This is a genomic window from Pseudomonas sp. NPDC089741 (genome assembly GCF_044748825.1).
Classification (GTDB): Bacteria; Pseudomonadota; Gammaproteobacteria; order Pseudomonadales; family Pseudomonadaceae; genus Aquipseudomonas; species Aquipseudomonas helmanticensis.
Map to the genome: position 1 here is coordinate 1 of NZ_JBIVGT010000013.1, position 102,918 is coordinate 102,918.

General features: G+C 58.4%; 91 protein-coding genes and 6 pseudogenes. 40 read left to right on the plus strand and 57 right to left on the minus strand.

Going from position 1 to position 102,918, the window contains the following annotated elements:
• The coding region (gene cysN, locus ACIPZE_RS14725) for a sulfate adenylyltransferase subunit CysN (protein WP_400773507.1) at positions 1–1,790 on the plus strand (1,790 nt) is incomplete at its 5' end.
• 171 nt (positions 1,791–1,961) lie between these two features.
• Here cysN and ACIPZE_RS14730 read toward each other — a convergent pair.
• The 3 genes from ACIPZE_RS14730 to ACIPZE_RS14740 are packed head-to-tail and all read right to left on the minus strand — an operon-like array spanning position 1,962 to position 5,354.
• Positions 1,962–2,867, minus strand: a complete 906-nt coding sequence (locus tag ACIPZE_RS14730; protein WP_283437666.1) for an acyltransferase — start codon at positions 2,865–2,867, stop codon at positions 1,962–1,964.
• Positions 2,868–4,967 carry a phosphate acetyltransferase gene (gene pta, locus ACIPZE_RS14735; protein ID WP_400773510.1) on the minus strand — a complete coding sequence of 700 codons (2,100 nt, stop codon included), beginning with the start codon at positions 4,965–4,967 and terminating at the stop codon, positions 2,868–2,870.
• A 60-nt stretch (positions 4,968–5,027) separates the two neighbouring features.
• Positions 5,028–5,354: a DUF3565 domain-containing protein gene (locus tag ACIPZE_RS14740; RefSeq protein ID WP_400773513.1), complete on the minus strand. Its 327-nt coding sequence runs from the start codon at positions 5,352–5,354 to the stop codon at positions 5,028–5,030.
• Between ACIPZE_RS14740 and ACIPZE_RS14745 the strand changes: the two genes are divergently transcribed.
• From ACIPZE_RS14745 to ACIPZE_RS14755, 3 genes are all read left to right on the plus strand, one after another.
• Positions 5,323–5,808: a peptidylprolyl isomerase gene (locus ACIPZE_RS14745; protein WP_008085027.1), complete on the plus strand. Its 486-nt coding sequence runs from the start codon at positions 5,323–5,325 to the stop codon at positions 5,806–5,808. The two genes, ACIPZE_RS14740 and ACIPZE_RS14745, sit on opposite strands and share 32 nt — an antisense overlap.
• Positions 5,809–5,931: 123 nt before the next feature.
• Positions 5,932–6,414: a glutathione peroxidase gene (locus ACIPZE_RS14750; RefSeq protein WP_077571144.1), complete on the plus strand. Its 483-nt coding sequence runs from the start codon at positions 5,932–5,934 to the stop codon at positions 6,412–6,414.
• Between the two features lie 194 nt (positions 6,415–6,608).
• Positions 6,609–7,712, plus strand: a complete 1,104-nt coding sequence (locus ACIPZE_RS14755; RefSeq protein ID WP_129389228.1) for an NADH:flavin oxidoreductase — start codon at positions 6,609–6,611, stop codon at positions 7,710–7,712.
• Between the two features lie 109 nt (positions 7,713–7,821).
• On the opposite strand, the gene ACIPZE_RS14760 is transcribed toward ACIPZE_RS14755, so the two are convergent.
• Together ACIPZE_RS14760 and ACIPZE_RS14765 are read right to left on the minus strand one after the other, a co-directional pair.
• A complete protein-coding gene (locus ACIPZE_RS14760; protein ID WP_400773517.1) occupies positions 7,822–9,021 on the minus strand; it encodes a glycosyltransferase family 4 protein in 1,200 nt (399 codons plus the stop codon).
• A 40-nt stretch (positions 9,022–9,061) separates the two neighbouring features.
• Positions 9,062–9,283: pseudogene (locus ACIPZE_RS14765) on the minus strand (EI24 domain-containing protein); the annotation flags it as partial.
• A gap of 281 nt (positions 9,284–9,564) precedes the next feature.
• Between ACIPZE_RS14765 and ACIPZE_RS14770 the strand changes: the two are divergent.
• Positions 9,565–11,067, plus strand: coding sequence for a hypothetical protein (locus ACIPZE_RS14770; RefSeq protein WP_400773518.1), 1,503 nt, complete (start codon positions 9,565–9,567; stop codon positions 11,065–11,067).
• 341 nt (positions 11,068–11,408) lie between these two features.
• Here ACIPZE_RS14770 and ACIPZE_RS14775 read toward each other — a convergent pair whose 3' ends face one another.
• Both ACIPZE_RS14775 and ACIPZE_RS14780 read right to left on the minus strand, forming a co-directional pair.
• Positions 11,409–12,146, minus strand: a complete 738-nt coding sequence (locus ACIPZE_RS14775) for an abortive infection family protein (protein WP_400773520.1) — start codon at positions 12,144–12,146, stop codon at positions 11,409–11,411.
• A 16-nt stretch (positions 12,147–12,162) separates the two neighbouring features.
• Positions 12,163–12,381, minus strand: a complete 219-nt coding sequence (locus ACIPZE_RS14780) for a hypothetical protein (RefSeq protein ID WP_400773522.1) — start codon at positions 12,379–12,381, stop codon at positions 12,163–12,165.
• Positions 12,382–13,041: 660 nt separating this feature from the next.
• Between ACIPZE_RS14780 and ACIPZE_RS14785 the strand changes: the two genes are divergently transcribed.
• Entirely contained in the window at positions 13,042–13,986 is a 945-nt protein-coding gene (locus tag ACIPZE_RS14785) for an STM4504/CBY_0614 family protein (protein WP_400773525.1), read from the plus strand.
• Between the two features lie 131 nt (positions 13,987–14,117).
• Here the strand turns inward: ACIPZE_RS14785 and ACIPZE_RS14790 are convergent, their stop codons facing one another.
• Entirely contained in the window at positions 14,118–14,738 is a 621-nt protein-coding gene (locus ACIPZE_RS14790; protein ID WP_400773527.1) for a recombinase family protein, read from the minus strand.
• A 155-nt stretch (positions 14,739–14,893) separates the two neighbouring features.
• On the opposite strand from ACIPZE_RS14790, the gene ACIPZE_RS14795 reads away from it, so the two are divergent.
• A complete protein-coding gene (locus ACIPZE_RS14795; RefSeq protein WP_400773530.1) occupies positions 14,894–16,774 on the plus strand; it encodes a YecA family protein in 1,881 nt (626 codons plus the stop codon).
• A 132-nt stretch (positions 16,775–16,906) separates the two neighbouring features.
• Here the strand turns inward: ACIPZE_RS14795 and ACIPZE_RS14800 are convergent, their stop codons facing one another.
• Positions 16,907–17,137, minus strand: a complete 231-nt coding sequence (locus ACIPZE_RS14800; protein WP_400773532.1) for a helix-turn-helix domain-containing protein — start codon at positions 17,135–17,137, stop codon at positions 16,907–16,909.
• A gap of 170 nt (positions 17,138–17,307) precedes the next feature.
• Here ACIPZE_RS14800 and ACIPZE_RS14805 point away from each other — a divergent pair, with 170 nt between their 5' ends.
• Positions 17,308–18,081: an OfxX fusion product gene (locus tag ACIPZE_RS14805; RefSeq protein WP_400773535.1), complete on the plus strand. Its 774-nt coding sequence runs from the start codon at positions 17,308–17,310 to the stop codon at positions 18,079–18,081.
• Positions 18,082–18,831: 750 nt separating this feature from the next.
• Here ACIPZE_RS14805 and ACIPZE_RS14810 read toward each other — a convergent pair.
• From ACIPZE_RS14810 to cysZ, 5 genes are all read right to left on the minus strand, one after another.
• On the minus strand, positions 18,832–19,698 hold the full coding sequence (locus tag ACIPZE_RS14810) for a hypothetical protein (RefSeq protein ID WP_400773537.1): 867 nt from the start codon (positions 19,696–19,698) through the stop codon (positions 18,832–18,834).
• Between the two features lie 368 nt (positions 19,699–20,066).
• Positions 20,067–20,891 (minus strand): phage antirepressor KilAC domain-containing protein, encoded by an 825-nt coding sequence (locus tag ACIPZE_RS14815; protein ID WP_400773540.1) that lies wholly within the window; start codon positions 20,889–20,891, stop codon positions 20,067–20,069.
• A gap of 719 nt (positions 20,892–21,610) precedes the next feature.
• The gene (locus tag ACIPZE_RS14820; RefSeq protein ID WP_400773541.1) at positions 21,611–21,922 is read right to left on the minus strand and encodes a hypothetical protein; all 312 of its coding nucleotides are present in this window, start codon (positions 21,920–21,922) and stop codon (positions 21,611–21,613) included.
• A gap of 14 nt (positions 21,923–21,936) precedes the next feature.
• Positions 21,937–23,226, minus strand: a complete 1,290-nt coding sequence (locus ACIPZE_RS14825; RefSeq protein WP_400773544.1) for a DUF6538 domain-containing protein — start codon at positions 23,224–23,226, stop codon at positions 21,937–21,939.
• Between the two features lie 90 nt (positions 23,227–23,316).
• On the minus strand, positions 23,317–24,069 hold the full coding sequence (gene cysZ, locus ACIPZE_RS14830; RefSeq protein ID WP_283437661.1) for a sulfate transporter CysZ: 753 nt from the start codon (positions 24,067–24,069) through the stop codon (positions 23,317–23,319).
• Positions 24,070–24,380: 311 nt separating this feature from the next.
• On the opposite strand from cysZ, the gene trxB reads away from it, so the two are divergent.
• Positions 24,381–25,343 carry a thioredoxin-disulfide reductase gene (gene trxB / locus ACIPZE_RS14835; protein WP_129389238.1) on the plus strand — a complete coding sequence of 321 codons (963 nt, stop codon included), beginning with the start codon at positions 24,381–24,383 and terminating at the stop codon, positions 25,341–25,343.
• 242 nt (positions 25,344–25,585) lie between these two features.
• On the opposite strand, the gene ACIPZE_RS14840 is transcribed toward trxB, so the two are convergent.
• The 6 genes from ACIPZE_RS14840 to ACIPZE_RS14865 form a co-directional block, all read right to left on the minus strand.
• Positions 25,586–25,924: a HopJ type III effector protein gene (locus ACIPZE_RS14840; protein WP_400773548.1), complete on the minus strand. Its 339-nt coding sequence runs from the start codon at positions 25,922–25,924 to the stop codon at positions 25,586–25,588.
• The gene (locus tag ACIPZE_RS14845; protein ID WP_129389244.1) at positions 25,917–26,213 is read right to left on the minus strand and encodes a DUF1244 domain-containing protein; all 297 of its coding nucleotides are present in this window, start codon (positions 26,211–26,213) and stop codon (positions 25,917–25,919) included. The genes ACIPZE_RS14840 and ACIPZE_RS14845 overlap by 8 nt, the downstream gene beginning before the upstream one ends.
• Before the next feature lie 99 nt (positions 26,214–26,312).
• Positions 26,313–26,684: a dihydroneopterin triphosphate 2'-epimerase gene (folX, locus tag ACIPZE_RS14850; RefSeq protein ID WP_053117178.1), complete on the minus strand. Its 372-nt coding sequence runs from the start codon at positions 26,682–26,684 to the stop codon at positions 26,313–26,315.
• On the minus strand, positions 26,685–27,245 hold the full coding sequence (folE, locus tag ACIPZE_RS14855; RefSeq protein ID WP_129389247.1) for a GTP cyclohydrolase I FolE: 561 nt from the start codon (positions 27,243–27,245) through the stop codon (positions 26,685–26,687).
• 21 nt (positions 27,246–27,266) lie between these two features.
• Complete coding sequence (gene folM / locus ACIPZE_RS14860) at positions 27,267–27,977, minus strand: dihydromonapterin reductase (protein WP_400773551.1); 711 nt, start codon at positions 27,975–27,977, stop codon at positions 27,267–27,269.
• A 133-nt stretch (positions 27,978–28,110) separates the two neighbouring features.
• On the minus strand, positions 28,111–28,677 hold the full coding sequence (locus tag ACIPZE_RS14865; protein WP_400773553.1) for an antibiotic biosynthesis monooxygenase: 567 nt from the start codon (positions 28,675–28,677) through the stop codon (positions 28,111–28,113).
• A gap of 211 nt (positions 28,678–28,888) precedes the next feature.
• On the opposite strand from ACIPZE_RS14865, the gene ACIPZE_RS14870 reads away from it, so the two are divergent.
• The gene (locus tag ACIPZE_RS14870) at positions 28,889–29,848 is read left to right on the plus strand and encodes a MerR family transcriptional regulator (protein WP_400773556.1); all 960 of its coding nucleotides are present in this window, start codon (positions 28,889–28,891) and stop codon (positions 29,846–29,848) included.
• Between the two features lie 3 nt (positions 29,849–29,851).
• Here the strand turns inward: ACIPZE_RS14870 and ACIPZE_RS14875 are convergent, their stop codons facing one another.
• Positions 29,852–30,457 (minus strand): hypothetical protein, encoded by a 606-nt coding sequence (locus ACIPZE_RS14875; RefSeq protein ID WP_129389259.1) that lies wholly within the window; start codon positions 30,455–30,457, stop codon positions 29,852–29,854.
• A 72-nt stretch (positions 30,458–30,529) separates the two neighbouring features.
• The gene (locus ACIPZE_RS14880) at positions 30,530–30,988 is read right to left on the minus strand and encodes a PAS domain-containing protein (RefSeq protein ID WP_400773557.1); all 459 of its coding nucleotides are present in this window, start codon (positions 30,986–30,988) and stop codon (positions 30,530–30,532) included.
• A gap of 153 nt (positions 30,989–31,141) precedes the next feature.
• Here ACIPZE_RS14880 and ACIPZE_RS14885 point away from each other — a divergent pair, with 153 nt between their 5' ends.
• A complete protein-coding gene (locus ACIPZE_RS14885) occupies positions 31,142–31,597 on the plus strand; it encodes a flavodoxin (protein WP_400773558.1) in 456 nt (151 codons plus the stop codon).
• Here ACIPZE_RS14885 and ACIPZE_RS14890 read toward each other — a convergent pair.
• On the minus strand, positions 31,587–32,474 hold the full coding sequence (locus ACIPZE_RS14890; RefSeq protein WP_400773559.1) for a LysR family transcriptional regulator: 888 nt from the start codon (positions 32,472–32,474) through the stop codon (positions 31,587–31,589). The genes ACIPZE_RS14885 and ACIPZE_RS14890 overlap by 11 nt on opposite strands.
• Before the next feature lie 95 nt (positions 32,475–32,569).
• Between ACIPZE_RS14890 and ACIPZE_RS14895 the strand changes: the two genes are divergently transcribed.
• From ACIPZE_RS14895 to ACIPZE_RS14915, 5 genes are all read left to right on the plus strand, one after another.
• Complete coding sequence (locus ACIPZE_RS14895; RefSeq protein WP_400773562.1) at positions 32,570–32,956, plus strand: CidA/LrgA family protein; 387 nt, start codon at positions 32,570–32,572, stop codon at positions 32,954–32,956.
• Complete coding sequence (locus ACIPZE_RS14900) at positions 32,946–33,632, plus strand: LrgB family protein (RefSeq protein ID WP_400773564.1); 687 nt, start codon at positions 32,946–32,948, stop codon at positions 33,630–33,632. The genes ACIPZE_RS14895 and ACIPZE_RS14900 overlap by 11 nt, the downstream gene beginning before the upstream one ends.
• A gap of 131 nt (positions 33,633–33,763) precedes the next feature.
• Complete coding sequence (locus tag ACIPZE_RS14905; protein ID WP_283437651.1) at positions 33,764–34,546, plus strand: class II aldolase/adducin family protein; 783 nt, start codon at positions 33,764–33,766, stop codon at positions 34,544–34,546.
• A complete protein-coding gene (locus tag ACIPZE_RS14910; RefSeq protein ID WP_400773567.1) occupies positions 34,546–35,448 on the plus strand; it encodes an alpha/beta fold hydrolase in 903 nt (300 codons plus the stop codon). Before ACIPZE_RS14905 ends, ACIPZE_RS14910 begins: the two co-directional genes overlap by 1 nt.
• Before the next feature lie 190 nt (positions 35,449–35,638).
• Positions 35,639–36,550 carry an SDR family oxidoreductase gene (locus ACIPZE_RS14915; protein WP_400773570.1) on the plus strand — a complete coding sequence of 304 codons (912 nt, stop codon included), beginning with the start codon at positions 35,639–35,641 and terminating at the stop codon, positions 36,548–36,550.
• 44 nt (positions 36,551–36,594) lie between these two features.
• Here ACIPZE_RS14915 and ACIPZE_RS14920 read toward each other — a convergent pair whose 3' ends face one another.
• The 4 genes and pseudogenes from ACIPZE_RS14920 to ACIPZE_RS14935 all read right to left on the minus strand — a co-directional run bounded on the left by ACIPZE_RS14920 (position 36,595) and on the right by ACIPZE_RS14935 (position 39,632).
• A complete protein-coding gene (locus ACIPZE_RS14920) occupies positions 36,595–36,858 on the minus strand; it encodes a bacteriocin immunity protein (protein ID WP_129396093.1) in 264 nt (87 codons plus the stop codon).
• 27 nt (positions 36,859–36,885) lie between these two features.
• Positions 36,886–37,137, minus strand: a pseudogene (locus tag ACIPZE_RS14925) (bacteriocin immunity protein); the annotation flags it as partial.
• A 19-nt stretch (positions 37,138–37,156) separates the two neighbouring features.
• Positions 37,157–37,420: a bacteriocin immunity protein gene (locus tag ACIPZE_RS14930; protein ID WP_129389283.1), complete on the minus strand. Its 264-nt coding sequence runs from the start codon at positions 37,418–37,420 to the stop codon at positions 37,157–37,159.
• Entirely contained in the window at positions 37,410–39,632 is a 2,223-nt protein-coding gene (locus ACIPZE_RS14935) for an S-type pyocin domain-containing protein (RefSeq protein WP_400773571.1), read from the minus strand. The genes ACIPZE_RS14930 and ACIPZE_RS14935 overlap by 11 nt, the downstream gene beginning before the upstream one ends.
• Before the next feature lie 632 nt (positions 39,633–40,264).
• Between ACIPZE_RS14935 and ACIPZE_RS14940 the strand changes: the two genes are divergently transcribed.
• The 3 genes from ACIPZE_RS14940 to ACIPZE_RS14950 all read left to right on the plus strand — a co-directional run bounded on the left by ACIPZE_RS14940 (position 40,265) and on the right by ACIPZE_RS14950 (position 46,138).
• A complete protein-coding gene (locus tag ACIPZE_RS14940; RefSeq protein ID WP_283437648.1) occupies positions 40,265–42,058 on the plus strand; it encodes a DUF1302 domain-containing protein in 1,794 nt (597 codons plus the stop codon).
• A gap of 23 nt (positions 42,059–42,081) precedes the next feature.
• Complete coding sequence (locus ACIPZE_RS14945; protein ID WP_400773573.1) at positions 42,082–43,449, plus strand: DUF1329 domain-containing protein; 1,368 nt, start codon at positions 42,082–42,084, stop codon at positions 43,447–43,449.
• A 139-nt stretch (positions 43,450–43,588) separates the two neighbouring features.
• Positions 43,589–46,138, plus strand: a complete 2,550-nt coding sequence (locus ACIPZE_RS14950) for a LuxR C-terminal-related transcriptional regulator (RefSeq protein WP_400773574.1) — start codon at positions 43,589–43,591, stop codon at positions 46,136–46,138.
• Positions 46,139–46,159: 21 nt separating this feature from the next.
• Here ACIPZE_RS14950 and ACIPZE_RS14955 read toward each other — a convergent pair whose 3' ends face one another.
• Positions 46,160–46,942: an IclR family transcriptional regulator gene (locus tag ACIPZE_RS14955; protein ID WP_283437645.1), complete on the minus strand. Its 783-nt coding sequence runs from the start codon at positions 46,940–46,942 to the stop codon at positions 46,160–46,162.
• Between the two features lie 164 nt (positions 46,943–47,106).
• Between ACIPZE_RS14955 and hmgA the strand changes: the two genes are divergently transcribed.
• The 4 genes from hmgA to ACIPZE_RS14975 all read left to right on the plus strand — a co-directional run bounded on the left by hmgA (position 47,107) and on the right by ACIPZE_RS14975 (position 51,902).
• Positions 47,107–48,411, plus strand: coding sequence for a homogentisate 1,2-dioxygenase (hmgA, locus tag ACIPZE_RS14960; protein ID WP_129389301.1), 1,305 nt, complete (start codon positions 47,107–47,109; stop codon positions 48,409–48,411).
• A 3-nt stretch (positions 48,412–48,414) separates the two neighbouring features.
• Positions 48,415–49,719: a fumarylacetoacetase gene (fahA, locus tag ACIPZE_RS14965; RefSeq protein WP_400773577.1), complete on the plus strand. Its 1,305-nt coding sequence runs from the start codon at positions 48,415–48,417 to the stop codon at positions 49,717–49,719.
• A 12-nt stretch (positions 49,720–49,731) separates the two neighbouring features.
• Positions 49,732–50,367: a maleylacetoacetate isomerase gene (gene maiA, locus ACIPZE_RS14970; protein WP_400773580.1), complete on the plus strand. Its 636-nt coding sequence runs from the start codon at positions 49,732–49,734 to the stop codon at positions 50,365–50,367.
• 164 nt (positions 50,368–50,531) lie between these two features.
• Entirely contained in the window at positions 50,532–51,902 is a 1,371-nt protein-coding gene (locus ACIPZE_RS14975) for an MFS transporter (RefSeq protein WP_400773581.1), read from the plus strand.
• 51 nt (positions 51,903–51,953) lie between these two features.
• Here ACIPZE_RS14975 and ACIPZE_RS14980 read toward each other — a convergent pair whose 3' ends face one another.
• Positions 51,954–52,757 (minus strand): SirB1 family protein, encoded by an 804-nt coding sequence (locus ACIPZE_RS14980; protein ID WP_283437640.1) that lies wholly within the window; start codon positions 52,755–52,757, stop codon positions 51,954–51,956.
• A gap of 185 nt (positions 52,758–52,942) precedes the next feature.
• Between ACIPZE_RS14980 and ACIPZE_RS14985 the strand changes: the two genes are divergently transcribed.
• Positions 52,943–53,962: a Glu/Leu/Phe/Val dehydrogenase dimerization domain-containing protein gene (locus ACIPZE_RS14985; RefSeq protein ID WP_129389316.1), complete on the plus strand. Its 1,020-nt coding sequence runs from the start codon at positions 52,943–52,945 to the stop codon at positions 53,960–53,962.
• 143 nt (positions 53,963–54,105) lie between these two features.
• Here the strand turns inward: ACIPZE_RS14985 and ACIPZE_RS14990 are convergent.
• Positions 54,106–54,360 (minus strand): annotated as a pseudogene (locus ACIPZE_RS14990) (YebG family protein); the annotation flags it as partial.
• 338 nt (positions 54,361–54,698) lie between these two features.
• Between ACIPZE_RS14990 and ACIPZE_RS14995 the strand changes: the two are divergent.
• Positions 54,699–55,199 carry a phosphate-starvation-inducible protein PsiE gene (locus ACIPZE_RS14995; RefSeq protein WP_283437638.1) on the plus strand — a complete coding sequence of 167 codons (501 nt, stop codon included), beginning with the start codon at positions 54,699–54,701 and terminating at the stop codon, positions 55,197–55,199.
• Here ACIPZE_RS14995 and ACIPZE_RS15000 read toward each other — a convergent pair.
• The 3 genes from ACIPZE_RS15000 to ACIPZE_RS15010 all read right to left on the minus strand — a co-directional run bounded on the left by ACIPZE_RS15000 (position 55,196) and on the right by ACIPZE_RS15010 (position 58,579).
• Complete coding sequence (locus tag ACIPZE_RS15000; protein ID WP_283437637.1) at positions 55,196–55,510, minus strand: DUF3509 domain-containing protein; 315 nt, start codon at positions 55,508–55,510, stop codon at positions 55,196–55,198. The genes ACIPZE_RS14995 and ACIPZE_RS15000 overlap by 4 nt on opposite strands.
• Positions 55,511–55,814: 304 nt before the next feature.
• Entirely contained in the window at positions 55,815–57,116 is a 1,302-nt protein-coding gene (locus ACIPZE_RS15005) for an HAAAP family serine/threonine permease (protein ID WP_400773584.1), read from the minus strand.
• Between the two features lie 86 nt (positions 57,117–57,202).
• Positions 57,203–58,579, minus strand: coding sequence for an L-serine ammonia-lyase (locus tag ACIPZE_RS15010; protein WP_400773586.1), 1,377 nt, complete (start codon positions 58,577–58,579; stop codon positions 57,203–57,205).
• Positions 58,580–58,714: 135 nt separating this feature from the next.
• Between ACIPZE_RS15010 and ACIPZE_RS15015 the strand changes: the two genes are divergently transcribed.
• Both ACIPZE_RS15015 and ACIPZE_RS15020 read left to right on the plus strand, forming a co-directional pair.
• A complete protein-coding gene (locus ACIPZE_RS15015) occupies positions 58,715–59,662 on the plus strand; it encodes a LysR substrate-binding domain-containing protein (protein WP_129389330.1) in 948 nt (315 codons plus the stop codon).
• A 201-nt stretch (positions 59,663–59,863) separates the two neighbouring features.
• Positions 59,864–60,271 carry an HPF/RaiA family ribosome-associated protein gene (locus ACIPZE_RS15020; protein ID WP_129389333.1) on the plus strand — a complete coding sequence of 136 codons (408 nt, stop codon included), beginning with the start codon at positions 59,864–59,866 and terminating at the stop codon, positions 60,269–60,271.
• A gap of 392 nt (positions 60,272–60,663) precedes the next feature.
• Here ACIPZE_RS15020 and ACIPZE_RS15025 read toward each other — a convergent pair whose 3' ends face one another.
• The 4 genes from ACIPZE_RS15025 to ACIPZE_RS15040 form a co-directional block, all read right to left on the minus strand.
• Complete coding sequence (locus ACIPZE_RS15025) at positions 60,664–61,032, minus strand: endonuclease domain-containing protein (protein ID WP_400773589.1); 369 nt, start codon at positions 61,030–61,032, stop codon at positions 60,664–60,666.
• Between the two features lie 317 nt (positions 61,033–61,349).
• Positions 61,350–63,671: a TonB-dependent Fe(3+) dicitrate receptor FecA gene (gene fecA / locus ACIPZE_RS15030; protein WP_400773591.1), complete on the minus strand. Its 2,322-nt coding sequence runs from the start codon at positions 63,669–63,671 to the stop codon at positions 61,350–61,352.
• Positions 63,672–63,850: 179 nt separating this feature from the next.
• Complete coding sequence (locus ACIPZE_RS15035) at positions 63,851–64,783, minus strand: DUF4880 domain-containing protein (RefSeq protein ID WP_400773593.1); 933 nt, start codon at positions 64,781–64,783, stop codon at positions 63,851–63,853.
• Positions 64,780–65,268: a sigma-70 family RNA polymerase sigma factor gene (locus tag ACIPZE_RS15040; RefSeq protein ID WP_283437631.1), complete on the minus strand. Its 489-nt coding sequence runs from the start codon at positions 65,266–65,268 to the stop codon at positions 64,780–64,782. The genes ACIPZE_RS15035 and ACIPZE_RS15040 overlap by 4 nt, the downstream gene beginning before the upstream one ends.
• Positions 65,269–65,458: 190 nt before the next feature.
• Between ACIPZE_RS15040 and ACIPZE_RS15045 the strand changes: the two genes are divergently transcribed.
• From ACIPZE_RS15045 to ACIPZE_RS15070, 6 genes are all read left to right on the plus strand, one after another.
• A complete protein-coding gene (locus ACIPZE_RS15045) occupies positions 65,459–65,764 on the plus strand; it encodes a DUF3649 domain-containing protein (RefSeq protein WP_129389346.1) in 306 nt (101 codons plus the stop codon).
• Positions 65,761–67,350 (plus strand): PepSY-associated TM helix domain-containing protein, encoded by a 1,590-nt coding sequence (locus tag ACIPZE_RS15050; protein WP_400773596.1) that lies wholly within the window; start codon positions 65,761–65,763, stop codon positions 67,348–67,350. The genes ACIPZE_RS15045 and ACIPZE_RS15050 overlap by 4 nt, the downstream gene beginning before the upstream one ends.
• Positions 67,350–67,676, plus strand: coding sequence for a DUF3325 domain-containing protein (locus ACIPZE_RS15055; protein WP_400773598.1), 327 nt, complete (start codon positions 67,350–67,352; stop codon positions 67,674–67,676). Before ACIPZE_RS15050 ends, ACIPZE_RS15055 begins: the two co-directional genes overlap by 1 nt.
• A 1-nt stretch (position 67,677) precedes the next feature.
• Complete coding sequence (locus ACIPZE_RS15060; protein WP_129389356.1) at positions 67,678–68,244, plus strand: RNA polymerase sigma factor; 567 nt, start codon at positions 67,678–67,680, stop codon at positions 68,242–68,244.
• Positions 68,241–69,230, plus strand: coding sequence for a FecR family protein (locus tag ACIPZE_RS15065; protein WP_400773601.1), 990 nt, complete (start codon positions 68,241–68,243; stop codon positions 69,228–69,230). The genes ACIPZE_RS15060 and ACIPZE_RS15065 overlap by 4 nt, the downstream gene beginning before the upstream one ends.
• Before the next feature lie 193 nt (positions 69,231–69,423).
• Positions 69,424–71,853, plus strand: a complete 2,430-nt coding sequence (locus tag ACIPZE_RS15070) for a TonB-dependent siderophore receptor (protein WP_400773603.1) — start codon at positions 69,424–69,426, stop codon at positions 71,851–71,853.
• An 84-nt stretch (positions 71,854–71,937) separates the two neighbouring features.
• Here the strand turns inward: ACIPZE_RS15070 and ACIPZE_RS15075 are convergent, their stop codons facing one another.
• Positions 71,938–72,813, minus strand: a complete 876-nt coding sequence (locus ACIPZE_RS15075; RefSeq protein ID WP_400773605.1) for a helix-turn-helix domain-containing protein — start codon at positions 72,811–72,813, stop codon at positions 71,938–71,940.
• A gap of 282 nt (positions 72,814–73,095) precedes the next feature.
• On the opposite strand from ACIPZE_RS15075, the gene ACIPZE_RS15080 reads away from it, so the two are divergent.
• A complete protein-coding gene (locus ACIPZE_RS15080) occupies positions 73,096–73,998 on the plus strand; it encodes a DMT family transporter (protein WP_400773608.1) in 903 nt (300 codons plus the stop codon).
• Positions 73,999–74,025: 27 nt separating this feature from the next.
• On the opposite strand, the gene ACIPZE_RS15085 is transcribed toward ACIPZE_RS15080, so the two are convergent.
• Positions 74,026–74,535 (minus strand): DUF2165 family protein, encoded by a 510-nt coding sequence (locus tag ACIPZE_RS15085; RefSeq protein WP_283437624.1) that lies wholly within the window; start codon positions 74,533–74,535, stop codon positions 74,026–74,028.
• Between the two features lie 158 nt (positions 74,536–74,693).
• Positions 74,694–75,668 (minus strand): 2-hydroxyacid dehydrogenase, encoded by a 975-nt coding sequence (locus ACIPZE_RS15090; protein ID WP_400773609.1) that lies wholly within the window; start codon positions 75,666–75,668, stop codon positions 74,694–74,696.
• Between the two features lie 344 nt (positions 75,669–76,012).
• Here ACIPZE_RS15090 and ACIPZE_RS15095 point away from each other — a divergent pair, with 344 nt between their 5' ends.
• Complete coding sequence (locus tag ACIPZE_RS15095; protein WP_283437622.1) at positions 76,013–76,474, plus strand: hypothetical protein; 462 nt, start codon at positions 76,013–76,015, stop codon at positions 76,472–76,474.
• A 459-nt stretch (positions 76,475–76,933) separates the two neighbouring features.
• Here ACIPZE_RS15095 and ACIPZE_RS15100 read toward each other — a convergent pair.
• A pseudogene (locus ACIPZE_RS15100) lies at positions 76,934–77,305 on the minus strand (DUF6124 family protein); the annotation flags it as partial.
• Between the two features lie 407 nt (positions 77,306–77,712).
• Positions 77,713–78,681 carry a LysR family transcriptional regulator gene (locus ACIPZE_RS15105; RefSeq protein ID WP_400773611.1) on the minus strand — a complete coding sequence of 323 codons (969 nt, stop codon included), beginning with the start codon at positions 78,679–78,681 and terminating at the stop codon, positions 77,713–77,715.
• A 274-nt stretch (positions 78,682–78,955) separates the two neighbouring features.
• On the opposite strand from ACIPZE_RS15105, the gene ACIPZE_RS15110 reads away from it, so the two are divergent.
• From ACIPZE_RS15110 to ACIPZE_RS15125, 4 genes are all read left to right on the plus strand, one after another.
• On the plus strand, positions 78,956–80,455 hold the full coding sequence (locus ACIPZE_RS15110; protein ID WP_400773613.1) for an efflux transporter outer membrane subunit: 1,500 nt from the start codon (positions 78,956–78,958) through the stop codon (positions 80,453–80,455).
• 238 nt (positions 80,456–80,693) lie between these two features.
• Complete coding sequence (locus ACIPZE_RS15115; protein WP_400773615.1) at positions 80,694–82,886, plus strand: FUSC family protein; 2,193 nt, start codon at positions 80,694–80,696, stop codon at positions 82,884–82,886.
• Complete coding sequence (locus ACIPZE_RS15120; RefSeq protein WP_007914106.1) at positions 82,876–83,076, plus strand: DUF1656 domain-containing protein; 201 nt, start codon at positions 82,876–82,878, stop codon at positions 83,074–83,076. Before ACIPZE_RS15115 ends, ACIPZE_RS15120 begins: the two co-directional genes overlap by 11 nt.
• A gap of 10 nt (positions 83,077–83,086) precedes the next feature.
• Positions 83,087–83,953 (plus strand): efflux RND transporter periplasmic adaptor subunit, encoded by an 867-nt coding sequence (locus ACIPZE_RS15125; RefSeq protein ID WP_400773616.1) that lies wholly within the window; start codon positions 83,087–83,089, stop codon positions 83,951–83,953.
• 118 nt (positions 83,954–84,071) lie between these two features.
• Here ACIPZE_RS15125 and ACIPZE_RS15130 read toward each other — a convergent pair whose 3' ends face one another.
• Both ACIPZE_RS15130 and ACIPZE_RS15135 read right to left on the minus strand, forming a co-directional pair.
• Positions 84,072–84,470 (minus strand): DUF4440 domain-containing protein, encoded by a 399-nt coding sequence (locus tag ACIPZE_RS15130; protein WP_283437616.1) that lies wholly within the window; start codon positions 84,468–84,470, stop codon positions 84,072–84,074.
• Positions 84,467–85,837 carry an MFS transporter gene (locus ACIPZE_RS15135; protein ID WP_283437615.1) on the minus strand — a complete coding sequence of 457 codons (1,371 nt, stop codon included), beginning with the start codon at positions 85,835–85,837 and terminating at the stop codon, positions 84,467–84,469. Before ACIPZE_RS15135 ends, ACIPZE_RS15130 begins: the two co-directional genes overlap by 4 nt.
• A 109-nt stretch (positions 85,838–85,946) precedes the next feature.
• Between ACIPZE_RS15135 and ACIPZE_RS15140 the strand changes: the two genes are divergently transcribed.
• Entirely contained in the window at positions 85,947–86,828 is an 882-nt protein-coding gene (locus ACIPZE_RS15140) for a LysR family transcriptional regulator (RefSeq protein ID WP_283437614.1), read from the plus strand.
• A gap of 96 nt (positions 86,829–86,924) precedes the next feature.
• Here ACIPZE_RS15140 and ACIPZE_RS15145 read toward each other — a convergent pair whose 3' ends face one another.
• The 13 genes and pseudogenes from ACIPZE_RS15145 to ACIPZE_RS15205 all read right to left on the minus strand — a co-directional run.
• Positions 86,925–87,749, minus strand: coding sequence for an SDR family oxidoreductase (locus tag ACIPZE_RS15145; RefSeq protein ID WP_283437613.1), 825 nt, complete (start codon positions 87,747–87,749; stop codon positions 86,925–86,927).
• 35 nt (positions 87,750–87,784) lie between these two features.
• Entirely contained in the window at positions 87,785–88,249 is a 465-nt protein-coding gene (locus tag ACIPZE_RS15150) for a multidrug transporter (RefSeq protein WP_400773619.1), read from the minus strand.
• Positions 88,250–88,514: 265 nt separating this feature from the next.
• Positions 88,515–89,966: a mannose-1-phosphate guanylyltransferase/mannose-6-phosphate isomerase gene (locus tag ACIPZE_RS15155; RefSeq protein ID WP_400773621.1), complete on the minus strand. Its 1,452-nt coding sequence runs from the start codon at positions 89,964–89,966 to the stop codon at positions 88,515–88,517.
• Positions 89,967–90,170: 204 nt separating this feature from the next.
• The gene (locus ACIPZE_RS15160; RefSeq protein WP_400773623.1) at positions 90,171–90,827 is read right to left on the minus strand and encodes an alginate O-acetyltransferase AlgF; all 657 of its coding nucleotides are present in this window, start codon (positions 90,825–90,827) and stop codon (positions 90,171–90,173) included.
• Between the two features lie 14 nt (positions 90,828–90,841).
• The gene (locus tag ACIPZE_RS15165; RefSeq protein WP_283437610.1) at positions 90,842–92,017 is read right to left on the minus strand and encodes an alginate O-acetyltransferase; all 1,176 of its coding nucleotides are present in this window, start codon (positions 92,015–92,017) and stop codon (positions 90,842–90,844) included.
• A 10-nt stretch (positions 92,018–92,027) separates the two neighbouring features.
• On the minus strand, positions 92,028–93,593 hold the full coding sequence (locus ACIPZE_RS15170; protein ID WP_283437609.1) for an MBOAT family protein: 1,566 nt from the start codon (positions 93,591–93,593) through the stop codon (positions 92,028–92,030).
• Between the two features lie 444 nt (positions 93,594–94,037).
• The gene (locus ACIPZE_RS15175) at positions 94,038–95,162 is read right to left on the minus strand and encodes a mannuronate-specific alginate lyase (protein WP_129389416.1); all 1,125 of its coding nucleotides are present in this window, start codon (positions 95,160–95,162) and stop codon (positions 94,038–94,040) included.
• 8 nt (positions 95,163–95,170) lie between these two features.
• A pseudogene (locus tag ACIPZE_RS15180) lies at positions 95,171–96,630 on the minus strand (alginate O-acetyltransferase).
• A 10-nt stretch (positions 96,631–96,640) separates the two neighbouring features.
• A complete protein-coding gene (algG, locus tag ACIPZE_RS15185; protein WP_400773628.1) occupies positions 96,641–98,227 on the minus strand; it encodes a mannuronan 5-epimerase AlgG in 1,587 nt (528 codons plus the stop codon).
• 26 nt (positions 98,228–98,253) lie between these two features.
• On the minus strand, positions 98,254–99,735 hold the full coding sequence (locus ACIPZE_RS15190) for an alginate export family protein (protein ID WP_400773630.1): 1,482 nt from the start codon (positions 99,733–99,735) through the stop codon (positions 98,254–98,256).
• A complete protein-coding gene (algK, locus tag ACIPZE_RS15195) occupies positions 99,732–101,234 on the minus strand; it encodes an alginate biosynthesis TPR repeat lipoprotein AlgK (protein WP_400773633.1) in 1,503 nt (500 codons plus the stop codon). The genes ACIPZE_RS15190 and algK overlap by 4 nt, the downstream gene beginning before the upstream one ends.
• A 15-nt stretch (positions 101,235–101,249) precedes the next feature.
• Positions 101,250–102,419 carry a PilZ domain-containing protein gene (locus tag ACIPZE_RS15200; protein WP_400773636.1) on the minus strand — a complete coding sequence of 390 codons (1,170 nt, stop codon included), beginning with the start codon at positions 102,417–102,419 and terminating at the stop codon, positions 101,250–101,252.
• Between the two features lie 35 nt (positions 102,420–102,454).
• A pseudogene (locus tag ACIPZE_RS15205) lies at positions 102,455–102,918 on the minus strand (glycosyl transferase); the annotation flags it as partial.

The window sequence follows — 102,918 nt, forward strand, 5'->3', positions numbered from 1 at the left end:
AGAGCACCCTGATCGGGCGATTGCAGAACTACTCGAAGATGATCAACGAAGATCACCTCGAAGCGATCACCCGCGACTCGAAGAAAGTCGGCACCACCGGTGACGACATCGACCTGGCCTTGCTGGTCGACGGCCTGCAGGCCGAGCGTGAGCAGGGCATCACCATCGATGTCGCCTACCGCTATTTTTCCACCGCGAAACGCAAATTCATCATCGCCGACACTCCCGGCCATGAGCAGTACACCCGCAACATGGCCACCGGTGCCTCCACCTGTGACCTGGCGATCATCCTCGTCGATGCGCGTTATGGCGTGCAGACCCAGACCCGACGCCACAGCTTCATCGCGTCCCTGTTGGGGATCAAACACATCGTCGTCGCCATCAACAAGATGGATCTGAAAGACTTCGATGAAGGCGTGTTCGAGTCGATCAAGGCTGACTATCTGAAGTTCGCCGAAGGCTTGAAGATGAAGCCGACCAGCATGCACTTCGTGCCGATGTCTGCCCTCAAGGGCGACAACGTGGTGAACAAGTCCGAGCGCTCGCCTTGGTACAAAGGCCAGTCGCTGATGGAAATCCTCGAGACCGTGGAAGTCGCCGGCGATCGCAACTTCACCGATCTGCGTTTCCCGGTGCAGTACGTCAACCGTCCGAACCTGAACTTCCGTGGTTTCGCCGGCACGCTGGCCAGCGGCATCGTCAAGAAAGGCGACGAAGTGGTGGTGCTGCCGTCGGGCAAGAGCAGCCGCGTGAAATCCATCGTCACCTTCGAAGGTGAACTGGAACACGCAGGTCCAGGTCAGGCCGTAACGCTGACCATGGAAGACGAAATCGACATCTCCCGTGGCGACCTGTTGGTGCATGCCGACAACGTGCCGCCGGTCACCGACAGCTTCGAAGCGATGCTGGTGTGGATGGCTGAAGAGCCGATGCTGCCGGGCAAGAAATACGACATCAAACGCGCCACCAGTTACGTGCCGGGCTCGATTGCCAGCATCGTCAACAAGGTCGACGTGAACACGTTGGAAGAAGGCCCGGCGAGCGCGTTGCAGCTCAACGAAATCGGCAAGGTGAAGATCGCGCTCGATGCGCCGATCGCCCTCGACGGTTACGAAAGCAACCGCACCACCGGCGCGTTCATCATCATCGATCGCTTGACCAACGGCACGGTTGGCGCCGGCATGATCGTCGCGCAGCCAGTGACACACGGCACCGCCACGCACCACGGCAAACTCGCGCACGTTGCCACTGAAGAACGCGCTCAGCGTTTCGGCCAGCAACCGGCTACCGTGCTGTTCAGCGGTCTGTCGGGCGCGGGCAAGAGCACGCTGGCGTATGCGGTCGAGCGCAAGCTGTTCGACATGGGCCGTGCGGTGTTTGTGCTGGATGGGCAGAACCTGCGTCATGACCTGAATAAAGGTCTGCCACAGGATCGCATCGGCCGTACCGAAAACTGGCGTCGTGCCGCGCACGTGGCGCGTCAGTTCAACGAAGCCGGCCTGGTGACCCTGGCCGCGTTCGTTGCACCGAGTGCCGAAGGGCGCGAGCAGGCCAAGGACCTGATCGGCAAGGATCGTCTGTTGACGGTCTACGTACAGGCTTCGCCGGCCGTGTGCGCCGAGCGTGATCCACAAGGTCTGTACGCTGCTGGTGGCGACAACATCCCGGGCGAATCCTTCCCGTACGACGTGCCGCTGAATGCCGATCTGGTGATCGACACGCAGACGCTGAGTCTGGAAGAAAGCGTCAAGCAAGTGCTGGATCTGCTGCGTCAGCGTGGCGCGATCTAAGCGTTAGCTGCCAAACAAAAAGCCCGCCGATGAGTGATCATCGGCGGGCTTTTTTATTCGGGCCAACTCGGTCAATTGTAGGAGTGAGCCTGCTCGCGATAGCGGTGTGTCATTCAACATTGTTGGTGGCTGATCCACCGCCATCGCGAGCAGGCTCACTCCTACAGGGGATTAGAGCTTGCCTGGATATTCGCGGTGCATCTGTTCGAGCAGCGCATCCTTGTCCAGCCACAGCTGATTGATCCAGCCCTGAAACTGCAAGCGATACTCACCGTCCTGATCGTAGTTCTTGCCGATGAATTGCTGCGGGATCTTCAGCTCTGCAAAATGCACCACCACATCGCGCACATTGCCGCACAGCAAGTCCCAAAACCCCGGACGCCCGGCCGGATAGTGAATCGTCACATTGACGATCGACTCCAGTTGCTCACCCATCGCATCCAGCACAAAGGCAATCCCGCCAGCCTTCGGCTTGAGCAGGTATTTGAACGGCGATTGCTGTTGCGCATGTTTGCCTTCGGTAAACCGCGTCCCCTCGACGAAGTTGAAAATCCCCACCGGATTATTGCGAAACTTCGCACACGTCTTGCGCGTGGTTTCGAGGTCTTTGCCTTTCTTCTCCGGATGCTTGGCCAGGTACGCCTTGGAGTAGCGCTTCATGAACGGAAAGCCCAGCGCCCACCAGGCCAGACCAATCACCGGCACCCAGATCAGCTCCTGCTTGAGGAAGAACTTCAGCGGCTGAATACGACGGTTAAGCACGTATTGCAGCACCAGAATATCGACCCAGCTCTGGTGGTTGCTGGTGATCAGGTACGAGTGCTGATAGTCGAGGCCTTGCAAGCCGCTGATGTGCCAGCGCGTGCGGCGTACCAGGTTCATCCAGCCCTTGTTATTGCTGATCCACGCTTCATGGGTGTGGCTCATCAGCCAACCGGCGATGCGTTGGGTCAAGGCAAACGGCAAGGCCTTGACCAGCGCCACGCAGAACAGAAACGAGCAGAGCAGAATCGTGTTGAGCGCCAACAGTAGCGAGGCGATCACACCGCGCACGGGTGCAGGTAGAAAATCCAGCATTTACACATCCATAGGTCGGTTGGCGGCTTGAATCGCGGTGAGGGCGATGGTGTAGACGATGTCGTCGACTTGCGCGCCGCGCGGCAAATCGTTCACCGGTTTGCGCAGGCCTTGCAGCATCGGCCCGAGGCTGACGCAATCGGCGCTGCGCTGTACGGCTTTGTGCGTGGTGTTGCCAGTGTTCAGATCCGGGAAGACAAACACCGTGGCGCGACCGGCGACCTGACTGTTCGGCGCCAGTTGCCGGGCTACTTCAGCGTTGGCGGCGGCGTCGTATTGCAGCGGGCCGTCGATCAGCAGCGAGTGCTGTTGTTCGTGAGCGAGCAGGGTGGCCTCGCGGACTTTTTCGACTTCTTCGCCGGTGGCCGATTCGCCGCTGGAGTAACTGATCATCGCCACACGCGGGGTGATGCCGAACGCCGCTGCCGAGTCGGCGCTTTGCAGGGCAATCTCGGCCAGTTCGGTGGCGCTTGGGTGCGGGTTCATCACGCAGTCGCCGTACACCAGCACTTCTTCCGGGAACAGCATGAAGAACACCGACGACACCAGCGTGCAACCCGGTGCGGTCTTGATCAACTGCAAGGCCGGGCGAATGGTGTTGGCGGTGGTGTTGATCACACCGGAAACCAATCCGTCGACTTCATCCAGCGCGAGCATCATGGTGCCGATCACCACGGTGTCTTCCAGTTGCTGCTCGGCCATCGGTGCGTTGAGGCTTTTGGTTTTGCGCAGGGCAACCATCGGCTCGACGTAGCGCTCGCGGATCAGGTCCGGATCGAGAATCTCCAGCCCCGGCGGCAAGACGATGCCTTGCGCGCGAGCGACGGCTTCGACGTCTTCCGGTTTCGCCAGCAACACGCAACGGGCAATCCCGCGCTCCTGACAGATCGCCGCCGCTTGCACGGTGAACGGCTCGCTGCCTTCTGGCAGGACGATGCGCTTGTTCGCCGCTTGCGCACGCTGGATCAATTGATAGCGGAACACCGCCGGCGACAGGCGCATTTCCCGTGGCGTACCGCAGCGCTGGTGCAGCCATTTGGCGTCGAGATGGCTGGCGACGAAATCAGTGATGATCTCCGCACGCTCGCGGTCATCGATCGGGATTTCCTTGTTCAAACCGTTGAGCAGGTTGGCGGTGTCATACGAGCCGGTGCTCACCGATAACACTGGCAAGCCGGCCTGCAACGCGCCTCGGCACAGATCCATGATGCGCGGATCGGGCAGGGTGTCGCTGGTCAGCAACAGGCCGGCCAGCGGCACGCCGTTAATCGCCGCGAGGCTGACGGCGAGGATGATGTCGTCGCGGTCCCCCGGCGTCACCACCAGCACGCCGGGCTTGAGCAGCTCGACGGTGTTGCGCATGGTCCGCGCGCAAATGATGATTTTGGTCATCCGCCGGGTTTCGTAGTCGCCGGCGTTGAGCACTTGTGCGCCCATCAGGTCGGCGACGTCGCGGGTGCGTGGCGCGTTGAGTTCGGGCTGGAACGGAATGCAGCCGAGCAAGCGGAAATCACCGCTGCGCAGCAACGGCGAATGCTCCTTCAGGCGCGTGGCAAAGGCTTCCATGCTCTCGTCGGTCTTGACCTTGTTGAGGATCACCCCGAGGACTTTCGGGTCCTTCGGGCCACCGAACAATTGCGCCTGCAGTTCAACCCGACCGGAGAGTTCGGCGAGCACTTCGTTTTCCGGCGCCGAGACCAGAATCACCTCGGCATCGAGGCTTTTGGCCAGATGCAGGTTGACCCGCGCGGCATAGCTGGCGCTGCGGGTCGGCACCATGCCTTCGACGACCAGCACGTCTTTGCCGATGGCGGCTTGCTGATACAGGGTGATGATTTCTTCGAGCAGCTCATCGAGCTGACCGTCGCCGAGCATCCTCTCTACGTGAGCGAGGCCCAATGGTTGCGGCGGTTTCAGGCCGTGGGTGCGCGCCACCAGTTCGGTGGAGCGCTCAGGGCCGGTGTCGCCCGGATGCGGCTGGGCGATCGGTTTGAAGAAGCCGACTTTCAAGCCGGCGCGCTCCAATGTACGCACCAGCCCGAGGCTGATGGAGGTCAGACCCACGCCAAAATCGGTGGGCGCGATAAAAAAAGTTTGCATGCGAATTCTCTAAGGGTGCATGGCAATGGTGTCAGCTTATGTCTGGCTGACTACCGAAATTCAGTCGCCAAGGTTATCGCTAACCGAGGCTTGAGCGCACCAACCGCAGGCAAAGGGTTGGCCTATTTTTTCAATACGTTGCGCCGGGTCGAGCACCCACGCCCGCGATTGCCAGGGCGGCTGGTGACGCAAGTGTTGGGTGTGGCCACAGGAAAGCTCGGCGACCCAATGACCGTCTTCGTCCTGATGGAAGCCTGTGATCGTCGAAACCCGTTTGTCCGGGTTGTGTTCGCTTTCGCGCGATTGCTTCGCTAAACTTGGCCTTTCTATATTCTTCTGCAAAAGGTCTCGCCCCATGCTGATCGCCGCCAATAAGGCTGTCTCCATCGACTATACCCTGACCAACGACGCTGGTGAGGTCATCGACAGCTCCGCCGGCGGCGCTCCGCTGGTCTACCTGCAAGGCGCAGGCAACATCATCCCGGGCCTGGAAAAAGCTCTGGATGGCAAAGCTGTCGGCGACGAACTGGAAGTTTCCGTTGAGCCGGAAGATGCTTACGGCGAATACGCCGCTGAACTGGTCAGCACCCTGAGCCGCAGCATGTTCGAAGGCGTTGACGAGCTGGAAGTCGGCATGCAGTTCCACGCTTCGGCGCCGGACGGCCAGATGCAGATCGTCACCATCCGTGACCTCGACGGCGACGACGTGACTGTTGACGGCAACCACCCGTTGGCCGGTCAGCGCCTGAACTTCAAAGTGAAGATCGTTGACATCCGTGATGCCAGCCAGGAAGAAATCGCTCATGGCCACGTCCATGGCGAAGGTGGCCATCACCACTGATTTTCTGCGCTAAGCTTCGAGTACTGGAGAGGCGCCTGCGGGCGCCTTTTTAGTCCGCGGCTGTCCTTGGTGGCCTCGCCAAGTGGCTGTTTCGAGTAGAACATCGGAATCCTGGAGTTCGTCATGAGTGCTTTTCACGACCTTAAGTTGACAGCCCTGGATGGTCAGGAGCTACCGCTGGCGCCGTTCAAGGGCCAAGTCGTGCTGGTGGTCAACGTCGCCTCCAAGTGCGGCTTGACGCCTCAGTACGCGGCGCTGGAAAACCTCTATCAGCAATTCAAAGGCAAAGGCTTCAGTGTGCTGGGCCTGCCGTGCAACCAGTTTGCCGGCCAGGAACCCGGTTCTGAAAAGGACATTCAGGATTTTTGCAGCCTCAACTATGGCGTGACGTTCCCGTTGTCGAGCAAGCTCGAAGTCAACGGTCATGACCGTCATCAGTTGTACCGCTTGCTGGCGGGCGAGGGCGCGGAGTTTCCCGGTGACATCACCTGGAACTTCGAGAAATTCCTGCTCGGCAAGGATGGTCGCGTGCTGGCGCGGTTCTCGCCGCGCACGGCCCCGGATGATCCGACCATTGTGCATGCGATTGAAAAAGCGCTGGGCTGATAAAGCTAGTTCAAAAGATCGCAGCCTTCGGCAGCTCCTACAGGGAAACCTTATCCCCGTGTAGGAGCTGCCGAAGGCTGCGATCTTTTGCTTTGCGTCTTTTAATCCTTAATCACCAAAATCAATAATGCTGTTCAAAGGCCTCGGCCCTCCATATTATCGCCGTCATAAAGCCATCTCTGTGGAGCTTATCGATGCCCGTTCAAGCCTTGTTCAAACCGTTCCACCTCGGTGCCCTCGAACTGCCGACCCGTGTGGTCATGGCGCCGATGACCCGCTCTTTCTCGCCAGGCGGCGTGCCTAATTCGAAAGTCATCGAGTACTACCGCCGTCGCGCCGCCGCAGGGGTTGGCCTGATCATCACCGAAGGCACCACCGTCGGTCACGTGGCCTCCAACGGTTACCCGAACGTGCCGCAATTCTTTGGTGAAGCGCCGTTGGCCGGCTGGAAGAAAGTCGTCGACGCGGTGCACGCCGAAGGCGGCAAGATCGTTCCGCAACTGTGGCATGTCGGCAGCGTGCGTCGCATCGGCACCGAGCCGGACGCCAGCGTGCCGGGTTACGGCCCGTCGGAAAAGCTCAAGGACGGTCAGGTCGTGGTACACGGCATGAGCAAACAAGACATCCAGGACGTGATCGCAGCCTTCGCCCAAGCGGCTAAAGATGCGCAAAGCATCGGCATGGACGGCGTCGAGATCCACGGCGCGCACGGTTACCTGATCGACCAGTTTTTCTGGGAAGGCAGCAACCAGCGCAGCGACGAATACGGCGGCAGCCTTGCCAACCGCTCGCGTTTCGCCATCGAACTGATTCAAGCGGTGCGTGCTGCGGTCGGCGAAGGTTTCCCGATCATCTTCCGTTTCTCGCAGTGGAAGCAGCAGGATTACACCGCGCGTCTGGTGCAAACCCCGGAAGCGCTGGGCGAGTTCCTCAAGCCGTTGTCCGACGCTGGCGTGGATATTTTTCACTGCTCGACGCGGCGTTTCTGGGAGCCGGAGTTCGATGGCTCTGACCTGAACCTGGCGGGCTGGACCCGTAAGCTGACCGGTAAACCGACCATCACCGTTGGCAGCGTCGGCCTGGATGGCGAGTTCCTGCAGTTCATGGTCAATACCGACAAGGTCGCGCAACCGGCCAGTCTGGAGAACCTGCTGGAGCGTTTGAACAAAGAGGAATTTGATCTGGTGGCAGTGGGCCGCGCGCTGCTGGTCGATCCGGACTGGGCGCAGAAAGTCCGCGAAGGGCGTGAGCAGGACATTCTGCCATTCAGCCGTGAGGCGTTGATGACGCTGGTTTAAGCGGCGGCTGTACTGACGCCATCGCGAGCAGGCTCACTCCTACAATTGGAATGCATTCCCCCTGTAGGAGTGAGCCTGCTCGCGGTAGCGGTCTCCAAGTTGCCTGAACTCAAGGCAATGTCTGCGCATTCGGCACCACCTGCTCCCCCACACAAGCCCCGCGCAAATGCTTTTCAAACTGCTCGATAATCGCCGCCCATCCCTGGCGACTCGCATGCTGTCGCGCATTCAGCCGCACGCAACGCAACCGCTCATCCTCTTCCAATAACCACACCGCCGCCTCGCAAAACGCCTCTTCGTCCCCGGGCATCGCCAGCACGCCGCTGTAGCCATGACGAATATGCTGCGCCGCCGCCGCCTGATCGTAAGCCACCACACCGAGGCCCGACGCCAAAGCTTCGAGCACAACATTGCCAAAGGTTTCGGTCAGGCTCGGAAACAAAAATACGTCGCCCGACGCATAGTGCGCCGCCAACGCCTCACCGCGCTGTGCACCGCAAAAAATCGCCTCAGGCAGTTCTTTTTCCAGCGCCAGCCGTTGCGGCCCGTCACCGACCACGATCAGTTTCAGATTGCGTTGTGGATAAGTGCTGCGCAGCGTTTCGAAACTGCGTTTGAGCAGACCGAGGTTTTTCTCCGGTGCGAGGCGTCCGACATGAATCACCGCAACATCGCGATCGCCCAATCCCCATTGCTCACGCAACGCATTCAGGCGTTTGCTCGGATGAAACAACTGGCTGTCCACACCGCGCGACAACAACGCCAAACGCTCGAAATGCCGACGCTCCAGTTCCAGACGCTGACTGGGACTGGGCACCAAAGTCATGGCCGAGCGATTGTGAAACCAGCGCAGGTAATGCGTGAGCATCCGCGTCAGCAGACCGAGCCCGTATTGACTGGTGTATTGCTGAAAGTTGGTGTGAAACCCGCTGACCACCGATATTCCCAAACGCCGCGCCGCGCGCAGCGCCGACAAGCCGAGCGGACCTTCCGTGGCGATGTACAGCACATCCGGCCGCTGGCGCTTCCAGCGTCGCAGCAGTTTGTGCATCGACGACTGACCCCATTGCAGCCCCGGATACCCCGGCAGCGGCCAGCCTCGACACAACAACAGCGCATTATCTTCACTACGCTGCGGATCGCCGGCCTGACGCGGCCGCACCAGATCAACCTGATGCCCGCGCGCGCGCAGTCCCTCGCACAAGCGGCCAAGGGTATTGGCCACGCCGTTGATTTCCGGTGGGAAGGTTTCGCTGATCAGGGTGATGTGTAGAGCTGTCGTCATGACCTCAGTGTCGGCTGAGGCCATGTCGTGCCTGTGACGTTCGGATGATGGATTTGTGACGCGCCTAGCGCTGGCTCACAAGGTTCTCGGCGCCACGCTCACGCACCCAGAACAGTGTCGCCCCGGCCACCGCAGCCGGCATCATCAGGATGTTCACCACCGGAATCAGCAGCACCAGATAGACAATCCCGCCAAAACTCATGCTCTGCCAGCGCTTCTCGCGTAGCCAGGCGAGCATCTCGTTCCAGCCCAGTTTGTGGTTATCCGCCGGGTAGTCGATGTACTGAAAAAGCGTGGTAGAGCCTCTGGAGGCCACGTGAATCACAGCCCTTTCCCAAGGGAGTGAGCGAGAAATGTATCAGCAAGACGGATGAACTGGAAGCTCTGATGCGGCTGCATCCAATGAGTTTAAGTAGGCTTGCAATCGACGTCATGAAGTAGGCAATATTCCATGGTTTATTTGTATGTGCCTGTGGCCTCGGTAGCTGCTGGATTGCAATTTGGTACAAACGTTGGCGGATTAACTAGCTCCCCACCGAAATTCAACACTGTAATCAGGATGATCAAGTGATTTCCAACCTTCTTCTCCCAAAACGCTTCGAAAGTTTGCAGGATGCCGCCATTGAGAAGGAGGCAGACCTTACTCAGATTGTGCGGAAAGTCCCTAACGCAACGGAACGTGTCGAACAGCTTCTTCGGCAGGTAGTGAATGGAGGGTTAGGGCGCTTTGAACTTTTTGTCGGGCCATCCGGCTCCGGAAAAACTACATTCTTAAGTACGCTACCTCGATTTTATGCTGGTGCACATATAACGCCTATTTCGGATAAGTTGACGCTTTCAGAGGCAGTCTCTGAAATCCGTAACTTGGGTAGTTCTCCCGTTGAAGGCCAAATCTTCGTAATGCTTGAGCGAGATAATCCTGAGCTTGTAGAGTCTGAGCTTCGGAGCTTTTTTGAAGAGCTTCGTAGGTTATTCAGAACACGAGCAGGTCGTGTACTTGTAATTTGGCCGATTACTGATGAGAAGTCGGCACACTTGATTCAGGAAACCGCTTGGGCTGTAGGTAGCGATAGCATTGTCGACTTTGCTTCTCATGGTCGTTATGAGTTTACGGGCTTACCAAAGAGCGCCTACTTTGAGGTGGCCGATATCACTGCTCGCTCTTTGAATTCAGGGCAGGGCTTGGAGGCGTTTGGGCTTGGTTCTGATGTAGTAAAGCCTATGTTGCAGAGGAGTGAAACAATTAGCCAGTTTTACAGCTTGCTGGAGGCTAAATCTCAAGAGCTGAATAACGCTTTTGGCGACACTCTTAAAGAGCGTAGGTTACCTAGCGTTTGGATTTTGGTGGGTGGAGATGACACCCGTGAACTGAGTCTTACAGTTGCAAACCTTACTCAAGGAACAGAGAAACGCATCGACATTGATCGCATGATTGCCGTGCTTGACGCGAGTGATTCAACAACTGGTTATCTTGGGGAGTGGAGAAAGAAGAGACACCAAGTTGCTTTTCTTCTGCGACATCTCGATGTGAGACTCTTTGAGCTGACGCCCAACGTCGCAGTTAGTGCAATACGGGCGTTTGGTGATAGCGTCCTCACCGATAAGCTCGTTAAAAAGAAAGAGTCCGCAGTAAACGCGAGCTCTGCAATTCAAGTAGCGAGGTTCTTCCAGTTACTCGCTGGCACGGTCTCCTCCAATGCTGCCACAATTCGGCCTGCGTCTTCGGACACTGCGGATGAATATAAGCGAGTCCAGCAGCTGGCTTCGAAGTCCGATAAGGCCCTTAATAAAGCGTTAGCTGCATGTATTGAACGAGGGCTTGCTGATGTTGGCGTAGGTGCCACCGTTACCGCAGAGCAGCGAAAGCTGGACCCGAAGAGTAATCTTCAGCCTGATGTTATGGTTGACTTGGCGGACGGAAGACTTGTTTGCATCGAGCCAACGTGGCGGACGACTGGTAAAGGAATAATTAGCGAGATTCCAGAGCAACAGAGCTCGATGACTGTTGGCCACATACAGCAATATCTGCTCTCAAAAGTTCTTGAGTACGTGAATGATCTGGGGGTCTGACACGCCCCCTTCAATTGATGATCTGCTGCTTGAATTAACTCTTCTAGAAAACTCATGAAGTCTCGTAGGTCATATCCTGCGGGTCTTCTCATTTCAGGGGGCCATTGGATACATTACATGGCGTGCCCCTCAATGTTTTGCTACCGCGAGCGACCCGCAGTGGACAGGGTTAAATAAGCTTTTCCCGCTTGGCCTTTAGCGCTGCCACTTCCGCCGTCATTTGTGGGCCAGGATAAGCAGACGAAGGGCAGGGAGAGCATTCGCCTTGTCAGACGGTTAGTGCTACTGGTCATGACTTCTTTCGGGAGCTTAGTGAGGCTGAAGATATGCAGGTGGGGGGCTCAAGCGTTTGATCTAGCGTCCCATGTGCTGAGAAGGTATAGGGCAAGCGAGCCTGCTAAATTTACAGCTAACTCAGCATGCCGTGGAGCTGGTTTGACTCCAGCTTTTCCTGTTCCATGGGAATCGCCCAGGCGGTTCCTTAGGGCTCCAAGCCCTTCCACCACTGACGTACAGCCGCCAAGGATCTGCTTGAAGACCTTTTCCGTGTGTTGGGATGGTGCAAGGTTGAGCAATTCAGCAGTTTGGCGGTAAAGCTTGTTGAGATCTGGCGTTTCGTCGTACTCGGTCCCGTTCTCTTCCAAAATGTGCTTGCAGACGGACTCCAGAAGAGTCCGAGCCATCGTAATAGCGCCTTCTGGATCTGTCGTGCGCCTTTCCAACGATTTCGTCCATGCAACCCTCACATGCTCAGAGTCGAAACGCTCAATCGCACCAGTGACCACATGATCTGCTGGCGACGAGCCGCCTTTCTCAACGTAGTCCAACAGTGGACGAAACTCGTCCCAAAGATAGGTTCGTCGTTCCGCGTAAGTGCCGTATTTGTTCTTGATAAATTGCCAGAACTGTCCGAGGCTGCGGCAGGTGTTCACGCATCGAGGCACTATCGTGGCCAGGGTAGGGTCATCCAGAATAGCGCGTCTGAGCATCAGGTACGCGGTCTCGTCCTCATTTCCGCCTGTAGCCTGTGACACCAAGATGTTCTGGAGCGCCTCTGCTTCTTCGGATAATGGATGCATTTGTGCCCCTGATATATCAGCCCCGCCTAATTTGGTAGATCGCCTTACTGAGGGCGAGTGCGTTTTCATCGAGCGTTTGCAACGCCGTGGTGGCGTTTTCATGGATTTCGTTTGATCCCTTAGCCCTCACCCATAGCGCTACTTCTTCAATTGCAGCAGCCAGAGCGTGCTGGTTGTGCAGAAGCAATGTTAATGCGTCTGCAGTAGCGATCTTGACTTCTGGGTTATCGGGCATGGCTGTCGTCCTTGAAGTGTTATACGGAAACTATGTCATTAGCTGGACTGTGGTCGGGAGGGCGTAGGCGTGCCAAATCTTCTCAACCGACTGGACAGATCCTCAGTCTAGATTCAATCAGCGTTCTTGCTAGTTATGATTGGGCGACGGACCCACAGTGGACACATCGACAGCTGGCGCAAGACATCTTCTCTTGCCCTTTAGGCACTCGTTGCTGACGCATTTTTGGCTTCCATAAGGCGCATTTTTCGTTCATGGTTCTGTACGCTTCTAGTGACCTTGGTGTCTCAAACGGAAGACGAGCTTTATTCTGATTAGCGTGGCAATTATTGCCTAGCTTCGTTGTTGGCGCTACGCTACCCTGCATTACGGCTGTTGATGTCTATGGTAAGTTTTGAGCGCTTTATCAATCGGACTTGTCTGTAGTTAACTTAGGATTGGGTTAGATGCGGAAAATATCACTGATGCGAAAAGCAGCAGCAATAGGAGCAGGCTTTCATTGTTGTAGGCTCGATTGATGGTGTTTAAGTGCCCCTTGATCGGCAATTCTGATATAGCTTGATGGAGGCGGCTTAGAGTAAAAATTTTATTGTCGCGTGAGTCTGAGATTGCTTCGGTCGGGCGAGAAATGGTAAACGGTTTTTTAGAAAAGGATTATCTGTGGCCATACATGATCTGTATTCAAAAAGATTAAAGCGTAAGCGTGGCGAGACTCCGGAGATATACACTTACGATTCGATTTCGCGAGAGTTAATTGTTCAGTTGTTTCATATCTTTGACGACGGAATAGGGCGTGTTATCTATACTGGAAGGAGAGATGTCCTAAAAGTGTGGGAGGATATTGTATCAACTCTTAATCGAGAGTATGGATCATTTACCCTTGCTGGGTTTGGTCATGGTAAATATTCAACTCACTATGATGAGTTTTACCATTTCATGTTCTCTGAACGTAATGTCGATCGATTGATCGATGGCATTGAACTTGCTCTCGGGGCGATGAATACCACGGCTCGAGAAGACTACTACGGTGGTAGATACGACGACAATGGCGACAAGCTCGATGAGCTAATTGAGGAAGCGAATCAAAGGTTCAAAGAGCATGGCCTAGGTTATCGATTTGCAGAGAATTTGATAGTTCGTATTGACTCGGAATTTATACATGCAGAAGTTACTAAGCCAGTACTTTCGCTGCTGCAGGGCGAGTGGTGTGCGGGGGCCGAGGAGGAGTTCTATAGGGCGCATGAACATTATCGTCACGGCAATTTCAAAGAGACCCTAAATGAATGCTTGAAGTCATTTGAGAGTATTCTGAAATCGGTATGTCGCAAGCGTGACTGGGAAATTAGTGACAGGGCGACCGCTAGTTCATTAATACAGACCTGCTTGGATAATGGTCTAATACCTAGTTTCTGGCAGTCGCATTTTTCATCTCTGAAGTCTTTGTTGGAAAGCGGCATTCCTACAGGCAGAAATAAAATATCCGGCCATGGTCAAGGGGCAACCCCTACAGAGGTTCCACGTCACATTGTTTCGTATATGTTGAACATGACTGCCGCATGTTTACTGTTTATCTGTGAGGCTGAAACAGAATTTGAACAGCTTTGATTAAAACCTCGCACGGGATGGGTCGAGGTTAAGAACCATTACCGTGCCACCTTGCCGTCAACGGCTACAAAGCCAAAATATCACGGGTGCGAAAAGCCCCCGCTAGCGGCTGATGCCACGCTAGTAGGGGCTTACAAAGTTAGTTCCCGCTTGATGCGGTAAACGGTAGCAATTCCCACGTCCGCGATCTTGGCGATTTCTTCCATAGTGTTGCCATTCCGCTTGAGCAAGCCCGCTACTCTGTCCCACTTCTTTTGATTACGCCCTTTGCCCGTTGGCTTCCACTCAGGTTCAGCTTCGCGTTTGTTCTTCAGGCCTTCTTTAATCCTCTGTACTCTCTTCTCTTGATCTAGGCGGGCCATGGTTGCCATCAGATCCAGCAACATGCTGTTGATGACCTCCATGATTTGCCCTGTGATGCCCTTGTCCTCAACCATCATATGGCTGGTAGGCAAGTCAGCTACCACTAAGCGAAGCCCTTTGGTCTTAATGGTTGCCTTCAGAGTGTCCCAGTCGGTTTGCGAGAGGCGACTCAGCCTGTCTACTGATTCCACCAACAGCACCTCACCCTTTTCGGCAGTGCCCAGCAAACGGATGAGTTCAGGCCGGTTGAGTTTGGTGCCGCTTATGTTCTCGGCGTACACACCGGTAATGGACAACCCCTTTTCAATAGCGAACGTTTCCAGTGCTACTTTCGCGCGGTGGGCGTCCTGATCCTTTGTTGATGCACGCAGGTAGAGATGAGTATTCATGACCTGCTATCCTTTGTTCTAGAATAAGATAGATCAATGATAATCTAATCGTATAGCTATCCGCAATAGTCATTTGATAGTGCTTTAAGAATGTAGCTGGATTACCAAACCTGTCTACTTCTCTGATAGGGGGGGGCCAATTTACCGAAGCTAGAATGCTGAAATCCGACGACCTTTGGTGGTTTGCACCAATGACGTCATTGGGCTGGTGGATGCGGGTCTCTGGACTTGCTTCATGTGTCCCTTCCACCGTCTATGATGTTTTCTTCAGCCTCATGAAAAGCTGGATGCTTGATCCTCTGGGTGTTCTGTGGAAGTGCAGGTTCCGGCACCTACCGGCACCTACTGATGATCGTCTCACCGCCAATACCTTGACCAAGCTCTCGTTTTCACATTCTGGGATGAATAAGAAAATGCCTAACAAAATTGGTCGAAATAATCCTTGCCCGTGCGGTAGCGGTCGGAAACTCAAGAAATGTCACGGGTCTATCGAAAGTCTCGACATGGAGCTAAAGCTCAATCGGCCGCATATGCAACAGGAGCTGCGGGCGACGCTCTTGCGTCATGAGGCCAATGAGTTTCAGAGGCGCGAACAACAAGGCCTTGGTAAGCCGATTATCTCCACTGAATTCCAGGAGCACAGAGTCATAGCAGTCGGAAGGGAGATCCACTTCTCCCAGAAATGGAAGACTTTTCACGACTTCCTCAACGATTACCCGAAGATCGTTTTAGGTAGAGGCTGGTGGATGTCCGAGCTAAGCAAGCCTCCGCCACAGAGACATCGCATTCTCACTTGGGCTGTCCGTAGCTACGAGCAAGCGAGCATTCACGTGGAACAGATGGGGGTAGGGGCTGCCCAGTTAATGACTGGGGCCATTGAGGCTTATATGCACTTCTCATACGACCTTTACAGTCTGAAACACTCTGTTGAGATTCAGAAGCTTCTGATCGACCGAATCAAATGCTCCGATAACTTCCCAGGTGCGTTGTATGAGGTACGGGTGGCTGCTGCTCTGCTTCGGGCTGGCTTCAGTTTGCAGCACCAAGATGAAACTGACAGACGTACTACCCACGTCGAGTTCATCGCTACGCACGCGGCGTCAGGTGCAATCTACGCCGTTGAGGCAAAGCGGCGAGAAGGCAAGCGGATGAAAATCAATAGGCAGATGCATCGAGCCTTGAGCAAGCAGTCGGATCATCCTCGAATAGTCTTCATTGACACGAACGATGCGCGCCTAGAACTGGGAAGGAAGCAGCCCTATCCGATAGCACTAGTGGAGGCTGAAAGCCAGCTCAAGCGCTTTGAGTTGGATCCGGTAGCTAAGGCCCTCCCAGAAGCCTACGTCATCGTAACGTACGACCCGCATGAGCATCACCTTGATGCCATTGATCTGACTTGTGGGATGCTGCTGTGGGGGTTTCATCTCGATGATTTACATCCTGGGGTTAAAACCCTAACTCAACAGATTGAGATTAGGCGACGGCATGCACCAATTTTCTCCCTGCTGGAGTCTATGCAGAAGCACAGGGGCATTCCCGCTACATTCAATGGACAACCAGACGCGTTCGCAGGTGGAAGTGCCGAGGGGAGGCTACAGGTTGGTCGCCGGATGCAAGTGCCGGGTCCTGACGGAACTCAGGTCGAAGCGACGTTGGAGAGTGGCGTCGTCATGTCCGAGCAGAGAGAAGCGTGGTGTGTCGTGTGCAGCGACGAACAGCAGCGCTTCATTATCAAGCTTCCACTCTCGGATGAAGAGTTACATGCCTACTCCCAGCACCCTGAAACCTTTTTCGGCGTCATTGACAGGAATGCAGGTCGCTCGAGCCCGAAGACTGACATGGACTGGTTCAACTTTTTATGGGAAACCTACTCGAACACTCCCAAAGACACACTGATTGAATTCATGGGGCACGCTTCCGACATCGAGCGATTGATAACGCTGACCCAGAAGGAATTGGCCACCGAATATTGTGCTCGAATGGCAGGTTCGATGCCAAACCACAAGGACGATGACAGACACGGGGACCTAGCTTAGTCCATCTGCATTCAATGCCAGTGGTTCCGGGGCTTCTGATGAGCATAGGCCTAGGAATGCCGGGTCGGCACAGGATTGGTGGGTGGATGTTCATTAGTTACAGCAATAGCTATGCGCCGGGAAATCCTCTGCTCACATTCCTTCGAACAGATCCGAGATGCTAACGCCCAAAGCATCGGCCAACACCTTGATGGCATTGATAGAAGGGTTAGCTCCGCCAGTTTCGATGCGGGACATATACGTCCTGGCGAAGCCGCACCGATCAGCAAAAGCTTCTTGGCTCATACCCATAGCCACGCGGAGCTCCCTGACTCGGGTGCCGAACTGATGCTGAAGTGCTGGGGCGGGAGGCGGTGCTGGCATTCCCTATGGTCGGGTGATGTGCTCTAATCGGACACACACTAATCGTGACATAGAGAGCAGATTGTCCAGTCTGCCCGTTGTCCAAAGGCGCCGCGCCAAGGGCTAGCTACCAACTTTTCAGGGTTGCGACGGCAAGCCGCACAGGCGAAAGGACATCAAGGATTCGAAGCGTGAGACTGAAGATCAAAGGTGAAATTACTCCGGAGCAGCTGGTGAAGGCTTTTGAGGTGGCGATGAAGGAACTGGAAGCCGCCGTGCCCGGTGGGAAGTTTTACGGGGCCAACCTTTACCTGACGCCATACGCTCCAGACGGGGAATTGCTTAAAGTTTTTGATGAGCGTGGTTCTCCCGCAACCCTGACTGTTCCCGCTCAACCCGGTACGAACGTCAAGCCAGCCTTGAGTGCTGAAGCCCAACAACGCCTGGATAATGCCCGCGAGGCAGAACGCCAACGCGAGGCTCAAGTAGCTGAACGAGATCGCAAGGTAGTTGCTGAGCACAACCGCAAGCGTCAGATTGAAGCTGTTCAATTAGCGAAAGCTCGAACAGCGTTCAATGCCCTGAACGAGTTAACGTCAAATCTCTTGGCCTCGGAGCCGGTGGGGCTGATTGATGGACTTAACGAAGCCATTAGGGCTAGTTGGCACAACCAGCAACCCAAGGAGCCGCACGGCCCCCGGAAGGGAGAGCTAAAGCCGGTGCCAGAGTTTTCGATTGTGGATGGGAAGTTGTCACTGTTCACAGCTTCTTGGCAAAACCCAAGACCCTTATTCAACCCTGTTGGTACTCTGAACCTGAACTTGAACACGCTTGCACCCGTCTGGACGCACAGGGCTTGGATCATTGCTGTCGATGGGTTTCTAAATGTCATGGCAAACCTCAACGGATCAATGCCCTTGGAAATCCTCGGTGAACATTTGCCGCAGGGGAAACCTCCGGAGTGACAGTTATAGGGCTGCTACCGCTGTAGAGTTTAGTTATCCATCTGGGCGTTAACGTTCATGGGATGGGCTACCCCTAGCTCACCTAGATGGTCTACTTAATCGAGTCCCAATCGTATCCCTGCATTCTAGTGCTCGCTATCTGGGCACAGGTGCTTCCCTTGAGCTGCTTAGCGGCTTACCTATGGTTTACCTTGTACGTTTGCTATCAGTTCACTCTGGTTTCTTATGCTACTTGGCATTGTCAAGATCAAGATCAAGATCAAGATCAAGAGCTGGGTGGTGGCTGAGCCCCATCCACCCACTGAACAGAGCTGATAACTTGCTTCACAGCACAGGTTAATATGCTGTGACGGAACGTCACCAATTAGCTCTATAAAGGATGATTATCTTGCCTTGCGGCTATAATATATAGTGGTGGGGCAGGGCTAAAGCCCCACTAAGCTTTTGATCTGAGTTGTGCATGGATATCTTGTGGCGTAGACGCCACGGAATAATAACTTCTACAGTAATTTGCACAGTTAACATCAAGATCAAAAGCCAAAACTAGGGCGGGCTTTCTGCCCATCCGCCCTCTTAAATGAATAGAGTTCTAGTGGGTGTGCCTCAGGGCACAGGCTATGATCGGTGACGTTACCGTCACAAGGTATATATAAAAGGTTGATCTCATGCAGTAGTGTGTCCGGCTCTTGCCATACACTTAGTATGGTGGGCGCGAGTTTCAATTTCCGGACAGGCGTGAGCAACTCTCAGCTATATGAGCCTGTTGTCCACTTCTTTTATCCATCCCTGCGACTCTACGAAGTCGAGGAAAGCGTTCCGTCGAGGGGGTTCAGGGTAGTAGTCCTGTTTATCCTCCTGGGCACCGCTATTGCCATAATTCTGGCCGGACTTGGATAGAGGTGAATCTGGAGTTTTCTCTAACTTGTCAACAACTGTTGCGGTTCTTTCTAGTAGTTTGTCAATTGGCTCTTTGCCGTAGTTCTTTACCGCTAGCTTCAGCAGGTGTCTTTCGGCTGCATAACGTTGTTTGACCTGTGCAAGCCGAGCGTCATCACTGTCCTCTTTCCATCGGGTAGCATGCAGGGCCATGTACTCAGCAACATGTTCATTGATTCTACTAGCTAATCCGTCTGCAGCGGAAATTAGGTATTGGCTACTTGCCCTTGGTTCCTCTTCGCTTATCCAGTCCATGGTGAAAATTACGTCGCAGTCTTCCGCGAGTGCTCGCTCCCTAACTTTTGCTCTTACGCGCTTTAACTTGTCACTGTCATAATCGCTATTGTATCGTCCAGTTGATGTATCCCACGTGCTGCCATACTCTTCATGCATTATGTTCCGAAGTTCGAAGTCACGAATGCCACAAGGGCGACTAGCCAGTGTAAAGACTCGTTCCGAAGCTTTGGCTAGTGGTGTTGGGATTTTCGTTACGGTCCTCTGTTCCTTCTGTGGCTTCACGATATGAGCGATCAGTCGTTTGACTTGGCGTTCGGGTAGTCCAGTCTCCTTCATGATGTTAGCGATTGACATGCCGTCTTTACGAAGTTTGATAGCGGTTGTCTCTGTTGAGGTCTCTGTAGTGCACTTTGATGGGGCAGCGCTAGGCTTCTCTTTGTTCATTAAATTCGTTTCATACGCAAGTCTTCGGTTGTAAATTATCGGGTACACGTAACCCATATCGCAGGCGAGAGGAATGCGCCTTGCTCAGTGGCCTGGCGGCATCAGCAAACAAGTTTATGGTCTGGTTAGACTAAGTGCTGCTGGTCCAGTATCTGTTGCCGGGTATTGTTTCGACAGTTCGTCGCAATGAGCAGAGTGGAGAGCCAGTGCAATGTCACCAGCCTCCTTCAAGGAGTGCTTAGCCAAGATGGGTGCATAGCGTTGCCCGGGGCTACACACCTTCCTGCTTTAGCCTAGCTCACCATGTGGAAATCAAGATGCAGTGGCACGCACCGATTACCGCAGCTATGCGAATCATACTGGACTCCTTATAGACCAAGGCGCCCTTTTTGCTCAACGAATTGATGGATCCAGATGATGCCTTCGCCAGTGAATAGAGGAACGGGTTTGATATATCGTTCCCCAGTTTGACGATCTGTTCCTGTAATCCATTTTACTTTAAGTCGACCCGCATCCAAGTGCTGCTGATATGGCAGGTTTCGCTTGTTTCCGGTGCCCAGCAATACCTTATGCTTGCGTAGGAAGTTGAAAAATCTCATCTTGCCCGTGCCTAAAGTCTTTGCTACCACTGCAGTGTTGAATAACTCACCGGTATCAGCAATATCATCGTAGAAGTTTACCTTTTCGGCGACACCTGAAAGCCTTTCCTCCAAAGTTCTCACTGAGTCAACCAGTGCCAGACGTTTACATTCCAACGTCGCAGCTAATTTCAAAGCTTCTGTAAGCGAAGTTGGGGTGGTATAGACTGGCTTCTTAGTTTGAGCTTCCAGTTCATGCCAACGATCAATAACCTTAGCTTGTACTGAAATGCTATACCAATCAAGTAGGGTGAATACTTCCTCTTTCGGTAAACTGAAAGAAAGATTGTTGTTGTCCTCGATTTCGAATGCTTCCAAATAATCGGAAGCATCAAGACCTTGATCATCTAGCATCTCGCAGATATCCATTAGCACTTCCTCGTGCGGAGTTTCGGTCAATACAGAAAACTCCAAGCTACTCATGGTTAATACGCTGGCCTGTTGATCGAGCGGCGGTATCATCTCCCGCTCTAAAGAAAGTCCCCGGCCGTCAATTCGAATAGCTTTGTTTTTGGGGCGTGTTGTTGCGTGGTTGTAGGTAGTGGATTCAAACATATAGTGTCTCACTTGTATAAAAAGTTATTTTGAAGCATAGATCCCTCATGGCTCCAATTATGAGCATGTGTTATGAGGTGTCGAGGTGTGCGTATTAATTGCATCTTAGTAGGCTGCGTAAGTCATTTGCATAGTGTGCTATTGGGGTTATGGCATCGCTGGATTCTCTTGGTGCGTGGTGCTATTTGCCTTCGTACATGTTTCGGGCGGCGGGATTTGGTGGCTGGATATAATCATTAAGTCATAATTTTTTCTCAAAAAGCATAGTTCTTATTTAAGTGGGTGTGTTTGGGTTTGTGGTAGGTATACGTGACTTTCTTTGTTTGTAGTCTGTGAATGTCATACTTGGTTGCTTCGAAAGAGCGTTGTCACATTTGGCTTTGTATTTCAATGCGGGATGTTGGTTGGGTAAGTTGCTCGTTGAGCCTGCTTAGTCGTCATCAGTTGGTGTGGCGCCATCTTAGCTATTTGTTTTGGGTGGTCAATAATTTACCTCGAAATTTACCGAAAATAAATTTAACCGATACATACCTTGCTTTAGCTTTAAAGTTTATTTAAGTGATGTACCTCGTTATTTGCCAAATGTTCACTATGGCTAGGCATACACGCGTTTCATTGAGATATGTCTATGTGGCGCAGCGAGTTCCACCCATGCTGCTCGTCATGCGGATCCCGTAGTCCTGTGCGTTTGTGCTTGGGTCAGGTCAATGTCAGGTAGGTTAAGTGATCATTATGTGGCCTAGTGCCTTCGCCATCGGTTTTAGCGGGCTGTGACTGCCATAAATGCTGATCGTGGCAGCGCCTTCTTTCGTGCCCAGCATCCGTTTGATTCGCGAGTTCTGCACCCCAGCGTCTCGCAGATCATCGATGAGTTTGTGGCGAAAGCTGTAAATCGCCTTTTTGGGGGCAGTGATGCTCAGTTTCGTTTTGTACCAACCAGGCTCTTCGATGGCGCGTGATCCAGCTTTTCTCGCACGTTCTGCATATCCCACTCGACGATCAACACAAAGCCCGTCAATTTCTACCCTCACCTATGTGATCCTCTTTACCCGCTTGGCAGAAGACCAGCAGCTTTCGCAAGGCTCGGTAGTTTCTGTATTTCCGAAGCCATTCGTGACAGCGGGTTGATGCCATAGCTGTCCCCGATATGTCCCGAAGCATGCCCGGTGATCCAGTCGCTCACTTCCTTGGGGATACCATGTTCTCTGGCTAGGGTTTTGAAGCTGTGTCGGAACGCGTGAAGAGGGTTGCGGCCTGGTTGATACACTCCACAGAGCTGAGTGATCGGACGCCATGATTTGGAGACGATTCCTGCAAAGCCATCGGAGACTTTGACTAGTTGTGGGAAAACCCTCGTTCCAGGCAGGCGTCCTTGTACGAGCGATAACAAGCCCATGGCTATCAAGTCAGGATGGACAGGAATTTCCCTTCGACTGCTATCTGTTTTTACGGATTTGTCGGGGTGGTCGTCAATGATGCGAATGAACCATGAGTTCCCTTCGTGCTGGTGTATGTCTTCAACGTACAGCTGAGCCAGTTCTTCACGTCGGCCACCTGTATACGCGGCTATTAAGGGTATCCAGAACACTGCGTTGCCCGGACGACCTTCGGCAGTTCGAAGCCGCTGAAACTCGGCATGACTGAACATTGTGACCAGTTCGCTCCAGCTGTATCCCCGGTTATCGTCCAAGCGGCGTTTCGGTTTACCTGATCCTAGACGCTTGTGAATTCGTGATGTACTGACGGGATTTGTTTCAATCAAGCCAGAGTCCACCGCAAACGTCAGCACCGATGACAGCCTTGCCAATAGTAGTCGCGTAGATGAGGTTGCCAGCGGCCTAACCTCCGGATCCGAAGGCTGGATCAGGTTGGCAGCGAACTTATGGATATCTGAAGGAAGGATCGCCGCAATGGGCATGTCGCTCACGTCAGTGATGTACCGATTGACAGCACGGCTGTAGTCGACAGCATGACGGCGAGAAACGTACTCCGACCTGCCCGACATGGAGATGGATTGGACGTAGCGAGCAAGCGCTTCTGAAAGCTTTATAGAGGCTTCTATATGTGCTGGCAGATAAGAGGTAGGCAGGGGCTTCGCTAGCACCTTCGACTGATGGTGTTCGATGCAGAGCCCTTGGCGGGCATCATTGAACAAACGCTCGGAATCAGCGTACGCAACGGCAAACGCGGCCTTCGCTTGCTGGTGGTGTCGAGTGTTCAGCGAACGGCGAATCTCGGTCTTGCCGATGATGTGCCTTAGATCATCCGGCACCCTGCGTCGGAGGTAGTAGATGCCCGAGTCGGGGTGCCGGAATGGTTGTGCAATCAGTGCCATGTGTACCAGCCTTGTGTATCAGTTGGCTGGGAAAGGGCACGACTTTCGTGGTTAACGGACGCTCTGAGTGGAGAGTTTTGTGACGACGCGTTAGCGCTGGCTCACAAGGTTCTCGGCGCCACGCTCACGCACCCAGAACAGTGTCGCCCCGGCGACAGCGGCCGGCATCATCAGGATGTTGACCACCGGAATCAGCAGCACCAGATAGACAATCCCGCCAAAGCTCATGCTCTGCCAGCGCTTCTGTCGCAGCCAAGCGAGCATCTCGTTCCAGCCGAGTTTGTGGTTGTCCGCCGGGTAGTCGATGTACTGGATCGCCATCATCCACACCCCGAACAGCAGCCACAGCGGCGCGGCGACGATGTTGACCACCGGAATGAAGGAGAGGATGAACAGGCCGATCGCCCTGGGCAGGAAATAACCGAGTTTGCGCATTTCCCGGGCGAGGGTGCGCGGGACCATGGCGATCAGTTCGCCCCAGCTGAACGCCGGGAAATCATCGGTGCCGCGCACCACCACTTCGACTTTTTCCGCGAGGAAACCGTTGAACGGTGCGGCGATGACGTTGGCGAGCATGGTGAAGGTAAAGAACACCATCAACGCCACCAGCACCACGAACAGGGGCCAGAGGATGTAGCTGAGAAAACTCAGCCACTCGGGCAGAGACGGCATCAGCGTATCGACCCACAGGCTGAACTGGTGGCCGGCCAGATAGATCAATCCGACGAACAGCACCAGATTGATCGCCAGCGGCAACAACACGAACAGGCGCAGGCCTGGACTCAAGACCAGTTTGAGGCCTTCGCGCAGATATTGCGGACCGGACAGAACAGGGGCGGGCATAAGGTGCTCCGAGCAAGGGAAAACGCGCCGACCTTACCGACTTTGCAACCGCTGCGAAAGCGCGGTAGAGCGATCGACATTCACTGTAACAAAGACGTCCATCTCGTCAGTGTGTCGGCATAGAGACCACCTATGAGCTGGATTGTTAAACCGTATTTCCTTAATCTTGCCCCCCTCGATACGCTGCACCCAACTTTTTACAGGACTGTCGAGCTCACGCCTTCCCCAAGGTTATCCACAGTCCTTTTTTATTCCCGCCGGCAGTCCGGCGATCCGTGCCCGTTTTTCGGCCCGGTCAACAGGAGCAGGTCATGTCTGAAGTCCGTCATTCGCGAGTGATTATTCTCGGTTCCGGCCCTGCCGGTTACAGCGCTGCGGTATACGCGGCCCGCGCCAACCTCAAGCCACTGCTGATCACCGGCATGCAGGCTGGCGGTCAACTGACCACCACTACCGAAGTCGACAACTGGCCGGGCGACGTCCACGGCCTGACCGGTCCAGTCCTGATGGAGCGCATGCGCGAGCACGCCGAGCGTTTTGAAACCGAGATCGTTTTCGATCACATCAACGCCGTCGACTTCGCTGCCAAGCCTTACACCCTGACCGGTGACAGCGCGACCTACACCTGCGACGCCCTGATCATCGCCACTGGCGCCAGCGCGCGTTACCTGGGCCTGCCCTCGGAAGAAGCGTTCATGGGCAAAGGCGTTTCCGCCTGCGCGACCTGCGATGGTTTCTTCTACCGCAACAAGCCTGTTGCAGTGGTCGGCGGCGGCAACACCGCCGTTGAAGAAGCACTGTACCTGGCCAACATCGCCAGCACCGTGACCCTGATCCACCGTCGCGAAACCTTCCGCGCCGAGAAGATCCTGATCGACAAGCTCAACGCTCGCGTCGCTGAAGGCAAGATCATCCTCAAGTTGAACGCCACTCTCGACGAAGTCCTGGGCGACAACATGGGCGTGACCGGTGCGCGTCTGAAGAACAACGACGGCAGCTTCGACGAAATCACCGTCGACGGCGTGTTCATCGCCATCGGTCACACCCCGAACACTTCGTTGTTCGAAGGCCAGCTGACCTTGAAAGACGGTTATCTGGTGGTGCAGGGCGGCCGTGACGGCAACGCTACCGCGACCAGCGTCGAAGGCATCTTCGCTGCCGGTGACGTGGCTGACCACGTTTACCGCCAGGCCATCACCTCGGCCGGCGCCGGTTGCATGGCGGCCCTGGATACCGAGCGTTACCTGGACGGTCTGCAGAACGCTTCGTTCTAAGATCGCAGGCACAAAAAAACCGGCTTCGGCCGGTTTTTTTATGAGAATCAAAAGATCGCAGCCTTCGGCAGCTCCTACACTGATCCCATGATGATCGTTCCCACGCTCTGCGTGGGAATGCCTCATCTGGACGCTCTGCGTCCGTTGGGACGCGGAGCGTCCCCAGCTGCATTTCCACGCGGAGCGTGGGAACGATCAGATCAGTGTAGGAGCTGCCGAAGGCTGCGATCTTTTGATCTTGATCAGCGGCGGGTCAGGGGCTGGGCGGTGAATTTCACGCCAGCGAGGCCATGTTTGATCAACGCACGAATATTGCCGTGATCGCTGCCCTCAGGCGTCGCCACCACCGAGCGGTAATGCTCGCCAAACGCCAGCAGCGCTTCTTCATCACTCAGCCCTTCCAGCAGCGCCAGACCCAAAGTCTTGCACGAACCTTCGTTCTGCCCGGCAGCGTTTTCCACGCCACCGTTGTTGAAGGCTTGCGGCTGGTAGTCGTAACCGGCGGCAACAAAAGCCAGGGTGTCGGCGAACACGTGTTCGCCGCTGTTGAGGCTGACGCGCAGGGTGTTGAGGTCACTCATGGGTTTTTCCTTTGGCGAACGCCGCTTGCTGATCGGCGCTGGCTTCTTGCTGATATTGGGCTTTCCACTCGGCGTACGGCATGCCGTAAACCACTTCTCGGGCGTCATCGAGGCTGACGTCGATCTGGCGCTCGTCGGCTTCGGCCTTGTACCACTTCGACAGGCAGTTGCGGCAGAACCCGGCGAGGTTCATCAGGTCGATGTTCTGCACGTCCTTGCGGCTGTCCAGGTGAGCGACCAGCCGGCGGAAGGCGGCGGCTTCGAGTTCGAGGCGTTGTTGATCAGTCATGGGAGTCTCTGCGAGACAGCTTTAAGCGGCAAGCTTCAAGCTGCAAGATTGGATCGGGGTCGGCCGTTAGCTTACCGCCTGAAGCTTGAAGCTTGAAGCTCAGCGGCTTGCCGCGAGCGTAATTGATACCGACTCGGCAAAACGCAGCGCATGCGGCTTGTCGACTTCGACTTCGGCGTACAGCACCGAGCCATTACTCATCACCAGATCGAGCAACTCCTGAGTCAGGCGTTCGAGCAGCGCAAAACGGTTGCCCTCGACGTGGGCGATGATCGCCTTGGTGATCGTGCGGTAGTTCAATGCGTGATCGATGTCGTTGTCCCGCACCGCTTCCTGCGCGGCATACAGGATTGTCACGTTGATCAGCACATCCTGCTTGTTGAGGATCTCGTCCTCGTTGATCCCGATAAAGGTGCGCAAGCGCAGATCCTTGACCCGGATGCGCGCCATTCCCGGCTGAAGTTGTGGCATTTACTTGCTCCGTCCAATCAATTGCAGGAACTCCTGGCGGGTATTGCTCGACTCGCGGAAGGCGCCGAGCATGACCGAGGTGTTCATGGTCGAATTCTGTTTTTCAACACCGCGCATCATCATGCACATGTGTCTGGCCTCGATGACCACGGCAACGCCGGCAGCATCGGTGACCTGTTGCACCGCGTCGGCGATTTGCCGGGTGAGGTTTTCCTGAATCTGCAGACGCCGGGCGAACATGTCCACCAGTCGCGCGATCTTCGACAGACCCAGTACCTTGCCCGTCGGAATATAAGCCACATGGGCCTTGCCGATGAAGGGCAGCAAGTGATGTTCGCACAACGAGTACAGCTCGATGTCAGCGACGATGATCATCTCGTCGCTGTCCGAGGCAAACAGTGCGCCATTGACGATCTCGTCGACGCTCTGTTCATAACCGTGACACAGGTATTGCATGGCTTTGGCCGCGCGCGTCGGGGTGTCGAGCAGTCCTTCTCGATCGGGATCTTCACCGAGGCCGATGAGGATGTCGCGGTAATTCTCGGGCAGTGAGCGGGTCATGGAACATCCTCGCGAGGCGGCTTATTTGACGTGCCGTCCGCCGTTGACGGTCAGGGTCGTCCCGGTGACATAAGGGTTGTCGAGCAGATAGCGCAGGCTTTGGTAGATCACTTCGCTGCCAGGTTCGATGCCCAGCGCGGATTTCGCCAGGGCCTTGGCGCGGTAGGCCGCGTCGTCCTCGGGGTTGAACAATAGCAGGGCCGGGGCAATGCCGTTGACCTTGATGGCTGGCGCATAACGCGCGGCAAAAGACAGGGTCAGGCTGTCGAGCCCGGCCTTGGTGGCGCAATAACCGATGTGTTTGCTGCTGCCCTTGCGGGTGACGTCGTCGCTGATGTGGATGATGTCGGCAGGCGTCGAGCGTTGCAGCAGCTCGCCGCAGTGCAGGTTGAGCAGATAAGGCGCGAGCATGTGGATATTGAACATGCGCGTGAAGGCTTCGGCTTCGCTGTCCGGCGATTCTGCCAACCATTCGGACGCATTGTGGATGATCGCCCGCAGGCTGTCGGTGTGGGTTTTCAGCTCGGTGATGAACGCGAGAATGGCCGCTTCGCTGGAAAAATCAGCGTACAAGCCGAGCGCGCCTTGGTCTCTCAGTGCCTGTACGCCGGGCCGTTCAGTGCGGTAGGTGAAGATGACCCGATGACCATCCTCGAGCAAACGCTGCGCACAATGCAGACCGACTCGCTGGCCGGCGCCGGTGATGAGGATCGGGGCTGCGGAATCAGGCATGAACGGCTCGCATCGCGGTGGGAGCAAAAACTATAACAGCGACGCGCCTGAAAAGATCTCAGCCTGCGGCAGCTCCTGCACCGGCCAGCTCACATCCCTGTAGGAGCTGTCGAGTGCAACGAGGCTGCGATCTTCAATGTTTCTGAGGTACTGCAGACACCGGCAGTCGTACCGGCGTGCTGTTCAGCCAGTTCGCCAGCAAGCGCGTCGACAGTGGAATAAAGAAGTAGACCATCAGCGGTGTCAGGCATGCCGTGCTGATCAATACACGCGGCAACAGGCTCAATTCAGCGAGCAACGGGCCGAGGGCAAAATTGAACAGCAGCGACACCGGAAAGAACGCCAGCCAGATCGCGACCGCCTGTTTCCAGCGTGGAGGACGCTGACCGGCCGCACCGAACCAGCCTTCGATGCCGCTGACACGATGCTCCTTCGGATGCGCAAACAGATCGCTGCCACGCTCCAGCCACGCAGTGCGCGAAGCGGAGTGCTCCCAGGCGTGCAGGGTCTGTTCATCGACAAAGCGGAAAATAATCTGGAATTCGTTATCGCCGGGCGGCGGAGCGAGCACGCCGGAGCCAAGATAACCGGGAAAGTCGGTGGCCAGTTGTTCGCCTTCGCGAAGCCAGGCAATCAGATCCTGATAGCGGCCATCGGCGACGCGACGCGCGACCATCAGCGTGACGGGGGAAGTAGACATTGTGTATCTCCGTATTTCGATTGCGTCGTTCCGGGTAGGAAGTTCGCCTGACGCAGGCCGGGGTAGAGGCCTGCGCTTTTCAACAAGCAAGGATTATTCCTGATTTTAACGATTAAACCAGCGACTTTCGTCGCAGATAGCTACTTGAACGATGAAGGGGCATCAGGGGTAGAATGGGATCCAATTAACCAGCATGGAAGTTGACCGCACAATGCCTGTCATGACGGACGTAAACCCTGTTGAGCAGGCATCTGTGGCCATCGAGCGCGAAGATCTGTTCCCTATCCGCGAAGTCTCGCGGCTGACGGGCGTCAACCCGGTCACCTTGCGCGCATGGGAGCGACGTTACGGATTGATCGAGCCGACACGCACCGAAAGCGGGCATCGGCTGTATTCGATGACCGATATCGAGCGCGTTCGCAGCATTGTCGAATGGATCGACCGTGGCGTAGCGGTCAGCAAGATCGGCAGGATTCTCGCCAAGACCGAGCCCTTGAAAGCGCTGGCGCACATCATTTCCGACGATCTGGTGCAGGCTGACTATCAGCAGTGGCAGCATCAGGTACAGCGCGCGATCAGTTCGTTCGATGATCAGGAAATGGATCGGGTGTATGCGCAGATATTTTCTTCGTATTCGCTCGCTGTGGTGTTTCAGGACATTCTGATGCCGCTCTGGCGGGCATTGTTGCAGCGTCAGGAGGCGTTCGGGCAAACCAGCGAATGGCTGTTTTTCGATGGTTTTCTGCGCGCGCGGGTGTTGCAGCGGATCGTCACATTGCGTGCTGCTCAGCCGCGCAGGATTGTTGTCAGCGCTTTGGCCGGTCAGTGCCGCGAACTGGAATTGCTGGTGGCGGCGTTATTTCTCAGTACCAGCGAATCGGGTGTGCGGGTGCTGACCACTGGGCAGCCGTTCGACGAGCTGACGCTGATTTGCGAGAAGATCAAACCGGAAGCGCTGGTGCTGTTTTCCAATCATGCGCCCAGCGCGGAATTACCGCGACGCTTGCAACGGCTGGCGTTGAGTCTCGATTGTCAGGTGTTGCTGGCGGGAGACGCGGCCGATCTGGCGCAAGACAGTCTGGCGGCCAGTTCAATCGGTTGCATTGGTAACGAAGGTGCAACCATGCGTCAGCGCCTGACGCAATTTCTCGCCGGTAAACTGGATACCTGAGAATCAGGTGTGCAGGGCAGGATGGGTCAAGCGATGCTGTTGCAGGATGAACTGACGCAGACGTTCGGTTTCATCGGCATCGGTCTGGCTCAGCTCGTAGGCGTAGAAACCCTGTTCGGTTTCGCGTTCGAAATTGCCGCGCAATGAAATCCGCTCATACCCCGAAGGGCTGAACCACAAGGCGAAATGCTTGGGTGGTTTGGTCTTGTTGCGCATTTCCAGCAACACGCCTTTATGCGAAACCTCGTGCACCCACATCATGCCTGGCTGGCCTTTGGCATTTTCCAGCGCGACCGGCTCTTCGAGTACCAGTCGCCATGGGCGCACCATCGGGCCGTCTTCGTAAATGCTCGGGACACCGAGGCGCAGGTGCAGCGCATGAAACTCGTCTTCCACCAGGTGCAGCGGAAAGGTCATTTGCTGGTTTTCGAAGTTGGCCTGAATGGTGACTTGTTCATGCGCCGCGAGGCGCGTGAGCAAGTCACGGATCTGCGAACCGCCATTAACCAGCAGACTCGACGTCGCATCCCGCACGTTCAGTTGCGGGTTGTGCTGCATGGTCTGGATGAAATCCAGCTCATCCTGAGTGAGAAGGGCGTCGCGTTGCATGGCTAGCTCGAAAGAAATAGTTACAAAGTCATTGGTGATTGTAGTTAATGACAATTAGTTCGCTGTTTTGTTTTAACCGTTTGTCGCTTTCAATGCTTCCAGCTCTGCCTGCAGCGCCGCAACCTGTGCTTCTAGCTGCACGACACGCTGTTGCGCCTTGACCTGGACAGTCACATCTTTCTGCACGCCGACGAAATAAGTCTGCCCGTCCGCGGCGTTTTTCACCGTCGAAAGCGACAGCTCATTCCAGAACGGCGTTCCGTCCTTGCGATAGTTGCGCAGGATTTCCCGGCACGATCCGTTGTCGCGCAGCACCTCGCGAATCAGCTGCAGGTTCTCTTGATCGCGGTCTCCCGCCTGCAGAAAGCGGCAGTCTTGATAGAGAATCTCTTCACTGGTGTAACCGGTCAGGCGTTCGAAAGCCGGGTTGACGTAGATCAGGATGTTGTCCTGCTCGCCTTCCTTTTCCGCTACCACGATTCCATCGTTCGATGCGTTGATCACCATTTGCAGCAGGTTGGCATTGATCATCTGTGAGTCCGTTCAGAGTGGTCGAAGGCTCGCATTCTAGAAGAACCGTCGTCGCTGTCTACTGGCCATTATCGCCAGTTGAGATCCAATCGCAGCTTTGCGTTGCGGGCTGTTACTATCGCCGCTCTTTTTTTCAGTTTCAGGATCAGATTGATGAAAGTCGCCATCCTCTCCGGTTCGGTCTACGGCACCGCCGAAGAAGTCGCTCGCCACGCCCAGAACCTGCTGAAATCCGCTGGTTTTGAAACCTTCTATAACTCGCGCGCCAGCTTGGCGGACATTCAAGCGTTCGGCCCTGACGCGTTCCTCGCGGTGACTTCGACCACCGGCATGGGCGAGTTGCCGGACAACCTGCAACCGCTGTATTCGGCCATTCGCGATCAATTGCCGGCGGCCTGGCGCGGTTTGCCAGGCGCGGTGATTGCCCTGGGTGATGCCAGTTATGGCGACACGTTCTGCGGTGGCGGCGAGCAGATGCGCGAACTGTTCGGCGAACTGGGCGTGCGGGAAGTGCAGGACATGTTGCGTATCGATGCCAGCGAAAGCGTGACGCCGGAAACCGACGCCGAGCCTTGGCTGGCGCAGTTGATCGACGCGCTCAAGGCTTGATCGCCCGTTCGCGCAGCAGGGCCAGCCACGCCTGGGCGGCTTTCGACAGATAGGCGCCCTGACGCCAGATGAAGGCGATGTCCCAGCGCAGATAGTCCGGCGCGCGCAAGGCCAGGCGGACCACGCCTGGCCGCACCAGTCCGCGCGCGACCACACTCGGCAACAACACCACGCCTTGCCCGGCGGCCACCAGCGCCGCGAGAAAATCCGCCTGCCCGCTGCGTCCGCCTTCTTTCGGCGTAAAGCCCATTTGCTGGCACGCCTGCAGCAAACGATCGTTGAGCACGAAGCTGCGCTGATACAGCAGGAATGGCGTATCGGCCAACTCTTCCAGGCCAATCTCGCCGCGCGCCGCCAACGGATGATCCACCGGCAGCAGAGCGTCGAGTTTCTCGTCGCAAAACGGCTGGAAGTCGAACTGCGGATCCTTCGGCAACAAGCTGCCACCCAACTCCAGTTCACCACTCAATACGGCCTGCTCGATATGGCGACTGCCGCCTTCGAGCAACTGCACGCTGATGTTCGGATAGCGCTGCCGGTATTCGGCAAACAATCCGGCGAACAGGGCATCACTGCCCAATAGCGGCAGACCCAGGCGCAGTTCGCCGCGTGCCAGATGACTGAGGTCATCCAGTTCGACCAGCAACTCATTGCGCAGACGCAACATGCCTTCGGCGCGTTGCAACACCACACTGCCGGCGGCGGTCAGGCGCAGCTGTGAGCCCAAGCGCTCGAGCAGTGGCGTGCCCAGACTCTGTTCCAGTTGCGCGACTTGCTTGCTGACCGCCGACTGGCTGATGTGCAAGGTTTTCGCCGCTTGGGTAAAACCGCCCCGGTGCATGACTTCGACAAAACTGCGCAGCTGTTTGAATTCCATCGCTTGATTCCAATTTGGAATGGCTTTGAGTCTAACAATTCGCTTCAGGGATGACAGTCCGCTTCGTAAAATAAGCCTCTGTCAGGAGCAACCTCATGAACGTCGCCAGCCTCAAGCACCTTTCTCGTTTAACTGTCGAACTCGCCGTACTGCTCGGTTTGTACCTGCTCGGCTGCCAACTTGCCGCCTGGCTGGCATGGCCGATTCCTGGCGGCGTGATCGGCATGGCGTTGCTGTTGCTGGCATTCGCGTTCGGCTGGGTCAAACCGGCAGCGCTGCAATTGGGCGCCGGTCTGCTGATGGCAGAGATGCTGCTGTTCTTTATTCCGGCACTGATGAGCCTGCTCGACTACGGCACGCTGCTGCGCAATGACGGCTGGCGAATTCTGCTGGTGATCGCCGCGAGCACGTTGATGGTGATGCTGGTTACAGCCTTCACCGTGGAGTTCGCTGTGCGCGTGAGGCGATCCCATGAAGCTTGAATGGATGCCGATGTTCTGGCTCGCCTTCACGTTGCTGGCGTATTTATTCAGTCGCTGGATTTACCGCCGCACCGGGCGTTACCTGTTGTCGCCGTTGATTCTGGTGCCGGTGTTGTTGCTGGCGCTTGCCGTGCCGTTGCATACGGCTTATGCGGAATATTCGAGCAACACCCATTGGCTGATGCTGGTGCTCGGCCCGGTCACCGTGGCATTTGCCGTTCCGATCTGGCAGCAACGGCGCCTGTTGGTGCGGCACTGGTCGGCGTTGCTGTTGGGCATGCTTGCCGGCAGTGCCGCGTCGATCGCCACCTCGTTCGGCCTGGCCAAAGCCCTGGCGCTGGACAGTTCGGTAACGCTGTCGCTGGTCCCGCGTTCGATCACTACGCCCTTCGCCATGCCGTTGGCGCAGGACCTCGGCGGCGTGCCGGAATTGACCGCCGTGTTCGTGATGTTCACCGGCGTGTTCGGCGCGATGCTCGGCGGGGTTCTGCTCAAGTGGCTGCCGCTGCGCAGTGCCTTGGCGCGTGGTGCGTTGTTCGGTGTAGGCGCGCACGGTGCCGGGGTCAGTCGCGCGCATGAAGTCGGCGGTGAGGAAGGCTCGGTGGCGGGCCTGGTGATGGTCCTCACCGGGCTGCTCAATCTGTTCGCCGCACCTTTGTTGGCGTCGTTGCTTTGACATGGATCCAAGCCGTTTGCATTGCTGACTCGGTCAGTCATCAAGCTGGCTGCGAATGCAACTACGCGATCCTCTGCGCCTGACTAGACTGCTCACACGTGCAGAACAATAAGAACGCAGAGGTGCATACAGTGAGCGTAGCCCCCGTCCAATCGTCCCTTAATGTCAAAGACCAGGTCAGCGCCGCAGAGTGGCAGGCCCGTGTCGATCTCGCCGCTTGTTATCGTCTGGTCGCCGCCCACGGCTGGGACGATCTGATCTTCACCCATATTTCCGCCAAGGTACCGGGCACCGAAGATTTCCTGATCAACCCGTTTGGTCTGATGTTTCATGAGATCACCGCGTCGAGCCTGGTGAAAGTCGATCAGGCCGGCAACAAACTCATGGACAGCCCCCACGAGATCAATCCCGCCGGCTACACCATCCACAGCGCCGTGCACGAAGTGCGGCATGACGTGGTTTGCGTGCTGCATACGCACACTGCCTCCGGTGTTGCGGTGTCGGCGCAAAAGCAGGGCGTACTGCCGATCAGCCAGCAATCGTTGTTCGTGCTGTCGAGCCTGGCCTATCACGCCTACGAAGGCGTGGCGCTGAACCACGAAGAGAAGGCGCGCTTGCAGGCCGATCTGGGCGAAAACAATTTCCTGATGCTGCACAACCACGGTCTGCTGACCTGTGGCGGCAGCATCGCCGATACCTTTCTGATGATGTTCACCTTCCAGCGCGCCTGCGACATTCAGGTCATGGCGCAAACCGGTGGTGCTGAACTCATCGCCATCGAACCGCAGATTCTCGCAGGCGCCAAAGCGATGATCGCCGGCGTCACCAAAAGTGCTCAAGGCATGGGTGGCGCGCTGGCCTGGCCAGCGTTGCTGCGCAAACTCGATAAACAAGACCCCGGGTATAAACTCTAATGCCTCTCGCCGAGATTCCTCTGTGTGTCTGGCGCAAACGCAGCCAGACGTTTGTCTTTCGTGGCCAGTCAATCCGTTACTGGACAACCGGGCAGGGCGAGCCACTGTTGCTGATCCATGGCTTCCCGACGGCCAGTTGGGATTGGCACTACCTGTGGCAGCCACTGGCGCAGCGTTATCGAGTGATCGCCTGTGACATGCTCGGTTTTGGCGACTCGGCGAAACCGCTCAATCACACCTACAGCCTGCTGGAACAGGCCGATCTGCAACAGGCGTTGCTCGCGCATTTGCAGGTCGAGCAACCGGTGCATCTGTTGGCACACGATTACGGCGACAGCGTCGCGCAGGAATTGCTCGCCCGGCATTATGAAGACCGCATCGAAGTGGCCAGTTGCGTATTCCTCAACGGCGGCCTGTTCCCGGAAACCCATCGCCCGGTGCTGATGCAAAAACTGTTGTTGAGCCCGTTGGGCTGGATGATCGGCCGTGCGTTTACCCGTGACGCTCTGGTGAAAAGCTTCCGCCAGATCTTCGGCCCGCACACCCGGCCGAGCGAAAGCGAACTGGATGATTTCTGGAGTCTGGTCGACAGCAATCACGGCCCGCGCGTGATGCACAAACTGATCAGCTACATTCCGGAGCGTCGAGTGCAGCGTGATCGTTGGGTTGCGGCGATGCAGCGCGGTGAAATTCCTCTGCGGGTGATCGATGGCGAAGTCGATCCGATCTCTGGTGCGCACATGGTGCAGCGTTATTGCGAGTTGATTCCTGATGCCGACGCTGTGCTGCTGCCGGGCATTGGTCACTACCCGCAAACTGAGGCGCCGGTGCAGGTGCTTAAGCACTACCTGGAGTTTCGTGAACGCTTTGTCTTGCCACCGCGCAGAGTGGCCTGCTCCTGAAGATCAAAAGATCGCAGCCTGCGGCAGCTCCTACATTGGATTTGTGTAGGAGCTGCCGCAGGCTGCGATCTTTTGATCTTCACTATCCCCCAACCTTATCGCGCACCATTCAGCCTCTGCCGTATTCGTTGTGACCGAAAGCCGCGTGCCTGACACTCGGGGTCAATACTGGCCTGCTGGAGTTGCCGCGATGAATGAGTCTGTGCGTTTCGAAGATAAAGTCGTAATCGTCACCGGAGCCGGTGGTGGCCTCGGTCGCGCCCATGCGCTGCTGTTCGCCAAGCAGGGCGCCAAAGTGCTGGTCAACGACCTCGGCGGCTCGACGCAGGGCGAGGGCGCGAATGCTTCCGCTGCCGATCGCGTGGTCGCGGAAATCCGTCAGGCCGGCGGCATCGCCGAAGCCAACCACGACTCGGTCACCGACGGCGACAAACTCGTACAGAACGCTCTCGATGCCTTCGGCCGCGTCGACGTGGTGGTCAACAACGCCGGCATCCTGCGCGACAAGACCTTCCACAAAATGGACGACGCCGACTGGGATCTGGTGTATCGCGTCCACGTCGAAGGCGGCTACAAAGTCACCCGCGCCGCATGGCCGCATCTGCGCGAACAAAACTACGGCCGCGTGATCTTCACGGCTTCGACCTCGGGTATCTACGGTAACTTCGGCCAGTCCAACTACGGCATGGCCAAACTCGGCCTCTATGGTCTGACCCGCACCCTGGCCATCGAAGGTCGCAAGAACAACATTCTGGTCAACGCCATCGCGCCAACCGGCGGCACGCGCATGACCGAAGGCTTGATCCCGCCACAAGTGTTCGAGCAACTCAAACCGGAACTGGTCAGCCCGTTGGTGGTGTACCTGGCGAGCGAACAGTGCCAGGAGACTTCCGGATTGTTCGAAGTCGGTGGCGGCTGGATGGGCAAAGTGCGCTGGGAACGCAGCCTGGGCGCCGGGTTCGATCCGCGTGCGGGTTTCTCGCCTGAGGACGTTGCCGCGCATTGGCAGCAGATTTGCAATTTCGAAGGGGCGGCGCATCCGAAGGACAATATCGAGGCGCTGAAGGAAATGATGGCGAATTTGCAGAAGTACTCTTTGTAATCGCAGCGAAAGCGAGCAGGCGTTGAAGCCTGCTCGCTTTTTTTTCATTCCTCGGTTTTGAATCCGGGTTTTCCGTTGGCTGCGCGCCAGGCTTTAATGGCTCCTAATACGCCTTCTGGGCTGTCCTCTACACCCTCTTCCGGGTAGTAAAGAATGTTTGTGTTATTTGGATGTTCAGAGGTGTCAACGATGTTGTCGACGATTGCGTCGTGCTCTCTTTCTGACGAGTAATTGCCTTCAAATAGTCGGTTGATTAGCTCGATATATTCCGACTCTGTGTACTCTGATAACGCATTTTTAAACTTCAATTCGCAATGTGCCTTTTTTGTTGTTGTTTTGAATCCAGGTTTTCCGTTGGCCAGTCGCCAATCTTTAATGGCAGATAGAACTCCGGCAGGACTATCTTCAATACCTTCTTCGGGGTAGTAGAGCACTCCGGTTCCATTCGGGTGTTCGGAGGTTTTTACGATGTGATCGACAAACTCGTCATGCTGTTCTTCCGAAGGAAATTTCCCTTTAAATAAGCGCTGTATGATTTCTAGATATTCGGCCTCTGTATAGTCTGTTAGCGCATTTTTTAACTTCAATTAAAAATCTGCCTTTTTATTATTGTTGTGTTTTGAATCCAGGTTTCCCATTGACAGTGCGCCAGGATTTTATAGTTTCTAATACCCCAGCTGGACTGTCGTCCGTACCGTCCTCGGGATAGTAAAGAACGTCTGTTCCATTGGGGTGCTCAGACGATAGAATAATCTCGTTGACAATAGCGTCGTGTTCTTTCTCTGATGAGTAATCGCCCTCAACCAAACGATTGATGAGAGATATGTACTCTGCTTCTGTATATTCCTCAAATTTCTTATTAGGCTTCATTTTTTAATTTTCTCATTCTTGAATGGGTTTCAATGTGCTGCTTGGGTGTGAGTATGCGAAGATTGTCTACGTCATACACCGAGCCACCATCGAAAATAGGCTCAATATGATGAATATCTAGTTTGATTTTTCCTCCAATTCGTTCTGATCCAGAGGCAGTCGGTGAAAGCCCTCGTTTTATGTCGAATTTGTTAAATCGAGAAAACTGTTCAATCAGAAAAGCATCATTTGCAACCGCTTTCCAAAACGCCCTGCGAAACGCCCTGAAACTCGAAAACTCCCGCCCTCGAAACTTATGCGCAATCTGCGCCGGGATCGGGGCGCCTTCCGGGGTTTTTGCCGCTGCCAACCAATTGCTCGAAACCGCCTGTCCCATTCCGCTGACCACCCCGGAATCCTGCCTTCGATCTCGGAACATCGTGAAGATGGGCGGTAGCCCGGAGTCGATCGGGAAGACGGTGATCCAGCCACCGAATCCGTATTGATCCCATACCGGGTTGAGATCGATCCGACCGCTGTCGGCGGTTACCTCGGCGCCTTCGTAGATCGGCAAATCCATTTCGACCTGAGGGGCTTCGGTCGAAGGATTCAGCGGCGCGACCAATGGCGTCCAAGTGACCGTGGGGCCCTTCGCTCCAATGTCAGCGGCGCTCGAAACGTAAAGGTTTTTCTGCGCATCAAACCGCGCCAGTCTCACTGGCACTGTGTGCGGGACAACCACGCCATCAGTGCTGACGACGACAATGTCGACACGGTTGCCCAGCGACCTTGAGCCAAGCCGCACCGGCAGATCGACGGCACCGCCGGAGGCTGCCAATTGATACAGATCGACTGCCAGGTCAGGCGCAAGCTCTGCAAGAGGAACGCTCGCGGAATAGAGATCGCCGTTGCCCAGATCGGAGGGGACCAATAACGCGGCGAAACCCACCACAAACGGCACGGCGAAGGTGGAAGCGGCTGCTACCGCAAGGGCTACACCCGTGCGCAGCGAGGTCTGCAGTGCCGCCGTCGTGGTTGCAGGGTTGGCAATAACGCCCAGTGTTCCGGCGAAGGTCGGGCCAAAAGCTGCGGCTGCGCCGGCATTGGCGAATGTCGGGCTTGTCCAGCGCGCTTCGCTTTGTTGCTGCCATTCGGCGTGCAGGCGTTTGCGCTCGGCATGCTCTTGAGCCTGCGCCCGGGCTTTGCGGCGTGCCTGTTTCTGGTTTTTTCTTTTCACTGATCGATCGGCTTTTTGTTGCTGTTCGATACGGGCTTTTTCAGTCTTCTGCCGGGCTTCCTGCGCGGTACGGACTCCGTCGGCTTCAGTCTGGCGTTGCTGTTCGGCCAGCACTTCGAGCCGCCTCTTCTCAGCGACGATGTGTTGCGCGGCGGCTTCGGCAGCAACACGCGCCTGCTCGGCAGCCACACGCTGCGCCTCGGCCAATGCCGCCAGTCGAGCCTGCTCGCGTGCCTGGATTTCTGCCTGTTCCTGCTGGCGACGGACTTGTTCCTGCAGGTCTCGCTGACGCTGTTGCTCGACGGCGATTCGTGCCTGTTCTGCCGCCTGGCGCGTGGCTTCTGCTGCGAGGTTCTGCGTGTGGTCGTTGGCTTGTACCGCTGCGAGCCATTGGTGCACGCTGATCTGTTGTTGGTGCAGAACCGCCAGCGTCTGGGTCAGCAGGCGGGCTTCGAGTGCCGCGCGGTAGGACTGTTTCCACAGATTCATGCCCGGGCCGTCGGGCCGTAAGCGGTTGTCGATGACATTGGCGCGAGCAAGAAACTGATCGGCGCTTTTGTTAGTTGGGTCGCTGCCGTAAAACTGCTGTGACAAGGCTGTCTGGTGCTGCAGTTGCTGATTCTTGCGTTGAATCAGTTTGTTGCGTACGCCCAACTCGCGAATGATTGCGGCCGCCGGTGGCAACGGCTGTGTGGACTCTTCCAGACGCGTGGCGGCCAGTTCCACTTCAATGGTCTGGGGGATCTGTTCGGTTCTGCTTTTGAACTCGCGTTCTTGCGGGATGATGAAACTTTGCAGTATCGGTTGATAACGCGCCGGACTTCGCACAGTACCGAACGTGCCGCCATGGCGGTAATGATCGACTGTGCCGGAAGTTGGCAGCATCGACGGCGGCAAAGTACCTATTGTATGAACCGGTTCCGTTAATTCAAACGGTGGAGGCCTTTGCATATTCATATCCTTTTGAATGTGCATTTTTGGAAGTCGAAACTTCACAGAAGCTGGTCGCCTCTGCCATTTGAAGTTACAGCGAAAGTGCTTCGGAAGTGTCCGGGAGGGGTGTGGGTGTTTGCTGTGGATAAAGTATGAAGTTTCAGCGCGGTGGCTTTAAGCCTGGGAAGTTCTTACACGGAGTCGGACATTTCCTGCATGAAATCAGGAAAGGTATTTCATGCGCCCATAAAAAAGGCCGCTGCAAACGCAGCGGCCAAGGTAAGACGTTGGATCAAGGAGCTACAAATCAACGTCAGTGAACAGCGGGGCGGTCAATCGAATGCTTCGATTCACCTGAAATCTGTTGCCAATCGCTTCGCTGACTGAGCGTAGCTGGCATTGTGCTTTGCGACGTATTCCGTGAAAGCCCGCTCAGAATAAGGTCTTGGAGTTGTAGGAAAAATAGCGATTCCGGACATGCACTGTTGCGGGGCATGCAACAGTCCGGTGGCCGATTGCGCACCATGCATTGCGCTGATGATCGTCCATCCAGCCGGTCCATGGCGCGCGGAAAGCCCCGTGCGGTGCGGGCATTCATCCTTTCGAGCGACAACGCGAATACCTCCTTGGTGCGCTTATCGACCTGCTCGCCCGGCAGTAGGGTGGGGCCTTCTGTCACTCACCGGGGAAGACGCATGACAAAAACAACAATGCGCGCCATCTTCACACCGCAGGCGCTGGCAGCCGCGGTGGCTCTGGGTTGCTGCGCCCAGGCGCACGCGGTTTCGTTCAACATCGGGGAAATCGAAGGCACGTTCGACTCGTCGCTGTCGGTGGGCGCGAGTTGGGGCCTGCGCGATGCCGACAAGTCGCTGGTCGGTACGGTCAACGGTGGCACGGGCCAATCTTCGACCGGTGATGACGGGCGCCTGAACTTCAAGAAGGGCGAGACGTTCTCGAAAATCTTCAAAGGCATCCACGACCTCGAACTGAAGTACGGCGACACCGGTGTGTTTGTGCGTGGCAAGTATTGGTACGACTTTGAATTGAAGGACGAAGACCGCGAGTTCAAGCCGATCAGCGACAGTGGCCGCAAGGAGGGCGCGAAGTCGTCTGGCGCGCAGATTCTCGATGCCTTTGTCTATCACAACTACACCATCGCTGATCTGCCGGGCACCGTGCGCGCGGGCAAGCAGGTGGTGAGCTGGGGTGAAAGTACCTTCATCGGCAACTCGATCAACAGCATCAACCCGATCGACGTCTCAGCCTTCCGCCGCCCGGGCGCAGAGATCAAGGAGGGCCTGATTCCGGTGAACATGCTGTTCGGCTCGCAGAGCCTCACCGACAAACTTTCGGTCGAAGGCTTCTATCAACTGGAATGGGACCAGACGGTTCTCGACAACTGCGGCACGTTCTTTGGTGTCGACGTCGCGGCGGACGGCTGCAACAACGGCTACACCGTCGGCAGCCCGGCGATTGCGCCGCTGGCCCCGCTGGCAGCGGCGTTCGGCCAACCCATCGAAGTGACCCGCGAGGGCGTGGTGGTGCCCCGTGGCGGCGACCGTGACGCGCGCGATTCCGGGCAGTGGGGCACAGCGCTGCGCTGGCTGGGCGACGACACCGAGTACGGCCTCTATTTCATGAATTACCACAGCCGCACGCCAACAGTCGGTACCACCACGGCAGGTCTGTCGACGCTGGCGACATTGCCGGCGATGGTCGGCATCGCCAACGGCCTGGCGCCTGGCAGCGGTTCGGGCCTGGCGCAAAGCGTGATGCTCGGACGCGGTCAGTATTACCTCGAATACCCGGAAGACATTCGCCTGTATGGCGCGAGCTTTTCCACCACGCTGCCCACCGGTACCGCGTGGACCGGCGAGATCAGCTATCGGCCGAATGCGCCGGTGCAGGTCAACACCAACGACCTGACGCTGGCGCTGCTTAACCCAATTGCCGCTGGCACAGCATCGCCACTGGTGACCACACCGGGTGCAGACAACAAGGGCTATCGCCGCAAGGAAGTCACGCAGATCCAGAGCACCCTCACGCACTTCTTCGATCAGGTATTGGGTGCTGAACGTCTGACCGTGGTCGGTGAAGCGGCGGTCGTGCATGTCGGCGGTCTGGAGTCGCGCAGCCAGCTGCGTTATGGCCGCGACTCGGTCTACGGCCAGTACGGTTTTGGTGGCGACACCGACGGTTTTGTCACCTCGACGTCGTGGGGCTATCGCGCTAGGGCGATCCTTGATTACGCCAACGTGATCGGCGGGATCAACCTCAAACCCAACCTGTCGTGGTCGCATGACGTCGCCGGTTACGGCCCCAACGGCCTGTTCAACGAAGGCGCGAAAGCGATCAGCGTCGGCGTCGATGCCGACTACCGCAACACCTACACCGCGAGCCTCAGTTACACCGATTTTTTTGGTGGCGACTACAACGTCCTCGAAGACCGTGACTTCGTCGCTCTGAGCTTCGGCGTGAACTTCTGATCTGCCCGAGAAGGATGAAAGCAATGCGCAAAATGATTCTGCAATGTGGTGTCCTCGCCCTGAGTCTGCTGGCGGCCAACGTGATGGCGGCGGTGTCGGCGGATGAAGCGAACAAGCTTGGCACCAGCCTGACTCCGCTCGGTGCCGAGAAGGCCGGTAATGCTGACGGTTCGATTCCCGCATGGACCGGCGGCATTCCGAAGAACGCCGGGGCGGTGGACAGCAAAGGCTTTCTCGCCGATCCGTTCGCCAACGAAAAACCGTTGTTCACCATCACCCCGGCCAACGTCGACAAGTACAAGGACAAACTTTCCGAAGGCCAGGTGGCGATGTTCAAGCGCTACCCGGAAACCTACAAGATCCCGGTCTATCCGACGCATCGCACGGTCGCCGTGCCGGCGGACATCTACGAGTCGGCCAAGCGCAGTGCGCTGAACGTGACGACAATCAATGACGGTAACGGCCTGGCCAATTTCACCGGCAATCGCTATTACGCCTTCCCGATTCCGAAGACCGGCGTCGAGGTGTTGTGGAACCACATCACCCGCTATCACGGCGGCAACGTCAAACGCATCATTACTCAGGTGACGCCGCAGACCAACGGCAGCTACACGCCGATCCGCTTCGAAGAAGAAATCGCCGTGCCGCAGTTGATGAAGGATCTCGATCCGGATAAAGCTGCCAACGTGCTGACCTTCTTCAAGCAGTCGGTGACCGCGCCGGCGCGTCTGGCCGGTAACGTGCTGCTGGTGCACGAGACGCTCGATCAGGTGAAGGAGCCGCGTCTGGCCTGGATCTACAACGCCGGCCAGCGTCGGGTTCGGCGTGCGCCGCAAGTGGCGTATGACGGCCCGGGCACTGCGGCGGACGGTCTGCGCACCTCTGACAACTTCGACATGTTCTCCGGCGCACCGGATCGTTATGACTGGAAACTGGTCGGCAAGAAGGAAATGTACATTCCGTACAACAGCTACAAGCTCGATTCGCCGACGCTCAAGTACGACGACATCGTCAAGGCCGGGCACATCAATCAGGACCTGACTCGCTATGAATTGCACCGCGTCTGGGAAGTCATCGGCACGGTGAAACCGAGCGAGCGGCACATTTATGCCAAGCGCCACATGTACATCGACGAGGACAGCTGGCAGGTGGCACTGGTCGATCACTACGATGGCCGCGGCCAACTGTGGCGTGTCGCCGAAGGGCATGCGCAGTACTACTACGATCACCAGGCCCAGGCTTACACGCTGGAAGCGCTCTACGACATCATTGCCGGCCGCTACATTGCCCTGGGGATGAAGAACGAAGAGAAACACAGCTTCGAGTTCGGCTTCGAAGCCAAGGCTGCCGACTTCACGCCATCGGCCCTGCGCGCAGAGGGCGTTCGGTAACGTTTCGGATACATCGGCTGTACAAAAGGCGACCGCACGGTCGCCTTTTTTATGGCTGGCAATCAGCGCGCTGAATACTCGTCAACAAGCTCACTGGACAGGGCTAGGGTGACTGCACAACGATAAAAAGGCTCACCCGATGACCGCCATGACGCCGTGCCTGGATCGCCCCGGATTTCTTCCCCGACTGTCCTCTCATCATCAGGCGCGCGCACGCTTGTGCGAACCATTACTGGCGTCAGCGGCACGGGTGCGGCTGATCTGCGCGCCGGCCGGTAGCGGCAAGAGTGCATTGCTCACCGAATGCCTGTTGCAGGCGCCGGCCCAGTGTTCGCTGCACTGGATAGCGTTGGCGGGGGCCACGATCAGTCGCGGCGAATTCTCTCAGCGGCTGACGCAAGCGCTGGGCCTGATCGCAACGGATGAGGCCGGCCTGCTTGCTGCACTGGCGCGCTGGGCGCAACCGACGTGGCTGTTTATCGACGATTATTGTCGTCAGCCGGATCCGGCGCTGGACGCCTGGCTCGATCGACTGTTGGCGATCAGCAGTCCGGCCTTGATCTGGTGGATCGGCACGCGGCGGCGGCCACAGTGCAACTGGCCGCGCTTGCTACTCGACGATGAGCTGTATGAATGTGAAGCCGCAACACTGGCTCTCACGCAAAGTGAAATCGCCCAGGTGCTGCACCATTTACCAGCCGAACAAGCGCTGAGTGTTGCCGGGCGAATTGGGCAACGTACCGGTGGCTGGTGCGCCGGGGTGCGCATGGCGCTGCTGCAAAAGTGCGACTGGGCGCAGAACAATCAGCCGCAGCAACGGGTGGACACGCTGCTCGATTACTTGCAACACGAACTCTTCAGCAGCCTGTCGCCGGAGCTGGCCGAGGCCTGGCGCGTGTTGGCGCATTTACCGCGTTTCAATAATGAATTGTGTGAGCATCTGTTCGGTGCCGGGGACGGTGCGCAGCTCTTGCGCGCGTTGCAGAGCCTCGGCTGTTTTATCGAACCCTGGCAGGACTCGGCCGAATGGTTGCAGGTTTTTCCGCCGCTGAGCCGGGTGATCCAAGAGTCGCGCTGGCCACAGGGGCGCTCCTGGCATCGGCGCGCGTGCCAATGGTTTACCGCGCGAGAGGACTGGCGTTCGGCGTTCGAACAAGCCTTGCTGGCGGAAGAATTCGAAGTGGCGGTGAGCTTGTTGCAGCACTTCACTTTCGAGCATCTGTTCGATGATCAAACGGTGGTGCTGCTGTTGCGCTTGCATGAGCAGCAAGGTGAAGAATTGACGTTGGGCTCGCCGCAACTGGTCGGCTTGATCACGGCGGCACTGCTGTTCGCCGGCCGTTTTGATCAGGCCGCTGCCAGCATCGAACACATGTCGCGATTTGTCCCGCAACCCTCGGCGCAAAAGCAGCGGCAATGGCTGGCGCGATGGCAGGCGCTGCAAGGCTGGTTGCTGCATTTGCAGGGGCGAATGGCGCCAGCGCGCGAGCATTTCCGCCAAGCGCTGGCCGAGTTGGCAAGCGACGCCTGGCCCGCACGGCTGTTGTGCCTGTCCGGGCAAACCCAGCAAGCCTTGCTCTGTGGCGAACTGGAACTGGCCCATGGCATAAACCGCGAGGCGTTGTGCCTGGCGCGTGCTCAGGGTTCATTGCTGTTCGAAGGTTTGCTCGAACTCGACCATGCGCAATTGCTGGAGCAGCGCGGTGCGCCGGCCCGCGCCGACGATCTGTTGGCCAGCACGCAGGAACTGCTGTGCCAGCGTGAACATCGCCCGGTGCCGTTGCTCGGCCGCATCGCGTTGCGGCGCGGCAGGCTGGCCCTGTGCATGGGCGACGAAGCGCGTGCTGCCGAGTGGTTCCAGCGCGGGCTGGAAGACTGCCAGCGCAGTCACGACAAACGCGTGCTGTATGGTTTTCTCGGGCTGGCGCAACTGGCGGCCAATCAGCAGGATTATGCGCAAGCGTTTGTGCGCCTGCGCGATGCGGAACGGTTGATGCAGCAACGGCAGATTCCGGACACGGTGTATCGCGGCGTGTTGCTGCAGGTCAGCAGTCAATTCTGGTTGCAGCAGGGCCGGGCGGAACTGGCGCATGAAGCGCTGAGCCGAGTTTTACGCCACTTTCACGGGCCGCACGCGCGGCAAGCGCCACCGGCAACCCTTGAGCTGATTCCGCGCCTGGAGTATTTGTTGCTCACGGCCAGGGCGCAAATACAGCCATCGCTGATTGATCTGGCGGAAATCCAGCAGGCGTTGAGCGGCGCGCAACAAAAAGGCATGTTGAGCCTCGAAGCCGAGTTGCACTTGGTGCTGGCGCAACTTGCCTGGCACAAAGGTGAAGTGTCATTGGCACAACGGGCGCTGCAACAGGGCCAGGCGTTGGTCGCGCGGTGTCAGTTGCAGCAGTCGCTGCTCGAGTGGCGCTTGCGTCATCCCGACACAGCGCTGATCCGCGCCGCCGCCGAGCCCTGCGCTGAAACGCCGGCGGTCGCAGCCGAAGCGCTGTTGAGCCGGCGTGAAGTTGAGGTGTTGAAGCTGATTGCCCAAGGCGAATCCAATCAGAAGATCGCCGAGCAACTGTACATTTCCCTGCACACGGTCAAGACCCATGCGCGCAGGATCAACGCCAAGTTAAGCGTGGAGCGCAGAACCCAAGCGGTGGCCAAGGCCAAAGTGCTCGGGCTGTGCTGACGAGGTTGGCGTCGAGGTCAATCAGCCTGCGTCATAACCCATGCGCCAGCTCACCGCGCGCGTTGCCGCGAGCAAACGCTGGGCAGCAGGGCCATTTTCGTCAGCGTGAAACAACGAGGTCGGGCCGACAATTGTCAGTACCGCTGCGATCTGGCCGACGGCATTGAATACTGGCGCCGACAACGCATCGACTCCCGGCATCAGCAGGCCGTGGACATGATGCAGGCCGCGCGCGCGGATCTGTTCGCACTGCGTCGAATAGGCGTTGTCGTCCTTCAGCGGATGATCGGCGACGGCGATTTCCCGTTCGCGCAGCTCATCGGTTTCCCGAGGCGGCAAATACGCGCTGAACACCAGTCCCGTCGATGAACTGAGCAACGGCAGCACCGACCCCAATTGCGTCACCACCGTCACCGCGCGCACCGCCGGTTCGATATGCACCACGGTTGCGCCCTGATTGCCCCACACCGCCAAAAAGCAGGTCTCGTTCAGTTCGTCGCGCAATTCGGCCAGCGGCAGGGCGGCGACTTTCAGCACGTCCATACTGTTCAGTGCAGCGAGGCCTACGCGCAACGCTTCACGGCCAAGACCGTAATGGTTGGTGGCGGCGTTCTGCTCGGCAAATCCCGAGGCGATCAATGCCTGCAGATAGCGATGGACCTTGCTCGCCGGCATCTGCACATGCTCGGCCAGACGCGACAACGACGTCGATGGCGACAACTCGGCCAGGGCCTTGAGGATGTCGGTGCCGACTTCGGCGGAGCGGACTTTCTGTTTGCCGTTGCTGTCGCTGGTTTTTTCCATGGTGCGGCCGGGTTCCGATACGAATGGGCGTCTTTATAGCTTGACGCTGGATAGCGAGCAAATTACGTTATGCGTAATCGAATTACGATAATAACAACCCCGGCGTGCCGAAACCTCTGAGCCAGAGCGATGGGCCACTGCCGACTCCCTGTTCAGGAGGCTCCATGAACCTCGATTCAACCGCTCAGGCGCTGGCGTATCAGTCCGGTTTCGGCAACGAATTCAGCACTGAAGCGTTGCCCGGCGCGCTGCCCGTCGGCCAGAACTCCCCGCAAAAAGCCCCGTACGGCCTCTACACCGAATTGTTCTCCGGCACTGCGTTCACCATGACCCGCAGCGAAGCGCGCCGCACCTGGATGTACCGCATTCAGCCGTCGGCCAATCACCCGGCCTTCGCCAAACTGGAACGTCAATTGGCGGGCGGTCCGTTGGGTGAAGTGACGCCCAATCGCCTGCGCTGGAATCCGCTGGAAATCCCGGCCGAGCCGACCGATTTTATTGACGGTCTGGTGAGCATGGCGGCTAACTCCGGCGCGGAAAAACCGTCCGGCATCAGCATCTACAACTACGCCGCCAACCGTTCGATGGAGCGCGTGTTTTTCAACGCTGACGGCGAACTGCTGTTGGTGCCGCAACTCGGCCGTCTGCGCATCGCCACCGAATTGGGTGTGCTGGAAGTGGCGCCGCTGGAAATCGTCGTGCTGCCGCGCGGCTTGAAATTCCGCGTTGAATTGCTCGACCCACAAGCGCGCGGTTACGTCGCCGAAAACCATGGCGCGCCGCTGCGTCTGCCGGATCTGGGGCCGATCGGCAGCAACGGCCTGGCCAATCCGCGCGACTTCCTGACCCCGGTCGCCGCTTACGAAAACCTCCAGCAACCGACCACACTGGTGCAGAAGTTTCTCGGCCAGTTGTGGGCCACCGAACTCAATCATTCGCCGCTGAACGTGGTCGCCTGGCACGGCAATAACGTGCCGTACAAATACGATCTGCGCCGTTTCAACACCATCGGTACGGTGAGTTTCGATCATCCGGATCCGTCGATCTTTACTGTACTGACCTCGCCGACCAGCGTGCATGGTCTGGCCAACCTCGACTTCGTGATCTTCCCGCCGCGCTGGATGGTTGCCGAGAATACCTTCCGGCCACCGTGGTTCCACCGCAACCTGATGAACGAATTCATGGGCCTGATCCAGGGCGAATACGACGCCAAGGCCGAAGGCTTCGTGCCCGGTGGCGCCTCGCTGCACAGCTGCATGAGCGCACACGGCCCGGACGGTGAGACCTGCACCAAAGCGATCAACGCCGAACTCAAACCGGCAAAGATCGACAACACCATGGCCTTCATGTTCGAGACCAGCCAAGTGCTGCGCCCAAGCCGCTTCGCCCTCGACTGCCCGCAACTGCAATCTACTTACGACGCCTGCTGGGCCACTTTGCCTGCCACGTTCGACCCGACCCGGAGATAACCCATGACGCAGAATTCCATCACCCGCAGCTGGGTCGCTTCAGCCAACGGCCACAGCGATTTCCCGTTGCAGAACCTGCCGTTGGGTGTGTTCAGCACCAACGGTTCGGCGCCGCGTGCAGGCGTGGCGATTGGCGAACACATCTTCGATCTGCAAGTGGCGCTGGAAGCCGGCCTGTTCGACGGAGCTGCGCGCAGTGCAGTGGAAGCCATGCACGGCGGACAGTTGAACGCGTTCTTCGATCTCGGTCGCGAGGCGCGTGTTGCCCTGCGTACGCGCCTGTTGGAACTGTTCAGCGAAGGCAGCACCCTTCGCGGCAACATCGAAGCCCAAGGCGCGAAACTGCTGCCATTGGCGGCCGATTGCCAACTGCATCTTCCAGCACGCATCAGCGATTACACCGACTTCTACGTCGGTATCGAACACGCGCAAAACGTTGGCAAACTGTTCCGCCCGGATAACCCGCTGCTGCCGAACTACAAGCACGTGCCGATCGGTTATCACGGTCGCGCCTCTACCGTGCGCGCCTCCGGAACCGATGTACGTCGGCCGAAAGGTCAGACCTTGCCAGCGGGTGCGAGCAAGCCGACCTTCGGCCCGTGCGCACGTCTGGACTATGAACTGGAACTGGGTATCTGGATCGGCCAGGGCAACGAGATGGGCGATTCGATCGCCATCGGTGACGCCGCTGATCACATTGCCGGTTTCTGTCTGCTCAACGACTGGTCGGCGCGCGATATCCAGGCTTGGGAATACCAGCCACTGGGGCCGTTCCTGTCGAAGAGTTTCATCACCAGCGTCTCGCCATGGGTCGTCACGGCAGAGGCGCTGGAGCCGTTTCGCACCGCGCAACCGGCGCGTCCTGAAGGTGATCCGCAGCCGCTGCCGTATCTGTTCGATAAACGCGATCAGGACGGCGGTGCCTTCGACATCGAACTGGAAGTGCTGTTGCTCACCGAAACCATGCGCGAGCAAAATCTGCCGGCCCATCGCCTGACCCTGAGCAATACCCGTTACATGTACTGGACCGTCGCGCAGATGGTTGCGCATCACAGCGTCAACGGCTGCCAGTTGCAGGCCGGTGACCTGTTTGGTTCGGGCACCTTGTCCGGCCCGGAAAACGGTCAGTTCGGCAGCCTGCTGGAAATCACCGAGGGCGGCAAAAAGCCGATCGAACTGGCGTCTGGCGAAGTGCGTAAATTCCTTGGAGACGGTGACGAAATCATCCTCCGTGCGCGTTGTGCCCGTGACGGTTTTGCCTCGATCGGTTTCGGCGAATGCCGCGGCAAAGTGCTCGCGGCGCGCTGACAGGAGCGGCTTATGGATCTCTATACCTACTACCGTTCGACCTCGTCGTACCGGGTGCGCATCGCGCTGGCGTTGAAGGGCCTCGACTATCAGTCCTTGCCGGTCAACCTGATCGCAGCGGCCGGTGGCGAGCATCGGCAAGCGGCGTATCTGGCGATCAATCCACAGGGGCGGGTGCCGGCGCTGCGCACCGATAATGGCGAGTTGCTGATTCAGTCGCCGGCGATCATCGAGTATCTGGAGGAGCGTTATCCACAGGTGCCGTTGTTGCCGGAAGATCTGGTTGCCCGCGCCCATGTGCGCGGCGTCGCGGCGGTGATCGGTTGCGATGTGCATCCACTGCACAACGTCAGTGTGCTCAATCGTCTGCGCCAGTCGGGGCAGGAAGAGCCGCAGGTGGTGGAGTGGATCAGCCACTGGATCCACCAGGGGTTGGCGACGGTGGAGCAGTTGATTGGTGATAGCGGTTTCTGTTTCGGCGAGTGGCCGTGTGTGGCGGATGTGTATCTGATTGCGCAGTTGTACGCGGCTGAGCGGTTCAATGTTTCGTTGGAGGCGTACCCAAAAATTCGCCGCGTTGCTGCATTGGCGGCTGAGCATCCGGCATTCATCAAAGCCCATCCCGCGAATCAACCTGACACCCCGTAACCAAAATTGTGACTGATCGTTCCCACGCTCTGCGTGGGAACGCATCCGGTGACGCTCTGCGTCACAGTGGACGCAGAGCGTCCCCGGCGGCATTCCCACGCGGAGCGTGGGAACGATCCGGTTGCCACAGCAAAAAATCATAAAAACAAAACAGGTACCTTGCGATGCATAACCAGATTGCCAGCTTCCGCGCGGCACTCGACGCCCGTCCTGTGTCCCGCTATCAGTGGTTGCTCTTGATCCTGCTCGCCTTGCTGCTCGTCACCGATGGCTATGACGCGCAGGTACTCGGTTACGTTGTCCCGGCACTGGCGCAGGACTGGGGTCTGGAAAAAGCCGCATTCGGACCTGTTTTCAGCGCCAACCTGTTGGGCCTGACCATTGGCTCGCTGGTGGTAACGCCATTGGCCGACCGTTTCGGCGTACGCCGGATTCTGCTCGCCTGCGTGCTGATCTACGCCACCCTCACAGTGCTGATGGTGTTCGCCGATTCGCTGAATACGTTGATGATTGCGCGCTTCATCTGCGGCATCGGCATGGGCGGTGCGATGCCCAGCGCGATGGCGTTGATGTCGGAATATTCGCCGCCGCGCCTGCGCACCTTGATGGTGACACTGGCCGCCTGCGGCTTTTCTTTCGGCGGTGCGGCGGGTGGTTTTGTCGCGGCCGGGTTCATCGATCAGTTCGGCTGGCAGGCGGTGTTCCTCGCGGGCGGCGTGACGCCGTTGCTGCTGTTCCCGTTTCTCTGGTGGATGCTGCCGGAATCGCTGCCACGCCTGCTGCGTGATGCGCCACCGTATGCGCGCCTGTGCAAAGTCACCGCGCGGATGCTGCCGGACTGGCAACCGCCAATTGCCTCCGTCGAACAGAACGAGCGCGAGCAGGGCAGCAAACTGACTGTGGTCGAGTTGTTCCGCAACGGCTACGCGCGCCCGACGTTGCTGATCTGGGCGACGTTTTTCGTCAGCCTGATCCTGCTGTATTTCATGATCAGCTGGCTGCCGACGCTGTTGCTGGAAAGTGGCCTGAAGCTCAACGAAGCCAATCTGGTGACGTCGATGTTTCTGTTCGCCGGTACTCTGGGGGCGATTTGCATGGCCTGGTTCGCCGACCGTTTGAAACGCAAAGTTCGCCTGTTATCCGGCGTGCTTGCCGGAGCTGCGTTGTGCACGATTCTGCTCGGGCTCAATCACGACAATCCGCGTTATCTGGTGGCCTGCGTGTTTGCCGCCGGCTTCTGCATCATCGGCGGGCAACTGACGCTGAATGCGTTCGCCAGCAATTTCTACCCGGCGCATGTGCGTGCGACCGGCACTGGATGGGCATTGGGTGTGGGACGGTTCGGTTCGATTCTCGGGCCGCTGTTCGGCAGCCTGCTCCTGGCGATGCACATTCCCGTGGCGCAGATTTTCTTCTTCTGTGCGATTCCGGCCGTCATTGCTGCACTGCTGATCATTCAGGTGCGTTCGCCTGCCGACACAGCGCAATCTCCTGTGGGAGCTAGCCTGCTAGCGAAGAACGATAACGCGGTTTAACTGAAAGACCGAGCCGCCTGCTTCGCTAGCAGGCTAGCTCCCACAGGGTATTCAGTGGACAACGGAGTTGGGCGGGAGGTGGCCGAGCCGTTCGGTCAGGCGCAGTCGCTGGATCGGGTCGTCGCTCAGCAACAGGGCATGCTCAAGGTCGAAACGTTCGGCATTCGGGCAATCCAGCCGCTGATACAGACTGGCCCGCGCCAGGTAATCGGCGGCAGCGCCGTTGCCCAGTTCGAGTACGCGTTCGGCGTCGATCAGCGCGGCAATAAAGTCGTCCTGCGTCAGGTGCAACTGGCGCAGGTTGCGCGACAGGCGCTGGAGCATCTGCTGGGGTGAGGCGGTCAGCAAGTGCTCGGCGGAGAGCTTCATGTTCGGCCCGTATTGGCGCTGTAACAGCTCGCGACAATCATTCGGGTACAGGCGTCGACCGCCGCAAGGATCGAGCAAATGATCCGCGCCGGGTACGCGCAATAAAAAGTGCCCGGGAAAATTGACCCCGACCAGCGGAATCTCCAGACCATGCGCCAGTTCCAGAGCAATCAGTGCCAGCGCCAAAGGCTGACCGCGTCGCGTCTGCAAGACTTTATGCAGTAACGCCGCCTGTGGGCGCAATGGCAGGAAGTCGTCCTGAGCGAATCCCAATTCAATCATGCGCCGCAGCAGCGGCTGCGCCAGTTCGCTGACCGATAGCATGGGCAAGCCGTAACTGACCTTCTGTTGCAGCTCTTTGAAATCCAGCAGGAGTGCAGCGGGATCAACCTCTTTCTCATGCTCGGCCGCGATCCACAGCGCAGCTTCCAGCAGCGCGGGCGGTGAACGGTGCAGACACTCGAAAAAGCGTTGGCGCGGACTCATTGAAATCTCCGGGGTATGCCTCGTTTTAGCCCCGTGCGCAAGATTCGTCCAGTGGCTCGCGGCAAGGGCGGCGAGATATGCCGTAAAGCCATCGTTAGCAGCGCCGCTTATTCCGGCGCGCTCCAGCAATTTTCAGGCGCGAGCCTATACTGGCGTTCTACAAGAAGTGATTCGGGAGCCCAACGATGTTTGCTCTCATGCAAAGCACTCGCCTGGAATCGCTGCACCTTAGCGTTGACCCGGTGTCCGGGTTGAAGGCGGTCATTGCCATCCATAACAGTCGCCTCGGGCCAGCCCTTGGCGGATGTCGTTATCTTGCCTATCCCAATGACGAATCCGCTGTCGAGGACGCCATTCGCCTCGCTCAGGGCATGAGCTACAAAGCCGCTTTGGCGGGTCTGGAGCAGGGCGGCGGAGTTGCGGTGATCGTGCGCCCGGCGCATGTGGAAAACCGTGGCGCGCTGTTTGAAGCGTTCGGTCGCTGCATCGATCAGCTCGACGGCCGCTACATCACCGCCATCGACAGCGGCACTTCCGTGGCGGACATGGATTGCATTGCCCAGCAGACCCAGCATGTCACCAGCACCACGTCGGCCGGAGACCCGGCGCCGCATGCGGCGATGGGCGTGTTCACCGGTATTCGCGCGACGGCCATGGCGCGGCTGGGCAGCGATAACCTCGAAGGTTTGCGCGTGGCGATTCAGGGGTTGGGCAACGTCGGTTTTGCCCTGGCCGAACAACTGCACGCGGCGGGCGCCGATTTATTGGTCAGCGATATCGACCACGGCAAAGTGCAATTAGCGATGGAACAACTCAACGCACATCCGATCGCCAACGACGCGCTGCTCAGTACGCCTTGCGACATTCTTGCGCCGTGCGGTCTGGGTGGGGTGTTGAACAGTCATACGGTTACGCAACTGCGCTGTTCAGCGGTGGCGGGATCAGCGAACAATCAACTGACGCACCTGGACGTGGCTGATCAGCTGGAGCGGCGCGGGATTCTCTATGCGCCGGATTATGTGATCAATGCCGGTGGGCTGATTTATGTGTCGTTGAAACATCGTGGCGAGGAATTGACGACGATTACCGCGCATCTGTCGAAGATCAGTTCGCGGTTGACCGAGGTGTTTGCGCATGCGCAGGCGGAGAAGCGTTCGCCGGCGCGGGTGGCGGACGAGTTGGCAGAGCGGGTTTTGTATCGGTGACGGGGAAGATCAAAAGATCGCAGCCTTCGGCAGCTCCTACAGGGGCTGCGATCCTTTGTTGATTACTTCGGGGCCTTTGCTGCTTTGGCTGGCTTCGCCGGCGCTTCAGCAGAGTCTGCAGCTTCAACATTCTCGACAGGCTCTGCCGGTGCATTGAGCAGCTCCGACAGCGCGTCAGGCTGGCTCTTGAACGCGCGGGCAAACACATCGCGGTTCTTCGCCATGTAGATCCCGGCTTCTTCCACTTGCTGTTCAGTCAGGGACGGAACGGCTTTTTGCAGGACATCGGCCAGATATTCGGCCAGCTCGAGCATTTTGTCATGACGGTCAGCTTCGGCTTTATCCATGAACAAGCGCTCCAGATCTCGGCTGCTGCGGTATACCACTTCGACGGCCATTCACCACCTCACATGCCTTCACATTAAGTTGTCTTGACGACTACTGTATCCATATACAGCGAAAAGGATAAGCGAATCCCTGCGCCATGGGTAGTGGCTTTTGAATGTAGACCGGATTTCGGGTTTGTCAGGGGGATCGTGTTGAGGCCATTCGCGAGCAGGCTCGCCCCCACAGGGGGCGGTGCACAGCGAATACCTGCGACCAAACGCCACGGCGCGGGTTTGGCGGCGGCTCGCCATGATGGCGTGGCCTCTTTTCTGCATGACAAGCGTTACGTGCAGAAAACCGTCACGTCCAACACGCATCATCCGCTCGAATCGGGCTAAGGAACATCATCGTGAAAATCAACTGGGCCGAGAAACTGCGGCAAAACGTGCATCAACTGGCCGAGTCCCTGGGCAACCTGTTCGTCGAAACCTTCCACTACCTGGCGCTGTTTGCCATCGGTGCAGTGACGGCGTGGGCCGCGGTGATGGAGTTTCTCGGCATGCTCGAGGAAGGCCACATCAAGATTGATGACATTCTGTTGCTGTTCATCTATCTGGAACTGGGGGCTATGGTCGGGATTTATTTCAAGACCAATCACATGCCGGTGCGCTTCCTGATCTACGTGGCGATCACCGCGCTGACGCGCCTGCTGATCTCCAACGTCTCGCACCACAACCCGCCGGACATGGGCATCATCTACCTGTGCGGCGGGATTCTGCTGCTGGCGTTCTCGATTCTGGTGGTGCGTTACGCCTCGTCACAATTTCCTTCGGTGAAAATCGACAAACCGCAACGCAAACTCGGCGCCGGCTCCAGCGAGCATCCTGAAGTCGAGAAAGGCGAACTTTAAAGTCCCGCGACTTGCCGGGATTGGCCGAGGACTTGTGGTGGCGGGGTCAGCCCGTCGCCATTGGTCATCGCCTCGAGGATCGCCATGGCGCTGTGGCCCTGTTCGATGGCGATGCCGAATTGGATGCTTTGCACCAGACGCTTGAGGCGCGCCGGATCGTTGCGCTGCTCGGCACTGATCATGCGTTTGGCGACGATATGGCCGCTGTTGGACAGGGTCAGCATGATGCTGCCGTCCAGGCCCTGAATGCTCAGGTTGATCTGATAGTCCGGCGCGAAGGCATCGGTAATGATCTGAAAGGGATTGTCCATGATGCGTCACCGCCTGATTGAACGTGCAGTTGTTGACCGGCCATGATCGGGTTGGTTCGCCATACCAGACCATCGGCCATTCCGTGTCCTGTACTGGTTTCATGTAGGAGCTGCCGGAGGCTGCGATCTTTTGCTCTTCAATGTTTTGATTTCGGTCATGAAGATCAAAAGATCGCAGCCTCGTTTCACTCGACAGCTCCTACAGGGGGGAGTTTGCAAGGGCTGTGCCGGGAAATTTGTCGAACAATGAACATGGGGATAAAAAAGGCGAGCCACATGGCTCGCCTTTTTTTGTAGCGCGTTTTCAGGGCAGGAATGAATAGATGATCGCTGACAGTGCAATCAGGCCGATCAGCACCACGAACACGTTGGAAACCTGACCCGAATACTGGCGCAAGGCTGGCACGCGGCGGATGGCGTACATCGGCATCAGGAACAACAGACAGGCAATCACCGGCCCGCCAAACGCTTCGATCATGCCGAGGATGCTCGGGTTGAACGTGGCCACTGCCCAGCACGCGAGAATCATGAACAGTGCAGTCACCCGGTTCAGCCAGTTCGCCGACATGACGCGGCCACGGCCGCGCAGGCTTTTCACGATCAGACCCTGAAAGCCTTCGCTGGCGCCGATGTAGTGGCCGAGGAAGGATTTGGTGATCGCCACCAACGCAATCAGTGGCGCAGCGTAAGCGATCACCGGGGTCTGGAAGTGGTTGGCCAGGTACGACAGGATCGAAATGTTCTGCGCCTTCGCTGCCGCGAGATCCGCCGGCGACAACGCCAGCACACAGCTGAAGCAGAAGAACATCACCGTCACCACCATCATGCCGTGCGCCATGGCGAGGATGCCGCTGCTCTTGCGTTCGGCTTGGTCGCCGTAGCGCTGTTTCTGATCCACAGCGAACGCGGAGATGATCGGCGAATGGTTGAACGAAAACACCATCACCGGGATCGCCAGCCACAGCGTTTTGAAGAACACCGACATCGGCATCGATTCTTGAGCGCTGGCGAAGAAGGCGCCGTTCCAGTTCGGGATCAGGCTGACCGCGAGCAACAGCAAGGCGGCGACGAACGGATAGACCAGCACGCTCATGGCTTTGACGATCACGCTCTGGCCGCAGCGGACGATGGCCATCAGACCAAGGATCAGCGCCAGCGAGAGGATCGCCCGGGGTGGCGGGGCGATGTGCAATTGATGTTCGAGGAAACTGCTCAGGGTGTTGGTCAGCGCGACGCTGTACACCAGCAGGATCGGGAAGATCGCAAAGAAATACAGCAGCGTGATCAGCTTGCCGGCACCGATGCCGAAGTGTTCTTCAACCACCTCGGTGATGTCCCCGGAGCGCCCGGACAAGACGAAACGGGTCAGCCCGCGGTGGGCAAAAAAGGTCATCGGGAAAGCCAGCAGCGCCAAAATCAGCAACGGCCAGAAACCACCGACACCGGCGTTGATCGGCAGGAACAAGGTGCCAGCACCGATCGCCGTGCCGTACAGGCCAAGCATCCAGGTGGTGTCGAATTTGCTCCAGCCCTTGTGGGCAGTTTCTGTATTGCGTGTGAGGTCTACAGCGGGATTTTCGGCAGAAGGTGTACGTACATCGGTCATCGTTATCGCCTCGTTATTATTCTTGCTCGGGCTCACGGTTGGCAGACCGTCGAATGCGGTCTGCCGGGGCGGTCAGGCAATGCGCCTCAGCATTCCACCCAGTTCACAGCCAGGCCGCCCCGTGAAGTCTCTTTGTATTTGTCGTGCATGTCGGCGCCGGTATCGCGCATGGTGCGGATCACCCGGTCGAGGGAAATGAAGTGGTTGCCGTCACCGCGCAAGGCCATTTGCGTGGCGTTGATCGCTTTTACCGCAGCGATGGCGTTGCGCTCGATGCACGGCACCTGGACCAGACCGCCGACCGGGTCGCAGGTCAGGCCGAGGTTGTGTTCCAGGCCGATTTCAGCGGCGTTCTCCAATTGCTCCGGGGTGGCGCCGAGCACGTCGGCCAGGCCGGCAGCGGCCATCGCGCACGCGGAACCGACTTCGCCCTGACAGCCGACTTCAGCACCGGAGATCGAGGCATTTTTCTTACAGAGGATGCCGACGGCGGCTGCACCGAGGAAGAACGCGACGACATCATCGTCAGACGCGTCCGGATTGAATTTCATGTAGTAGTGCAGAACCGCCGGAATGATCCCGGCGGCACCGTTGGTCGGCGCGGTGACCATGCGCCCGCCGGCCGCGTTCTCTTCGTTGACGGCGAGGGCGAACAGGTTGACCCATTCCATCGCCGACAGCGTTGAACTGATGACATTCGGCTTGCCGATTTCCAACAGGCTGCGGTGCAACTTCGCCGCGCGACGCGGCACATTCAGACCGCCCGGCAGGATGCCTTCATGGCGCAAGCCCTGTTCGACGCATTCGCGCATCACCGACCAGATATGCAGCAGGCCCTGACGGATTTCCGCGTCGGAACGCCACGCGCGCTCGTTGGCCATCATCAGCTCGGACACGCGCAGGTTGTGCTGTTTGCACAGCGCCAGCAGTTGCGCGGCGCTGGAAAAATCGTACGGCAACACCACGTCACCGGCTGGTGCGACACCGGATTCGGCTTCTGCCGCTTCGATGATGAAACCGCCGCCGACTGAATAGTAGGTTTGCTCGAACAGCTCGGCGGTTTCGCCGAAGGCGGTCAGCGACATGGCGTTGGGGTGGTAGGGCAGGCTCTCGTCGAGCAGCAGGAGATCGCGCTGCCAGTCGAAGGCAATTTCTCTTCGCCCGGCGAGGCACAGTTGGCCTGTCTCGCGCAGTTGCTGGATGCGTGGATCGATGGTCGACGGATCGATGCTGTCTGGCCATTCGCCCATCAGGCCCATGACTGTTGCGCGGTCGGTGGCGTGACCGACACCGGTGGCTGACAACGAGCCGTACAAACGGATTTCGACACGACGCACATCGTTCAGCAAATGCTGATCGATCAGCGCCTGAGCGAAGGTCGCGGCGGCCCGCATCGGCCCGACGGTGTGGGAACTGGACGGACCGATGCCGACTTTGAATAGATCGAAAACACTGATAGCCATGCTAAACCCTTACAAGCAATGGAGTAGGAATCGCTGCCATTTTTTGTAGGACAAGCGCAATGTCGGCGATACTGCCTACCTCGGTCCTACGTGACTAACGAAACTTCCTAAGTAAGCCTTTAGCAGGACTAAACGATGAGTCGTCAATTGCATGCCCAGACTTACGTCTGGCTGCAGGTGTTTTCCTGTGCCGCGCGGCACCTGTCATTCACCCGTTGTGCAGAAGAGCTGCACATCACTCCCGGAGCGGTCAGCCAGCAGATCCGCCAACTGGAAGAGCGCCTCGGTTTTCGCCTGTTTCATCGGCGTGCCCGTGGCGTTGAGCTGAGCGCAGAAGGCCAGCGGCTGGCGATCACGGTGAACGAGGCCTACGGCAGCATCGACGCTGAGTTGCGTCGCCTCGATGCGGGAATGATCAGCGGAATTTTGCGCGTGCGCTCGATTCCATCGTTCCTCAGCAAATGGCTGACGCCGCGCTTGCCACGTCTGCAACAGCGTTATCCGGACATTCAGTTGCGCCTGGTTGCCGAGGACAGCAGCGTGCCGTTGCACGAGGGCGACTTTGATCTGGCGATCGATCTGAACGACGGCAGTTACCCGGGATTGTTATCCACAGCCTTGCTCGACGAGCAGATTTTCCCGGTGTGCGCGCCGAGTCTGTTGCGTGGGCGACCACCGCTGCATGGCCCGGCGGACCTGGTGCATTTTCCTTTGCTGCACGACATCACCGCCTGGCGTGGCAGTTACGAATATGCCGAGTGGGAGTTTTATCTGCATGCGATCGGCTTTGAAGGCGCCGACGTACGGCGCGGGCACACCTTCAACCGCAATCACCTGACCATCGAAGCGGCGATTGCCGGGATGGGCGTGGCGATCGCCCGGCGTACGTTGCTCAACGATGAACTGGAGCGCGGCACCCTGATCGTGCCGTTCGGCCTGTCGGTGCCCAACCATAAACGTTACGTGTTGCTGTACGCGCCAGGGGCGTTGAGCCATCCGGGCGTGCGTGCGGTACATGACTGGCTGGTCGAAGAGGCGGGGATTTTTCGCGGTTTGCACCCGTTGAATGACGGGCAATTGTGAGCAGATTTTGCCGGGTTGCGAGGCGACCCAACTCCCGACCTTACCAGCGCTTTGCTCGGTTGTCCGACTTTTTTTGCGAATGAATATTTATCTTTTTCCAGGGGTTGAAATGTTCGCCGGTCGGGCCGATTGTTGTAACCAGGAGGTCAGGAAATTCAACTCAAGGCCTCTCACGAGCTAGCTGAAATAAGGGATGGAACTATGCAAATCCAAGTCAACAGCGATAACCATGTTCAAGGCAGTAAACGACTGGAGGAGTGGGTACGTACAACCATTGAGAGCACGCTCGACCGTTATGAAGAAGACCTGACCCGTGTCGAAGTCCACCTGAGCGACGAGAACGGCGAGAAACCAGGTCCCCATGACATGCGCTGCCAACTGGAAGCGCGGCCAAAAGGCCATCAACCGATTTCCGTCACCCATAAAGCCGATTCGCTGGAACAGGCAATCGATGGCGCCGCCGAAAAACTCGAGCACGCGCTGGAGCACCTGTTCGGCAAACTGCGAGGTAAACCACGCGCCGCTGTGGTGCCATTCACGGGCAAAGCCAACGACAAGCTGCTCGCTGAAGAATTTGATGAGAATGAGCAGGCAGCGATCAACAGTTGATGCGCTGATTATTTAATTCACCCAATGAGAACGGGCCTGCTTTTGCAGGCCCGTTTTTGTTTGTGTGGCGGTTATTGCGCAGGGCATGAATGGGCTGCCCCTCACCCCAGCCCTCTCCCTGCGTGAGAGGGGGCCGACCGAATCGTATTGCGAGGTACATCGACCTGAAAGACCGAGTCGATTATGGATTCGGTAAGGCAGAATCAGGTCGGCGTAGCTCGCAAGTATCCCCCAATCAGCCCCCTTTCCCTGTGAGAGAGGGGTCGGCCGAGTCGTATTGCGGGGTACATTGACCGGGAAGACCGAGTCGATTATGGATTCGGTAAGGCACTTTCAGGTCGATGTATTTCTCAAACATCCCGCAATCAGTTCCCTCTCCCTGTGGGAGAGGGTTAGGGTGAGGGCAGTCTTCGAGCTGCCGCAATTTGTATGATCTGCTCCAGTACGTCATCCATCTGCTGAAGTATTTCCAGGTTGCTGAAACGTACGACCTGAATGCCTTGCTGATACAGGTGATTTGTTCGGCGCTGGTCGTATATCAATCCCGACGCTTCATAGTGCTGACCACCGTCCAGCTCAATCGCCAGTTTCAGCTCGGCACAGTAGAAATCCAGCACGTAGGGCGGGGAGGGAAACTGCCGACGAAATTTCAGATTGGCAATTTGGCGGGAGCGAAGCTTTTGCCAGAGCAGGTATTCACAGTCGGTTTGCTGAACGCGTAACTGGCGGGCGAATTGGGCGAGGGTGGGGCGATTTTGCATGCTTCACGATCCTTGTGAAGTTGATTTGAAGTTTTACTGTAGACCATGACCTGCTGACCCTCACCCCAGCCCTCTCCCGTAGGGAGAGGGGGCCGACCGAGGTGTCTTGCGGAGTACATCGACCTGAAAAACCGAGTCGATTATGTATTCGGCAAAGCAGCTACAGGTCGAGTCGATTATGTATTCGGCAAAGCAGCTTCAGGTTCAAACGATTATGGATTCCGCACTGCACGTTCAGGTCGACGGAGATCATGAGCATCCCCCAATCAGTCCCCTCTCCCTCCGGGAGAGGGTTAGGGTGAGGGGCTTTTTAATCCTCAGAACGCTACCGATGTCTGCACATAAACCGTGCGCGGTTCACCGACATACTTGCCTTTGTTGTTGTCATCAAACGAGCGTGTGAAGTACTGCGTGTTGAAGATGTTTTTCACCCCGACCGCGACGTTGAGATCCGACAATTGCGGGCCGAAGTCATAACCGGCGCGGCTGCTGAACAGCATGTAACCGGGGATCTTTCCGGTGCTGCCGTCGGCGCTTTCTTTCGCGGTGTTGGCGTTGTCGGCGAACTGGTCGCTCTGGAAACTGCTGTCCAGATTGAGTTTCCATGGCCCTTCGGTGTAACCCACGCCAACCGTGCCTTTGTGCTTCGACGAGAACGGTACGCGGTTGCCTTTGTTCGGGCCGTCTTCGCGAATGCTCGCATCGACGTACGCGTAGGTGGCGTAGACATCAAAACCGGCCAGCGCCGGGCTCAAGTCATCCAGCGCATAGTTGACGCTGGTCTCGATGCCCTGATGGCGGGTTTCGCCACGGGCGATCACCGAATCGTTGGTCTGATTGCTTTCGTACTGGTTGTCGAAGTTGATCAGGAACGCGCCGATCTCCGCGCGCAACGCGCCGTTGTCATAGCGCGTGCCGAGTTCCCAGGTGCGCGCCTTCTCCGGCTTCACTTCGCCGCTGCTCACACGGTTGGGCATCTGGCTGTACTGCACGCTGCCGAACGAGCCTTCGGTGTTGGCGTACAAATTCCAGCTGTCAGTCAGGTGATAGAGCACGTTCAACGCCGGCAGCGCGGTGTTGTAGTCACCTTTGTATTTGACGTCGGTGAGGTTGTTGGTCTGCTGCGAGTCGATCATCTCGTAGCGCACGCCCGGGGTGATTGTCCATTTGCCGATGTCGATGCGGTCGTCGACGAAGAACGCATTGGCCTCGGTGCCGCCACGGGTGTCGCGGTCGTTGCGGCTGTTGGTGGTCGGGTATTCGTTACTGCTGATCGGCGTGCGATAACGCAGTTCGTGGCCGGCCTCGTTGATGTAGCGGTAGCCGACGCCGACTTCATGGCTGGTCGGGCCGAGGTCGAAGCCTTGGGCGAAACGGGTTTCCAGACCGCGCACCCAATACTCACGCGGCGACAGCGAAAGGAAGGTGCCCTGATCGAGATATCCGCTGCGCAGGGTCTTGGTGAAAAAGGTGTTGGCGGTGAATTCGCGGCGATCTTCCTGATAGCGATAGCCGAAGTTGAACATCGTCCGGCGGCCCCAGAACTGATCTTTCGGGCGCGTTGACTGATACGGATCGGCATCGTAATCGGCGACGTTGAGGCCACCGGGCATGTCGGCCTTGCCCTCGTAATACTGGGCCATGGCGTTGAAGCTGTTGGCTTCGTCGAGCTGATATTTGCCCTTGAGGATCAGGTCGTCGATCTCGGTGTCGCTGTGTTCACGCCAGTCACCGCCACGCGTGCCGGAGTAAAGCAGGGCGCCGCCGAGACCGTTGGCATTGGTGCCGCCGGCCAACAGGTTGGCGCTGGTCTTGAAGCCGTCATGGCTCGACGATGGGCTGGTTTCGGTCTGGAAGCCGCCCTTGACCGTTGGTTCGTCAGGAATCGCCCGAGTCACGAAGTTGACCACGCCGCCGACGTTCTGCGGGCCGTAGCGCACCGCGCCGCCACCGCGTACGACGTCGACGGCGTCCATGTTGCCCATGCTGATCGGCGCGAATGACAACTGCGGCTGACCATACGGTGCGAACGGCACCGGGATGCCATCCATCAACACCGTCGAGCGTGCAGCCAGGCGTGGGTTCAAACCACGAATGCCGAAGTTCAGCGCCATGTCGTGGCTACCGGTGCCGTTGTTTTCCGGCGCGTTGACCCCGGGGATGCGGTTGAGCACATCGCGGGCCTGGGTCGCGCCCTGGCGTTCGAATTCTTCGCGGCGGATCACGTCACGGGCACCGGGATGTTCGAAGACATTGATCTGCGCCGCGTCGCCGAGCCAGTCACCGACGACTTTCGAGGTGTCCAGCTCCAGCGCGGCATCGCCCGCAGATTGCAGGCTGAAGGCGTTATTGCCCTCGGCGCGTGCTTGCAGGCCGGTGCCTTCGAGCAATGCATTCAAGCCCTGCTCGGGCGTGTAGCTGCCTTCCAGGCCACGGCTTTGCACACCGCTGGTGACTTGCGAGCCAAAAGAAATCAGCACGCCCGCTTCCCGGCCAAACTGGTTGAGGGCATTTTCCAGCGATGCTGGCGCGATGTGGTAAGCCTTGGCGTCGGCGGCCAGTGCGCTGAAGCTCAGGCTGGCGCCGAGGACAAGATTGCGCAGGCTGCGGGCCAGCGGCGTGAGGCGGGTGGGGTGCATGTCGGATGATCCTGAGAAGGTTGAATCAAGGGGGCTTTCCTTCTCTGTCACGCCAGATCTGAAAAACGGCTCATTTATTTTTCAAGGATCAAAAGATCGCAGCCTGCGGCAGCTCCTGCATTTGGAATGCATATCTCCTGTAGGAGCTGCCGAAGGCTGCGATCCTTTGATCTTGCTCCTTAAACTCGCGCCTCAACGGTCACCCAATAACGGGTAAGCCGCTTCACCTTGACCGGCAAACTGATTTCCAGCAGATCGAGAATCCGCTCGCTGTCGTCCAGCGGATACGTTCCGGAGATCAACAGGTCGGCAACTTTGCTGTCGCACTTGAGCTGCCCGCGACGATAGCGGCCAAGCTCATCAAGGAAATCGCCCAGACGCATATGCGCCGCCACCAGCATGCCGTCGGCCCAGGCGCCGCTGTTGGCGTCCAGAGGACTGGCTGCGCTGACCGAGGTGGTGCGGAAGCTCAATTGACGAGCGACCGGCAGCAGCATCGGCGTGCGACCGGCAATGCTCAGTTCGACCCGGCCTTCAAACAGCGCAACCTGCGTGCGATCAGCAAACTGACGCACATTGAGACGGGCGCCTTGGGTTTTCAGCAGGCCTTGTGCGGTACGTACTTCGAATGCTTGCGAGGCAGTCAGAAGAATTTCGCCTTCGAGCAAACGGATCAAACCCTGATCGACACGTACATCCGCCGCACTGGCGGTGTTCAGTTGCAACTGATTGCCCGCGCCCAAAGCCACTCTGCGCCGCTGACCGATCGGGCTGCGGTAATCGGCGAGCAACGATGGCAGTGGATTGTGCTCGCGCATGCCCCAGGTCGCCGCGCTGCCGGCCCCGAGAATCAGCAGCAGCTTGAGTGCCTGGCGGCGGCTGGCGGACTTCGGCCCATTCAGCGCCGCATGCGCCAGCGGCGAAGACACACCGCGCAAACGCTGGTTGACCCGCTGAATATGCTCCCACGCCCGACGATGTTCGCTGTGCGCATCCAGCCATTGTTGCCAGGCATGTTGCTGACGTGGGTTGAGCGCGCCTTGCTGCATTTCCATCAGCCAGTGCACCGCCTGCTCGGCGACTTGTGCGGAGAAATCCGGCGCGCGGTTCATAGCGCGAAATAGCAGCGCATTGCCGCTTTATTCAGGTGACGTTTGACCGTGGCCACGGAGATGCCGAGTTCGGCGGCGATCTGGGGATACGTCAGGCCATCGACCTGTGCCAGCAGAAACGCGCGTTTGACCTGACGCGGCAAGCCGTCGAGCAATTGATCCAGCTCCATCAGGGTTTGCAGGATGATCGCTTTGTCTTCTTCGGACGGCGCGACCATTTCCGGCATCTGCGCCAGGGTATCGAGGTAAGCGCGTTCGAGGTCCTGGCGGCGGTAATGGTTGAACAGCACGCGCTTGGCCAACGTCGTGAGGAACGCCCGCGGCTCGATGATCAACGGCGCTTCGCGGGCCGTCAGCACGTTGATGAAGGTGTCCTGCGCCAGATCCGCCGCGCTGTGCGGGCAGCCGAGTTTGCGCCGCAGCCAGCCGGTGAGCCAGCTGTGGTGGGCTTGATAAAGCGCTTCGACGGGATGGGCGGACGGCAACGGTATTACTCCGGGCGCTTTCTTTAGCGAGTAAAGAGCATGCGTTAGAGAACAAGAACTGTTCGCATTGTAGGCGGCGATGATCCTCGCCGGCAATCAGATGCTTTTGCGTATGAGAATATTTATCATTAATATTGCTGGTCTGTTGGTTCGGCCTGTCGGCCGGACGATTCCGTTTCAGGGTCGAAACATGAAAGGCAAACTCGCGACACTTCCCATGTCCTATCGTCTGGCCGTCACCTCGCGGGTGCTGGCGGCAGTGTTTGGCGGCTATCTGGTCGCGGCGCTGGCCAGCGTCACCCTGACGATGTGGCTGCCACTGAGCCGCGCCGAAGCCGTGGTGACCGGCATGACCATTTCCTTTCTGGTCTATCTGGTGGCGGTGCTGTGGTGCTTCGCCTGCCGCACGGCGTGGTCGGCGTGGGTCGGCTTGCTGGTGCCGAGCGTGATTCTGGCGACCGTTTCCGGCGCTGCACGCGGGTTGGGTTTTGCATGAAAGAGGGTTTTCGCCAGGCGATGGCCTGGCTGCACACCTGGACCGGCCTGGTCTTCGGCTGGCTGCTGTTCGCGATTTTCCTGACCGGGACGCTGGCGTATTTCAAAGATGAAACCAGCCACTGGATGCAGCCGGAGATCCCCGCGCGGCCAATCAATGCTGAGGCGAGCCTGACGCTGGCGCAGGATTATCTGCAACAACATGCGGCCGGCGCCTCGCGCTGGCTGATCGACTTGCCCGATGCCCGCGACCCTGCGCTGACGGTGCGCTGGCAGCAGGAACCGGGCAAACCCGGTGAGCGCGGGCGCTTCGAATCGACAACGCTCGACGCCCAAACCGGCGCCGAAGTGCAGGGCCGCGACACCATGGGCGGCGAGTTCTTCTATCGTTTCCACTTCCAGCTGCAAATGCCCTATCCGTGGGGGCGCTGGCTGGCGACCAGTGCGGCGATGCTGATGTTTGTCGCGCTGATCACCGGGATCATCACCCACAAGAAAATCTTCAAGGACTTCTTCACCTTCCGCCCGCGCAAAGGCCAGCGCTCGTGGCTCGACGGGCACAACGCCGTGGGGGTGCTGGTGTTGCCGTTTCACTTGATGATCACCTACAGCAGCCTGGTGATTTTCATGTCGATGGTCATGCCGGCGAGCATCGTGGCGTCGTACGGCAGCAACATCGATGCGTTTTACGATGAGGTTTTTCCAGAAACGGCAATTCCCGAACGCGCCGGACAAGCGCTGACATTACCCCCGCTGACAGCGTTTTTGACTCGGGCGAGCGAGCATTGGGCGGGCGGGCATATCAAACGCGTGACGGTGAACAATCCCGGCGACGCCAATGCCTCTGTGCAAATGTCGCGTGCCACTTCCGACAAGATTGCCTACGAATACGGCAGCGATGTGACCTTCAACGCCATCACCGGCGAGCAGCTCGGCGCGACCCCGGACAAACCCGTGCCGATGACCATTGCCGGTGGTTTTTACGGTTTGCACATTGGCCACTTCGCCGGTCCGGTTTTGCGCTGGCTGTATTTCATCTGCGGTCTGGCGGGTACGGCGATGATCGGCACCGGGCTGGTGATCTGGCTCGGCAAGCGTCAACTCAAACACGCCAAGAGCCGCGTGATGGCGTTCGAATTGCGCCTGGTCGAGGTGCTGAACATTGCCGGCATGGCCGGTCTGGTTTCGGCAGTGGCGGTGTTCTTCCTCGCCAATCGGCTGCTGCCATTGAGCCTGAGCGGGCGAGCGGATTGGGAAGTGAACGGGTTCTTTATCGCCTGGGGCTTGAGCGTGGTGCACGCCTCGTTGCGCAAGGGGCGCACGGCGTGGATCGAACAGCTTGCGCTGGGGGCGCTGTTGTTTAGCGCGGTGCCGTTGATCAATGCGCTGACAACGCCGTGGAACCTCGTAACAAGTCTGACGCAGGGTGACTGGGCCTTGGCCGGTTTCGACCTGACGTGTCTGGGCGCGGGCCTGTTCCTCGCCTGGGCTGCCTGGAAAATGCGTCGCGCCGCCAGCACCGTCGGCGCGCAAAAACCACGCCGTGAAGCGGCGCGGCCGATCACGCTTGAGCAAGGAAGCCACTGATGCTGCTGGCGCTGTTGCTGTGCTACGCCGGGTTTACCGCGCTGTGTCTGTCGATGCCGCGCCATCACGATGAAGTGCTCGGCAGCAAGCCCTCGGCGCGTCGCCGCCAAGGGCTGAAGCTGGGTGGATGGCTGTTGCTGGGCTTGTCGTTGTCGGCAGCGGTTACGGCGAACGGCTGGAGTTTCGGCCTGGTCGACTGGCTCGCGGTGCTGATGTTCAGTGCGCTGGCGCTGGTGTTGTTGCTGCCCTATCGGCCGCGTCTGGCGCTGGCGTTGGCCGGTGTCAGCCTGCTGGCTTGCCCGGTCGCCGCATGGGCGCAGTGCTGAGGTGCTGATCGGTCTGCCGCCGGAATCGCGCGACGACGAGCCGCGTGGCGCACGTGCGCATTTTCTGCAGGTGTTTCTGTCGCAGCGTTCGCAGATGGAAGCGCTGGTGAATCGGCGCGTGGGTTGCCGGGCGACTGCGGCGGATCTGGTGCAGGACCTGTTTCTGCGCTTCTGGCGACGGCCGCTGGTGCAGGTCGAAGAACTCAGCACCTACCTTTTGCGTTGCGCCGGCAACATCGCCATCGATCATTTGCGCAGCGAAGGCACGCGTGTGCGGGTCAACGAAGGTTGGCAGCCGGACGAGCCGGACAGCCACGGCAGTGAACCGCAAGCCGCGCTCGAAGCCGGCAATGATCTGCGCCATGTCGAAGCCGCGTTGCGTGCGTTGCCTGAGCGCACCCGGCAGATCTTTTTGCTCAATCGCATCCACGGCCGCAAGTACGCAGAAATCGCCAAAGCCATGGGCCTGTCCCAAAGCGCCGTGGAAAAACATATGATGCGCGCCCTCGAGGCCTGCAAGGCCAGCCTGCGCGACCCCGCGCCACGTCCGCCAGGGAAAGCTCCGTGAAGCACACCGATTGCATCCGTCCGACGCCTCTTCAGGAGCAGGCCGCATTGGCCTGGCTGAGCCTGTTGCACGATCGGCCGAGTGCTGGCGATCAGCTGACATTCAGCCAATGGCTGCGCGCGGATCCGGCGCATGCCGAGGCTTACGCGCAGGCCCAGGTGCTCTGGGAATTGAGCGAAGGCCCGGCGCGTACCCTGGCCGATGAAGAGGCTGTGGCGCTGCAGGGTTATCTCGATGCAATGGATCGCCCACGACGCCCGCAGGTTTTGCGCTGGTCAGGTGCGCTGGCGATGGCGGCGTGTCTGGTGCTGATGGTCAGCCTCGGTACGGGCTGGCAGCCACAGCGCTGGATCGACGATCTCGGCGCCGATTATGTTTCGGCGCCGGGCGAGATCCGCACGGTGACCCTCGCCGATCAATCGCAGGTAACCCTGGATGCCGACAGCGCGATTGCCGTGGACTTCAGCCATGGCGAGCGACATGTGCAGTTGCGCCGTGGCGCCGGTTTTTTCAGCGTTACGCACACCGGTGATCCGTTTGTGGTGGCGGCGGAACAAGGCGAGGCGCGAGTACTCGGCACCCAATTTGAAGTGCGTCTGCAGGCGCATGGTGCGCAGGTCACGGTGTTGTCCGGGCGCGTCGGCGTCACGGCGGATCGCCAAAGCGAACAGCAGATTCTCACGGCGGGGCAGCAAGTCGCCTACGGTCAGGGCGCAGCGCAAAAACTCCATGCCGTGGACAGCGAGGCGCAACTGGCCTGGCGGCAGGGCTGGCTGACTTACTACAAGTCGACGCTGGCCGAGGTGGTCGAAGATCTGCGGCGGTATTACCCGGGGCGGATCGTGCTGCTCAGCGATGAGCTGGCGGCGCGCAAGGTCAGTGGCAGTTTCCCGAGCAAGGATCCGCAGGCGGTGTTGAGTTCGCTGCAAGGGGTGTTGGGATTTGAGCAGCATCAGGTGTTGGGGCATCTGATTATTTTGCGCTGAGGCAAAGTCAAAAGATCGCAGCCTGCGGCCTACAGGGAACGCATACCCATGTAGGAGCTGCCGAAGGCTGTGATCTTTTGATCTCGAAAAAATATTTTCAAATAGTGATGAGGTAAACCCAGGCCCCATCCGTGTAGTGACTGAAACTGCGAGTCATTCGCATCCGTTGCGGTTCTACACAGGTCATTGAGCAATGAAGTCCAGGGCAAAATCGGGTTCGGTCAAACAGTGGTTGAGCGTATCGGCGTTGAGTTTTTCGGCATTGGCGTTGTTGCCGATGAGCGTCGCGCTCGCGACCGAAGCGGTCAGCAGCCCGGCGCAAAAACAGTTCAACTTCGCAATGGCGGCCAAACCACTGCCACAAGCCCTCAATGACTTCAGCCGCGTCACCGGGCAAAGCGTGGTCTACACAGATGAGGCGCCTTACGGCCTCACCGCTCCGGCAGTCAACGGTCAGATGAGCGCCGAACAAGCGCTGCAACGCTTGCTCAGCGGTTCGGGCCTGAGCTTGCGCCGCATCGACAGCCACACCTTGGCGCTGGAGCCGCAACCGACCGAAGGCGCGCTGAACCTCGGCGCCACCACCATCACCTCGACGCGCGACGAGTCGATGAGTTATCAGCCGCCGGAAACCAGCTCGGTGATGCGCTCCTCGGCCTCGTTGCAGGAAGTCCCGCAGACCGTCAACGTCATCCCGGCGCAAGTCATCCGCGATCAGGCGCCGCGTAATCTTGACGACGCGCTGGCCAATGTCAGCGGAATCACCCAGGGCAACACCTTGGGCAGTACCCAGGATTCGGTGATGACCCGCGGTTTCGGCGACAACCGTAACGGCTCGATCATGCGCGACGGCATGCCGATCGTGCAGGGCCGCGGCATGAACGCCACGGTGGATCGCGTCGAAGTGCTCAAAGGTCCGGCGTCGTTGCTGTACGGCATTCAGGATCCGGGCGGCGTGGTCAACATGGTCAGCAAGAAACCTGAGCTGGCGCAGTACAACGCGCTGACCTTGCGCGGCTCGACCTACGGCGACGGCAAGAATGGCAGCGGCGGCACCTTCGACAGCACCGGCGCACTGGGCGATTCCGGGCTGGCTTATCGCATGGTACTCGATCACGAAGATGAAGATTACTGGCGCAACTTTGGCTCCCATCGCGAAACCCTGATCGCGCCGTCGCTCGCATGGTACGGCGAAAGCACCAAGCTGCTGTTCGCCTACGAACACCGTGAATTTCTGACGCCGTTCGACCGTGGCACGCTGATCGATCCGCGCACCAACCATCCGCTGGACATCTCGCGCAACGAGCGTCTCGACGAGCCGTTCAACAACATGGAAGGGCGTTCCGATCTCTATCATTTCGAAGCCGATCATGAACTCAACGACGACTGGAAAGCCCGCTTCGGCTACAGCTGGAACCGCGAGACTTACGACGCCAGCCAGGTGCGCGTCACCGCCATCGACACCAAAAAGGGCACGCTGACTCGCAGCATGGACGGCACCCAAGGCGCGATCAGCACCGACCGTTTCACCACCGCCAGCCTTGAGGGCAAAGTCAACATACTGGGCATGCAACATGACTTGGTGTTCGGCGTCGACGACGAGTACCGCAAGATCTACCGCGCCGACCTGATCCGCCAGAAAAGCCTGAGCACCTTCAGCTACGTCAACCCGGTGTATGGCCGTGAAGTCGAAGGCACCACGGTCAGTGCCGCCGACAGCGCGCAAACCGATGAACTGCGCAGCGATTCGCTGTTCATGCAGGACTCGATTCACCTCACCGACCAGTGGATTCTAGTCGCCGGCGGACGCCTTCAGGAATACGACCAGTACGCCGGCAAAGGCGTGCCGTTCAAGGCCAACACCGACAGCAACGGCCAGAAGTGGGTGCCGCGCGCCGGTCTGGTGTATCGCTACACCGACGCTCTGTCGTTCTACGGCAGCTACACCGAATCGTTCAAACCCAACTCGACCATCGCGCCGTTGAGCGGCAGCAGCAGCGTGCTCGACGGCAGCATTGCGCCGGAAGAAGCCAAGTCATGGGAGCTGGGCGCGCGCCTCGATATGCCGGGGCAACTCACCGGTAACATCGCGCTGTTCGACATCAAGAAACGCAACGTGCTGGTGGCCAACGCTGAAGGCCCGACGACGATTTACAGTGCCGCCGGCGAAGTGCGTTCGCGCGGTCTGGAAATGGACCTGACCGGTCAACTGAGCGAGCACTGGAGCATGATCGGCAGCTACGCCTACACCGATGCCGAAGTCACCGAGGACCCGGACTACAAAGGCAAGCGTTTGCAGAACGTGGCGAAGAATTCCGGCTCATTGTCGGCGGTGTATGACTTCGGCAGCGTAATCGGTGGCGATCAGTTGCGTGTCGGCGCTGGCGCTCGTTACGTCGGCGAGCGCGCCGGTAACGCGGTGAATGATTTTGACTTGCCGAGCTACACCGTCGCCGATGCGTTTGCCACTTACGACACCAAAGTCGAAGGGCAGAAGGTCAAGTTCCAGCTCAACGTGAAGAACCTGTTTGATCGCACCTACTACACCTCGGCGGCGAGCCGGTTCTTTGTGTCGATGGGCGATTCGCGGCAGATCTCGCTGTCCAGCACCCTGGAATTCTGAGGCAACAGCAAAAGATCGCAGCCTGCGGCAGCTCCTACATTATTCCCGTGCAGGAGCTGCCGAAGGCTGCGATCTTTTGATCTTCTAACGCAAAAACGCCTGCCGATATTCGCCAGGAGTCCCGCCCAGCACCTGCTTGAACCGATTGGTAAAGTGGCTCGCACTGGCAAACCCGCAAGCCAAGGCAATCTCCCCCAACGGCAGCACCGTGCCCCGCAACAACTCACGCGCCCGATCCAAGCGTCGCGCCAGCACGTATTGATGCGGCGGCAAGCCAAAGCTCACACGAAACATCCGCGCAAAGTGGTATTCCGACAATGCACACAGACCAGCAAGCTGACCGAGGCTGATCGGTTCAGCCATCTGGCTGTCGATGAACTCCACCAGTTGCCTCCGCTGATGCGCGGCCAGTCCGCCCTTCAGGCGTAAACCCTGACGTGCACCGACCTGGCTGAGCAGGGTGTGGCTGATCAATTCATGGGCGAGGCTGCTGGTCAGCAAACGTTCGGCGGGCTCATCCCAGTTCAGCGTCAGCAGTTGACGAAAGCGCTGCGCCTGCTGCGGGTCTTCAAGAAAGGTCTGTTCACGCAGCTGCATTTCCCGTGGCTCGCGATCGAGCAGCGTGACGCAACCAAGGGCAAATTGTTCGGCGCTGAAATACAGGTGCGCGAGGCGAATATCGCCGTTGATCACCCAGCCGGACTGGTGATCGGCCGGCAGAATGCACAACTTGTCCGGCCCGCCCTTGTGCCCCGGTTGCCCACGGCGGAAGGTGCCAGTGCCACCGGCGATGTAGCAGGAGAGCGTGTGGTGGCTCGGCGCTTCGTACTCCTGAGCGTCGTGGTGATTGGTCCACAGGGCCGCAGACAAGCCGTCACCGAGCTCGGCGCTGTGCACAAGGCGTGCATTGGGCGAGCGGTTAAGCGCTTGAAAGACTTGCAGGGTATCGATGGCGGACATGATCGGCTCTCTCCAACGCCTTGCATCCTACTCCGTAGATTTCGCCCTGCCAGCCCACCGCCGGACAAAAGCGCAAGAATCTGCAAGCGCCCCGACGCCGGGTGTATCACGCTCAATCCCTATCCAGCGCAAACCTGTGGCGAGGGAGCTTGCTTGCGCTTGAGTGCGCAGCACTCACTAAACGGCGTGGCAGCCCGGCAAAAGTGGGCCGCTGCGCAACCCGGCGCGAGCAAGCTCGCTCGCCACAGCAAGTGCTCGGCATTATCTCCAGGAGTGGGCGTCATGAATCTTTCGTTGTATCTGCTGACCGTGCTGATCTGGGGCACCACCTGGATTGCCCTGAAATGGCAATTGGGCGTGGTGGCGATTCCGGTGTCGATCGTCTATCGCTTCGGCCTCGCTGCGCTGGTGCTGTTTGTGTTGCTGCTGCTCAGTCGGCGCCTGCAACCGATGAACCGGCGCGGTCATCTGATTTGCGTCGCGCAGGGGGTGTGCCTGTTCTGCGTGAATTTCATGTGCTTCCTGACGGCCAGTCAGTGGATTCCCAGTGGCCTGGTGGCGGTGGTGTTTTCTACCGCGACGCTGTGGAATGCGCTGAACGCGCGGGTGTTCTTCGGTCAACGTATTGCGCGCAATGTGCTGATGGGCGGCGCGCTTGGCCTGTTTGGCCTGGGCATGTTGTTCTGGCCAGAACTGGCCGGGCATCAGGCTACCCCGCAAACCTTGCTCGGCCTCGGTCTGGCGCTATGCGGCACGCTGTGTTTCTCGGCGGGCAACATGCTTTCGAGCTTGCAACAGAAGGCCGGCCTCAAGCCGCTGACCACCAATGCCTGGGGCATGGCTTACGGCGCGGCGATGTTGTCGGTGTGGTGCCTGGTCAAAGGTATTCCGTTCGACATGGACTGGTCACCGCGTTATGTCGGGGCGTTGTTGTATCTGGTGGTACCGGGTTCAGTCATCGGCTTCACCGCTTACCTGACGCTGGTCGGGCGCATGGGTCCGGAACGCGCGGCGTATTGCACGGTGTTGTTCCCGGTGGTGGCACTGAACGTTTCTGCGTTTGCCGAAGGTTATCAGTGGACAGCGCCGGCACTGGCCGGTCTGGTACTGGTGATGCTGGGTAACGTATTGGTCTTTCGCAAACCTCGGTCAGTGCAACTTTCAGGGCAGGGGAAGTTAGTCTGATCGCCGTGAAGATCGAGCGCTGATTTGTCACTGCTCGATCTTCAGAGCGATGTAAATCATCAGCGGGAAGATAAAGTCGACAATATGCCTTGCCCAGTCCTTGGCGTTCCATGCTTCCGAGTTGTCCATGTCGAACCATTCGACACCAATGACTTGCAGGCAAAAGTAGTAGATGAATATTGCGATCAGTAATCCGATAATTGCGTACTTCTTGGCTTCATGAAAGTCCGCTGCCGATTGTTTGATCTTTCGGTAAAGTTGATAAGTGCCCACCAGGCAGAAGCTGGTATAGAGCGCTTCCAGCGTGATGATCAGCCAGTAGATCCGGTGGTGCAGCATGGGCGAAGTGATTGCCCGATAGCGTATGTTGGGGTTTTTCAGGCTGGTGTCCATGCTCAGGACATGGCCGACATACTCATAATTTGAAGCGTAGTCGGTGAAGTTGCTGAACATTACCAGAATGCCAAATAAGCTGATGAACGCCATCAGGATGACTTTGCTATATCGTACTATTTCGTCGGTGCTAAGGTTGTTCAAGATTAATGCTCTCCATAACTTCATACCGTGAATTCGATAGGTCGGGAGAGTTTATAATGGTTATTTCCGGTTTTGGCTGGGGTTCAATTACAAGGTATGTGTAGCGTTATGTTTTTATAATGAAACGGGCAAGTACCCTGGAGTACTTGCCCGTATTGTTATCCGCGCCAGACTTGCGGATTGACCAGATCCTTCGGGCGTTCACCGAGCAGGGCGCTACGCAGATTGGCAAGGGCGCGATTGGCCATCGCTTCACGGGTTTCGTCAGTGGCCGAGCCGATGTGCGGCAGGGTCACGGCGTTTTTCAGCTGGAACAGCGGCGATTCGGCCAGCGGTTCCTTTTCGTAAACGTCCAGACCAGCGCCGCGAATGCGCTTGTTTTGCAGGGCTTCGATCAGTGCGGGTTCGTCGACAACCGGGCCACGGGAGATGTTGACGAGGATGGCGCTTGGTTTCATCAGGGCCAGTTCGCGGTGGCTGATCAGGTGGCGGGTCTTGTCGCTGAGTGGCACCACCAGGCAGACGAAGTCGGCTTCGGCCAGCAACTGGTCAAGGCTGCGAAATTGCGCGCCAAGTTGCTGTTCGAGTTCGCTTTTGCGGCTGTTGCCGCTGTAGAGGATCGGCATGTTGAAGCCGAGGTGGCCACGGCGGGCGATGGCGGCGCCGATGTTGCCCATGCCGACGATGCCGAGGGTTTTGCCGTGCACGTCACAGCCGAACAGCGGGGCGCCGACGCTGGCTTGCCATTGGCCGGCTTTGGTCCAGGCGTCGAGTTCGGCGACGCGGCGGGCGCTGCTCATGATCAGCGCGAAGGCGAGGTCGGCAGTGCTTTCGGTGAGAACGTCGGGGGTGTTGGTGAGCATGATCCCGCGTTGGTTGAAGTAGTCGAGGTCGTAGTTGTCGTAGCCGACGGAGACGCTGGAGACTACTTCGAGTTTGGTCGCGGTTTCGAGTTGGGCCTGGCCGAGTTTTCGGCCGACGCCGATGAGGCCGTGGGCATGGGGCAGGGCTTCGTTGAATTGGGCGTTGATGTCGCCGGCTTTTGGGTTGGGGACGATGACGTCGAATTCTTGTTGCAGGCGTTCGATCATTGGGGGGGTGATGCGGCTGAAGGCCAGGACAGTTTTTTTCATTGGTTTTGGCTCTTGTTCGGCTTGATACCAAGCACGCTAACATTTCTGGCTTGGGGTTGTCTTGGCGGCTTGTACGCCGAACAGCCTCTCGGGCTTTTGGGCCAATCAACAGTTTTTCGGGGGGCGGCTCCGTGTTCATCCCGAGTCTCTCCTAGTGCTGCTGTTCTAAACGTGCGCTGAACTTTTGATGACTTCAGTTATAACAAAAAAGATCGTCGATAAAGGATTTTGTTGCGAATATGTTTCTAAGACTGTCAGTTCTGACAGGTGCGGGTAAATAATAATAATGGCAGTCTTTTGTTTCGCATTTTCCGCGACAATCAACTTTGATAAAAGGACTTCTCATGAAAAATGAATTTTTTCTGTCTTCAAAACAACAAAAAGATGTGAGCGGTACGGCCAATGTTCTCATTGATAGTCTTGCACCATTCAACGGCGTGGTTGAAACCTTCGTAACGAATGGTGAGGAAGTTTACGTTATTGCACATCAGAAATTTGATGCCACGCGATCAGGGTCTCTGATGTTCAGTTTTAAGACTGATATCACTAATGGTAAGCATGATTATGAGACTGGTTCAGGGCTGTCTATTTTTTATAATTTGATCGAAAAGACCGATGACTGGGAAAAACTCACGCCGTATCCGGCTGTTTATGGCAGTGGAACTGTAACTGTGAGTTTCGACTATGCTAAAGGTACATTGGCAGTTGAGTTTGATTTGGAAGTTCAAAATAATCCAACAGAGCCAAAGTTAAAAGCGATTGGTGCATTCAGAGATGTTTCAGGTCTTGAGCATGTTAAGAAATAACGCGGCTCTATTTTTATTCAATCAATTTTTTGAGTGATCGCCGTCCATCGGGACGTCCACGTTTATCGATAGATGTGGACGTCCCGCGCTGTGCTCAGGCTGCTCCTACGGATTAGCGATGCGTGGCGGGCAGTGTCACTTCCACAGAAAGTCCCTCGGTCACAGGCTGTGGCTGATCTGCGCGAATATAACGTTCTGTTTAAAGTCTGCCCCGATGGCCGCAGCCGAACTTACATCCTGCCCGCTGGATGGGAAGACACGCGCTCGGCTTTTGTTTCGCGGTGAATTTACCCCTCATCGGAACGCCGCCCGCCCAGCCCTCTCCCCTGGGAGAGGGAGCCGATTTACGGGCTTTTCAATATCGGAATTCGACCGGGTATTTCACGTCGGCGTGACTCTCCCAAACACCTCGATCAGTCCCCTTTCCCTTTGGGAGAGGGTTAGGGTGAGGGGCTTTTGGTTGTGTGGCGGGGACTGCGGGATTTCGTGGTTATCCAGCACTCGATTCACCGCCAGTTCAGCGAGCATGATGATCTGCTGGATCGCCAGAATCGTCCTCCGCTGCGGAAGGTCGATGTAGGTGGCGATGTCGCTGGTCATGAGGCTGGCTTGTGCCAGTGATTCGCAGGCGTGCACCAGCAGGCTTTCGTTGTCCTGATCCGGGGCGATCTGGAACATGGTGCTGGGTTTGTGGAAGCGCAGGGTGAGTGCGTTGGGTTTGAGGTAGTGGTCGAGGGCGCGTTCGGCGGCTTCGTGGAATTTCTTTGAACCGGGGAATTCGTAGGGGGTGGTGTCGTCGGTTTCGGGTGGGTTAGGCGTTGGTTTGAACATAGGAAACATACTCGTGGCAAGTTGAGTTGAAGCGGCCACTTTTCGTTTTCCAGGCGAAAGGGTGGCAGCTGCGCGCGGACTGGAAAAACCGGTCAACTCACCAAAACCGGCAGGCCCAAGGGCCTCCCGCGCACAGCCGCCATAACATTGCGAGCTAAAAAGCGCCGCAGTATGCCATGAGCTTTGGTAGTTGAAATCGGGTTTTCCAGACCCGGTCGCTGATTCGTCAGCGACACCCAAATCCGAGCCACCTCACTTCCGACGGACAACCGTCAAACCCTGTCGGAAAAATCCGCGAAATCCTCAATCTGTAGGAGCTGCCGCAGGCTGCGATCTTTTGATTTTTAAACAGCGAGATCAAAAGATCGCAGCCTGCGGCGGCTCCTACACGGGCGTGGTGTGTTTAATCAGTTGGCGACTCGGGCGCCGGCGAGGCTGCCGCTCAGTTCGTAGGCGGCCAGTTCGGCCTGATGGGCGGCGAGGATTTCCGGCAGCGAGCCGCGCAGGTATTCGACCCACGTCTTGATCTTCGCATCCAGATATTGCCGCGACGGGTAGATCGCGTACAGGTTCAGCTCTTGCGAGCGGTAGTTCGGCATGACCCGCACCAGTGTGCCGTTACGCAATCCTTCTATCGCCGCATACACCGGCAGCACGCCCAGCCCCATGCCGCTAATGATCGCGGTTTTCATCGCGTCAGCGGAGTTCACCAAAAACGGTGAGCTGTTGATGGTGACCATTTCCTGGCCTTCCGGGCCGTCGAAGGCCCATTTCTCCAGCGGGATCACCGGACTGACCAGACGCAGGCAGGCGTGGTTCAGCAGGTCGCTGGGCTTTTGCGCGGCGCCATTGGCTTTCACGTAGGCCGGTGAGGCGCAGACGATGCTGTAGGTGATGCCCAGGCGTTGCGAAACGAAGCCTGAGTCCGGCAGTTCGCTGGCGAGCACGATGGACACGTCATAGCCTTCGTCGAGCAGGTCCGGCACGCGGTTGGCCAGGGTCAGGTCGAAGGTGACGTCCGGGTGGGTCTTGCGGTAGCGGGCAATCGCATCGATGACGAAGTGCTGGCCGATGCCGGTCATGGTGTGCACTTTCAATTGCCCGGCCGGGCGCGCGTGGGCGTCGCTGGCTTCGGCTTCGGCCTCTTCGACGTAGGCGAGGATCTGCTCGCAGCGCAGCAGGTAGCGTTTGCCCGCCTCGGTCAGGGCGATGCGCCGGGTGGTGCGGTTGAGCAGGCGGGTTTGCAGATGGGCTTCCAGGTTGGAGACCGCGCGCGAGACGTTGGCCGTGGTGGTGTCGAGTTGCACGGCGGCGGCGGTGAAGCTGCCGGCTTCGGCGACGCAACTGAAGGCGCGCATGTTTTGCAAAGTGTCCATGGGGTGCTCTCAAGGGAGATGGCAAATTGTGACACGAAGTTTCCGGGGCGAGACCCCCGACCAAGGGATTATCTCGTTAACCGTAACAAAGATTCACAGAAATCCCAGCTTATCGCCGCACAGGGCCTTCCATAGAATTGCGCCGATCCCTGTAGGAGCTGCCGAAGGCTGCGATCTTTTGATTTTGTTTTAAGGGAATCAAGGTCAAAAGATCGCAGCCTTCGGCAGCTCCTACAGAGGAAGCATCGATCCCCTCTCTCAGGAATTCGCAGCTGTGCCGCGTCGCATCAACAGAGCGCTTTTGTCGCTCAGTGTTCTGGCTTTTACCCTGGGTCTCGGCGGCTGCATCTCAACCGAAGGCATTGCTCCGCAGGGCAAGGGGTTGGACGCCAATTCACTGGCCACCGACGACGCCATCGCCCACGCTGCCCGTGACGCCAATTGGCCCACCGCACAATGGTGGCAAGCCTACGGCGACCCGCAACTCAATCGCTGGATCGACCTCGCCGTGCACGGCAGCCCGAGCATGGCCATGGCCGCTGCGCGAGTGCGTCAGGCCAAAGCCATGGCCGGTGTCGCCGAAGCGGCCGAGTCGTTGCAGATCAATGGCGAGTCGACCCTCAAGCGCCACAACTGGCCGACCGATCAGTTCTACGGCCCGGGCGATCTGGCCAACACCACCACCTGGGACAACAACGCCGCGCTCGGTTTCAGCTACGCCCTCGACCTCTGGGGCCGCGAAAGCAATAGCAGCGAGCGCGCCGTGGATCTGGCGCACATGAGCGCGGCCGAAGCGCGACTGGCGCAGCTGGAATTGCAGAACAACATCGTCCGCGCCTACATCGAACTGTCGCTGCATTACGCCCAGCGCGACATCGTCGCGGCGACGCTCAAGCAGCAACAGCAGATTCTCGATCTGGCGCAGAAGCGTTTGAACGGCGGGATCGGCACCCATTTCGAAGTCAGTCAGGCCGAGGCGCCGTTGCCGGAAACCCATCGGCAAATCGATGCGCTGGATGAGGAGATTGCCCTCAGTCGCAACCAACTGGCGGCGTTGGCTGGCAAGGGACCGGGCGAGGGCGCGCAGTTGCAACGCCCGACTTTGTCCCTCGGTGCTGCGCTGAAAATGCCGTCGGCGTTGCCGGCCGAATTGCTCGGCCAGCGTCCGGACGTGGTTGCCAGTCGCTGGCAGGTTGCGGCGCAGGCGCGCGGAATTGATGTGGTGCACGCCGGGTTTTATCCCAACGTCGATCTGGTCGGCAGTCTCGGTTACATGGCCACCGGTGGCGGCGCGCTGGAGTTTTTGACCGGCAAGAAACTCAACTACAACGTCGGCCCGGCAATCTCGCTGCCGATCTTCGACGGCGGGCGGTTGCGCTCGGAACTCGGTGAAGCCTCCGCTGGTTATGACATCGCCGTGGCGCATTACAACCAGACGCTGGTGAATGCGCTGAAGAACATTTCCGACCAGTTGATCCGCCGTGAATCGATGGACAAGCAGCAAGGCTTCGCTGCCGAGTCGGTGGCGACCGCGCAGAAAACGTACGACATCGCGATGATCGCTTATCAGCGTGGGCTTACCGATTACCTCAACGTGCTCAATGCGCAGACGTTGCTGTTCAAGCAACAGCAAGTGCAGCAGCAGGTGCAGGCGGCGCGCCTCAGTGCGCATGCCGAACTGGTGACTGCGCTGGGTGGCGGCCTCGGTGCCGGCAACGACGTACCGACTGCTGAAAAAACCCAGGCCCCGCAAACCCCGGCACTGCTGCGGTGAACCCAAAATATCTGGTGGGAATTTCCTCCTTTGGAGTTGACCCCAAACGCTGTGGCGAGGGGATTTATCCCCGTTCGGCGGCGCAGCCGTCGCAAAGCCAGTGCACGCGGTGTGACTGTGGGAATCGGGTCGTAGGTTTTGGGGCCGCTTCGCAGCCCAACGGGGATAAATCCCCTCGCCACAGGGGCTGTGTACGCCGTAGCAAATACTTCAATTCTCGATCATTGAGCAGAATGTAATGACTCCCTTGCCCGCACCGCTGCGCTGGCTTTACTCCCTGGAATGGCGCCGAGGTTTCTTCGACTGGGCGCGCAGCGATGGCGTGACCTGGGTCTACATCTTCAAGGTGTTGCTCGCCGCATTCCTCACGCTGTGGCTGGCGATGCGCCTGGAACTGCCGCAACCGCGCACGGCGATGATCACCGTGTTCATCGTCATGCAGCCGCAAAGCGGCCAGGTGTTTGCCAAGAGTTTCTATCGCTTCCTTGGCACATTGGCCGGGTCGGCGATGATGGTCGCGCTGATCGCATTGTTCGCGCAAAACACCGAACTGTTTCTCGGCTCGCTGGCGATCTGGGTTGGCATCTGCTCGGCCGGCGCCGCGCGTTGCCGCAACTTCCGCGCCTACGGTTTTGTCCTCGCCGGTTACACCGCCGCGATGGTCGGTTTACCCGCGCTGGCCCACCCGGACGGCGCGTTCATGGCCGCCGTATGGCGAGTGCTGGAAATCTCGCTGGGCATCCTTTGCGCGACCGTGATCAGCGCCGCGATCCTGCCGCAAACCGCCAGCGCCGCCATGCGCAACGCCTTGTATCAGCGCTTCGGCGTGTTCGCATTGTTTGTCACCGATGGCCTGCGCGGACGCAGCAAACCCGAGTCTTTCGAAGCCAGCAACGTGCGCTTCATCGCCGAAGCGGTGGGCCTTGAAGGCTTGCGCAGCGTGACGGTTTTCGAAGACCCGCACATGCGTCGGCGCAACGGTCGACTGAGCCGTTTGAACAGCGAATTCATGGGCATCACCACACGCTTCAACGCTTTGCACCAGTTGCTCGAACGCCTGCGCGGCAACGGCGAAGAACATGTGGTCGCAGCGATCAGACCAGGCCTGCAGGATCTTGCCGAAGTGCTCGACGGCTTCAGCGGCCGCGCCCTGACCAGCCCCGATGCCGCTCGTTTGGCAACTGCTCTGGCGACCTACAAAGAAGGTTTGCCGGCACGTGTGCGCAGCTTGCGCGCGATCTTTCAGGAGAGTGATCCGAGCGAAGCCGAACAACTGGATTTCCACACTGCGTACGAACTGCTCTATCGCTTCGTCGACGACCTGCACAGTTATGCACAGACCCACGCCTCTCTGGCCGATCACCGTCACGAACGCGAGCGCTGGGACGAGCCGTTCACCCCGCAAACCAACTGGTGGGCGGCCGCTGCCTCGGGCATTCGCGCCTCGTTTATTCTGGTGGTGCTCGGCAGTTACTGGGTCGCCACCGCGTGGCCAAGCGGCGCGACGATGACCCTGATTGCCGCCGCCACCGTGGGCCTCTCCGCCGCCACACCCAACCCGAAACGCATGGCTTTCCAGATGGCTTGCGGCACCTTCCTCGGTGCCCTGATCGGCTTCGTCGAGATGTTTTTCATCTTCCCGTGGATCGACGGTTTTCCATTGCTGTGCGTGATGCTCGCGCCAGTGATCGTGCTCGGCTCGTTCCTCACATCGCGCCCGCAATACGCCGGTGTCGGCCTCGGTTTGCTGATCTTCTTCAGTACCGGTTCGGTGCCGGACAACCTGACGATCTACAACCCCTACACCTTCATCAACGACTACATCGCCATGGTCATGGGTATGTTGGTCTGTGCCGCTGCCGGCGCAATCATTCTGCCGCCGAACAGTCGCTGGTTATGGAAGCGTCTGGAGCAGGACCTGCGCGGCCAGGTGGTCTACGCGATCAGCGGCAAACTCAAAGGCCTCGCGTCGAGTTTCGAGAGCCGTACCCGCGATTTGCTGCATCAGGCCTACGGTCTTGCGGCCGGGGAGCCGAAGGTGCAAAAGAATCTGCTGCGCTGGATGTTCGTGGTACTCGAAGTCGGCCACGCGATCATCGAGTTACGCAAAGAACAGGCGATCCTGCCGGTGCACCCGGCCTACGCCGAATCGCAGCCGTGGCGGCAGGCGATCCGCGTGATGGGTCGCGCGCTGGTGCGGCTGTTTCTGCAACCGAACGCCAGCAATCTCGAACGCGCACTGGTCGCCGTCGATCACGCCATCAGCCGAGTCGCGGCCACCGACGAACCGTTCGCGCCGCACTTCGATACCTCGGCGTTGCGCCGGGTGAAGAGCTATCTGCATTTCATCCGCACCTCACTGCTTGACCCGCAATCACCGCTCGCTGCCTACGCCATCGCCAAGCCCGAAGGACTTGCCCATGCCTCGTGAAATCGCCTTCCACGGCGTGTACATGCCGACCATGACCCTGATGTTTTTCATCGCTGCAGCGCTGGCCTGGGCGGTGGATCGGTTCCTGTCCGGGTTCGATCTGTACCGTTTTTTCTGGCACCCGGCGCTGCTGCGTCTGAGTCTGTTTACCTGTCTGTTCGGCGCCATGGCGCTGACTGTCTACCGTTGAGAATGTCACGATGAAAAAGTTTTTCAGCCTGCTCGCGACCCTGCTGGTGCTGGCCTTGGCGCTGTGGATCGGCCGCACGTTGTGGGAGCACTACATGAACACGCCGTGGACTCGCGATGGCCGCGTTCGCGCCGACATCATCAACGTCGCCGCCGACGTCACCGGTGAAGTGATCGATGTGCCGGTGCGCGACAACCAACTGGTGAAGAAGGGCGATCTGCTCATGCAGATCGACCCCGAGCATTACCGCATTGCGGTCAAGCAGGCGCAGTCGCTGGTCGCCTCGCGCAAGTCGACCTGGGAGATGCGCAAGGTCAACGCCCACCGCCGCGCCGACCTCGACAACCTGGTGATCTCCAAGGAAAACCGCGACGACGCCAGCAACATCGCCGACGCCGCATTGGCCGATTACCAACACGCTCAGGCACAACTGGAGGCCGCCGAACTCAACCTCAAACGCACCGAAGTACGTGCGGCGGTCGATGGTTACGTAACCAACCTCAACGTGCATCGCGGTGATTACGCGCGCATCGGCGAGGCGAAAATGGCAGTGGTCGACATGAACTCGTTCTGGGTTTACGGCTTCTTCGAAGAGACCAAATTGCCCCACGTGAAAATCGGCGATAAGGCCGACATGCAATTGATGAGCGGCGAAGTGCTCAAGGGCCATGTGGAAAGCATTTCCCGTGGCATCTACGACCGCGACAACCCGCAAAGCCGCGAGCTGATCGCCGATGTCAACCCGACCTTCAACTGGGTACGGTTGGCCCAGCGAGTGCCGGTGCGCATTCATATTGATCAAGTGCCGGAAGGTGTTCTGTTGGCGGCGGGGATTACCTGCACGGTGGTGGTGAATCAGGACGCTGTGGATAACTGATAGATCGAGTCGCTCCATTCGCGAGCAGGCTCGCTCCCACATGGGTAAGCATTTCAAATGTGGGAGCGAGCCTGCTCGCGATAAGGGCAACTCGGTGTCTCAGACCGATACCGAGTGATCACGAACTGCAAAACGTCTCCTGCAAATGCCGCCAAATCACTCGCCCGGACTCAAGTTTTTCAAACACCACCGTCGAACGCCGATCCGTATGCAATCCGTTCGCGTCCGCCTGCTGTTCGCGGTAGGTCACCGTCGCACCGCGCTCGTGTAATGCAATCCCGCACAGTTCGCTGAGCTCGATTTTGAACCCGCGCTTCTTCCCTCCAGCCATTTGAAACAATCCGCTCAACGCCTCGAAATCCAACACCCGGCCCAACGGCGAAACCATAGAGAATTCAGGCGAAAACCGCGCTAGCAGTCGCTCCAGTTCAGCGTCGTCTCCCTCCACGGCAAACCATCGTTCGATGGCTTCGTGTGCCTGAATCACTTCTTCAAAGTATTCGCTGTAGTCAGTCATGTAGATTTTTCCTTGAGGGGAGTTTGAGTCAGCAGCGCGAGCACTGCCGTCGAATCGAAGCGCAGCACGCTGACCATCGGCAGCATCGTCAGCAACGCGGCAGCGAGGAAGCAGTAGCGAAAACCATCGCCGCCCAATGCCCCCAGCAATGAGCTGAGCAACGCCGCGCCGAGGCAAAAACCAAGCTGGCGATTGATATTCCACAGCGCACTGGAGTGGCCCATTTTTTCTGTCGCGATGCCGACAAAGGCCAAGGTCTGCGCAGTGACGCTGCACAAACTGCCGCCCAGCCCCATCAGGGCGTAGGCGATGATCAGCGGGGCGCTCGCCGGTTGTTCGATGCGCATCAGCAGAGCAATGCCGAGGCATTGCAAAAGCATGCCGGCGCCGAGCAACGGCTTGGGGCCTACCCGGTTGAAGCTGCGTTTGCCGAGCATGATCGCGATGCCCGAACCCGCCGCCCATGGCAGCATCAGCGCACCGGTTTGCGCAGCGCCGACGCCGAGGTTGTGCAGGTACAACACGGCGATCATGTGAGTACCGGTGAACACACCGGGCACACACAGGTAAATCAACATCGCCAGACGTAATGACGGGTTCTTGATCAGTTGCAGATCGAGAATCGCCTCGGGTTTACGCCAGCCGTCGCGCAGATAAATGCACAGAGTCACAACGCTGAGCATCAATACGAAGAGGCCGAGCGTTCGGCTGTCGGTCTCGCTCACCAGACTGACGGCGATCAGCAACAAACTCAGGGCCGTTGCGGCCAGTAGCAAGCCGCGCGCATCCAGCGTCGGGCGTTCACTCGAAGGCTGATCGGGTTTCAACCAAAACAGGCCAAGGCCAAACGCGAGCAGCGCCACCGGCAAGTTCAAATAGAAAATCCATCGCCACGACAACGCCTGAACAATCAATCCACCCGCCGCCGGCGACAATGCTGGCACCATCAGCGCCACCAACAACACCACGCCGGTGAAATGCGCACGCTGCGACGGCGGAAACTGTCGATACGCCAACGCCTGACCGACTGGCAGCAGCAATCCGCCACCCAGCCCCTGCAACAACCGCCAGCCAATCAAGCTTTCAATTGATCCAGCTTGCGCCACCAGCGCCGAGCCAATCCCGAACAACAGCAGTGAAGCGAGAATCAGCCGTCGCTCACCCATCCGCGCCGCCAGCCACACGCTCAGCGGAATGATCAGCGTCAGGCCAAGCATGTAGGCGTTGCTGATCCACGCCAGTTGCGTGACAGACGCGTGCAATTGCTGAGCAATGTCGGGGTAGGCAATGCTGGCGACAAACATGTTCAGCAGGTCGAGGGCAAACCCTAGCAGATACACCAACGCGACTTTCGAGCGATAAGCCATGGCAGCTTCCCTGTAATGAGACGTGCAGGGTAAGGCGCTTACAGTCGTAGGAAAACGCTGGTTTGACTGTTAGTTTGTCAAAATGATTTTGACAGGGAGTACGCTGTATATGGTCAGCCTGGATCGTTTTGACACGTTCAAAGCCGTGGTCGAGGCCGGCTCATTGACGGCGGCCGCCGATACTTTGGGCCAGACCCGTGCCGTGGTGAGCTTCAATCTCAAGCGACTCGAAGAAGAGCTGGGTGTGACCTTGCTCACCCGCAACACGCGGCAACTGGCCCTGACCGATGCCGGCGAGCGTTTTTATCGCCGCTGTTTGCGCACCCTCGACGAGGCACGGCTGGCGATCGAGGAAGCGCGTTCAGAGCATTCACAGCTCAAGGGCACGTTGCGCATCACCACCACGGTGGAATTTGCCTTGGCTCAGGTGGTGCCGGCGCTGGAGGTGTTTCGCCAACAGCAGCCGCAGTTGAATATTCACCTGTCGACGTCTTCGACCCACGCCGATCTGATCTCCGAACGCTTCGACATGGCGATTCGCCTGGGGCGCATGCACGACTCCAATCTGCGCGCGGTGCAGCTGTCGACGTTCGAAGTGTTTGCGGTGGCGGCGCCTGCGTTGATCGAGCGTTTTGCGCCAGTTGCCACACTGGCGACGCTGGAGTCGATGCCAACCTTGGGCCACGGACGAGTGCCGGAAATGACGGTCGCCGACCCGGCCGGCGCCGAGCATGTCTACCAGCCAAAACCGGGGACCACCGCGATCGTTGCCGACAACTCGGCAACGCTGCGGGCGTTTGCATTGACCGGGCAGGGCGTGGCGATTCTGCCGCAATGGCTGATTCAGGATGATCTGGAGGCCGGGCGGTTGCAGCGTTTGCTCCCCGACTACCGCTTTGCCCGGCAAGGGGTCTACGCGCTATACCCGGACACCCGACATCTACCGCTGAAAGTGCGAGCGTTCATCGACTTCATGAAAACCTGGAACTAACGACTCCCCTGTAGGAGCTGTCGAGTGAAACGAGGCTGCGATCTGTTGATCTTCAAATCAACGTCAAAATCAAAAGATCGCAGCGTGCCGAAGCTCCTACAGTTGCCCACCCAAACCGAACCGCTTCATCAATGTCGACTCCAGCAATCCCTTGGGCACCAACAGCGCCAGCAACGGCAACGCCCGGCAGCCATTGCCGATACGGATCAAGCGCGGCGGCTTGCGCTGCTGCACCGCTTTGAGCAACTCGACAGCAAACTCATTGGCCGGCGTCGGTTTGTCCTGCGAAGCCCTGGCCCGGGCGCGAATGCCCTCGCGCAATGGAAACCATGGCGATTGTTCATTGATCAACAATTCGGCTTCATGCCCGGCATTCCTGGCGAAGCTCGACTGAATCGCCCCCGGTTGCACTTCCATCACGCGAATGCCGAAGGGCGCCAGTTCCATGCGTAACGCGTCGGTCAGCGCATGCACCGCCGCTTTCGACGCGCAGTAAGCGCCGGCAAACGGCGTAACCAGCACCCCCGAGACACTGCCGATATTCACCACCAGGCCTTTGGCCCGGCGCAATACCGGGAACAGCGCTCGCGTCACGCCGACAACTGAAAACACGTTGGTTTCGAACTGGCGCTGCATCGCCGTGACACCGCCATCGAGCAGCGGCCCCATGGCGCCATAACCGGCGTTGTTGATCAATACATCGAGGCCGCCGTGTTGCTGGTTGATCCGCTCGCCGAGTTGTTCCAGCGCCGCACTGTCATTGACGTCCAGTTGCACCGCAGTGAATCCGGCACTGCTCAATGCAGCAACATCCTCAGCCTTGCGCGCACTGGCCCAGACCTCGTAACCGGCGGCTTTGAACGCATCGGCGAGGGCGCGGCCAATACCGCTGGAACATCCGGTAATCAACGCAACGGGCATGGCGCATTCCTTGTGCAAAAAGTGGGGAAGTGGAATCAGTCGGAGAAACTGCCCTGCAAACGCTCGGCGCGGAACTCCAGGGTTTGCGGGCGATAACCGGGACGCAGCGGCGGCAGCGGCAAACAGTCTTGCCAGTTGCCACCGGCCTGCAATTCACCGGGGCCGCGATAACGTGGGGCAGTGTACTGATTGTCGGCGAGATTGACCGTGTCCCCCGGCGCGTAGGCGGCGATGCGCCAGCGCAGTTCGGTCAACGGCACGCTGTTGCCATTGTTCATGTTCAGTTGCAACGGACGATCAGCCGGGCATTGCTCGGGCGCGTAACTGATGCGCAGCTCAAGTCGCGCCAGTTGCTTGATCTCGCGGTTATCCAGCCAGACGACCCACATCGCCACCAGACCGAGGCCAATCGCGGCAGCCACTGAAACCGGCAAGGCCTTGGCCGGGTAGCGCAGCAACAGGACCAGCCAGGTGATGACCAGCAAAACGCCGATGAACATGTCGCACAACCTCGCGGGGATAGAGGGGCATCCTACCTAAGCGTAGGTGAGGTTGGCGATGGGCATCGGGACTTGCGGTGTCTGACCGGCCTCTTCGCGAGCAGGCTCGCTCCCACAGGGGAATGCATTTCAAGTGTGGGGGCGAGCTTGCTCGCGAAGGGGCCAGTTCGGGGAACGCTGAATCGGGACAAAAAAAGCCCCCGCCCAACCCACTGCGGATAGGGGACGCAGCGGGCTGGACGGGGGCTTCTTGTCTTGCTGAACGTTATTGCGCGATGGTCTTCACCGACACGCCGCGTTCGACCGGGGTGGAGCGGCCGTAGATATCTTCGAAGCGTTCGATGTCGTCTTCACCCAAGTACGAACCCGATTGCACTTCGATGATTTCCAGCGGGATCTTGCCAGGGTTGCGCAGGCGATGCACCGAAGCGATCGGGATGTAGGTCGACTGGTTTTCGCAGAGCAGGAATACGTTTTCATCGCAGGTCACTTCGGCAGTGCCGCTGACCACGATCCAGTGTTCGGCGCGGTGATGGTGCATCTGCAGCGACAGGCACGCGCCCGGTTTCACCGAGATGTGCTTGACCTGGAAACGCCCGCCCATGTCCACCGAGTCATACGAGCCCCACGGACGATAGACTTCGCAGTGGTTCTGGGTTTCGCTACGGCCCTGCTCGTTGAGCGTGTTGACCATCTGCTTGACGCCCTGAACCTTGTCTTTGTGGGCAATCATCATGGCGTCTTTGGTTTCGACCACGACGATGTTTTCCAGACCGATCACCGACACCAGTTTGCCGTTGCCGTGGATCATGCAGTTCTTGCTGTCCTGGATCACCACGTCGCCTTTGGTGACGTTGCCGTTGGCGTCTTTCTCGTTGACTTCCCACAGCGACGACCAGCAGCCGACATCACTCCAGCCAGCGGTCAGCGGCACGACGCAGGCGCGCTGGGTTTTTTCCATGACGGAATAGTCGATGGAGTTGTCCGGGCAGCAGGCGAAGGTGGCTTCGTCGAAGGTCACGGTGTCGTTGTCCTGCTCGCTGCGCTCAAGGGTCAGCAGGCAGGTGTCGTAGATGTCCGGATCGTGCTTTTTCAGCTCTTCGAGGAAGCGGCTGGCGCGGAACAGGAACATGCCGCTGTTCCAGTAGTAACCGCCGGATGCGACGTACTCGGTGGCACGTTTGACGTCAGGTTTTTCGACGAAGTGCGAGACGCGGCTGACGCCCTCGGGCAACAGCGAATCACCGGTGGACTTGATGTAGCCGTAACCGGTTTCCGGTTTGGTCGCCGGTACCCCGAACAGGACCATTTCGCCGTTTTCAGCCGCGACGGTCGCGAGGGCGAGGGCACGTTGCAGGGCTTTCTGGTCTTCCAGCACGTGGTCCGCCGGTAGCACCAGCATCAGTTCGTCACGACCTTCATTGACCAGCATCATCGCGGTCAGCGCCACGGCCGGCGCGGTGTTGCGGCCGAACGGTTCCATCAGGATGCGCTGGCATTCGAGATTACGATTGGCCAACTGCTCGTTGACGATGAAGCGGTGATCCTTGTTGCAGACCACGATCGGAGTGTCCATGCCTTCGAACACCAGACGTTCGAGGGTCTGCTGGAACAATGTGTGTTCGCCGGTCAGAGCGAGGAATTGCTTGGGGAACTGCTTACGCGAAAGCGGCCAAAGACGTGAACCGCTACCACCTGACAAGATCACCGGAATCATATTGTTTACTCCATAAAATCGATTGGTTAGAGGCACGAACGCTGTGTCGTTTCACTCTTGTTTTTGTCTCGTACCGAGAGGCGGTCTCTGTAGGAGCTACCGAAGGCTGCGATCTGTTGATCTTGATCCTGAGAAAAATCAAAAGATCGCAGCCTCGTTTCACTCGACAGCTCCTACAGGGGTCAGCGTCTCATCGGGAATTTGTTAGCGAGTCGATACCGGGCGTTTCACCCAGACTGGCGACAGGCTGCTGCCGCTGCCGGTGACGTACAGCACCGCTGCTTCACCGCGCTCCAGGGCGACCGGTTTTACGTCGCCGACTTTCTTGTCACCTTCGTACAGCGCCAGGCTGACTTTCACCGGGTTGATTTCACGTTCGCCACGGCCCTTGGCGGCCACGTTCGGCACCACGTCGGTCTTGCCGTCGGCGGTCTTCAGAGTCAGCGGCTTGTCGCTGAGGTTCTGCACGCGCACCAGGGATTTCTGCTTGTTCTTGAACGGCGGTTCTTCGATCAGTTGCGGCGCGCCGGAAGCGTTGTTGACCAGGGTGTAGTAGTGGTCACCGGCGAGCTTCACCGGCAGGGTCTGGCTGCCGACCTTGGCGCTGTAATCACCGCCCGGCATGAAGCTGAAGTCGCTGCTGGCCAATGGCGCAACGTCGCTCAGGTTGGTGCTGCCAACGGTGGCGCTGACTTCAGCGTTGCTGGCGTTGTAGACACGCACGAAGGTCGAGCCTTTCGGTGCGGTCGGGCCGTACAGGGCGGCGTCGCCACCGGCGAAGGCAGGGACGGAAAGCACGCTGAGGCCAGCAACCAATGCGAAGCTTTTAGCGAGACGACGAGGAGTAGGAGTGAAAGTCATGGTGTACCTCTCTTTCAGTTTTGCGCCCGATCGGGCGTCTCGGATTTAGTGTTGATTGCTACGTTTTGTTGGCGCGCGCCGGCTTGTTTAAGCTCTGCGACCCACTGCGGGTCGGCGTCGCCGATTTCGTTGTTCACAGGCAGATATCGTTCAGGAAACTCCCAGATCAGCACCTGTGGCGGGCTGTTCTTGAAGTCATCGCTTTTCAGGTAGCTGAGCATGGGCAGGATCGGCCCGTGGCCGTCTTCGGCGTAGCTCACCACGTCGCTGTGCAGCGCTTGTTTCAGTGCTCCGACGAAGTTCCAGTTGGGGTTGGCGCTGTAGCTGGTGCCGACCAGTGCCACCGGCACTTCATTGCTGGCGAACAGCGCGTCGCCGCCGGCAGGCTGATCACCGGCCGCGACGGTGTTGCGCTTTTGCAGCGGCTCTTGCGCCGGCATCAGGTTTTCGAACAGCGGATCGAGCGGCAGGAACAAGCGCAGATCGCCCTTGTGCGTGACCTTCTCCGCTGGCGTGGTGACGAAGCGTTGCGGCTCGCCGCTGAGCGGGAACTTGTCGGCGATGGTGTTCGCCAGGGTGTTCGCGGCGATCTCGGCGCCTTCCGGCGTCCAGTGCGTGTCGGTGCGCAGGAACACTTGCTGACCGCTTTGCTTGGCCTGTTGGAACGGCTTGAGCAGGTCAGGGGCGAGGATCTTGTCGGCGGCTACACGAGCATGGAAATCCTGATAGAGATTTTCGTGGATGCTCGCCGGTTTCACTTCACCCAGATGCTCCGGGTACAGACGAACCTTGGCCGGGACGATCGCCATCACCAGTTTCACGCCTTTCGCTTTGAGGGTCTGGCGCACGCCTTCAACCAGCGCGTAATTGCCTTGCAGGTTCAGCTCTTCGTTGACGATCGGGTTGAATTCTTCATCGCTGTACAACCACTGATCGCGACCGAGCACCACGCCCGGACGACCTTCGTTGAACAGTTTGAAATCCAGCGCGGCCCAGAGGTTGGTGCCCAGGCGCTTGATCGGGAATTCATCGTCGTAATGGGTTTCCACAGCCTTGGTCCAGCGGCCGTTGAGCACCGTCGCCTCGGCATTGGTGCTGAAGCCGAAGAAGCTGCGAACCGACCATAAACCGAGGACCAACAGGGTCACCAGGAACAGGGCGATGTAGAAGATGCGTAATGAGCGGGTCATGTCAGATCCCTCAGAACTGGAAGTAAAGGAACGGCGAGAAGCTTTGCGCCGAGAGTTTGAGAATCGAGGCGATGAACAGCAGCAGAATCAAGCCGCGCATCACGTAGCGGGACCAGTCCGCGCTCCAGTAGGCCGGTTGCACCTGGGCTTCGATGCCGACGGTGTAGCCAGGCTCATGGATGCTCGCCGGGTTTTCGCCGGGTGCGGCTTTGATCATTCCCGGAGTCGCCGTGGCAGGGCCGTTGGCCTCGACGTTGACTTCAGGCTTGGTCTTGGCCGGCGGCTGATGGGTGTACAGATCGCGCAGGCCGAAGAAGGCCAGCGTCACGTACGCCACAACCAGGGTCGCCACTTGCAGACCGGTAAGGCTGGCCTGATTGAGTTCCGACAGCGACCAGTCGCCGAAGCTGAACATTGCGCCGTACATGCGGCCGGCAACGTGCAGGTTCTCGGCACGGAAGATCACCCAGCCCATGACCACCAGCAGGAAGGTCAGCGCCCAGCGGATCGGGTTGAGACTGCGCGGCGAGGTGTTCAGGCCCAGCGCTTTTTCAATCGCCAGCCACATGCCGTGCCAGGCGCCCCAGACGATGTAGGTGATGTTCGCGCCGTGCCACAGACCACCGAGGAGCATGGTTAGGAACAGGTTGCGATAGGTCATCAGCGTGCCTTTACGGTTACCGCCGAGGGTGATGTACAGATAGTCACGCAGCCAGGTCGACAGGCTGATGTGCCAGCGGCGCCAGAACTCGGTGATCGACTGGCTGATGTACGGCTGCTTGAAGTTTTCCATGAAACGGAAACCCATCATCAAGCCCAGACCGATGGCCATGTCGCTGTAACCGGAGAAGTCGAAATAAAGCTGCGCGGTGTACGCCAGCGCGCCAAGCCAGGCGTCACCCGTGGTCGGGTTTTGCAGGGCGAAGCAATGGTCAGCGACCACCGCGAGGGTGTCGGCGATGAAGACCTTCTTGATGAAACCCTGCATGAACCGCGTGCAGCCCTCGGAGAACTTGTCGAGGGTGTGCGTGCGATTGTTGAACTGATCGGCGAGGTCGCGGAAACGCAACACCGGGCCGGCAATCAAGTGCGGGAAGATCGCTACGAAGGCGGCGAAGTCGATCAGATTGCGCGTGGCCGGGGTGTCGCCGCGATACACGTCGATGATGTAGCTGATCGATTCGAAGATGTAGAACGAGATACCGATCGGCAGCAGCACGTGGGTGAGGATGAACGGCTCAAGACCGACCGACGTCATCATCGCGTTGATGCTGTCGACACCGAAATTGGCGTACTTGAAGTAGCCGAGGATGCACAAATCGACTGCGACACCGAGCAACAGCCAGCGCTGCGCCGGTTTGGTTCTGACGCCAGCGGCACCGACTTTGAGGCCGATCCAGTAGTTCCACAGCGTGACCGCGGCGAACAGCGCGAGAAAGTCCACCCGCCACCAGGCGTAGAAGACGTAGCTGGCGATCAGCAGCAGCAAGTTGCGATAGCGTTGCCCGCTTAAGTAATACAAGCCGAGAAAGATCGGCAAGAACAGAAACAGGAACACGTTGGATGAAAATACCATCCCGATCTCTCCATGTTTGAACCAACAGTCAAGGGCCAAAGCCCCCCCAGACCCCCCGTGGTAGTGGAGGGGTGAAACGGTGTTTCTGTCAGGGTTGTGCCGGGCCTTGAAATCTTTCCCTCACCCCCCGCCCTCTCCCGGAGGGAGAGGGAGCCTGATCTCCATGGTTTTCAGAAAAGGAGATCAACTCGGTATTTCTGTGCAGCCTGATCTCGGTTGTTTTTCAACGCCTGAGATCAACTCGGTATTTCTGTGCAGCCTGATCTCGGTTGTTTTTCAACGCCTGAGATCAACTCGGTATTTCTGTGCAGCCTGATCTCGATTGTTTTTCAACACCTGAGATCGACTCGATATTTCATTTCGGCGTAACTCGCACAGCCACCTCGGTCAGTCCCCTCTCCCTTTGGGAGAGGGTTAGGGTGAGGGGCTTTTGCTTTTCGCCTTTCATGAACCCTTGTTGCCCTTTTCATGGGACGGGTCGTAGACCTTGGTCAGGTCGCCGCCGAGGCGGAAGGTCTTGAACGGCTGCATGCCATGCTTCTTCTCGATGACATCCGGCGCACAGGTGTAGAGCGTGCAGAACGGTTCGAGCCAGGCGAATTTCATGTCCTCTTTCAAGTCGGTCATGTCCTGCTCTTTGCCGTTCTTCTTCTCGAATTCATCCGGGTCTTTCACCCCCGACAACACCCGATCACCCAGGCGTTTCAGCGCACCGTTGTTTTCCTGGCGCAAATCAACCCCGTTGACCTGGGCGAAACTGGCGATCATCGCCAGCGGCGGCAAGGCGTAGTTGTGATAGGCGAGGGCGCGTTGCTGGCGCTTGAGTTCGTTCGGCAGGAAGCCGTCGGCATCGACTTGATTGGCGCCGACCTTGTATTCCTTCACTGCCCAGTCAAACAGGTCGCGGCGGTTGGTCGCGACCGAGGTCGCCATCACCGACCAGGCGGCCCAGTACGAGTGGTTGTTGGTTTTTTCCAGCGGCAGGTTGTCCCAGTCGCTGACGACCTGGTCGGCCATTTTGCTGAACCACGCCTCGATCACCTGCGCTTCCTGCTGATGCTGCGCCAGCGGATGCGAGTCGGAGAACTTCAGGCGAATGTACGAAGAGGCCATGCTGCCCAACGCCCATTTGCGCATCGACTTGCCGGTGTGGTTGAAGTCTTTCGACATCAACGCATCGGCCTTGGCCCAAGCGGTCAGCCAGTTCAGCGTGCAATCGAGCTGCTCCGGACGACCGTCGCGCATGAACTGCATCACCCGTTTGGCGGTGCCGCGTTCCAGCGTGGTGATGTCTTTGGTGGTGTCGCGGAAGGCTTTTTCCGACTGCACGTTCAGCGTCGAACGCGCCTTGTCCGAACCTTCGTATTTGCTGCGAAATTGCAGCGGCCCGGTGTACGGCGCCGGCATTGCATCGCAGCCTTCGCTGTTGTCACCGGTCTTGAATTTATCCACAGGCGCAAAGTAACCCTGTGGTGGACGCAGTGGCGCGGCGGCCTGAGTCGCCCCGGCGAACATCGCCAGGCTCAGCAGCGTTGGTGCCAGAAAAGATTTCAATTTCGGATTTCGCATAGCAGACCTCATTGCCCGACCTGAGCGGTTTGTTGCCCAGCGCCCGGGAATACGTTGCGTTTGCAGATTTTCGCTTCGACTTTCTGTGGCGCGGTACCCGCTTCCGGGCCCTGGACTTCGACCGCCAGCAGGTTTTGCGAGGCCCAGTCTTCGTCCGTGCGCAGCTCAAAGGCGAAACGACCGTCGGTGTCGGAGGTTTCCGGTTTCTCGATCTTGATGTCCTCGTGCGACCGTTCATGTACCAGAGGGTGGCTTGCAGGGTTTTCACCGAAGGGTCGGCGAAGCGGATGTCGACCTGATGGCTGCTGTTCTGCAGGTTCAGGTTCTTGCTGTTGACCAGCAGTTCTTGTTTGCCGCCAGGCTTGAGCGTGGTGCTCGCGGTCATCTGTGCGTCTTTGCCTTCGCAGCCGTTGTCGAGAAGAGACATCATCTGGCGATAGATGGTTTCCTGGTCGAGGCGATACAGCGGCGAGAATTCCCAGATGAGGATTTTCGGCGGCGTCTTCTGGAATTCGTCGCTGCCGAGGTACTGCAACATCGAACCTTCCAGACCACCGCCGGGGAACGCGACGTTGAGAATGTCGGCGCCGATGGCTTCTTCGAGGAAACCGGCGAAGTTGTAGTTCTTGCCGCTGTGCGAAGTACCGACGAGGGTGATTTGCGGGTTGCCGGAATCGCCGAACAGATCGCCGTCGCCTGCCTCGCCTTTCGGCTCGGTGGTGAACTGATCCATGTACTGGATCGCGTAGCTGGTGCCGCACAGTTGCCCGGCCATGTTGTGCAGGGTGCCGGTCTTGCCCATGCGCCCGGAGCGCTTGGTCTCGAATTCACGCTTGGGCACGTCGGCGAAGGCCGGGATCTGCTTGACCTTCTCGGCGACGATTTTCGCCGTGCGCTGTGCGCCGTATGGCGTCCAGTGTTGGTCGCCACGGAAGTAGAAATCGTGGGCGGGCAGGGTGTCCGGCAGCGATTCGTTGGTCAGCGGCGACAGGTCTGGCACGACGTAACCCATCTTGGCGAAACGGCCGAGCATGGTCTTGTAGTTGCCCAGCGCTTTCTCGTAATCGAACGCGGCTTTTTCCTGCGGGTTGAGCTTGTTGCGATTCACCAGGCCACGGGTCGGCTGGTAAACGATCACCAGCTCAACGCCTTTGGCCTTGAACGCATCGTGCAACTGTTGCAGGCGTTTGTAGCCGGCCGGGGTGGTGTTGAACTCGGTGCGCAGATCTTCCTGAGTGCGGAACAACCAGTCGCCTTGCGCCTGCACCAGCGTGGTGAAGTTCTGCTGATAGCGCGTGGTGTAGTTCTTCGCGTCATGCGCAGCCGGGCACAGGTTGCAGCACGGTTCGGCGCTGAACTTCGGCGGTGTCGCAGCGGCGCCTTCATCGGCGCGGGCGCCGTTGCTGGCCGCGAGAATGCCCACGGTCAGGGCCGACAGGCTGAGTAATTTGATCAAGTGTGGGTGCATAAAATTATCCTCAGTCCTGCATTTCGGTCTGGCGTTCGACAGGGTCGATCAGCACGGCTTTCTGCTGGCGCACCAGCAGGTCGAGAATTTCATCCTGGCGCTCGCCGAGGATGCCGTTGAAGCTGATGCCGCTGGATTTGGTCGGCGCCAGCATCGACACGCGATACAGCTCGACACTCAAAGGCGAATCGATCGACAGCGGGCCGCTGCCATTGGCCGCCAGCTCACCGCCAACGACGATCAGCGACACCTGCGCATCGAACGGATCGAGCTTGATGTCACGGTCGGTGTCGCTCAGGTCCTTGATGTGGCCGTAGACGCCGGTCAAGCCGTTGGCCATGGCGACGTTTTCGTAGAGGCGGATGTTCACGCTGTTACGAATGCGGATGCCGTGGCGCTTGTTGCTGATGACCTTGTTGCCCCACAGCAGGTTGTCGGCGGACTCGTAGAGGGTGATGCCGTCAGTGTGGTTCTTGTAGATCTCGTTGTAGGCAATGATGTTGTTGACGCTGTTACGGTCGATCACCAGGCCCGAGAGGTGGTTGTCGAAGCTCTTGTTGTTGAAGATGAAGCTGTCGTTGACCTCACGGGAAATGATGATCCCGTGCTTCTTCTTCGTGCCGTGCACAGTGTTCTCGGCAATGATCAGGCCGTGGGAACGGTCGTGCGGGTCGATGCCGTAAACGATGTTGTCTTTGTAGGTGTTGCCCTTGACCACGAAGTCGCGGGTCTCGTAGCAGTAGAAGCCGTACCACATGTCGGAGAACTCGGAGCCGACGATCCAGCCAGTCGGTTCAGGACGCTTGAGGACCTTGGCCATGTTCGGCGTGTATTGGGAAATACTCACGCCGTACGACTTACTGTTGGCGTAGCCGAAGCTGGCCATCTTGCTGTTGACGATGTAGGTCTCGGTGCCACCCCAGGCGAGCAGGAACGGACGGAATTCCTTCGGCGAACGGAAGGTCGCCGGGCCGTTGTCCTTCTCGCGCCAGCCCGTGATTTTGGTATCACGCACGAACAACTGACCGTCGTTGACCAGGAACGAACCGGCCTCTTGCGACAGGCGCAGTTCCTGAGTCTGGCCGTCGATTTCGAGGATGCCTTTGCGGCCGACAACGATCGGCAGCTTCGACAGATACACGCCCGGCGAGGTCTCGCTGAAGTACTGCTTGGGCAGTTTCTTCGCCAGATCCTTGAGGTTCATGTAGCCGTCGTCGACGAAGATTGCCTGCGGGATGCCGTGCTGACGCACCACCCATTCGGCCATCTTGTTGTCGCCGCCGATGAAGTCCTTCAGGGCGTCTTCCTGCATCATCCGGCGCACGCTGATCTTGCCCGGTTTGCTGCGGACGATTTTCGCCGCAGCGGCTTCGGCAGTGAAGCCGGAAAGGTCAGGCAATTTCGGCTTGGCCAGTTGCAGCGCCTCGGTCGGCGCGCTGCTGACGGTGTAGGTCTTGGCTTGCTGCAGCTCTTTGGCCACGGTGGCCGGCTTGGCCGGTTGTGGCGCCGTCGGCTCCACATTGGCGAAGGCGCCGGCGCTGGCCAGCAGCATCGCGCCGGCCAGCAGGCTGAGTGAGCCTGTCCTGGTGCTGATCATGTCGGGCACTCCCTTGGCGGTTTGCATCAGAAGCGCCAGATCACGTCGATGAACGCGCGGTGCATGTACGAATCAACCTGCTTGCCGTAGGCATCGCCCGGTTTGAACACACCGCCACGGAAACGCACGAGGGCCGAAGGCTCGTCGATTGACTGGCTCAACGCCGCCGGCAACAGGCCTTGCTTGAAGTACTTGGTGACGACAAGGTCCATCTCCTGACCGAGATCCTTGTTGCCGTCTTCAAGCGGCAGCGAGGTGCTGGACAGGATTGCGCCGGTGACGTCGTCGGTGTTGTTTTCCACCGCATTGATGCCGTTGCTGCCGACCGGCTTGTTGCCGTCGACGCGCCAGAACTTGTGGTAGATCAGGCTGGCGTCGTACTCGTCGTTGACCATCCACGAACCGAACAGCGTTGCGGTCTGCATGTTGTTCATTTCGCCACGGAAGGCTTCGCCGAAACGGTGAACGCGCGAGCGAGTACCGGTGTAGTTGGAGCGGTTGCTTTCCAGACCGTTCTGCTCGTAATCGGCGCTGGCGCGGGCATACGCACCGCCGACTTGCCATTGCGGATCGAGGCGCAGACGCACACCGATGTCGGTGGCCCAGCCGTTGACGTCATCGCTGCGCTTGGCTTGCGCCGGGCGCGAACCATCGGCGTTCAGCGCGTTGACCGAGTCGCGGTCGCCGCTCATGCCGGTGATGCTGCCCCAGTAGTTGACGGTGTTGGTGTTGCGCCAGTTGTAGGCGTCGCTGTCGGCGGTCAGGCCGAGCCAGCTGATGTCGCCGTTCTGGGTTTTATCCAGCGAGTCGCGCGGAACGCCCGGCTCGGCGTAATCGAGTTTGCCGTCATCGTGGGTGTGATGACCGCGAATGCCGACCCACTGGCCCGGTGTCCACTGATAAGCGGCATCGGCGTAGGCGTGCAGGCGATCCTTGTCTTTCGGCGCCAGCTCTTTCAAGTCGGTGCGGTATTCGCTGAAGCGTTCGGCGACACCGGCGTTGGCGCGCAGCAGGGTGGTGTCGAAGGTCCAGTTCAGCGCTTCGATGTTGGTGTCGCGCCATTGGCCGTCGTCATTGCGCAGACGCTGGCGACCGAGCTTGAGGATCTCGCCGGGGTAGGGCGTGAAGCCGCTGTAGCCGACCCAGAACTCGCGCATCGCCAGGTAGTTTTTCTTGGTTTCACGATCACCGCTGTCGGTGGTTTGTGCACCGTCGGATTGTTGCAGGGTGTCGGTTTCAATGATGTCGGTCGAGGTCACGGCCTGGCCCATCGCGTAGGCGCTCCACGCGCCGCTTTCGCCGTAGATCCACGGACGCAGGTCGAGGCCGACGCCGTTGACGTCGCCGCCGCTGGCGGTGCCGAGGTCACGGTCGTCTTCGGACTGGCCGGTGACTTTCACTTCGAGGCCGAAGTTCTTGGTTTCAGTCATCGCGGCCAGTGTCGGGCAAGACCAGATCAGCGCGAAGGTGAGGCCAATACCGGCCTTCACGAATGGATTCAACTTCATAATTTTTCCTCGCCGTCTTCTTCTTGCAGGGCGTGCAGTTGCAGCGTGTTCTGGTTCAGAGCGCCACGGCTGGCTTGCTCCTGTTGCAGCAGGCGTTGGGCTTCGGCCAGACGCTCGGGCGGCAATTGCGCAGCGAGGGTGGTCGCCAGCTCATCGGCTTGCGGGGTATTTTGTGCTTTGGCCAATTGGCTGAACACGTAGGCGTTGAGCGGATCGGGCTTGGTGCCCTTGCCTTGGGAGAACAGTTGGGCGATGGCGAAGTCGGCGCTGTTCTGGCCGTTGCGTGCAGCGGTCAGCAGGTGGTCGAGAGCCTTCTGCGGGTAGACCTTGCCGAGGTAGCCACGGCGATAGATCTGGCCGAGGTAGTAGTCGGCGGCGACTTCGCGGCCGACGGCTTTCTGGAAATGTTCTTCGGCGACTTTGGCGTCGGCCGGAACCATTTTGCCTTCGTAGTAGAGCTTGCCCAGCAACAGCTCGGCGCGCGGTTGATCGGCGGCGCGGCCGTTGTCGAGGTACTTCATCATCTGATCGACGTCGCCCAGTTCGGGGTAGTCGTAGAGCAATTGCGCGAGGGTCACCCACGATGCCGGGTAGCCCGGAGCGATCGGCTCAAGCAACGACTGCGCGGTTTTCTCATCGGTCTTGCCCAGGGTCGAGTCGGCCAGTACGCGGGCCACGGAATCGACGCGCTGCGCGGTGACGGTGCCACGGCTGTAACCGGCCTGCAGTTGCTTGATCAGCTCAGCTTGTTGCTCAGGCTGGGCGCGTTTCTGGTAAACGGTGGCCAGTTCGACGTAGCAAATATCGGTGGTGTTGAGCGCGGCTTTGCAGATTTTTTCCACGTCATCCAGGTGCTGGTCGTAGGTGCCTTGGGTGCGATACAGCAGCACTTGGGCCAGACCCGCTTCCGGGTAACCGGATTTGCGCCACTGATCGATCTGCTGCTGCGCGTTGATGTTGGGGAAGCTGTGCGGGTATTGCAGGTAGAGCATCGCCAGCGGAATCAACGTGTTGCCTTCGCCATTGGCGGCGGCTTTTTTCAGCAGGCTTTCGGCTTCGTGGTGCTCGGCTTCGGTGGAACCTGGTTTGGCCACCAGCAAGCGACCGAGACGCGCCTGGGCACGCGGCGAAACACTGGCCGCTGCACGATAAGTCGCTTCGGCCTGTTTCATTTGCTCAGGGTCGCGGCTGTCGACCTGGATATCGGCGAGGCCGACTTGCGCTTCGCTGTAACCCAGATCGGCCAGTTGTTGATAGTTCTGCGCTGCAGTGGCGGTGTCGCCACGCTTCAGCGCTTCGTTGGCCAGACGCTGATCGGGCAGGCCGGCGCAACCGGCGAGACTCACCGCCAGCGCCAAGGCACACACCGTCCCCATGTAGGAGTGAGCCTGCTCGCGATTCAGGCGGCGCGGTACATCAGACACACCGCGCTGATCCAATCGCTGGCAGGCCAGCTCCCACAGGGATCGCGGTGTTTTCAGGATGGGTGGAGTAGTCACAGGCATGTCCTCGACTTAAAGACCGGCAGCCATGGCTTTGTCGATCAGCCAGTTCAGGTTCGGGCCACGGTCGCTGTTCACTTCCACCGGGCGGCCGGCGAAGCTGCTGTCGAGCGGCTCGTCTGGCTGGATCTGCACGCGGATGTCGGAGGACAGGTCGGCGCTTTTCAGGCTGGTGCTGCTGACGATCTTGCCGGTGCGGGTCTTGTCTTCGCCGGCGATCTGGAAGCTCACCGGGGTACCCGGACGCACGTCGCCGAACTGGCGATAGGAGAAGCGGGCATCAACGGTGGCCTGGGTGTTGCGCGGCACCAACTGGAAGATCACATCGCCCTTGCTCGCGTATTGACCGTCAGCCACCAGTTGCTGCGCCACGGTGCAATCGCACGGCGAAGTCAGGGTGCCGGTCATTTGCTTGCCAAAGAGTTCTTCAACCTTGGCCGGGGCCAGTTGGTCTTCGTCCAGATGCCCCTTGAGCACGTCGAGCATGCTGGTGCTGAAGGTCGCCAGCGGCGCGCCTTTCGCTGCGACGCCGTCGGACTTGATCAGGCTCTGCACGGTGCCGTCGCGCGGCATGGTGATGTTCATCCCCGGCACGCTGACGAGGCCAGCCTGCGCGTGGCTGACGAAGTACATGCCGTACACCGATTTGAAAATGAAGCCTGCCGCAACCAGACCGACGACAAACACGCCCGCGCTGAAGGTCACTGCCTTCAAACGACCGAACGGGGTCATGCCGGAGCCACCGTCCTTGACCTTGCGCGCCTTGGTGAAATTGTCGCGCTGCAGGGTCGCCAGCACTTCGCCGATGCTGACGATGTCGCCGGCCAGGTGCGAAGTGATCAGGTGACGCAGGGTGGAAATGTCCTGCTGCTCGAGGTTCTGGAACTGGCAGCCAACACGGCCGGTCGGGCGGTCGTAGGAACGCACTTGCAGTTCAACGTCCATGGCCAGGCCGAGGTTGTCGATGACGAATTGCAGCCGCGCCTTGTACACCTCGCCAAGGGTCAGCGGCATTTGCCCGGCGTTGAACGCCAGACCACCGGCAGACAGGTCGATGACCCGCGCTTCGACCGGTGTCCGGTCAGGGCCGAAGAAGCGCAGTTTGGCCGGGATTTTTACGCGGGCGTGTTGGCGCTGGGCTTCGGATTCATGCACTACGTTGACGTTCACGGCGGTATTCATAGGGGCGATTTCCTTGTTAATTCAATAGGGGCGGGTCAGACCATCATCAGCAGCACGGCGACAAAAATGCTGCCGGCGGAGAAGGTCATGGTCCGAGACGACCAGGTGTTGAACCAACGTTGAAAGCTGGCGAGATCACGGGTCAGGGAAGTGGGTTGGCGCGTCCAGGATTGTTGGTCGAGGCGGAAGAACACGTAGATCTTCACCATCGCGCCGACGATCTGGTTGTAATAAAGAATCGCTGGATAAGCCGGGCCGATCCGGTGACCGGAGCACGACAACAGCAGGGTCAGGATCAGGCGGGTGATGCCGATCCACAGCAGATAAACCAGGATGAACGCGGTGCCGTATTTGAAGCTGGCGATGATCGCCACGGTCAGGCCGAGCAACGAGGTCCACATCGATACGCGCTGGTCGAACAGCACCACCGAGGTGAAGGCGCCGAGGCGTTTCACACCCAGGCCCAGCGCGCGCGAGTGCTGGCGCAGGGTGGTGCCGT

Bases quoted from the DNA above. Each gene is read 5' to 3' on its own strand.
- ACIPZE_RS14730 (WP_283437666.1), bottom strand. From the start codon at position 2,867: ATGCTGGATTTTCTACCTGCACCCGTGCGCGGTGTGATCGCCTCGCTA.
- pta (WP_400773510.1), bottom strand. From the start codon at position 4,967: ATGCAAACTTTTTTTATCGCGCCCACCGATTTTGGCGTGGGTCTGACC.
- ACIPZE_RS14745 (WP_008085027.1), top strand. From the start codon at position 5,323: ATGCTGATCGCCGCCAATAAGGCTGTCTCCATCGACTATACCCTGACC.
- ACIPZE_RS14740 (WP_400773513.1), bottom strand. From the start codon at position 5,354: ATGGAGACAGCCTTATTGGCGGCGATCAGCATGGGGCGAGACCTTTTG.
- ACIPZE_RS14750 (WP_077571144.1), top strand. From the start codon at position 5,932: ATGAGTGCTTTTCACGACCTTAAGTTGACAGCCCTGGATGGTCAGGAG.
- ACIPZE_RS14755 (WP_129389228.1), top strand. From the start codon at position 6,609: ATGCCCGTTCAAGCCTTGTTCAAACCGTTCCACCTCGGTGCCCTCGAA.
- ACIPZE_RS14760 (WP_400773517.1), bottom strand. From the start codon at position 9,021: ATGGCCTCAGCCGACACTGAGGTCATGACGACAGCTCTACACATCACC.
- ACIPZE_RS14775 (WP_400773520.1), bottom strand. From the start codon at position 12,146: ATGCATCCATTATCCGAAGAAGCAGAGGCGCTCCAGAACATCTTGGTG.
- ACIPZE_RS14780 (WP_400773522.1), bottom strand. From the start codon at position 12,381: ATGCCCGATAACCCAGAAGTCAAGATCGCTACTGCAGACGCATTAACA.
- ACIPZE_RS14790 (WP_400773527.1), bottom strand. From the start codon at position 14,738: ATGAATACTCATCTCTACCTGCGTGCATCAACAAAGGATCAGGACGCC.
- ACIPZE_RS14795 (WP_400773530.1), top strand. From the start codon at position 14,894: ATGCTGAAATCCGACGACCTTTGGTGGTTTGCACCAATGACGTCATTG.
- ACIPZE_RS14800 (WP_400773532.1), bottom strand. From the start codon at position 17,137: ATGCCAGCACCGCCTCCCGCCCCAGCACTTCAGCATCAGTTCGGCACC.
- ACIPZE_RS14810 (WP_400773537.1), bottom strand. From the start codon at position 19,698: ATGAACAAAGAGAAGCCTAGCGCTGCCCCATCAAAGTGCACTACAGAG.
- ACIPZE_RS14815 (WP_400773540.1), bottom strand. From the start codon at position 20,891: ATGTTTGAATCCACTACCTACAACCACGCAACAACACGCCCCAAAAAC.
- ACIPZE_RS14825 (WP_400773544.1), bottom strand. From the start codon at position 23,226: ATGGCACTGATTGCACAACCATTCCGGCACCCCGACTCGGGCATCTAC.
- cysZ (WP_283437661.1), bottom strand. From the start codon at position 24,069: ATGCCCGCCCCTGTTCTGTCCGGTCCGCAATATCTGCGCGAAGGCCTC.
- trxB (WP_129389238.1), top strand. From the start codon at position 24,381: ATGTCTGAAGTCCGTCATTCGCGAGTGATTATTCTCGGTTCCGGCCCT.
- ACIPZE_RS14840 (WP_400773548.1), bottom strand. From the start codon at position 25,924: ATGAGTGACCTCAACACCCTGCGCGTCAGCCTCAACAGCGGCGAACAC.
- ACIPZE_RS14845 (WP_129389244.1), bottom strand. From the start codon at position 26,213: ATGACTGATCAACAACGCCTCGAACTCGAAGCCGCCGCCTTCCGCCGG.
- folX (WP_053117178.1), bottom strand. From the start codon at position 26,684: ATGCCACAACTTCAGCCGGGAATGGCGCGCATCCGGGTCAAGGATCTG.
- folE (WP_129389247.1), bottom strand. From the start codon at position 27,245: ATGACCCGCTCACTGCCCGAGAATTACCGCGACATCCTCATCGGCCTC.
- folM (WP_400773551.1), bottom strand. From the start codon at position 27,977: ATGCCTGATTCCGCAGCCCCGATCCTCATCACCGGCGCCGGCCAGCGA.
- ACIPZE_RS14865 (WP_400773553.1), bottom strand. From the start codon at position 28,677: ATGTCTACTTCCCCCGTCACGCTGATGGTCGCGCGTCGCGTCGCCGAT.
- ACIPZE_RS14870 (WP_400773556.1), top strand. From the start codon at position 28,889: ATGCCTGTCATGACGGACGTAAACCCTGTTGAGCAGGCATCTGTGGCC.
- ACIPZE_RS14875 (WP_129389259.1), bottom strand. From the start codon at position 30,457: ATGCAACGCGACGCCCTTCTCACTCAGGATGAGCTGGATTTCATCCAG.
- ACIPZE_RS14880 (WP_400773557.1), bottom strand. From the start codon at position 30,988: ATGATCAATGCCAACCTGCTGCAAATGGTGATCAACGCATCGAACGAT.
- ACIPZE_RS14885 (WP_400773558.1), top strand. From the start codon at position 31,142: ATGAAAGTCGCCATCCTCTCCGGTTCGGTCTACGGCACCGCCGAAGAA.
- ACIPZE_RS14890 (WP_400773559.1), bottom strand. From the start codon at position 32,474: ATGGAATTCAAACAGCTGCGCAGTTTTGTCGAAGTCATGCACCGGGGC.
- ACIPZE_RS14895 (WP_400773562.1), top strand. From the start codon at position 32,570: ATGAACGTCGCCAGCCTCAAGCACCTTTCTCGTTTAACTGTCGAACTC.
- ACIPZE_RS14900 (WP_400773564.1), top strand. From the start codon at position 32,946: ATGAAGCTTGAATGGATGCCGATGTTCTGGCTCGCCTTCACGTTGCTG.
- ACIPZE_RS14910 (WP_400773567.1), top strand. From the start codon at position 34,546: ATGCCTCTCGCCGAGATTCCTCTGTGTGTCTGGCGCAAACGCAGCCAG.
- ACIPZE_RS14915 (WP_400773570.1), top strand. From the start codon at position 35,639: ATGAATGAGTCTGTGCGTTTCGAAGATAAAGTCGTAATCGTCACCGGA.
- ACIPZE_RS14930 (WP_129389283.1), bottom strand. From the start codon at position 37,420: ATGAAGCCTAATAAGAAATTTGAGGAATATACAGAAGCAGAGTACATA.
- ACIPZE_RS14940 (WP_283437648.1), top strand. From the start codon at position 40,265: ATGACAAAAACAACAATGCGCGCCATCTTCACACCGCAGGCGCTGGCA.
- ACIPZE_RS14945 (WP_400773573.1), top strand. From the start codon at position 42,082: ATGCGCAAAATGATTCTGCAATGTGGTGTCCTCGCCCTGAGTCTGCTG.
- ACIPZE_RS14950 (WP_400773574.1), top strand. From the start codon at position 43,589: ATGACCGCCATGACGCCGTGCCTGGATCGCCCCGGATTTCTTCCCCGA.
- ACIPZE_RS14955 (WP_283437645.1), bottom strand. From the start codon at position 46,942: ATGGAAAAAACCAGCGACAGCAACGGCAAACAGAAAGTCCGCTCCGCC.
- hmgA (WP_129389301.1), top strand. From the start codon at position 47,107: ATGAACCTCGATTCAACCGCTCAGGCGCTGGCGTATCAGTCCGGTTTC.
- fahA (WP_400773577.1), top strand. From the start codon at position 48,415: ATGACGCAGAATTCCATCACCCGCAGCTGGGTCGCTTCAGCCAACGGC.
- maiA (WP_400773580.1), top strand. From the start codon at position 49,732: ATGGATCTCTATACCTACTACCGTTCGACCTCGTCGTACCGGGTGCGC.
- ACIPZE_RS14975 (WP_400773581.1), top strand. From the start codon at position 50,532: ATGCATAACCAGATTGCCAGCTTCCGCGCGGCACTCGACGCCCGTCCT.
- ACIPZE_RS14980 (WP_283437640.1), bottom strand. From the start codon at position 52,757: ATGAGTCCGCGCCAACGCTTTTTCGAGTGTCTGCACCGTTCACCGCCC.
- ACIPZE_RS14985 (WP_129389316.1), top strand. From the start codon at position 52,943: ATGTTTGCTCTCATGCAAAGCACTCGCCTGGAATCGCTGCACCTTAGC.
- ACIPZE_RS15000 (WP_283437637.1), bottom strand. From the start codon at position 55,510: ATGGACAATCCCTTTCAGATCATTACCGATGCCTTCGCGCCGGACTAT.
- ACIPZE_RS15005 (WP_400773584.1), bottom strand. From the start codon at position 57,116: ATGACCGATGTACGTACACCTTCTGCCGAAAATCCCGCTGTAGACCTC.
- ACIPZE_RS15010 (WP_400773586.1), bottom strand. From the start codon at position 58,579: ATGGCTATCAGTGTTTTCGATCTATTCAAAGTCGGCATCGGTCCGTCC.
- ACIPZE_RS15015 (WP_129389330.1), top strand. From the start codon at position 58,715: ATGAGTCGTCAATTGCATGCCCAGACTTACGTCTGGCTGCAGGTGTTT.
- ACIPZE_RS15020 (WP_129389333.1), top strand. From the start codon at position 59,864: ATGCAAATCCAAGTCAACAGCGATAACCATGTTCAAGGCAGTAAACGA.
- ACIPZE_RS15025 (WP_400773589.1), bottom strand. From the start codon at position 61,032: ATGCAAAATCGCCCCACCCTCGCCCAATTCGCCCGCCAGTTACGCGTT.
- fecA (WP_400773591.1), bottom strand. From the start codon at position 63,671: ATGCACCCCACCCGCCTCACGCCGCTGGCCCGCAGCCTGCGCAATCTT.
- ACIPZE_RS15035 (WP_400773593.1), bottom strand. From the start codon at position 64,783: ATGAACCGCGCGCCGGATTTCTCCGCACAAGTCGCCGAGCAGGCGGTG.
- ACIPZE_RS15045 (WP_129389346.1), top strand. From the start codon at position 65,459: ATGAAAGGCAAACTCGCGACACTTCCCATGTCCTATCGTCTGGCCGTC.
- ACIPZE_RS15050 (WP_400773596.1), top strand. From the start codon at position 65,761: ATGAAAGAGGGTTTTCGCCAGGCGATGGCCTGGCTGCACACCTGGACC.
- ACIPZE_RS15055 (WP_400773598.1), top strand. From the start codon at position 67,350: ATGCTGCTGGCGCTGTTGCTGTGCTACGCCGGGTTTACCGCGCTGTGT.
- ACIPZE_RS15070 (WP_400773603.1), top strand. From the start codon at position 69,424: ATGAAGTCCAGGGCAAAATCGGGTTCGGTCAAACAGTGGTTGAGCGTA.
- ACIPZE_RS15075 (WP_400773605.1), bottom strand. From the start codon at position 72,813: ATGTCCGCCATCGATACCCTGCAAGTCTTTCAAGCGCTTAACCGCTCG.
- ACIPZE_RS15080 (WP_400773608.1), top strand. From the start codon at position 73,096: ATGAATCTTTCGTTGTATCTGCTGACCGTGCTGATCTGGGGCACCACC.
- ACIPZE_RS15090 (WP_400773609.1), bottom strand. From the start codon at position 75,668: ATGAAAAAAACTGTCCTGGCCTTCAGCCGCATCACCCCCCCAATGATC.
- ACIPZE_RS15095 (WP_283437622.1), top strand. From the start codon at position 76,013: ATGAAAAATGAATTTTTTCTGTCTTCAAAACAACAAAAAGATGTGAGC.
- ACIPZE_RS15105 (WP_400773611.1), bottom strand. From the start codon at position 78,681: ATGGACACTTTGCAAAACATGCGCGCCTTCAGTTGCGTCGCCGAAGCC.
- ACIPZE_RS15115 (WP_400773615.1), top strand. From the start codon at position 80,694: ATGACTCCCTTGCCCGCACCGCTGCGCTGGCTTTACTCCCTGGAATGG.
- ACIPZE_RS15120 (WP_007914106.1), top strand. From the start codon at position 82,876: ATGCCTCGTGAAATCGCCTTCCACGGCGTGTACATGCCGACCATGACC.
- ACIPZE_RS15125 (WP_400773616.1), top strand. From the start codon at position 83,087: ATGAAAAAGTTTTTCAGCCTGCTCGCGACCCTGCTGGTGCTGGCCTTG.
- ACIPZE_RS15130 (WP_283437616.1), bottom strand. From the start codon at position 84,470: ATGACTGACTACAGCGAATACTTTGAAGAAGTGATTCAGGCACACGAA.
- ACIPZE_RS15135 (WP_283437615.1), bottom strand. From the start codon at position 85,837: ATGGCTTATCGCTCGAAAGTCGCGTTGGTGTATCTGCTAGGGTTTGCC.
- ACIPZE_RS15140 (WP_283437614.1), top strand. From the start codon at position 85,947: ATGGTCAGCCTGGATCGTTTTGACACGTTCAAAGCCGTGGTCGAGGCC.
- ACIPZE_RS15145 (WP_283437613.1), bottom strand. From the start codon at position 87,749: ATGCCCGTTGCGTTGATTACCGGATGTTCCAGCGGTATTGGCCGCGCC.
- ACIPZE_RS15150 (WP_400773619.1), bottom strand. From the start codon at position 88,249: ATGTTCATCGGCGTTTTGCTGGTCATCACCTGGCTGGTCCTGTTGCTG.
- ACIPZE_RS15155 (WP_400773621.1), bottom strand. From the start codon at position 89,966: ATGATTCCGGTGATCTTGTCAGGTGGTAGCGGTTCACGTCTTTGGCCG.
- ACIPZE_RS15160 (WP_400773623.1), bottom strand. From the start codon at position 90,827: ATGACTTTCACTCCTACTCCTCGTCGTCTCGCTAAAAGCTTCGCATTG.
- ACIPZE_RS15165 (WP_283437610.1), bottom strand. From the start codon at position 92,017: ATGACCCGCTCATTACGCATCTTCTACATCGCCCTGTTCCTGGTGACC.
- ACIPZE_RS15170 (WP_283437609.1), bottom strand. From the start codon at position 93,593: ATGGTATTTTCATCCAACGTGTTCCTGTTTCTGTTCTTGCCGATCTTT.
- ACIPZE_RS15175 (WP_129389416.1), bottom strand. From the start codon at position 95,162: ATGCGAAATCCGAAATTGAAATCTTTTCTGGCACCAACGCTGCTGAGC.
- algG (WP_400773628.1), bottom strand. From the start codon at position 98,227: ATGATCAGCACCAGGACAGGCTCACTCAGCCTGCTGGCCGGCGCGATG.
- ACIPZE_RS15190 (WP_400773630.1), bottom strand. From the start codon at position 99,735: ATGAAGTTGAATCCATTCGTGAAGGCCGGTATTGGCCTCACCTTCGCG.
- ACIPZE_RS15200 (WP_400773636.1), bottom strand. From the start codon at position 102,419: ATGAATACCGCCGTGAACGTCAACGTAGTGCATGAATCCGAAGCCCAG.